Source organism: Streptomyces sp. NPDC001832 (assembly GCF_040297265.1).
Taxonomy (GTDB): Bacteria; Actinomycetota; Actinomycetes; order Streptomycetales; family Streptomycetaceae; genus Streptomyces.
The window spans coordinates 1-115,343 of sequence record NZ_JBEOYU010000008.1; the positions used below are offsets into that span (position 1 = coordinate 1).

The following is a 115,343-nucleotide window of genomic DNA, read 5'->3' on the forward strand; positions in this document are numbered from 1 at the left end:
GATCGGAAAGCGGACGCGGTCTGGTGCGTGCGATTCCAAGGCGCCGGGATGTCCTCGTAGCAGCGCTACGAGGACATCCCGGCAACGCGGGAAGCGTGCGTGCCAGGGCGTGGCCGCCCGATCAGAGGCCGCCCGACAGCCTCTCAGGGATGCAGGGAGGGCTCGTCCACGGAGAAGCCGCCCTGCGCGGGCACGGCGGGCGCGCCGCCGCCGGCACCGAACGGAAACTCGTTGATCTTGCGCCAGACGCCGTCCGGGCCCTGCTCGTGCAGCGCGAAGGAATCGCAGGTCCAGGCGGCCGCGAAGTCGGAGAGCTCCTCGTACGCCCGGTCCATGGCCTGCTCGGCGATGTCATGCGCGACCGTCACATGCGGGTGGTACGGGAACTGCAGCTCGCGCACCAGCGGCCCGGACGCGTCCCTGACCCGCTGCTGCAGCCACGAGCAGGCCGAGGCGCCCTCGACGACCTGGACGAAGACGACCGGCGAAAGGGGACGGAAGGTCCCCGTGCCGGCCAGCCGCATCGGAAAGGGGCGGCCGCCCGTGGCGATCTGCGCGAGATGCGCCTCGATCACGGGCAGGTCGGCCGCCTCGACCTCGGTCGGCGGGAGGAGGGTGACATGGGTGGGAATGCCGTATGCGGCAGGATCCCCGAAGCTCGCGCGCCGCTCCTGAAGCAGGCTGCCGTAGGGCTCCGGGACCGCGATCGAAACGCCGAGCGTTACGGTCCCCACGTCGTTCTCCTCAATCCTCGATGGTCGATGGCCTGTTTTCGACCATCCACCGGGTCAACTTCCCATCGCCAGTGTGACGCCTGCGGCTGCGGAACCGCCAGGGTTCTTGGACTCAGTGCTTCGCAGGCAGAAAGCCCATCCGGTCGTACGTCCGGGCCAGGGTCTCGGCCGCGACGGAGCGGGCCTTCTCCGCGCCCTTGGCCAGGATCGAGTCCAGCGTCTCCGGGTCGTCCAGGTATTCCTGGGTGCGGGTGCGGAACGGTGTGACGAACTCGACCATGACCTCGGCGAGATCGGTCTTGAGCGCACCGTAGCCCTTGCCCTCGTACTTCTGCTCCAGTTCCGCGATACCGGTTTCGGTCAGCGTGGAGTAGATGGTCAGCAGGTTGCTGACCCCGGGCTTCTCGGCCCGGTCGAAGCGGATGACGGTGTCGGTGTCGGTGACCGCGCTCTTGACCTTCTTTGCCGTGGCCTTCGGCTCGTCGAGGAGGTTGATCAGGCCCTTCGGGGTGGCCGCCGACTTGCTCATCTTCGACGACGGGTCCTGAAGGTCGTAGATCTTCGCCGTCTCCTTGAGGATGTACGGGTCCGGCACGGTGAACGTGTCGCCGTAGCTGCCGTTGAACCGTTCGGCGAGGTTACGGGTCAGCTCCAGGTGCTGGCGCTGGTCCTCGCCGACCGGGACCTGGTCGGCCTGGTACAGCAGGATGTCGGCGACCATCAGCATCGGGTACGTGAAGAGACCGACCGTGGTGCGGTCGGCGCCCTGCTTGGCGGACTTGTCCTTGAACTGCGTCATGCGGGACGCCTCGCCGAAGCCGGTGAGGCAGTTCATGATCCAGCCGAGCTGGGCGTGCTCGGGGACATGGCTCTGCACGAAGAGCGTGCAGCGCTCCGGGTCGAGACCGGCGGCGAGCAGCTGGGCGACGGCGAGCCGGGTGTTCGCGCGCAGCTGAGCGGGGTCCTGCGGAATGGTGATCGCGTGCAGGTCCACGACCATGTAGAAGGCGTCATGGGATTCCTGCAGCGCCACCCACTGGCGGACCGCACCGAGGTAGTTGCCGAGGTGGAACGAGCCTGCGGTGGGCTGGATTCCGGAGAGCACGCGGGGGCGTTCAGAGGCCATGAAACCCATTCTCTCAGGTACGGAACCGATCTCCGGCAGCCGGTACGGAAGGTGTGTGGGCGCCGGACGCACGGCGCCGCGAATGAGACGTGGAACACATTCGGGCCGGCTGAGCGGCTGCGTGCGGTGGACGGGCGCGCCGTGAATCGAAGGTTTCCTCGACAGGGTTCCGACCGACGATACAAAGGGGCACCACCTCCGCCCACGCCGCACGACGAACGGAGATCCCGTGTCGACCACGGAAACTGCCATCGCCTCCGCCGAGGCGCACAGCGCGCACAACTACCATCCGCTGCCCGTCGTCGTCGCTTCGGCGGATGGAGCCTGGATGACCGATGTCGAGGGCCGGCGCTACCTCGACATGCTCGCCGGATATTCGGCACTCAACTTCGGTCACTGCAACCGGCGTCTGCTCGACGCGGCCAAGGCACAGCTGGAGCGGGTGACCCTCACCTCGCGCGCCTTCCACCACGACCGGTTCGCCGATTTCTGTACGCGGCTCGCGGATTTGTGCGGCATGGAAATGGTGCTGCCGATGAACACCGGGGCGGAGGCCGTGGAGACCGCGGTGAAGACCGCCCGCAAGTGGGGCTACCGGGTGAAGGGGGTCCCGGACGGCATGGCGAAGATCATCGTCGCCGCGAACAACTTCCACGGCCGGACGACGACGATCATCAGCTTCTCCACGGACCCGGAGGCACGGGAGGACTTCGGTCCGTACACGCCGGGGTTCGAGATCGTTCCGTACGGGGATCTGACCGCGCTCGCGGAGGCGATGACCGAGAACACCGTGGCGGTGCTGCTGGAGCCGATCCAGGGCGAGGCCGGGGTGCTGGTACCGCCGCCCGGCTATCTCCCCCAGGTGCGTGAACTCACCCGTGAGCGGGATGTGCTGTTCATCGCGGACGAGATCCAGTCGGGCCTGGGCCGGACCGGGAAGACCTTCGCCTGTGAGCACGAGGGTGTCGTGCCGGACATGTATGTGCTCGGCAAGGCGCTGGGCGGTGGTGTGGTGCCGGTGTCGGCGGTGGTCTCGTCGAAGGATGTGCTCGGGGTGTACCGGCCCGGTGAGCACGGTTCGACGTTCGGCGGGAATCCCCTTGCCTGTGCGGTCGCACTGGAGGTCATCGCGATGCTCCGTACCGGCGAATTCCAGCAGAGGGCCACCGAGTTGGGCGAGCACCTCCACCAGGAGCTGGGGCTGCTGGTGGGCAGGGGCGCGGTGGAGGAGGTACGGGGCCGCGGGCTGTGGGCGGGCGTCGACATCGCCCCGCACCACGGCACCGGCCGGGAGATCTCCGAGAAGCTGATGGGCCGCGGGGTGCTGGTCAAGGACACCCATGGCTCGACGATCCGGATCGCCCCGCCGCTGGTGATCAGCAAGGAGGACCTGGACTGGGGGCTGGAGCAGCTCCGCGGTGTCCTGCGCGGCTGACGACCGACGGCCCAGGCCACAGGTCGCAGGTCGCCTCTCACGTCATCCTCGGCCGGTCGCCGGTCGCCGGTCGCGGTCGCGGTCGCGGCCCTAGAGGATGACGTGAGGCAGGAAGCGGGCGTATTCGTCCGTGACCAGTCCCGCCGATTCGCGGATGCCCAGCCCGGCCGCCTCGTCCTCGACGACCCATGCCCCCAGCACCACCCGGTTGCCGTCGAAGTCCGGCAGCGGTGCCAGCTCCTGGTAGCAGCACGGCTCGTCCCGCGGCGCCGCGGGACTTCCCGGTTCGTGGATGGTGACCCCGGCCCCTTCACGGCCCAGCAGCGGCTTGGCGACGTATCCCCGGCCGCGGCCCCCGGAATCCTCACCCTGCTTCGCGAGTTCGCGCGGGCCGTCGAGGTAGGAGGCGAGCAGGTTCGGGTGGCCGGGGTAGAGCTCCCAGAGGATCGCCAGGAGCGCCTTGTTGGAGAGGAGCATCTTCCAGGCGGGCTCGATCCAGCAGGTGGTGCCGGTGGAGCCGCCGTTGTCGAGGGTGTCCAGCACATGCGGCCCGAACTTGTCGGTCGCCAGCCACTCCCACGGGTACAGCTTGAAGCAGCTGCGGATGAACCGGAGGCGTTCGTCCACGAACCGGCCGGTCAGCCGGTCCCAGCCGATCTGTTCCACGGAGAGTGCCTCCGTGTCGAGTCCGGCCTGTTCGGCGGTCTCCCGCAGATAGGCGACCGTCATCAGGTCCTCGCCGATCTCGTCGCCCTCGGAGTGCGCGAAGTGCACCGGCCCGGCCGGCAGCAGCGCGGCCTGTCGGCGCCACGCCTCGACGAGGCGTTCGTGCAGCGAGTTCCACTGATCGGCGCCCGGGAAGCAGTCCTCCATCCAGAACCACTGGGCGCTCGCGGCCTCCACCAGGGAGGTGGGTGTGTCCGCGTTGTACTCCAGCATCTTCGCCGCCCCGGTCCCGTCGTAACGCAGGTCGAACCTGCCGTAGATGGAAGGGAGTTCGTCGCGGCGGCGCCAGGATTCGGCGATCAGGCCCGCCAACCGGGGGTCGGTGATGCCGAGTTCGGCGAAGCGGTCCCGCTCCACGATGTGTGCGGCGGCGGCCAGGCACATCGTGTGCAGTTCCTCGACGACCTCTTCCAGCGCCTCGACCTCGGGCAGCGAGAAGACGTAGTAGGCGCTCTCGTCCCAATACGGGCGCAGCGACCCGTCGGGGTAGCGGGTGAGCGGGTAGACGACGCCCTGGTTCTCGACCGTCTCCTGCCAGCCGGGGCGGGGCGGTGTGGTGCGGCGTTCCATGCCGGTTCAGCCGCCTCCGGTGCCTGAGCAGCCGAAGCCGCCGCGTTCGACGGCGGACTTGTCGAAGCTGCCGCCCTCCACCTTGCCGTTCCTGCTCGAACCGCCGTAGTAGTACGAACCGCCGCCGCTTCCGCTGCTGCTTCCGCTTCCACTGCCGCTCTTGCATTTGTAGCTGGGCAGCTCTTTATGGGTCAGCGAGTCGACGCACCGCTTGTCCGGTTCCGAACCGCAGGAGGTGATCATCGCTGCGAGCACCCCCATGCCACCGAGCACCACCGTGCTCGACCTCAGCCTGCGTATGGCCATGATTCTGTCTCCCCCGTAACGAATCAAGTCAGTGTGACCACTTGTCAGATTAGAGGGCCACCGGCTGCGGCCGAAAGCGGGTGCGCCGAACATACTGCTGCGCCACCCCCGCCGTAACGTCATATCCATGACGACGAACGAGCACAACCACCCGACCTCCGCACTCAACCCCGAGCACACCCCTCGTATGCGCTGGACCGAGCTCGCCCCCGATGTCTACAAGGCGATGCTCCGGCTGGAAGTGGCGTCCCGTAAGGGCCTCGACCCGGTCGTGGCGGAGCTGGTGAAGATCCGCTCCTCGCAGCTCAACCACTGCGCGTTCTGCCTCGACATGCACACCAAGGACGCGCTGGCGGCAGGTGAGTCGATCGAGCGGATCGTCCAGCTCAGCACGTGGGAGGAGTCGCAGCACTTCTACACGCCCAAGGAGATCGCCGCCATCGAGCTGACCGAGGCCGTGACCGTACTGACCGACGGCTTCGTGCCCGACGCGGTGTACGAGAAGGCCGCCAAGCACTTCGACGAGACGGAGCTCGCCCACCTCATCGCCGCGATCACGGCGATCAACGCCTGGAACCGGTTCGCCGTGACCACCCGCATGGTCCCCGGTCACTACACGCCGGGCGACATGAAGCACTGACCCGGCACACCCGCACCCCGCCGGCCCCTCCGTCGGCCCCCTGGCCCTCCCGGCCCGTGGCTCGTGGGATGCGGCGAGCGCCCGTGTCCATACAACCGCCCCCGGCAGCGACTGCTGCCGGGGGCGGTGCGGCACGCCTCGGAGGCGTACGGATCAGATCAGGGGTGTACGGATCAGATCAGGCCGAGCTCGCGAACCGCGTCGCGCTCCTCGATGAGCTCCTGCACCGTCGCGTCGATGCGCGTACGGGAGAACTCGTTGATGTCCAGGCCCTGGACGATCTCGTACTTGCCGTCCTTCGTGGTGACTGGGAAGGACGAGATGATGCCCTCGGGCACGCCGTAGGAGCCGTCCGACAGGACACCCATGGAGGTCCAGTCGCCGGCGGCGGTGCCGTTGACCCAGGTGTGGACGTGGTCGATGGCGGCGTTGGCGGCCGAGGCGGCCGAGGACGCGCCACGGGCCTCGATGATCGCGGCGCCGCGCTTGGCGACGGTCGGGATGAAGGTGTCGGCCAGCCACGCCTCGTCGTTGACGGTCTCGGCGGCGTTCTTGCCGGCGATCTCCGCGTGGAAGATGTCCGGGTACTGGGTGGCCGAGTGGTTGCCCCAGACCGTCAGCTTCTTGATGTCGGAGACGGCGGCACCGGTCTTGGCTGCCAGCTGCGAGACCGCGCGGTTGTGATCGAGACGCATCATCGAGGTGAAGCGCTCGGCCGGTACGTCCGGGGCGGCGGCCTGCGCGATGAGCGCGTTGGTGTTGGCCGGGTTGCCGACGACGAGGACCTTGATGTCGTCCGCGGCGTGGTCATTGATGGCCTTGCCCTGCGGCTTGAAGATGCCGCCGTTGGCGGAGAGCAGGTCGCTGCGCTCCATGCCCTTCGTACGCGGGCGGGAGCCGACCAGCAGGGCGACGTTGGCGCCGGCGAAGCCGACATTGGGGTCGTCGGTGATCTCGATGTTGCGCAGCAGCGGGAAGGCGCAGTCGTCGAGCTCCATCGCGGTGCCCTCGGCGGCCTTCAGCCCCTGCGGAATCTCCAGGAGGCGCAGGTTGACCGGCACGTCCGGGCCGAGCAGATGGCCGGAGGCGATGCGGAAGAGCAGCGCGTAGCCGATCTGGCCGGCTGCGCCGGTCACGGTGACATTCACGGGAGTGCGGGTCATGGCGATCTCCGTTTGACAGCTGGCGGTGGGGGTTCCTGCCCCTGGTGCTGGACATCTCTGAATCTTGATGTGAAGAGATATCCAGCGATCAGGCTATCCGACCCGGAGCCTCCCGACCGCCCGGCCCCCTGTGGCACCGCACACAACCCGTCACACAGCGTTCACCCAGCCGTACCGGGGGTGTTCGATTCGAGACTCGGGGCACAACCGCGCACGCCCCAGGCGGCACCGATGCGTGCAGGGCACACCTTTGCGTGCCGATCACACCGTTGCGCGCCGTCCCTATTTCCCCCGAAGTCGTTGGTCTCAGCGGATCGCGAAGTGGACCGCTTGCTCCAGGAACGGAAGGTCCAGCCACGGCTTCGGCTGCGCCACCAGCGCGAGCATCACGATGAGAAAGCCGAGCAGCCCGTACGTCACCATGTCGGTGAAGCGGGAACGGACCGCCAGCATGCCCACCGACGGGATCATGGCCCGCAGCACGGCACCCCCGATGAGGGCCACACCGATCAGGATCGTGCCGATCCTGAAGGCCTCGGCGAAGGGGTCGAGGGCCACGATCAGCAGCCCGATCCCGGCCGTGCACAGCACGGCGAGCAACGGCCACTGCCGGGCCGGGGCGGGTGCGTCCCCGGGTGCGGCCCGGCCGCCGCCCTCGGGGCGCGCGGTGTCCCGGGTGAACGACGGGAACCTCCTCGACGGACGCGGACCCCTGTGCGTGGCGCCGTCCGGGGCGCTGCGGCCGGGGGCGGTGGCAGCAGCCGCAGCCTCCGGGCGGGTGTCCTCGCCCGGGTCCGCGTCGCCGGAGTCCTCACCGGCGTCCGCGTCGGAGCCCTCACCGGCGTCCCCGTCGCCCCGGACGACCGTCCCCTCGCGAGCAGGACTTTCACTCGCAGCTTCACCGGTCGCGGCTGCCTCACAGGTCTCAGCCCGATCCGGCGCAGCCTCATCTGCCGCACCAGCACCGGAGACGTCCGCGCCCGACGACACCGGAGACGTCCGGTCCGCCTCGGCGGCCGGGTTGGCCGAACTCGTACCAGCACCCATGGAGTTCCTTCCGGATCGGGGCAGTCGGCTCAGACCGCGCCGGCTGCGTTGCGCTCGGCCGCCTCGACCACATTGACGAGCAGCTGGGCGCGAGTCATCGGGCCGACACCGCCCGGGTTCGGGGAGATCCAGGCAGCGACCTCGGCCACGCCCGGGTGAACATCCCCGACGATCTTGCCGTGCTCGTCCCGGCTGACGCCGACGTCGAGCACGGCCGCGCCCGGCTTCACGTCCTCGGGCTTGATGATGTGCGGTACTCCGGCGGCGGCGACGATGATGTCGGCCTGCTTGAGCTGGGCCGAGAGGTCACGCGTACCGGTGTGGCACTGGGTGACGGTGGCGTTCTCGGACTTACGGGTCAGCAGCAGCGGGATCGAGCGGCCAATGGTGACACCGCGGCCGACGACCACGACGTGTGCCCCGTTGATCTCCACGTCGTGGTGGCGGAGCAGCTGGACGACACCCTGCGGGGTGCAGGGCAGCGGACCGGTCTCGTTCAGCACGAGCCGACCGAGGTTCATCGGGTGGAGACCGTCTGCGTCCTTGGCCGGATCCATCAGCTCCAGGACACGGTTGGTGTCGATCCCCTTGGGGAGGGGAAGCTGCACGATGTACCCCGTGCACTCGGGGTTGGCGTTGAGCTCCCGTACGACGTCCTCGATCTCCTCCTGGGTGGCGGTGTCGGGGAGTTCGCGCTGAATGGAACCGATGCCGACCTGTGCGCAGTCACGGTGCTTGCCGTTCACGTACCACCGGCTGCCCGGATCGTCCCCGACCAGCAGGGTTCCCAGGCCAGGGGTGATGCCCCGCGCCTTGAGGGCCGCCACGCGGACGGTGAGATCGGACTTGATCGCAGCTGCGGTGGCCTTGCCATCGAGAATCTGGGCAGTCATGCCCCCATATTCGCGGATGACCCCGCCCGCATACCAATTCCGGGTGCCCACGGTGGCCATCAGGTTGCGCTTACACAACGCATTCGGCAATCGACTGGACAAAAAGTCTTTGTCAGGACCACGATGAGCCGCGCAGCACCGCGGACAGTGTCGGGGGGACAGACCGTACAAATTGCGCATGTTTCCTCCGCTCGGACCGCGTCGTCCCCGCACTTTTTGCAACGGAGGAAATTCGCCATGAGCTTCGGCGACCCGAACAACCCCTACGGCCAGCAGCAGCAGGGCGGGCAGCCGGGGTACGGCTACCCGCAGCAGGCCCCGCAGGGTATGCCGCAGCAGGGCGGCTATCCCGCGGCCCCGCCGGTCAACCAGCAGTACGGCGCTGGATTCGGCTTCCCGGGTGCCCCGGTCGAGATGCCGGGCGGCGTGAAGGCGGCTCGCGTGATGCTGTGGGTCGTCGCCGCCTTCCAGGTCATCGGCGCCATCATCGCTTTCGCAGGCATGGGTGCGGTCGACGCTGCCGTCAATAACGCCGGCTCCACCGCCGACACCGAGACGATCGCCAATGTCGGCAAGGGCGTCCTCGCGTTCGCCGCCGTGCTCGCGCTGATCTTCGCCGGGCTCTCGGTCGCGCTCGCGCTCAAGATGAAGACCGGTGGCAATGCCACCCGTGTCTGCGCCATCGTCTACGGCGCGTTCATCTGCCTCGGCGGCATCTTCCAGCTGCCCCTGGGCATCGTCACCATCGCGCTCGGCGTCCTGATCATCGTCTTCGTGGCGAAGTCGGACGGGGCCGCTTGGTTCCAGCGACCGCGCGCCTGAGCCGACCGGCCGCGACAGTCGACTCGCCTCGCAGCCGCAGATACCGGCTGAAGGCCGTAACCCGCGCAAGCTCGCGGGTTACGGCCTTCGGCCTTGTCCGTACGGCGGTCGCCGGGCGAGACGGCTACTGGCGAGGAGCCGGTGCGCCCAGCCCGTCAGTGGAAGAAGTGCCGCGTACCCGTGAAGTACATCGTCACGCCCGCCTTCTTCGCGGCTTCGACGACCAGCTCGTCACGGACCGAACCGCCCGGCTGGGCCACGGCCTTGACACCGGCCGCGGCCAGGATCTCCAGCCCGTCCGGGAACGGGAAGAAGGCGTCGGACGCGGCGTACGCGCCCCGCGCCCGCTCCTCGCCCGCCCGCTCGACGGCCAGCTTCGCGGAGTCGACCCGGTTGACCTGGCCCATGCCGACGCCGACCGAGGCACCATCCTTGGCGAGCAGGATCGCGTTGGACTTGACCGCACGGCAAGCCTTCCAGGCGAAGGCGAGCTCCTTCAGCCCGTCCGCGGAGAGAGCCTCACCGGTGGCGAGGGTCCAGTTGGCCGGGTCGTCGCCGTCGGCCTGGAGGCGGTCGGTGACCTGGAGCAGCGCGCCGCCGTCGATCGGCTTGACCTCGACCGGGGCGGTCGGGGCGTCGGGGCAGCGCAGCACGCGGATGTTCTTCTTCCGGGCCAGGACCTCGACCGCGCCGTCCTCGTACGCCGGGGCGACGATGACCTCGGTGAAGATCTCCGCGACCTGCTCGGCCATGGCGACGGTCACCGGACGGTTGACGGCGATGACACCGCCGAAGGCGGACAGCGGGTCGCAGGCGTGCGCGTTGCGGTGCGCCTCGGCGACGTCGGCGGCGATCGCGATGCCGCAGGGGTTGGCATGCTTGATGATCGCGACGCACGGCTCGGCGTGGTCGTACGCGGCCCGGCGCGCGGCGTCGGTGTCCGTGTAGTTGTTGTACGACATCTCCTTGCCGTGCAGCTGCTCCGCCTCGGCCAGGCCGCCGGCGCCCGAGGTGTAGAGCGCGGCGGGCTGGTGCGGGTTCTCGCCGTACCGCAGGATGTTCTTGCGCTCGTACGTGGCACCGAAGAAGTCGGGGAAGCCGGAGTCGTCGGCGGGCGCGTACCCTTCAGCGGCTTCGCCGGCAGCGCCCGCGAACCAGGAGGCCACGGCCACGTCGTACGCGGCGGTGTGCTGGAACGCCTCGGCGGCCAGGCGCTTGCGGGCGGTCAGGTCGAAGCCGCCCGCCTTGACCGCGGCAAGGACGTCGGCGTACCGCTCGGGGCTGGTGACGACGGCTACGGACGGGTGGTTCTTGGCGGCGGCGCGGACCATCGACGGGCCACCGATGTCGATCTGCTCCACGCATTCGTCGGCGGACGCGCCGGAGGCGACGGTCTCCTTGAACGGGTACAGGTTGACGACGACGAGATCGAACGGCTCCACACCCAGCTCGGCGAGCTGCTCGCAGTGGGCGTCCAGGCGCAGGTCCGCGAGGATGCCGGCATGGATGCGCGGGTGCAGCGTCTTGACGCGGCCGTCGAGGCACTCGGGGAAGCCGGTGAGCTCCTCGACCTTGGTGACCGGCACCCCGGCAGCAGCGATCTTCCCGGCGGTGGAGCCGGTGGAGACGAGCTCGACGCCTGCCTCGTGCAGACCGCGGGCGAGGTCTTCGAGCCCCGACTTGTCGTAGACACTGACCAGGGCGCGGCGGATGGGCTTATTCACCGACATGACCGAGATGAACCTTTCGTCCCTCAATGCGATAGCCGTCACGGGCGAGCCGCCCCACGGCCTCGACGAGCAGCTTGCGCTCGACTTCCTTGATGCGTTCGTGGAGAGCGGCTTCGCCCTCCGCCGTGTCCGCTTCGGCCACCTCGACCACGCCCTGCGCGATGATCGGACCGGTGTCGACGCCGTCGTCGACGAAGTGGACGGTGCACCCGGTGACCTTCACGCCGTACGCGAGTGCGTCACGCACCCCATGGGCACCGGGAAAGCTGGGGAGCAGAGCGGGGTGGGTGTTGATGAACCGGCCACCGAACCGGGCGAGGAACTCCTTGCCCACGATCTTCATGAATCCCGCGGACACCACGAGGTCCGGGCGGTGCTCGGCCGTCGCGGCCGCGAGTGCCGCGTCCCACTCCTCGCGGGTGGCATGGTCCTTGACCCTGCACACGAAGGTCGGCAGTCCGGCGCGCTCCGCCCGTTCCAGACCGACGATGCCGGAGCGGTCGGCGCCGACCGCGACGACCTGCGCACCGAAGCCCTCGGGGTCGTCGCCGATGGCGTCGAGCAGGGCTTGGAGGTTCGTACCGGAGCCGGAGACCAGCACGACCAGACGGGCCGGTGCGGCGGAGGGGGGCGGGGAGGCCACGGCTGGGCCCTTTCTCGCGTGATGAAGCAGAGCAGCGCTGATTTGTATGGTCGTACGAAAGAATCGAGCCCCTCGATACGGGGAACCCTACGAACCGGCCGACCGTCAGCAACGATACCGGCACCTCGGGGGACCCCCATGGGACGGGGGTGAGAGGGGGCCGCAGGCCGACTGCGGGCCGGCGGCGGTGAAGAGCGAGAGGGTCCGGGTGACGAGTCTCGGACAGCTGCGCCACACTCCCAGCTTTCGGCCCCTCCTGGCCGGGAGGTAGCGTCAGGGGACAGGGAACCGTCCGCAGGGCGGAAATGACGAGATGGGGAAGACGTTCACCACATGCCGGACCGACGCCACCGCACCGCCTTCCGCCACCCGCTGCCCGAGCGGACCCCACTGATGCTGCGGGAGCGCCGGTCCCCCACGGACCCTTCCTCTTCTTCCGGTTTTTCCGGCCCCTCTGACTCTTCCGGTTCTTCCGGTTCGTCGGGGTCCGCCGGCCCGGCGGACGGCAACCCGTTCGCCGCACCACCCGAGGACCGGCCCGACCAGCCCTGGCAGCCCCGCCACCCTTCAAACGCCGGAAGCGGCAACGAGAACGGCGGCCGCGGCGACGGCGACGGGTCGTCCCAGGGCGGCTCCGGCGACGAGCGGCCGGTCTGGGGCAGCCAGTGGAGCAGCCGACAGCCCGGGCGCCAGAGCGGCGGTTTCGGCGGTCGCCCCGGAGGCCAGGGCGGCGGGCCGGACGGTCAGGGCGGCCCCGCGGGCAGCCCCGGCGGACTGCGCTGGGACCCGACCGACCCCGCCCAGCGCCGCGCACGCTACGCGCTGCTCTCCGGCATGTGGGCCTTCTTCTTCGCGCTCTTCAACTTCCCGGAGCTCGGCCTGCTGCTCGGCGCACTTGCCGTGTACTGGTCGATCAGCGCGCTCCGGGCGAAGCCGAAGGAAGCGTCCGCGCCGGGCGGCGCCGCCGGAGCACCCAGGTCCGCCACAGCGTCCGGTACGCCTATTGTCGGCCCCCTTCAGGGTTCCGGTTCCGGGCGCATTCCAGCGTCCACGCCCGGCGCCCCCGCCGCTCCGGGCTACGGCAGGCAGCAGACCACGGCTGCTGTCAGCGGCCTGCTGATGGCGCTGCTCGCGCTCTCGATCGTCGCGATGACGTTCACGGTGCAGCTCGTCTACCGCGACTACTACACCTGTGTGAACGACGCCCTGACCAAGTCCGGCCAGATGGCCTGCAACGACCTGCTGCCGAAGCCGCTGGAGCCCTTCTTCGGCGTCAAGAACTGACACCTCGCGAGTCTTGAGGATCCATGGACGGCCCAGCCTCCCCAGGCCGGGCCGTCCGTTCGTGCCAGGGGGCGGTCGGCAGGAAGTCGTACAGCTCGGAGTCGTACAGCTCGGAGTCGTACGGCTCGGATTCGTCGCTCCTCTCGTCCGACGTGGACACCGACGAATCGGCTCCCTGTGCGGGCGCCTGAGCTCCCGGCGCGTACTCCACCGTCGCCGTCCCCTTTGCCGGTCGTCGCACCCACCGTTTACCGTCGCCCCGTTTACCGTCGCCCCGTTTACCGTCGCCGCCCCGCAGCCGCCAGGCCCGGAGCAGCAGCGCCCCAGGGACGCCGAGCAGCGCCGTCCACGCCAGGGCCGCCGCACCGGTCAGCCACCAGACCGGGCCGAACTCCGCCAGCGCCCTGGTGCCGAGCGGTCCCCCCGCTGCCGCGGCCAGCACCGCTGCGCCGGCCCCGCACCCCAGTGCCCCCAGCCCGGCCGTCAGCGCGGTCTCCCGCAGGCTCCACACCTCCTCCCGCCCGGCGAGGGCGGGCGCGGCCCGCCGCACCGTGAACCGGGCGACCGTCACCCCGGCTGCGACCGGCACCGCCCCGGCCGCCCAGTTCAGGGTCGTCCCCGGCCCCTGGGCCGGCACCGCGGCGAGCAGCGGGAAGACGGGCAATGCCGGGTACCCCGAGAAGGCCAGCGGGGTGACCGTGGACGCCGTACCGAGCGCGAAGCCCGGCCCGAGTCCGTACGCGGCGCCCCACACCACCGCGTTCGGCACCAGGACCAGCGCGAGCAGCAGTACCGGGACCCGGCCCGCCCAGTCGCCCGAGAGCTGGACGAACGACTGCTGAACCCCCTGCGCATGCCACACCAGCGCCACCACGACAAGCAACGCCCCGCCACCGAGCAGCACCGCCACCCCGGCCGCGGCCGACCGGCACGCCGTCTTGGCGCACTCCCTGAACCGGGTACGGGCCAGCTTCTCGTGCAGGCGCACCGGCGCCCAGGATGGCGGCGCGATCGGGTGCCCCGATGCCGTCCAGACCCCGGCAGCCGCCGCACTCGTCACCACAACGGCCGATGGGAAGAGCAGCGACGGTGTGTACACGGACAGCGAACCACTTTGCGCATAGAACGCGACAGCGGCTCCGACCAGCAGATATCCGCCGCTGACCACGGCGAACGCGCCCGCCGCCGAAGGCGCCGGGCGCCCCTCGTCGGGCTCAAGGGCATCCCGGACCGCTCGGTGCACCAGCCACACCGGCACCACGGCGAGCAGCAGCGGGACGACGCCGACCGGGGCGGGGTCTCCGCTGAGCGTGTCGGTTCTGATCAGCTCGGCACCGTGGGTGAGCAGCCAGAGCCCTGCCGCCGTTCGAAGGGCCCCGGCGGGGCCGTCGCCGGGAGCCGGGGAGCTGATCCACAGCGTCATGACGAGCATGGTGAGCGCGCCCAGCCCCAGTCCGGCCGCAAGCGCCCCACGCAGGAAGGTGAGGGCCAGTACGGCGGACCGGCCCTGCTCTGCCGACAACGACGCACTGTGTTCGGTCGCTTGGGTCACATGGCCATGCTCCCAACGACACTCACTTATTCCGTGTAACAGGCGAACAACCGCTGTGTCGCTCAATATGCGTTTATGTGCCGCCGTCGTACCGCCACGGCGCGGGCCCGTACCCCGGCCAGGGGTACGGGCCCGCGCCGTCTGTGCGGTGACGCGATACTGCGGTGCTGCTCTGACGCGGTGAAGCGATCAGGCGCTGAGGATCTCGCGCGCCAGCTTGGCGGTCTCGGTCGGCGTCTTGCCGACCTTGACGCCGGCGGCCTCAAGGGCCTCCTTCTTCGCCTGCGCGGTGCCGGAGGAGCCGGAGACGATGGCGCCTGCGTGGCCCATGGTCTTGCCCTCGGGGGCGGTGAAGCCCGCGACGTAACCGACGACCGGCTTGGTGACGTTCTTCGCGATGAAGTCGGCCGCACGCTCCTCGGCGTCGCCGCCGATCTCACCGATCATGACGATCAGGTCGGTCTCGGGGTCGGCCTCGAACGCCGCGAGGGCGTCGATGTGCGTCGTACCGATGACCGGGTCGCCACCGATGCCGACGGCGGACGAGAAGCCGATGTCACGGAGCTCGTACATCATCTGGTAGGTCAGCGTGCCGGACTTGGACACGAGACCGATGCGGCCGGGCTTGGTGATGTCGCCCGGGATGATGCCGGCGTTGGACTGACCGGGGGTGATCAGGCCGGGGCAGTTCGGGCCGATGATCCGGGTCTTGTTGCCCTTCGAGCCCGCGTACGCCCAGAAGGCGGCGGAGTCGTGGACGGCAATGCCCTCGGTGATCACGACGGCGAGCGGAATCTCGGCGTCGATCGCCTCGATGACGGCGGCCTTGGCGAAGGCCGGCGGCACGAAGAGAACCGACACGTTCGCGCCGGTCTTCTCCATCGCCTCGGCTACGGTCCCGAACACGGGTACCTCGGTGCCGTCGAAGTCGACGGACGTGCCGGCCTTGCGCGGGTTCACGCCGCCGACGATGTTCGTGCCATCGCCCAGCATGAGCTTGGTGTGCTTCATGCCGGTGGCACCGGTCATCCCCTGGACGATGACCTTGCTGTCCTTGGTGAGGAAGATTGCCATGGTGTTGGAGTCCCTTAGTCCCTTGTCGTGTCGGAGACGCGCAACGTCACAGCGCAGCCGCGGCGAGCTCGGCGGCCTTGTCGGCCGCGCCGTCCATGGTGTCCACGCGCTGAACGAGCGGGTGGTTGGCATCGGAAAGGATCTTGCGACCCAGCTCCGCGTTGTTGCCGTCGAGGCGCACGACCAGCGGCTTGGTGACCTCTTCGCCCTTGCTCTTGAGCAGCGCGAGAGCCTGGACAATGCCGTTGGCGACCTCGTCGCACGCGGTGATGCCACCGAAGACGTTGACGAAGACGGACTTGACGTCCGGGTCGCCGAGGATGATCTCCAGGCCGTTCGCCATGACCTCGGCGGAGGCGCCGCCACCGATGTCGAGGAAGTTGGCGGGCTTCACGTTGCCGTGGTTCTCGCCGGCGTACGCGACGACGTCCAGCGTCGACATGACCAGACCGGCACCGTTACCGATGATGCCGACCTCGCCGTCGAGCTTGACGTAGTTGAGGTTCTTGGCCTTGGCGGCAGCCTCGAGCGGGTTGGCTGCGGCCTTGTCCTCGAGCGCCTCGTGCTCGGGCTGACGGAAGTCGGCGTTCTCGTCGAGAGACACCTTGCCGTCCAGCGCCAGGATGTCGCCGGAGGCGACCTTGGCGAGCGGGTTGACCTCGACGAGGAGCGCGTCCTCGGCAACGAAGGTGTCCCACAGCGTCACCATGACCTCGGCGACCTTCTCGGCCACCTCGGCCGGGAACTTCGCCTGGGCGACGATCTCGCGGGCCTTCTCGATCGTGACACCGGTGTTGGAGTCGACCGGGACCTTCGCGAGGGCCTCGGGGGTCTTCTCCGCGACCTCCTCGATGTCCATGCCGCCCTGCACCGAGGCCATGGCCAGGAAGGTGCGGTTGGTGCGGTCGAGGAGGTACGAGACGTAGTACTCCTCAAGGATTTCCGGCGCGGTCTCGGCGATCATCACCTTGTGGACCGTGTGGCCCTTGATGTCCATGCCGAGGATGTCGGTCGCGCGGGCGACCGCCTCGTCGGGGGTGGCGGCCAGCTTGACGCCGCCGGCCTTGCCGCGGCCGCCGACCTTCACCTGCGCCTTGACGACGGACTTGCCGCCCAGCCGCTCGGTCGCCTCGCGGGCTGCCTCAGGCGTGTCGATGACTTCACCGGCCAGCACCGGTACACCGTGCTCGGCGAAGAGGTCCCTCGCCTGGTACTCGAACAGGTCCACGCGCGTCCGTCCCTTAATCAATGGTCTCGCGGTTCGTTTTCTGCGTGGGCGTGCCGCGAGGGGCAACGTGACCGTTCTGTCACCAGGAAGGCGCACACGGTGACCCGGGAACGCGGCATGTCCATCTCGCAGGTTATCCCCGTGCTCCGCAGGACCCTAAATCACAGATCACACCTGAGCGGTGATTACGGTCACAGATCCCCCGACGCCCGGGTCGCAGTGGGCAGAACGGCAGCAGAACGGCATTCGTGCGGTGCAGCGCGGACGAGATCGCGCGCGCCCCTTGTTACCGGCGATTCTCCTTGTCCGGTATGGGAAGCGCCCTCTTCTCGATCGCCGCTGCCATCACCTCCGGGAAGAGATCCGGGGTGCACGCGAACGCCGGTGCGCCCAGGGCGCCGAGGGCCGCCGCATGGTCACGGTCGTAGGCGGGCGCGCCCTCGTCGGACAGCGCGAGCAGCGTCACGAACTGCACGCCGGATGCCTTCATCGCGGCAACCCTCTTCAGCATCTCGTCACGTATGCCGCCCTCGTAGAGGTCGCTGATGAGGACGACGACGGTGTCGGCGGGGCGGGAGATCTTCGACTGGCAGTAGGCGAGCGCCCGGTTGATATCGGTGCCGCCGCCGAGCTGGGTGCCGAAGAGCACGTCCACGGGGTCGTCGAGCTGGTCGGTGAGGTCGACCACTGCTGTGTCGAAGACGACAAGCCTGGTGTGCAGGGTGCGCATGGAGGCGAGCACCGCGCCGAAGACTGAGGCGTAGACGACGGAGGCGGCCATCGACCCCGACTGGTCGATGCACAGGATGACGTCCTTCTTCACGGACTGCGCGGCCCGCCCGAAGCCGATGAGCCGCTCGGGGACGACGGTGCCGTACTCGGGGAGGTAGTTCTTGAGGTTGGCCCGGATGGTTCGGTCCCAGTCGATGTCGCGGTGGCGGGGCCGGTTGATCTTGGCCGAGCGGTCCAGCGCTCCGGTGAGTGTGGCCCGCGTGCGGGTGGCGAGCCGCTTCTCCAGATCGTCGACGACCTTGCGCACGACGGCTCTTGCGGTCTGCTTCGTCGTCTCGGGCATGGCCTTGTTGAGCGAGAGGAGCGTTCCGACGAGATGGACGTCCGCCTCGACGACCTCCAGCATCTCTGGTTCGAGGAGCAGAGCGGAGAGGCCGAGTCGGTCGATCGCGTCACGCTGCATGACCTGGACGACGGAACTGGGGAAGTACGTGCGGATGTCGCCGAGCCAGCGGGCCACGGAGGGAGCGGAGGCCCCAAGCCCCGCCGAGCGATTGCTCCCGCCACGTCCCCCGGGTCTGCCTGCGCCGCCGTACAGCGCGGTCAGTGCTCCGTCCATCTCGGCGTCGCGTCCGGTCAGGGTGCAGCCGGTGCTCTCGGCGCTGTCCCCGCCCAGGACCAGCCGCCACCGACGCAGCCGCTCGTCGTTCGCCGGGCCGGACTGCCGGCCGGGTCGTGCCGAGCGGTCCGCCGGGCCGGGCGGCGAGCCGGGGGCCGAGTGTGGTGCGGTTTTGGCCGTGTCCGTGGTCATCCCGTTGCCCCCAGCGGTTCCTTGATGTTCTCGGCTCTCTCGTCCGGGTCTCTGTTGTCCGGGCCTCTGTTGTCCGGGCCTCTGTTGTCCGGGCCTCTGTTGTCCGGGTCGACGCCGCCCGGGTCCGGATCGGTGCCGGTGTCCAGACCGAGCAGTAGACGCAGCACTGGTACCACCGCGTCGGCCCTGGCCCCGTCGAGTCCGGGGCCGAAGCCGGGTGCCGTCGTCTTAGTCCCGGTGGCTGTCGGTCCCCCGGTGGCCGGACCGCGCCGCACGAGTTCGCCCAGTGTGCGCCGTACGCCCGTTTCGTACGCCGAGAAGGTACGGCGCAACAGCGGCAGCACATCGGCGAAGGTGTCGGCGGGAACCCCTGTGAGCCAGGCGTCGACCAGGCCGAGCAGTCGCTCGTCGTGGATGAGGAGCATGCCGCCTCCGGCGGCTTGGCCGACGAACCCCTCGATCCAGGCCGCGGCATCGGCCGGGGGTGTGCCGGGCGAGAGGGCCAGGCCCATCAGCCGTGCAGCATCGTCCTCCGCGAGCCGTCCTGCATCGAGCAGCAGCCGGGCAGCACGGCCTCGGATGACACCCGCGACCGTGTCCCGGGCGGCGAGCTTTTGCAGTACGGCGGTCCAGCGCTCACGCAGCCCGTCCGCTTCGGTGTCCGGCTGAACGGCTCCGGTGAGCAGACCGATCGCGGTGTTTACCCCGTCCACCTGGCGGCGCAGTTCGGCGGCGCCGTCGGCGTCGAGTCCGGTGCAGGCGGGTGGGAGTCCGACGCAGATCCGCTCGGCGAGCCCGGCCGCGACCTCGCCGAGAGCCACGGTGTCCGTTGACCGCACGTCGCCGTAGCGCAGGGTGCGGGCCAGCGCGGGCAGGGCGTCGGCGAGATGGCCGACGTCGGCGTCGAGCGCGGCGCGGTCTGCGAGGGCCCGCATCACCTCGGGCAGTGCGTCGGGCAGTTCCGCCAGGAGGCAGTGCTCGGCGAGCGCGGTGACTTCGGCGAGTGTGGTCGCCGAAGCCGCCTGGGACTCGGCCTTGGCGGTCGCCGCGGAGAGCACGGTGGTGCCCCATGTCCCGGCCTCCGCGACCCGCACGTACAACTCGGGTTCCCAGCGCAGCCGCCAGCTCTCCCGGAAGGTGCCGGTGCTCGCCCGGCCTGCGGCTCTCTCGCCCCAGCCGACGGCGAGGATCCGCAGCCGGTGGAGCAGCCTGCTGCGGGCCGCGTCGGTGTCCTTGCGCAGGTCGAGCTCCAACTCCCGCTCCAGCGCATCCGGTTTGAGCCGGAGTGTGCGCTGCTGTCGGGTGAGGTCTCGCTGCAGGGGTACTGCGGGGGCGGTGTCCGGCACTTCGCCGAGCTTCTCGCCGACGATCAGCCGGTCCTGTACGAGCGCGAGCGGCACATCGGAGCCTTCGCACATCACAGCCCGGATCGCATCGGTCGTCTCGCTCAGCCCGGCCAGCGGGCGGCCGCGCATGGCTGCGAGGGTCTCGGCCAGCCTGACCGCCTCGATGACATGGGCGGACGAGACGAACCGGTCCTCGTCGCGCAGGAGTCCGGCGGCCTTGGTCATCCATCGCTCGATCGGGCGGTCGGCTGCCTCGAAGAGGTGTCCGTACCAGCCGGGCGAGTCGATGCCCGCCCCGTATCCGCTGTGCCGGGCGAGCCGTCGGTGCGACCAGGGCACCCAGGTCAGCTCGGCCTTGACCTTGGGCAGCCCCTTGAGCAGGGACTTGTCGGCGGCGAGTGTGGTTTTCGTGCCGAGCGCGGGCACATGCCAGGCGCCGCAGACGACCGCGATGTCGTCGCCGAACTCCTTTACCGCCTTGCGCAGTTGGATGCGCATATACGCCTCACGCACGGTGTCACGAGAGTGGTCGCCGTCCCCGTGCACCTCGCGCAGGGCCGACATCGCCTCAGCGAGCGCGGCGAACGGTGCCCGCGGGTCGACGGCCTCGCCGCCCTGGGGGCGGTGTTCGACGACGTCCTCCCACCAGCGCTCGGGGTCGTCGTAACCCGCCGTCTCGGCCAGTACACCAATGGGGTCAATCGGGGTGTGCACAGACGATCCGCCCGTAGTCGGCTGCCCGGCTCCGTCCCCGTCCGCTCCTCCGTTCCCACCCACTTCCCCGTCTCCGTCCCGGCCCGCTTGCCGTTCTGCTGCCTGCGCCATGGCCAGGGAGTTCGCCGCGGGCAGGTCGATGAAGCGGACCGGGATGTCGTGCGCCAAGGCCCAGCGGATCGCGACCCACTCGGGCGAGAACGCGGCCAGCGGCCAGAACGCCGCCTGCCCCGGGTCGTCAACAGCATGGGCAAGAAGCGCGACCGGCGGCCGCATCTGCTCGTCGGCAGCCAGTGGCAGCAGGGCGTCACCCTCAGGAGGCCCCTCGATGAGCACCGCCCGCGGGCGAGCCGCTTCCAGGGCCACACGGACGGCTCGGGCCGAGCCCGGGCCGTGGTGCCGCACCCCCAGCAGCAGCGGTCCGACGGAGCGCACGTCCCGGGTCATGCGGATACCTCGCGGCAGGCGCGGTAGAAGTCCTTCCACCCGTCCCGCTCCCGGACCACGGTCTCCAGGTACTCCTGCCAGACCACCCGGTCGACCGCGGGATCGCGGACGACCGCGCCCAGGATGCCCGCCGCCACATCACCGGGGCGCAGCACCCCGTCGCCGAAGTGCGCAGCCAGCGCGAGGCCGTTGGTGACGACGGAGATCGCCTCGGCCGTCGACAGTGTCCCCGAGGGAGACTTGAGCTTTGTGCGGCCGTCGGCGGTGACACCGTCGCGCAGCTCGCGGAAGACCGTCACGACGCGCCGGATCTCGGCCATGCCGTCGGGCGCGGCCGGGAGATCCAGCGAACGCCCGATCTGGTCGACGCGCCGGGACACGATGTCGACCTCTGCGTCAGGTGTGGCCGGCAGCGGCAGCACAACGGTGTTGAACCGGCGGCGAAGCGCGCTGGACAGCTCGTTGACGCCGCGGTCGCGGTCGTTGGCGGTGGCGATGACGTTGAATCCGCGGACCGCCTGGACCTCCTGGCCCAGTTCGGCGACGGGGAGCGTCTTCTCCGACAGGATCGTGATCAGCGAGTCCTGCACGTCGGCGGGGATGCGGGTGAGTTCCTCGATCCGCGCGGTCATGCCGTCGGACATGGCGCGCATGAGCGGGCTCGGCACCAGGGCGTCGCGGCTTGGCCCGTGCGCGAGCAGTTGTGCGTAATTCCAGCCGTAGCGGACGGCTTCCTCCGGGGTGCCCGCCGTGCCCTGGACGAGCAGCGTCGAGTCGCCGCTGACGGCGGCCGCGAGATGCTCGGAGACCCAGGTCTTGGCGGTGCCGGGAACGCCGAGGAGCAGCAGGGCCCGGTCGGTGGCGAGTGTGGTCACGGCGACTTCGACGAGGCGGCGCGGGCCGACGTACTTGGGCGTGATCACCGTGCCGTCCGGCAGGGTGCCGCCGAGCAGGTAGGTGGCGACGGCCCACGGGGACAACTGCCAACGGGCAGGCCGCGGGCGGTCGTCGGCCGCGGCAAGTGCCTTCAGTTCATGAGCGAAGGCGTCCTCGGCGTGCGGTCGCAGGGCCTGTACGCCGACGGCTTCGGTGGTTTCGGACACGGTCATGGATCCCCCTCCAGATCGGTCGACCTGATGTGGCTTCCCACCGTGCACCATGCCACTGACAATCGGCCCCGACCGCAGGTCAGGACGATTGTCAGTGGTGCGTTCTACCGTCGTTCCCATGCTGCTATCTCACGGGGGAGAACCCTTGCGCAACGCCGACCCGGCGGCGCGCTGGACGGTGGAGCAGGTCCTGGCCCTGGCTCCTGACGAGTCATCACGCAAGGCGGGGAGCAAGCTCGGTTCGGCCGGTCCGTGGTCGGACGGCGGGTGTGACGGTTCGGGTGCGGTGTGGGGGCTGTGCAAGGGCAGCGGAAGCAAGCCGTATCAAACGGTGGTGGACACCACCGGTCCTGCGTACAAGTGCAGTTGTCCCAGCCGGAAGTTCCCGTGCAAACACGCGTTGGGTCTGTTGCTGGTCTGGGCATCCGGCGAATCGGCCCTGCCCGCAGGCGAGGTGCCGGACTGGGCCGGTGAGTGGCTGACGGGCCGTCGCAGGCGTGCGGCGGGCAAGGCGGAGAAGAGCGGGCCGGCGGCGGGCGGTGCCCCGGCCGCGGGCCCGGCCGACCCGGAGGGCGCCCGGCGGCGCGCCGAGCGCCGGGCCGAGCGGATCACCGGCGGCGCACAGGAACTGGAGCAGCGGCTGACGGATCTGCTGCGCGGCGGTCTGGCAGCAGCCGAACAGTCGGGGTACGGGCTGTGGGAGGAAACGGCGGCCCGCATGGTCGACGCCCAAGCGCCCGGCCTGGCCGCCCGCGTACGGGAGTTGGGCTCCATCCCGGCGTCCGGGCCGGGCTGGCCCGCGCGACTGCTGGAGGAGTGCGCGCTGCTGCATCTGCTGGACAGCGCATGGCTGGGGATCGAACGGCTGCCGGAGCCGCTGGCAGCCACCGTCCGTACCCGCGTGGGACTGGCCGCCCCAGCCGAGGGCCCACCGGTCCGCGACCACTGGCTGGTCCTCGCCCAGTACGACACCCCGGACGGCAAGATCGTCACGCGCCGCATCTGGCTGTACGGGAGGGAATCGGGCCGCACGGCGCTGCTGCTCTCCTACGGGGCGGCCGGGCGCTCCCCCGGGCTGGCACTGCCGGTGGGCGTCACGATCGACGCCGAGATCACGCCCTGTCCGGGCGCCGGCCGGCTACGGGCGGAGCTGGGCGGGCAGTTCGGTGCCCCGTCACCGACCGGCACGCCACCACCGGGTGGTACGGCGGCGGCCGCGATCGGCGCGTACGGAGCGGCCCTGCGGGACGATCCCTGGCTGGACGCCTGGCCGGTGACACTGCGCGAGGTCATACCCGTGCCGTCCGGGGACGGCTGGCAGCTGGTCGACGCGGCGGGCGATACGGCCCTGCCCATCGCCCCGGCGGCGCTGTCCCGGCCCGGACTGTGGAAACTCGTCGCGCTCTCCGGCGGCTCGCCGGTCACGGTCTTCGGCGAATGCGGCCACCGCGGGTTCGACCCCCTCGCGGCCTGGTCCACAGACACGGACGCCGACACCGGAGCCTGCGGAGTCGTTGCCGACGGTGTCGGAATCGGCAGCGTCGACACGACGTCCGAGACCGTGCCGCTCATCTGACGTTGAATCCGAAGGGGACCAATGCCTCGCACCATCACACCCGCGCCGTGGGAAGAGCTCGTCACCTCGGCGCTTCTGGGCACCGCCCGCCGCCCGGCTGAGGGAGGTGGCGGACCGGGCGGACTGCTGGACGCGGCGGCGCTCCACACTGTGCGACGCAGAGCGGGACTGCTGCCCGCCTCCGCGGCCGTCCGGCCCGAGCCGGCGCCCGCCGACCCGCGCCCGCCGTTGCCCCCGGCCGCGCGGCGCAGGCTCGTCCAACTGCTCGCGGACCGGTCGGCACCGGGCGGCTCGGGCGGTCGGCGGGGTACGGCTCCTGATCTCACGGAGCTGATCCCGCAGTGGCTGGCCACCGCCAACCAGCACGGCTACCGGGCACCGGCCGCGCTGCTCCCGCCCCTGCTGGATGCCGCCAGGTCCCGTACCGATCTGCGGCCGCAGGCCCTGGCCTTCGCCGGGCCGCGCGGGCTGTGGCTGGCCGGGCTGAACCCCGAGTGGAGGTTCGCGCTGCGCGGCTCGTGCGGCGGCTCGTTGCTGCCGGACGTCACAAAGCCGGCAGCGGTCGCCCGGCTGTGGGAGGAGGGCCTGTTCGCCGAACGGATCACCCTGCTCGGAGCCGTACGGGCACACGATCCCGCTGAAGCGCTCGCGCTGCTCGCCACCACATGGACCACCGAGCGCGCCGAGGACCGGCTGATGTTCCTCGACTCGCTGCGCACCGGGCTGTCCGGAGTGGACGAGACCTTCCTGGAGCAGGCGCTCTCCGACCGCAGCCGCAATGTCCGCTCCACAGCTGCCGAACTCCTCTCCGCGCTACCGGAGTCGGCGTTCGCCGAAAGGATGGCGGCCCGCGCGACGTCCTGCGTGAGCCCGGACCTCACTGACGACGAGGCCTCTGTCGCCGTGGAGGCCCCGCACGAATGCGACGCGTCGATGGAGCGCGACGGCGTGGTGGCGGTGCCACCGTCCGGACGGGGCGAACGGTCTTGGTGGCTTGGCCAGTTGGTGGAGGCGACCCCGCTCGCCACCTGGACGGTGCGGTTCGGTGGCCGCACCGCGCAGGAGATCGTCGGCCTGCCGGTGGCCGACGGCTGGGCCGAGGAACTGCACGCGGCATGGTGCCGGGCAGCAGTGCGGCAGCGGGATCCAAAGTGGGCCCGCGCGCTGCTCGGCGCCCCCTCTGTCCCCGCGTCGAACGGCCCCGGCACGGCGTCGCTCGCCGAGCGGTCGAAGCTCCTCGCCATACTTCCCGCAGCGGACCGGGCAGAATGGGTGGCCGACTTCATCGCCGCGCACGGGCTGTCGGAAGCCTTCCAGTTGCTGGGGGTCTGCCCGACGCCCTGGGCCGAACCACTCGGCCGCTCGGTCGTCGACGCCCTGGACATCGCCCGGGACGCGGGCAGCTATCCCTGGAGCTTCAGCGGCGTGATGGGCCTCGCCGAGCGCTGCCTGAACCCGGCCGAGGCGGACCGCCTGGAGGTCCTCACCACCACCCCGGACGAACCGGAGGACGCCTCACCGGGCGCCAACGGCTACTGGTCGGAGGCATTCCAACGACTGGTCTCCACACTGCGGCTGCGCTCGGCGATGGACCTGGAGCTGAGACCGGGCTGAGGGCGGATCGGCGGAGTCCGGACCGAGGGGATCGGCCGGAACCGGGCGGCGGGGGCTGGGCGCCCGGGCGGGGCAAGGGCCCTGGTGTCCGACGGGTGCCAGGGATTGGTCCCGCTCACGCCCCCCGGTCACCGGCACCGGGCGCAGCCCGGGGAGTCGGTCCCAGACGGTGGCTCCGGCAAGCGGCTCCAGAGGCGCCAGGGGCTTCCAGCGGCTCCAGGGGCAAGCGGCCCCGCCGACCACGCCCGCGCAGCCGACCCACGGCGCACCACCCCGGGCAGGCGGGCCTGTCGGCCCGCTGCCTTGTGGTGGGAACGGTCAGGCTTCCGCGGGGTGGCGGACGTTCGCGTTGACCCAGTCGACGATCGACGCCGTCGTCGCACCCGGGGTGAAGATCTCCGCGACGCCCTGGTCCTTCAGCGGTGCGATGTCCGCCTCCGGGATGATGCCGCCGCCGAAGACTTTGATGTCCTCCGCCTCGCGCTCCTTCAGCAGCTCGATGACCTTGGCGAAGAGCGTGTTGTGCGCACCGGAGAGAATCGAGAGGCCGATCGCGTCGGCGTCCTCCTGGATCGCGGTGTCCACGATCTGCTCAGGCGTCTGATGGAGCCCGGTGTAGATGACCTCCATACCGGCGTCGCGCAGCGCCCGCGCGATCACCTTGGCACCGCGATCATGGCCGTCCAGGCCCGGCTTGGCCACCACCACACGGATCGGACCGGTCACACCCATCACTGCCTCCACATGCGTCTCCCGTGCCTGAAGGGCCGGGGATGTGAACGAACGTTATCGCCAGCATCCCGCAACCCGCCGTTTCGCGGTGGGCGGGGAGGGGGAAATCACACGTGGGACATGTTCATCGGGCGCCGTTCCCGCTTGACGCGGCACACCTGCCGTGCGGGACCGGTCGCCAGGGGAGCCGCCAAGAGGTCGCCGTACCACCGCGCCGCCAGCCGCGCGGCACGGTGGTACGGGCTGCCGGGCCCGTCGTCATCGGGCCCGTCGGCCGATCGTTCGCCGGTCACCACCGGTGAGCAGCGGCCTGCGAATCGGGGCCGGAACCCGGCCGGATGGCCGGGCGGACCGACCGTACCTCCGCAACGGCACCCCATGAGCGCATACGGGGACCAAAGCCGCCTCCCCGCTTGCCGGAGCAGGAGGTCGGCCATGAAGGTCCCGCCTTTCCTTCCCGTGTTGCCGCGCCGACCGGGTCTCTGCTGCACCCAACTGTCCTCCACGCTGCTCAAGGCCACCGCACTTGAGCTGGTGGTCCTGGCCGGGCATGTGCTCCTCTACCCGACCGGCATCGCCGGGGAGCGGCGGCCCACGCCACGCCCGGCGGAACCGGCCACCACACCCCCCACCGCCCCTGCCGGGGCCTCCGCCCTCCCCACCGAGGGCAGCGAGCGGCCACCCGTCGTGCTCCTGCACGGCTTCATCGACAACCGCTCGGTCTTCGTCGTGCTCCGCCGTTCCCTCGCCCGGCACGGTCGGCGCCATCTGGAGTCGCTCAACTACTCGCCACTGACCTGCGACATCCGTACGGCGGCCGAGCTGCTCGGACGGCACGTCGAGGAGATCTGCGCCCGCACCGGACACCACCAGGTCGACGTCGTCGGGCACAGCCTCGGCGGCCTGATCGCCCGCTATTACGTACAGCGGCTGGGCGGTGACCGGCGGGTCCGCACCCTGGTCACCCTCGGCACACCGCATGGGGGCACAGCCGTCGCCCCGCTGGCGAGCGCTCACCCCATCGTGCGCCAGATGCGTACGGGCTCCGCGCCGATCGAGGAACTGCGCAGGCCGGCGCCCGGCTGCCGTACCCGGTTCGTGAGCTTCTGGAGCGAGCTGGACCGGGTGATCGTCCCCGCCGAGGCCGCCCGCATCGACCATCCGGATCTCGACGCACTGAACGTACGCGTCAGCGGGATCGGTCATCTCGCGCTCCCGGTACACCCGGCCGTCGCCGCCGCGGTCCGGCAGGCGTTGGAGTCCCGCGAACCGGTGATCGAAGCCACCGGAACGGCAGGAGCAGCAGGAGCCGCTTCGGTGGCCTGACCGCACCAAGCCCCACCTCGTCCCCACCGGAGGCCCCACCGGAGGCCCCACCGGAGGCCCCAGCAGAGGCTCCACCGGAGGCCCCTGCAAATAGAACGTGTTTCGAACATAGAGCCAAGGCTGTGTAGACAGTCCGTCGAAAGACGGCCGATTGCCCGTTTCCTGAGCTGCCCGAGCCTGCCGAAGATTGTCGACGTCACGCACCGCCGGGTACAGTCGCGGCCACTGCTCCCCCTGGGATCCCACCGCCGGACCCCAGACCACAGGTCCTGCTGCCGAGGCAAGAGAGAAGTTGGTGGACGACCAGCACCCCCACGCCGGGTACGCCGGGTACGACAGCCAAGCCACCGGCAGTTTCGACACCGACCCGCTCTTCGGCTCCCTGCCCGGTAGCTATGACGGCACGCACGGCAACGGCTACGACACCGGCCAGGCCGGGTGCAGCGGCCAGTTCGACTCCACGCAGTGGGACACGGGCGCGCACACCACCACCTCGTACGACGCCTACGCCCCGTACGCAGCGCAGCCCCAGCAGCAGTACGCCACAGGTCCGGCGTACGACACCACAGCCGCCTGGACACCCACCGCCGACTACGGCACTGCAACGACCACGGCCGCCCCCGCCACGACTGCCTTCGCAGACATTCCGGCACAGGGCGACAGCCCCGATGCCACAGGCCAGTGGGACACCAACGGCTGGTACCGGACCGCCCAGTGGCCGACGACCGACACGGCCGCGTACGACACCGGCGCGTACGACGCCACGGCCTGGAACACCGGCGCCATGCCCGAGCAGGAACAGCAGACCGCGCAAACCACGCAGGTGTTACACGAGGCGCCGGCGACACACGAGGCATACGAAGCGCACGAGGCGCACGAGGCGTATGAGCCCTATGCCGACCAGGGCTCCTTCGACCCGTACGAGCCCCACCACACCGCCGAGTTCAGCCTCCCGAAGACAGAGACGGACTTCGACACCGCCGGGCGCGAAGCCGAAGCCGTCGCCGAAGACACGGCCGACGCCGCGCCCGGCGCCCGCCTCCCTCTCAACCGCCCCGCCACCCGCAGCGGTGGTGGCGGCAGTCGCAGTCGGCGGCGTTCCCCCGCAAAGCGTTCCGCGCTTCTCACCGTCGCCGTTCCCTCCGCCTGCGTGATGAGCGTGGCCGGTATCGCCGCGGCTTCCGTCAGTGGAGTGGGCGGCGAGGACAAGAAGGACGACAACACCACGACGATGGCGGCCGCGGACCCCGGCTCCGTCAAGCCGGTCGCCGCCAACAACAAGCTGGACACCCAGCTCGCCAACCTCAGCGCCGACGCCGAGAACTTCGCCGACCGCGCCAGCCGTACCCAGGAACGCATCGACCTGAGGGAACGGCAGGCCGCCGAGAAGAAGAAGCGCGAGGAAGAGGCCGCCCGCAAGGAAGCGCTGCGCCCCAAGTTCGTCATGCCGGTCAAGCAGCACGGCCTCAGCGCGTACTTCGGCCAGGCGGGCGTCAACTGGATGTCCGTCCACACGGGCATCGACTTCCCCGTCATGGGGGGCACGCCCGTGATGGCCGCGACCGACGGCATCGTGCGCACCCAGCTGAACAGCGCCTACGGGAACATGGCCATCGTCACCATGGCCGACGGGACCGAGACCTGGTACTGCCACCTCAGCGGCACCAGGATCCGCTCGGGCCCGGTCAAGGCCGGTGACGTCATCGCGTACTCGGGCGACACCGGGAACTCGACCGGCCCACACCTGCACTTCGAGGTGCGGCCCGGTGGCGGAGCGGCAGTGGACCCGCTGCCCTGGCTCCGCAGTCACGGCGTCAACCCGACCTGATCCACCCGGCCGCCGACGCCCAGCGCAACAGCCGGGCAAACCGGCGTCCGGCGGCCGGTGCACCAGCCTCGCCCGCCTGCCCGCCTGCCCGCCTGCCCGCCTGCCCGCCTGCCCGCCTGCCCGCCTGCCCGCCTGCCCGCCTGCCCGCCTGCCCGCCTGCCCGCCTACAGCTTCTCGACCGGCGCGTACCGCAGTAGCAACTTCTTCGGCCGTTCGTCCCCGAAGTCGACCGTCGCCTTCGCCTGGTCGCCGACACCCTCGACCGCCGTCACCGTGCCGAGCCCGAACTGGTCGTGCGTGACCCGGTCCCCCACAACCAGCGCGATCGTCGGCTTGTCCGAGGTCCGCCTGGTCGCGAAGCCCGAGGGGCCGGAGCGCGAGCGCGACGAGGACAGCGACGAGGTGATACCCGACGTCGGTCCGGCCGTGGCCACCATCGGCCCGGTCCGCTTCCATTCCATGTGCTGGTCCGGGATCTCCTCCAGGAACCGCGACGGCGGGTTGTACGAGGGCTGCCCCCACGCACTGCGCATCGCCGCCCGGGTCAGATAGAGCCGCTCGCGGGCCCGGGTGATGCCGACGTACGCGAGCCGCCGCTCCTCCTCCAGTTCCTTGACCTGACCGAGCGCCCGCATGTGCGGGAAGACGCCGTCCTCCATGCCGGTCAGGAAGACCACCGGGAATTCGAGGCCCTTCGCGGTGTGCAGCGTCATGAGCGTGATGACACCGGAGCCTTCCTCGTCCTCGTCGGGGATCTGGTCGGAGTCGGCGACGAGCGCGACCTTCTCCAGGAATTCGGCGAGCGTGCCCGCACCTTCCTCTTCCCCCCGCTCCTGCTCGAATTCGAGAGCTACGGCGGCGAGTTCCTGAAGGTTCTCGATGCGGGTCTCGTCCTGCGGATCGGTGGACGCCTGGAGCTCGGCGAGGTAGCCGGTGCGCTCCAGCACTGCCTCCAGGACCACCGCCGGACCCGCGCCGGACTCGACGATCGTGCGCAGCTCCTCCATCAGCGTGTTGAACCGCTTGACTGCGTTGGCCGACCGGGCCGCCATGCCGTACGCCTCGTCGACCCGACGCAGCGCCTGCGGGAAGGTGATCTTCTCGCGCAGGGAGAGTGCCTCGATCATCGCCTCGGCACGGTCGCCGATGCCGCGCTTGGGCACATTGAGGATGCGGCGCAGCGGGACGGTGTCCTCGGGGTTGGCCAGGACCCGGAGGTAGGCCAGGACGTCCCGGACCTCCTTGCGCTCGTAGAAGCGCACGCCACCGACGACCTTGTAGGGCAGTCCGACGCGGATGAAGATCTCTTCGAAGACTCGGGACTGCGCGTTCGTACGGTAGAAGATCGCAACGTCGCCGGCCTTGGCGTCGCCCGTGTCGGTCAGCCGGTCGATCTCGTCGGCGACGAACTGCGCCTCGTCGTGCTCGGTGTCGGCCACATAGCCGGTGATCCGGGCGCCCGTGCCGGCGTTCGTCCAGAGGTTCTTGGGCCGGCGGCTCTCATTGCGCTCGATGACCGCGTTGGCGGCGGACAGGATCGTCTGCGTGGAGCGGTAGTTCTGCTCCAGGAGGATCGTGGTCGCGTTCGGGTAGTCCTCCTCGAACTGGAGGATGTTACGGATGGTCGCACCGCGGAAGGCGTAGATCGACTGGTCCGCGTCACCGACGACGCACAGCTCGGCAGGCGCGTCGCGCTCGCCGGCCGGGCCGACCAGTTCGCGTACGAGGGTGTACTGGGCGTGGTTGGTGTCCTGGTATTCGTCGACCAGAACGTGCCGGAAGCGGCGGCGGTAGTGCTCGGCGACGTCGGGGAACGCCTGGAGCAGATGGACCGTCGTCATGATGATGTCGTCGAAGTCCAGCGCGTTGGCCTCGCGCAGCCGCGCCTGGTACATCGCGTAGGCCTGGGCGAGGGTCTTCTCGAATCCTTCCGTTGCCTGGCCGGCGAAGGTCTCCTCGTCGATCAGCTCGTTCTTCAGGTTGGAGACCTTGGCCGTGAACGCCTTCGGTGGGAAGCGCTTCGGGTCGAGGTCGAGATCGCGGCAGACCAGGGCCATCAGCCGCTTGGAATCGGCGGCGTCGTAGATCGAGAACGACGAGGTGAAGCCGAGCTTCTTCGACTCGCGGCGCAGGATGCGTACACACGCGCTGTGAAAGGTCATGACCCACATGGCGTTGGCGCGCGGTCCGACGAGCTGCTCGACGCGCTCCTTCATCTCGCCCGCGGCCTTGTTGGTGAAGGTGATCGCCAGGATCTGGCCGGGGTGCACCCCGCGTTCGGCGAGGAGGTGGGCGATGCGGTGGGTCAGCACCCGGGTCTTGCCGGAGCCCGCCCCGGCGACGATGAGCAGCGGGGAGCCCGCGTGGATCACGGCGGCGCGCTGCTCGGTGTTCAGCCCGTCGAGGAGCGCCGCGGAGTCGATGACGGGGCGGTGCGCGCCGTCACGGTAGTACGCGTCCCTGGGCGGCGGGGGCCCGTCGAACACGCCCGCGAAGAGGTCCTCCGGCACCGCTTCGGGTGCGGGGTCCTCGGGGGGCGGCGGGGGCTCTTCCTCCGAGTGCTGGAGGCCGGCCAGGAAGCTGTCGTCAAAGAGGCTGCTCATCGCTTGTCGAGTCTAACGACCTCCCCCACGGCAGGGAGGTCGTGAGGGTTGTCCCGTAATCCTTGGCGGGCGCGCGACGACAGCCACTTCCCCAAGCTCTGGGCTGCGCTCGAGCAGGGGGTGGCCCCATCCTCGCCGCGTTGCCGGGACGTCCGCATACATCCAGTATGCGGACGTCCCTCCGCCTTGCGGCTCAAGCCCGCGCGGCGATTGCGGACACGCACGGGCCGGCTCAGGTCCAGAGCGTGGCGATGAAGATGTTGGCGAGCGTCAGCCCGCCCACCGTCGCGAAGGCGCCCTTGTCGACCTTCTCCTCGTCCCGCTTGATGTAGACGAGCGCGAGGATGACGACCAGGAGCAGCAGCTTGATTCCGATCTTGATGTTGTTCACGTGGTGGCCGTCGGCCTCGTTGAGCCCGACCAGCGCCACACCGGTGACCAGCATCGTCAGTGCGCCGTGCAGCATCGCCGGAACGAACCGGGCCGTGCCGGCGCCCATCGCCTTCATCTGGGTCAGGAAACCACCCAGCAGCGAGGCGATACCGATGATGTGCAGGGCGACGAAGACATTGATGAGTACGTCCATGGGTCCGCAGCCTAGCCCTGGTCATATCACCACTCTGCAGGCAGGTACGACTCCTACCGATTTACTCACGTCTGCGCCGATTGCCTTACTCTGGTGTAATTTTTCGATCACTTGGTGACAACGCCGCGCCAAATTCAGGCAATAGGCGTCATTACGACTCTTCTCCGTGCTCCGGGTTTAGCGTCCTGACCAGGTGACCGGCTTCACCGCCGCTCCGCACCCGGACGGCACACCGGTCACCCCGCCGAGAGATCCGGCGGCGGGCCGCTCCCCCTGTTGCTGACCCGCCGCCGGACCTCGACCGAGCCCGCCGGTAGTCCCCGACGGGCAGTCGCCAGGAAGGACGCACGCCCCCGTGGCAGCGCACCGGAAACCCAAGCAGCGCCCGTACACCGGCTCTGCTGCCCGCACCGCAGCCACCCTCGCCTTCGCCGGGGCCGCCACCGCTGCCGCTCTGCCAGGCTCCGCACACGCCGATCCTCAGCTCGCCCCCGCCCGGATCAGGGCGGAGGCGGACCGGCTGTACAAGGACGCGGAAGTCGCCACCGAGCAGTACAACGGCACCAAGGAGAAGGCGGCGGCCGCCGCCGATGCCCTCGACACCCTGCGCGACGAGGCGGCCCGCAGGACTGAGCGCCTCAACGCCTCGCGCAACGCACTGGGTTCACTCGCCGCCGCGCAGTACCGCACCGGTGGCCTCGACCCGGCCGTACAGCTGGCGCTCTCCTCCGACCCCGACCAGTACCTGGAGCGCGCCTCGTACGTGGACCGGATCGGCGATCGCCAGGCCGCCGAGGTCCGCGGGGTGGAACGGCAGGTCGCCCGGATCGCCCAGCTGCGCTCGCAGGCCGAGGGCAAGCTGACGGAGCTGGCCTCCCGCCAGGCTGAGCTGAAGAAGCACAAGGCGACGATCAGAACCAAACTGGCCGACGCGCAGCGGCTCCTCGCCACCCTGTCCCCGGCCGAACGCGCCGCCTACGAGAGCTCGGACGCTGCGCGCACCGCCGACCGTGCCGGCCGCGGCCCCGTCCAGGCACCCAACGCCCGCGCCGCCGAGGCCGTCGCGTTCGCGTACGGGGCTCTCGGCAAACCGTACGTCTGGGGCGCGACCGGCCCGTCCTCGTTCGACTGCTCCGGGCTCACCCAGGCTGCCTGGCGCTCCGCCGGTGTCTCGCTCCCCCGGACCACATACACCCAGATCAACGCCGGCCGGCACATCTCGCGCTCCGAACTCGCCCCGGGCGACCTGGTGTTCTTCTACTCCGGCATCAGCCATGTCGGGCTCTACATCGGCCACGGCCGGATGATCCACGCCCCGCGGCCCGGAGCGCCGGTCCGGATCGCGCCAATCGACCACATGCCCTTCGCCGGAGCAACCCGGGTGGCATAGGAGGTCGCGCACATAGGTGGGGTGGAGGAAGGAGCGGGGCGAGGGGCAAGCTGGGCAAGGCGGAGGAGGGAGGCGACGCGAAGGGGGTCCCCCCATGCCTTCAGGGCTATGGGGGAGTCGTCGACCGACGACAACGCCGCCAGGCGCCGCCCATCGGCACGCGACGCCGCCCCACCTATGTGCGCGACCTCTAAGCTCCCGTCTCACCAACCAGCCGGAGGGCAACCGCACATGCCGACGGACGTCGACATCCAGACTTATGCCCGTACGCTCGCCCTGCGCTCCCCCGACCATCTCCGGGTCGGCCCCTTCACCGTGCGGTACAACCCGAACTGGTCGATCAAGTACGCCAACTACGCGATACCCGATCAGGGCGCCGAGCCGACGGCGAAGGATCTCGATGCCCTGATCGCGGCGTTCCGCGAACGCGCGAGGCTGCCCCGGCTGGAATATCTGCCCGACTGGGCGCCCGCAGTCGAACCCGCGCTGCTCGCAGCCGGGTTCACCGTCGAGAACCGGGCCCCGGTCCTGGCCTGTTCCCCGGCTGACCTGCTGCCGCCGAAGCCGGTGGACCGGCTCGCGATCGCCGAACCGGTCACCGACGCGGAGTTCGACGCCGCAGCGCTCGTCCAGCACCACGGATACGGCGGAACGGGCGAGCCCGAGGGCGGCGAGGCGGCGTGGCTCCGTGCGGCGGCCGGGGGCGGCGGGGTCGCCGCCCTCGCCAGGGTCGACGGTGTCCCGGCGGGTGCGGGCGGCTGTTCGGTCCCCGTTGACGGCCTCACCGAACTGACCGGCCTCGCCGTCGCGGACGCCTTCCGCCGCCGCGGCATCGGCGCCGCACTCTCGGCCCATCTGACCGCGACCGCCTTCGAGCGGGGCTGCCGGGTGGTGTGGCTGGAGCCGGGCGACGCGGACGTGGAGCGGATCTACGCGGGGATCGGCTACCGCAGGGTAGGCGAAAAGCTGAACATCTCACTCGACCCCGGCAGTGCAGCCTCTTAGACCAGCCGCCGCGCCGTCGCCCAGCGGGTCAGCTCGTGCCGGTTGGACAGCTGAAGCTTGCGCAGCACCGCCGAGACATGTGACTCGACCGTCTTCACCGAGATGAACAGCTGCTTGGCGATCTCCTTGTACGCGTAACCGCGGGCGATCAGCCGGAGCACCTCGCGCTCGCGCTGGGTGAGCCGGTCCAGGTCCTCGTCGACCGGCGGCGCGTCCGTGGAGGCGAAGGCGTCGAGGACGAAGCCGGCCAGCCGGGGCGAGAACACCGCGTCGCCGTCCTGGACCCGGAAGACCGAGTCGACCAGGTCGGTGCCGGTGATGGTCTTGGTGACATAGCCGCGGGCACCGCCGCGGATGACGCCGATGACGTCCTCGGCGGCGTCCGAGACGGACAGCGCCAGGAACCGGACCGGGTTCTCGGCGGCACCCATCAGCGGGGCGCAACGGCGCAGCACCTCGACGCCGCCGCCGCCGGGCAGGTGGACGTCGAGGAGGACGACCTCGGGGCGGGTGGCCGTGATCACGGTGACCGCCTGGTCGACGTCGGCGGCTTCGCCGACCACCTCGACGCCCGTCTCCTCGGTGCGGCCGATCTCGGCCCGGACGCCGGTACGGAACATCCGGTGGTCGTCGACGAGGACGACCCGTACCCGGCGCTCCGGACCCGCGGTCGCCTCAGTGGTCTCCGTCATCGCTCGCCCTCTCCATCTCCAGTTCGACTTCCGTGCCCCCGCCGGGCACCGAACGCAGCCGCGCCGTACCGCCGTTGCGCTGCATCCGGCCGATGATTGATTCTCGTACGCCCATTCTGTCCCCCGGTACGGAATCCAGATCGAATCCCGGGCCCCGGTCGCGGACCGAGACGAAGACCGTGCGGCCCTCGACCTCCGCGTAGACCTGCACGGCGCCGCCCTCGCCACCGTACTTGGCGGCGTTGACCATCGCCTCGCGTGCGGCCTGCATCTGCGCGGCCAGCTGCTCGTCCAGCGGGCAGTCGCCGACGACGACGGCCTCCAGCGGGACGCCGTGCTTGTCCTCGACCTCGGCGGCGGCGCGCTTGACCGCCTCGGCGAGGGTCTCGGGTTCGTCGTCCTCGTCCTTGCCGGTGCCCTCGGGGTTGTACAGCCAGTTGCGCAGTTCGCGTTCCTGGGCGCGGGCCAGTCTGCGGACCTCGCCCGCGTCCTCCGCGTTGCGCTGGATCAGGGTGAGGGTGTGCAGCACCGAGTCATGGACATGGGCGGCGACCTCGGAGCGCTCCTGGGCCCTGATGCGCATCGTGCGCTCCTCGGAGAGGTCCTGCGTCATGCGTACGAGGTAGGGGCCGGCCAGCAGCGCGATGCCGGTGAGGACGGCGATCGCGGCGGTCAGGAGGTTGCCGAGCTGGGCCGCGGAGCCGCGTACCACCATGAAGACGGCCAGGCCCAGGCCGACCAGGGCGACCCCGGCCACCCCCCGGGCCAGATGCAGGACCCGGCGGCGGTTGCCGGCCTCCATCCAGCGGGCCCGCCGGGCGTTGTCGGCCTGCCGCCACACCAGTACGGAACCTGCGCCGATCAGCAGCGTGGGCCAGATGTAGCGGTCGGCCTCGCTGCCCATGTCAACGTTGCCGACGAAGTTGAGAGCGCCGATGAACAGCGCGATGAGGGCGAAGACCTGGCCCTTGTCGGGTTTACGGAGCCGGCGTCTGCCGTCCGGGGCGGTCTCGAAGACCGAACGCGGCGCCTCCACGCCTCCGACACCGAGCGGGACGACGATCCAGAACACGGCGTAGAGCAGGGCGCCGAGGCCGTCCGCGAAGAACAGGCCGAGGAAGACGAACCGCACCCAGATGACGGGCAGACCGAGGTGCCCGGCGAGACCGCGCGCGACGCCGCCGAGCAGCCGTCCGTCGGCGCTCCGGTACAGCTTGCGCAGTGGCGGCTCCTCCAGGTCGGTGTTGAGGGAGCTTGCGGCTCGGGGCGCGGCGGCTGGCATGACCCGATCGTCACATGTCCGTACGGGCGACAGCATCAGGGTCCGTCCCCGACTGGACCCTGAGAGTGTGCGGGGGCGCCACCCGCTGGAACGCCCTTGCAGGGCCGCGGGAGCGGTAGCCGCCGGGCCTCATCCTCAGGGGCCGCAGGAGCGGTACCGGATTGTCTCCACCGGGGGACCGCCGGCCAATATCAGGGATCGGCCAGGGTCGGCGCGGGTCCCGGACGGACGCTCGGCCCGTCACCATGGAGCCATGACCGTTACCCAGGACGCCTCCCCCGGTGTCGCACCACCCCCCGAGCGGGGACCGCAGCTGCGGCGCAGCCCACGGCACAAAGTCGTGGCCGGGGTGTGCGGCGGGCTCGGCCGGTACTGCGACGTCGATCCAGTCATCTTCCGGATCGTGCTCGGTGTGCTGTCCGTCACCGGCGGCATCGGGCTGATCTTCTACGGCTTCGCGTGGCTGCTGATCCCCCTGGACGGTGAGGACGAGAACGAGGTGCGCAGGCTGCTGTCCGGCCGTGTCGAGGGTGCGCCGCTGATCGCGGTGCTGCTCGCGCTGATCGGTTGCGGGCTGTTCCTCTCCATGCTGGGCAACGGCGGCACGCTGGCGTTCTCCGCGATGCTGTCGCTCGCGGTCGTCGGCTTCGCCGTCTGGACGCAGAACCGCAGGACGGCGGCGCCCGAGGACCCGCTGGGTCCGGCGACCACGCAGGCCGCGGCGGATGCGCCGCCCGAGGTGAAGGCTCCGCCGTCGCCGGGCAGTCCGTCATGGTGGCGGGATCCGATCGTCAAGGACGGCACGTCGGGGCCGGTGGGCCCCGGCTATCTGTGGGGTCCGGCCGATGCGGCTCTCGACGGCCGGGTGGTACGCCCCCGGGGGGCGACGGCCCAGGACCCGTTCCGCTCGTCCCGGCAGGAGGCCGGCACCAGGGGTCCGACCTCGATCGGTGGTCTCGTGTTCCTGTTCGCGCTGATCGCGGGCGGTCTGGGCACGGGGCTGAGCTGGGACTCCCAGCCGTTCGCTACGAGTCTGCAGATCGGCTTGGCCGGTGCGCTCGCGGTGTTCGGCCTCGGGATGCTGGTCAGCGCGTTCCTCGGACGGACCGGATTCGGCACGGTCATGCTGTCGATGATCACGGCGGCCCTGCTGGCGGGCATCTCGGCGCTGCCGAAGGACATCACCACCCGGTGGGTGCGCGAGGGCTGGCGGCCTGCCTCGGCGGCGGCGGTCCAGCCGTACTACGAACTGGGCTCCGGGGTGGCACGGCTGGACCTCACGGAGATCACGGTCCCCCCGGGCGACACCGTCCGTACGGGGGTGAACGTCGGGGCGGGCCGCGCGGTCGTCGTCGTGCCGAAGGCGGTGACGGTGGAGGTGGACGCACGGGCGGGCCTCGGCGACATCACGCTGCCGGTCAGCCGGCCGAGCGATGCGCCGGCCGACCGGCCCGGCGATGCGGACATCAGCCCCTCGCAGCAGGAGCACAGAACGCTTCCGCCGCCCCCGGGCAGCAAACCGGCAGGCACGGTCGAGCTCACTCTCGAAGTCGGCATCGGACAGGTGGAGGTCACCCGTGCTGCGTCATGAGATCCGTCCGGGGCGGGCGGTGGCGGGTGTGGTCATGCTCGTTCTGGCAGCGGGATATGCGGCGGACGCCGTGGGGGTCTGGGACGCCCCGTGGGTCTTCTTCTTCCCGCTGTTCTTCGGCGGCCTCTGGCTGGCCGCCACCGCGACCTGGGTGAACTACCTGATCCGTCGCCGTCGTGAGGCGAGAAGGGCGTCCACGGAGAACGACGCGGCCCCGCCGAGCAGCAGCGGCAGCCAGGCCACGAGGTAGGCCAGGTCGTTGCCGAAGTAGTACGGCTCGATCTGCCAGCTCACGGTCAGCCACAGGCTCAGCGAGATCAGCGCCCCGCCGAGCGCGGCGAGCCGTGCCCACAGCCCGATGAGGGTGCCGATGCCGACGGCGAGCTCGCCGAGGGCAATGGCGTACCCGAAGGCGCCGGGGCTCTTCAGCGCGAGGTCGACGAGGGCCGGGATCGCGGACGAGTCTCGTACCGCGTGCATCGTCTCGCCGATGGAGTTGGCGCCGCTCGCGCTGAAGAAGGAACTGTCCGTGAGTTTGTCGATCCCGGCGTAGATGAAGGTGATGCCGAGAAAGATGCGCAGGGGCAGCAGAGCGTGCTCCCGCGCCAGCTCCTTGAGCCCTCTCGGCTCACCCAGACCGCGTACGTTCGTGCTGTAACCCTGAATGTCCTGCATGTGGCTGCCCCGCCTTCCGTAGACCCATCAACAGACCATACGTACGCCGTGAGCGCGCGGCTCACCCGGCGGGGCATCCGATCGGCCGGTATCCGTCACCCTTCGGCCGGGCACGGACCGCGGCAGTCAGTCCGTCACATCGATCTCGACCCGGTTCGTCTCCACCCCGGCAGCGGTCACGACCTGTACCTCCACCAGCCCCGGTTCCACCTCCACCGGTACCGGCACGGTGAGCACGCTGTCGGTCGGGTTGGCGAAGCCGCCGGTCACCGGGATCAGCGGCACTTGCACATGGACCCGGCCGATCCGGACGACCATGCGGGCCAGCCGGTCCGGCGTCCCGGCTCCGGGCGGCACGAAACCCGCACCGCGGATCTCGATGTCGTCACCGGTACGGATCGACGCGTCCAGATCCCCGGCCTCCCTGGCCCGGACCACCGAGAGCACCACCGGGCGCCCGCCCTCCGCGTACTTCCCGGCGAAGTACGTGAGCGCCGAGACGGTGACGAGCAGCGCAAGCCCCCACGGCAGGTCGGGCAGCTGCTCGGGCCTGCGGGCCAGGCGGACCGCGGCGAACAGCACGGCGACGGTGCTCACCAGCACGTACTGCACATCCGTGAAGCTGCCCCGGCCGGAGTCGTCGGTGAGCAGATCGGCGGCGCGCGGCCGGTCGGCCCGCAGCTTCTGCAGCCGCCCGGACAGGGCCCGTACGGTCACCACCCGGCGCACGACCACGGCGACGGCGCACACCAGCGCCAGCACGGTCACCACCCCGGCGCCCCTGGCCAGATCCAGCCCCTCGATCAGTTCGTCGCGCTCGACGTGGTCGGAGGCGCCCGCCAGCTGGAGCGCCAGCACGAGCACGGAGAAGACTGCGAGCAGCACCCAGGACGCGGCGACCGCGCGGGAGGTGGAGAGCCGGTTGTCCTCGCCGATCAGCGGGGCGAGGAGGCCGCCGCGGGCCCGGTGGACATGGGCGGCGCCGGTGAGCAGGCCCGCGGTGACGAGTCCGGCGACCAGTCCGGCCGTACGGGCGTTGGTCCAGCCCGCGCCGATGGCGGTGGCGCACTCCGCGACCACGAGCACCACGACGCTCCCCCACACCGCGACCAGGGTGCGCCGCCACACCCGGTACAGCCAGGCGTCGCCCGCCTCCCGGCCGCGTTCGGCGACGGCCCTGGCGGACTGGGTCAGCTCGTCCGAAACCCATTGACGGGTCGCGGACGCGGACTGGGCGACCCCGGGCGGCAGCCCCTGGCCCGCGGCGAATTCGTCCCGTTTGCTCAGGAAGGCGGCCACTGCGCGCCGGTGGCCCTCGCGCGCCCCGTGCGGGCAGCCGCCGCACGTGCAGCCACCGCCGTGCGTGCTGCTCGCCCTCGCCTCGTCCAACGCCACGGAGAACGCCGCCCTTTCAAGCCCCGGTCCAGCCAACTCGGATGTGATTGCTGCGAATTGTGCCGTACGGAAGGGCTCGGAACCGCATCGGGGCGGCCCGTCGGCGCGTATCGTCAGAATGTGCGACTGATCCGGCGCCACAGTGGCTGATAGTTGATCCAGGCCACCAGGTCGCTGCCGAGCTGTTCCCGGGTGGCGACCGCGTCCCGGTGCTCGATCAGCACCGGCTTTCCGGCCGCCCGTGCGGCCAACTGCACCTGACAGGAGCGCTCAAGCGCGATGAACCACCAGGCGGCCGCGTCCACCGAGTCACCGACGGTCAGAAGCCCGTGGTTGCGCAGCACGATCGCCTTGCGCCCGCCGAGCGCGGCAGCGATCCGGCGCCCCTCCTCCTCGTCCACGACGACCCCGGTGTACGCGTCGTACAGGACGTGGTCCTCGTAGAAGGCACAGGATTCCTGCGTGATCGGTTCGATGAGCTCGCCGAGCGCGGACAGGGCCCGTCCGTGCACGGAGTGGGTGTGCGCGACGGCGACAACGTCCGGGCGGGCCCGGTGCACCTGGGCATGGACGGCGAATGCCGCCTGATTGACGTGGTGCCGCCCCTCGACGACCTGTCCCTCCCCGTTGACCAGGATCAGCTCGTCCGGCGCGAGCCCGTCGAAGGGGGCCCCGAAGGGGTTGACCCAGTAGCAGTCGGTGAACTCCGGGTCCCGTGCGGTGAGGTGACCGGAGACTCCGTCCTCGTATCCGTACTCGCCGAACAGCCTGAGCGCCCCGGCCAGGCGTTCCTTTCGGTACGCGCGCTCGTCCTGGGCCGAATCGTGGACGGGTGGCATCGCGAAGTGGAGCTGGTCCACAGGTATGGGTGTGGGCTCGGGCATGGTGGCTCCTCAGGGCTCCCAGGGCATTCGGCTCGGAAGGTACCGCTGGTCACCGCAGGTGGCCAGAGCGATCACGTACCGATTCATGCACCGGTCCGGGTACCGGTTCGGGGTTGCCCTTTCAGGCGCTGAGCACGAGGTAGGCGAGGCCGAACGTTCCCCGGTAGCCCCCGTAGTAGCCGGTGCGCCGCTCGTCGACCGCCGCGACGACACCCTCGTACAGCGGATGCCCGGCATTGGCCAGCGCCCACCGCTCGCCCTGCCCGATGTTGGCGTTCGACTCGAAGAGGTCCCATTCACGCTGGTCGGCGACGGTCACCTGGAGCGGCCGCAGCCCAACAGCCTCGGCCTGCCGGATCAGCTCCAGCAGCGAACCGAAGTCTCCCGGCTCGGCCCCCAGCCCGGCCAGCGCCCGCACGGACGGCTCACGCTCCCAGAACCCTTCCCCGAACAGCACCCGCCCGCCCGGCCGCACGGCCGCCTGCAGCGCCCTGAGTGCCTCGGGGGTGGACCCGGGCCAGGCATGCGAGGCGCCGACGGACACCGCCAGGTCGTAACCGTCGTCGGCCCACTCAGCGGCAGGCATCCGATGGAACCGTACGCGCTCCGAGAGCCCCCGCTCCTCGGCGAGCGCCCGCCCCCGTGCCACGGCCCCGGGATCGGTCTCGACGCCGTCCCCGGTACTCCCGGGCGCCGACTCCACCAGCCTCATCAGCAGCTCGCCCCACCCACTGCCGAAGTCCACGATCCGCGCCCCGGCCCCGGGAACGCAGGCATCGACGAGCTGAGCGGCATGTTCCTCGGAGAGCGGGGTGTTCCAGGTCAGGCGGTCGTTGCAGGCGGCAGACATCAGGGCGCGGATCTCATCGGCAGACATGAGGGCGGAGCCTGGCACGGGAACCAGGGCGACACCACCGGTTTTTCTACGGGCGGCGGCGGTTGATCGCGGTGAGGTCGATCTCGATGGGGAAGGGGACGTCCAGCTTCAGCGTGTTGTGGTGGATGCCGGTGGCCACGTAGGCCTTGAGCGCGGGATCGAGCTCGTAGACGTATACAACCGGCAGGCCGTCGTTCTGCTCCACTCGCCAGAAGTGCCGTACACCTGCGGCAGCGTACTTGCGAGGCTTGACTTCACGGTCCCTGTCCTCCGACTCCTCCGAGACGACCTCCACGGCCAGAATGATGTCCTCCGGCCGGAGCCACGTATCTTTCGGCCCGGTATCCGCTCCGAGAGGAACCACAAGCACATCCGGCTCCGGCCGATTCCGCTTGTTCAGCCTGATGCTGAATTCCCGGAAGACATCGAGATCGTCCGGGGCCTGGTCAAGGAGTGCGTTTTCCAGCAGACGCATGGTTCGCATATCAAACTTGGTCTGCGGACTCATGAAAACGAGACTCCCGTCGATCAACTCTGTGCGCCTTGGCAGATTCGGGAGTCGGTCGAGGTCGTCAGCCGTCCAGCCGCCGGGCGGAGGGACCGGATAGTTGTACTTCTCGTCCAACTCGAACTCGGGTGCGGCGCTCATGATTGCTTTCCCATAGGAGTGAGTCTCGTCTCTTGAGCCAGCGTGCCCAGCCGATACGACAATGCCGCCACTCAAACGAATGAGCGGCGGCATCGGCATGGACCCAGCAGGGAGGGTTACTCCCACTCGATGGTGCCCGGCGGCTTGCTCGTGACGTCGAGCACGACGCGGTTGACGTCGGCGACCTCGTTGGTGATGCGGGTCGAGATCCTGGCGAGCGTCTCGTACGGCAGACGCGACCAGTCGGCCGTCATGGCGTCCTCGGAGGAGACCGGGCGCAGCACGATCGGGTGGCCGTAGGTGCGGCCGTCGCCCTGGACGCCGACCGAGCGGACATCGGCGAGCAGAACCACCGGGCACTGCCAGATGTCCCCGTCCAGGCCGGCCGCGGTCAGCTCCTCGCGGGCGATGGCGTCGGCCTCGCGCAGCAGGTCGAGCCGCTCCTTGGTGACCTCGCCGACGATACGGATGCCGAGGCCGGGGCCGGGAAACGGCTGGCGCTGGACGATCTCGTCGGGCAGGCCGAGCTCCTGGCCGACCATCCGGACCTCGTCCTTGAACAGCTGGCGCAGCGGCTCGACGAGCTGGAACTCGATGTCGTCGGGGAGACCGCCGACATTGTGGTGGGACTTGATGTTGGCGGTGCCGGTGCCGCCGCCGGACTCGACGACGTCCGGGTAGAGCGTGCCCTGGACGAGGAACGCGACGTCCTCGCCGGCCGCGCCCGCCTCGGCGACGAGCTCGGCCTGGGCCTGCTCGAAGACCCGGATGAACTCGCGGCCGATGATCTTCCGCTTCTGCTCGGGGTCTGAGACCCCGGCCAGCGCGTCGAGGAAGCGCTGCTCGGCGTCGACGACCTTCAGCTGAACGCCGGTGGAGGCCACGAAGTCCTTCTCGACCTGCTCGCTCTCGCCCTTGCGCATCAGGCCGTGGTCGACGTACACACAGGTCAGCTGGGAGCCGATGGCCTTCTGCACGAGGGCTGCGGCGACTGCGGAGTCCACACCGCCGGACAGGCCGCAGATGGCTCGCTTGGTGCCGACCTGCTCGCGGATCAGCGCGATCTGCTCCTCGACCACATTGGTCGTGGTCCAGGTCGGCTCGATGCCGGCGCCGCGGTAGAGGAAGTGCTCCAGGACCTGCTGACCGTGCGTGGAGTGCAGGACCTCGGGGTGGTACTGGACGCCGTAGAGCTTCTTCTCGTCGTTCTCGAAGGCGGCGACCGGTACGACGTCCGTGGACGCGGTGACCGTGAAGCCCTCGGGGGCGGCGGAGCAGGCGTCGCCGTGCGACATCCAGACCGACTGCTCGGCGGGGGTGCCCTCGAAGAGCGTGGAGCCGGTCTTGGAGACGGTGAGCGGGGTACGACCGTACTCACGGGCACCGTTGTCGTCGACGGTGCCGCCGAGCGTGGTGGCCATCAGCTGGAAGCCGTAGCACATGCCGAAGACCGGAACCCCGGCCTCGAAGATTGCTCGGTCGAGGGAGGGCGCGCCCTCCGCGTACACCGAGGAGGGTCCGCCGGACAGGATGATCGCCCGGGGGTTCTTGGCCAGCATCTCGGCCACCGGCATCGTGGACGGGACGATCTCGCTGTAGACCCGGGCCTCACGAACGCGTCGGGCGATGAGCTGGGCGTACTGCGCCCCGAAGTCGACAACGAGGACCACGTCGGTGGCGGTGTCGGGGGCGGCGGGTGGTGCTGCTGGCACGGGGCGGCCTTCCGGCGGTGAAAAGGGGGTCGGTTTTGTCGATTCTACCGGGGTTGCGGAGGCAGCCGTCGTCACGCCCGGACGGGCTGCCTCAAGCGCGGGTCCCGTCCGGGGCCAGGCGGTGTCTCAGCATCCGGGCCCCGTGTTGGCCCGCCCGCGCGGCAAGGCCATACTGGGTTCCATGCGACAGCACACGACCTTCGTCTTTACCTATGGCATCCGGCCCGCCGGCTGCCATGGTCGTGCTGCTTGATCCACTGACAAGCAACGTTCCAGGCGCCCCGGGCCGAAAGGTCCGGGGCGTTCTGGCGTTCCGGACCGGTCGGACCCGGGGGCCGCACCCCACGAGGAGTCACCGCTATGACCAGCACCGCCCGTGTGAAGAGCAGCACCGCGAAGAGCGACACGGCGAAGACCGCCGCCGAGAAGACCGGCGCGCATACCGATGAGGCCGCCGCGCTGATCGACAACGCGAGGTCCCGCATCGACGCCCTCGACGACCGGATCATCGGACTCGTCCAGGAGCGGATGGCCGTCTCTGCGGTCATCCAGGAGGCCCGGATCACCTCTGGCGGCCGCCGGATCAACCTCTCGCGCGAGATGGAGATCCTCGGCCAGTACCGGAACGCGCTCGGCAAGCCCGGCACATCTCTCGCCATGACGTTGCTGGAGCTCTGCCGCGGCCGGGCCTGACACTCGCGGGCACGGGGTGTCCGAACGTATCCCAGTTCGGGCCGGCTCTCACCCGTACGGCGCGTGACCGGGTCCGCCGCGACTTCGTTGGTCCCGGTGTCCGTGCCAGCCAGGGGCGGCTTTGGAAAGAAACCACGCGTGGCTCCGCTGGAGCGTGTGGCGTACTGCAGGTACGCCGTGGGACCGCGCCCCAGCGTGCGTGACCGGTCGGCAGGGGACAGCCGGCCCGGTCACCCCAAGGACGGTCGGCTCCGGGGACGCCCGGAGCCGACCGTATCCGGTCAAAGCGGTCTGCGCAGCCTCTTCAGGGCTTCGGCGGGACGGTCGGCAGCCCGAGGAACGGCAGCTTCAGCGCACCGAAGGCCCCCTTCGGCACCGCCGGTGCCCGCGGCTCGACCGCGGCCAGCCGTTCGTACGCCTCCCCCTGGTCCGGACGCGGGTCCGCCTCGCCCTTGTTGGGCCAGAAGGACATCGCACGCTCGGCCTGTGCGGTGATGGTGAGCGACGGGTTGACGCCGAGGTTCGCGGAGATCGCCGAGCCGTCGACCACCGAGATGCCAGGGTGTCCGTAGAGCCGGTGGTACGGATCGATCACCCCGTCATCGGCACTCGCTCCGATGGGGCAGCCGCCGAGGAAGTGTGCCGTGAGCGGGGTGCCCATCAGCTCGCCGACGTTCGAGCCGGCGAAGCCGTTGATCTCCTCGGCGAGCAGTGAGGCGCCGCGCGTCGCCTCCTCGATCTGCGTCGGATTGGGCGCGCCGTGCCCCTGCCTGGCGGTGAGCAGGCCCTTCCCTATGCCGCGCGGCTTGCGGTATGTCGTCAGGGAGTTGTCCAGCGACTGCATGACGAGCCCGATGATGGTCCGCTCCGACCAGCGATGGTTGGAGAGCGACCGCACGGCGAGCATCGGGTGTTTGGCCATGTTGCCGAGCCAGCCCAGCACCCGGCGGCTGCCGTACGGCACCTGGAGGACCGACATGGCGCCCATCGCGTTGGAGCCCCTGCCGTAGCGGACCGGCTCGATGTGGGTGTTCTCGTCGGGGTGGATCGAGGAGGTGATCGCGACGCCCTGGGTGAAGTCGGCCTTCGCTGTGCCGTGCTTCTTGCGGTAGCGCCGGTCGCTGGTCTGCGAGCCTACGAGTGCCTCGGAGTTGGTGCGGGTCAGCTCGCCGAGCCGGTCCGAGAGCCGGGGCAGCAGTCCCCGGTCCTTCATGGTGTGCAGCAGGGTCTGCGTTCCGTACGTGCCCGCCGCGACGACCACCTTGCGGGCACGCAGCAGCTTGGACTCTGCCTTCTTGCGGCGGTCGGTCGGGACGGTGGTGACGTGGTAGCCGCCCTCCGGGTCGTCCGTGATCGCGACGACGGAGGTCATCGGGTGGATGACGGCTCCGGCCTTCTCGGCGAGGTGCAGGTAGTTCTCGTTGAGGGTGTTCTTCGCGCCGTGGCGGCAGCCCGTCATGCATTCGCCGCACTCGGTGCAGGCCTTGCGGGCGGGGCCCGCGCCGCCGAAGTACGGGTCGGCGACCGTGCCGCCGGGCTTGGCCCTGGCCGTACCGTCGGCGTCCTCGCCGTCGCCGAAGAAGACGCCGACCGGGGCAAGATGGAAGGTGTCGCCGACGCCCATGGCCTGCGCGACCGCCTTCAGATGGACATCGGAGGGCGTCATCGTCGGGTTGAGCCGGACCCCGAGCATCCGCTTGGCCTGGTCGTAGTACGGCTTCAGCTCGTCCTGCCAGTCGGTGATGGACGCCCACTGACGGTCCTCGAAGAACGGCGCCGGGGGCACGTACAGCGTGTTGGCGTAGTTGAGCGAGCCGCCGCCGACCCCGGCACCCGCCAGCACCATCACATTGCCCAGCAGATGGACCCGTTGGATGCCGTAGAGCCCGAGCGCGGGGGCCCACAGGTAGTTCTTGATGTCCCAGGAGTTCTTGGGGAGGGTGCCGGGGCTGAAGCGGCGACCCGCCTCCAGGACCCCGACCCGGTATCCCTTCTCGGTCAGCCGCAGGGCCGACACCGCGCCGCCGAAGCCCGAACCGACGACCAGGACGTCGTAGTCGTACGCGGCGTCGTCGTCGGCCTCTGCCGGGGAATCGGGCCGATTCTGCGCAGGGCTGTCCTGGGACATGGCTCTCCTCGGTACGAAAAGGGCAGAACGGGCCCCGGTGTCACGGGATTCAGCGCAGGCGGAACGCCTTCATCACCTTCAGGCTGCGAGTCATGAACGCCGCGTACTTCTCGTCGTCCATGCCGAAGGAAGGGGCGAGCGGAATGAGCCGCTGCTGGGCGACGGTCTGCGCCTCGGTGAACTTGAGGATGCCCTCGGAGCCGTGCCGCCGGCCGAGACCGGACTCCTTCATGCCGCCCATCGGGGACTGCACACTGCCGTACGCGGAGGCGTACCCCTCGTTGATGTTGACCGTGCCGGTCCGCAGCCGGGCGGCGATCTGGTGGCCGCGCTTGGAGTCCTTGGTCCAGACGCTCGAATTCAGCCCGTACGGGGTGGCGTTGGCGAGGGCGACGACCTCGTCCTCGTCGGTGAAGCGGTAGATGGAGACGACCGGCCCGAAGGTCTCCTCGCCGCAGACGGCCATCGGCGCCTCGACGCCGTCGAGGATGGTCGGCTCGTAGAAGAGCGGGCCGATGTCGGGACGGGCAACCCCGCCCGCGACGAGCTTGGCGCCCTTCTCGACGGCCTCCGCGACATGCCGGGTGACGGTCTCCAACTGGCGCTCGCCGACCAGGGAGCCCATGTCGGCGCCGTACGCGAGGGAGCGGCCGAGCCGCATGGCCTTCGTACGGGCGGCGAAGCGCGCCACGAAGTCGTCGGCGACCGACTCGTGGACGTACAGCCGCTCGATGGAGACGCAGAGCTGGCCGGCCGAGGAGAAGCAGGCACGGACGGCGCCCGCCGCCGCCTTCTCCACATCGGCGTCCTTGAGGACCAGCATGGCGTTCTTGCCGCCCAGTTCCAGCGAGACGCCGACGAGCCGGGCCGCCGCACCCTGCGCGACCTCGCGGCCGGTGCGGGTGGAGCCGGTGAACGAGACATAGTCGGCGTGCTTGACGACCTCGGGGCCGACGACCGGTCCGTCGCCGAGGACCACCTGGAACACCTCGGCGGGCAGCCCGGCCTCGATCAGCAGGTCCCGGGCCCACAGGGCGGTCAGCGCGGTCTCCGTGTCGGGCTTCATCACGACGGCGTTGCCGGACACGAACGCGGGCAGCGCGTCGCCGACGGACAGCTCGAACGGGTAGTTCCACGGCGCGATCTGGCCGATGACGCCACGTGGCTGGCGCAGCTCGGTGACCTTGGTGAGGGTCGGTACGGCTCCGGTGTGCCGCTTCGGCTTCAGATACGCGGCGGCCCTGTGCCCGTAGTGACGGGCCACGACGGCGACGGCCTGCACCTCCTCGTGGGCGTGCAGCCGGGCCTTGCCGGTCTCCAGCTGGATGAGGTCGAGCACCTCGGCCTGGCGGCTGAGTACGAGGTCGTGGAAGCGGAGCAGGACGGCTGCCCTGGCCCGGACGGGGGTCGCGGCCCAGGCCGGCTGGGCGGCACGGGCCCGCTCGAAGGCCGTCGCCACGTCCTCGGGGGTGGACTCGGGCAGATCGGCCAGCTTCTCCCCGGTGAAGGGGGTGTGGTTGGCCGTACGGCCGGAACCGACCACGCCGCGGGTCAGCTGGGCGATCACCTCGGGTGTCACCACATCGGCTGCGGTGCGCGCGCCCACGGGGGCGGCGGCCACGGGGTTGGTGCCGACCGGGGCTACGGGGGTGGACGTGGAGGCCTGCGTGTCCGTCATGAGGGCGAGATTACGTCCAGCCGCACGCTTTGGGTACCCGCGAGTAATGGCTTTTCACAGTCCCCACAAATGAGCCAGTGATCACTGGCACCAAAGCCCCTGATCAGGACCCCTGTGGTCGCCGGCACGGTTCGGCAGCCTCTCAGTCGGAACTGCCGGGCGCACGCCATCCGCGCAGCATCGTGTCGAACTGCTCCCGGGTGGTGTCCCAGTCCGAGTCCGGACCCGTCATGTACATCGCGTACTCGGGGCCGCCCGCCTCCCCGTAGTACATCTGGTCGATCGCATGGCGCGGGCCGGGGTGGTTCTTGCTCTCGGTCCAGGTGAACTCCCAGAGCGAGCCCTCCCGGTCGCGGTACGTATTGGGGTGCAGGGTCTTGCGCTGGTATGCGGGCAGCCGTTCGGCGAGCTGCTTCTCCAGGTTCAGCATGTGCATGTACGGGTTCTCGAAGTCGGGCGTCGGGTCGATGCTGATCCGGATGTAGTGCACACCGTTGTCCGGGGTGTAGTCGACCTGGTTGCCGTCCGCCCGGCGCTCCCAGCCGTCGGGGACGATCAGGCTGAAACCTTCGGGGTCGTTCACTCGATGCCAGCCTTTGGGTATGTCCTTCCCCGAGGTGTCGGGGTTCGCCGGGCGCGAAGTGCCGGAGCTTTCGGGGCTTTCGGTCGCGTGCGTGCCCGTGCCGCCCCGCTCGCCAGCGCTGTCCGCACGGTTCTGGTACTCCAGCACGGCGAACCCCGCGCCGCCGCCGAGCAGCGCGGCTGCGGCGATGACCACAACCGTCGTACGCCACCGGCCCCGGCTGCGCCGGGTCACCGGGGGCGACGCCGGGGGAAGTGACTGGTCGGCGGCGGAACCGGCGGCCGGGTTGGGCTGTTGAGCGGTACCCGCCGCCCCCGCCTCGGACGTGCCGTCCTGGCCCAGCGTGCGCAGATCTTCGTCGGGAACGCGCTGCGTCGGTACGAACGCCTGCGCGGCCTGGGGCTCGCGGCCCTCCATGGCGTCCAGCAGCATCCGTTCCGCCTCCGCCGCCGACGGCCGGTCCTCGGGGTCCTTGCGGAGCAGTGCGGTGATCACGGGGGCCAGCGGGCCCGCCCGCCCGGGCGGCGGTGGTTCCTCGGTGACGACGGCCTGCATGGTGGAGATCGGTGACGAGCGGCGGAACGGCGAGCGCCCCTCGACCGCGGTGTAGAGCGTGGCACCGAGGGACCACAGGTCGGACGCGGGGCCCGGATCGCCGCCGCGTACCCGCTCAGGCGCCAGATAGTCGATGGAGCCGACCAGTTCACCGGTCCTGGTGATGGTCGAGTCGCCCTCTATCGCCGCGATCCCGAAGTCGGTGAGCAGCACCCGCCCGTCACTGGCCAGGAGTACGTTTCCGGGCTTCACGTCCCGGTGAAGGACCCCCGCGCCGTGTGCGGCGCGCAGGGCACCCAGCACATGGAGGCCGACCCTGGCAGCCTCGCGCGGCTCGATCTCACCGGACTCCTTGGCCGCGTCGGCGAGTGACGGTCCGTCGACGTACTGCATGACGATCCACGGCCGGTTGTCGTACTCGATCACGTCATGGACCGTGACCACGCCCGGATGCGTGATCCGGGCCGCTGCGCGGGCCTCCTTCTGCGTGCGGGCGTGCAGCACGATCCGGTCGGCCTCGGCGGCGTACTGCCCGGCGGTCAGTTCCTTGACCGCGACCGTGCGGTGCAGCACCTCGTCGTGGGCGCGCCAGACCTTGCCCATGCCGCCGCGCCCGAGGACTTCGCCGAGCCGGTACCTTCCGGCCAGCACCAGTCCTGTGTCCGTGCCCTGTGATTGATCCACGTATCCCAGCCCCGTTCCTTCGGAGGCCAGATTACGGAGGGGATGCGGGCCACGGAACCTCGCACCCCCCAAGAGACCGCACTGTGATGCTTGTCGCTCAGCCACCACTCGGGTGATGTGCCGCCACCGTTCAGGGCGTCACGCGGTAGGAAGCGACGGCTTGTTCGTAGATGTCCGAAACCTTGTCGCGCCGGTCCTCAGGGCCGATGACCTGGAGGATGTGGTAGCGGCCGTCGACAATCATCGCGAGGTTACGGGCGTACACCTCGCGGCCATTGGCGTCCTGCCAGGTGAACTGGCCCTCGGCCATGGCCTGTCGGCCGACATCGATCCGGCGCAGCCCGCTCGACCCCGACCAGCTGGAGTCGCGGAACGGCTGCAACTCCAGCTCCTTGTCGGCCTGGTACGCCAGCGGGTCGTTGCCATGGGCCTTGACGGTGTCGCGTCCGGGGACGATCAGCAGGCTGAAGCCGTCGCTGCCGTACCGGATCTGACGGTCAGCGTTGACGGGGCTGCGCTGCCAGCCCTTGAGCACACCGACCTCGAAACCCTCCGGGTCCTTGCGCAGGGCGTAGCCGGGGGCGAGCGCGACGGCGGAGCGGCTGGTCTGCGGCCGTTGCGCACCGGACGGCTGAGCGGGCGACTGCTCGCCGGACGCACCGGCGCCGGGCTCAGGTGAAGCGGACGTCGAGGACGCCGGGCCCGAGGAGCGGGTGCCGGAGTCGCTGTCCGCCTTGGGCATGAACATCGCGGCGTACGCGATGGCCGCGACCAGGGCCAGCAGGATCAGCACCAGGAGCAGCCGCCCGAGCCGTCGCGGCGCCCGTCCTTCGCCCTGCTGGGGGCGGGGCGGCGGGGTGCGCAGCGCCTTAGGGCCCTTGGGCTCGCGCGGCGCCCTGGGTGCTCGTTCCGCCCTGGGACTGTCGTGGCGGTCGGGTCTCTCCTTCGTGTGGCGGTGGCGGCCGCGGGCCGCGCCCTGGCCCATGAGGCCTCGGCGCCTGCGGACCAGCTCGCCCCGGCGGCGTACGACGGGCAGCCGGGCGCTGTCGAGGGACGGCAGTGACACGACGTCCAGACCGGCCTCGGGCTCGGGCGCCGACCGTACGAGGGAGCGCAGCCAGCCTCGCAGTTCCTCGACGTCCGGCCGCTCGGTGGGGTCCTGGCGCAGCAGCGACTCGACGACGGGGCGCAGCGGACCGCACTCCTCGGCGAAGGCGGGCGGCTCCCCGCACACCATCTCGACAAGCTCGGCCGCATTTTCCTCCGGGTACGGGGCGTGCCCCTGGACGGCGCGGTAGAGCAGCGCGCCCAGCGCCCAGAGGTCGGTGGCGGGGCCGATCGGCGGCGCCAGCTGCCAGTTCTCGTGGACGGGTCCGGCCTGCTCGGGTGCCCAGCGCTCGGTGACCGCGCCGACGACGGCGATCCGGGTCTGCCGGGCGCGCTCGGCCGCGAGGGTGGTGGCGGGGCCGCGGTAGGCGGGGCCCGTACGACCGCTCGCGACGCTCTCGTCCCAGCTGCCCGGCTGTTGCTGCGGCTCGGGCCGGTGCGCGGGCAGCGCCGGGGAGTTGCCATGGCCGCGGGCATCGGCACGCAGGGTGTCCTCGTCCGAGCCCCCGGCGGGGACCGGGTGCCCGGATCCTGGGCCGTCGCTCCAGGTGCCGGTGAGCGGCAGCCGCCGGCCGGGCGGCGACTGGCCGTCGCCTCCGTAGCCGTCGTCGTCCTCGCCGTCGGGCTGAGGCGTCGGTGCGTACCCGCAGAGCGCCTCCTCCGCCGCTCCGGCCGCCAGACCGGTCAGCACGACGCGACCGTCGTCGCAGACCAGCACTGTGCGGACGGTGATGTTGCGGTGGGTCCAGCCGTGAACGTGCAGCGCCCGCAGCGCCGTCAGCACGTCGGAGCCGATCTCGGCGGCCCGGAAGGGGTTGAGCGGGCACTCCGCGAGCAGGGCCGCGAGCGGGCGGGCCATGACGAGTTCGCTCACGATCCAGAGCGAGCCGGCCTCGGCGAAGACGTCGAAGACCTGATCGAGCCTGGGGTGGTCGGGGACCTGGGCCGCCGCCTGCGCCGCCTCGATGGCGCGCTGGACCGCCGGGTCCGTGGCCCGCCGCACGGCATGCCCGGTCGCCCGGCGGGCCGCCGGGGCCGGGCCGTCGGCGTCGAGTACCTCGGCGTCCACCACCTCGGGCAACGGCACCTGCCGGACCAGGACTTCCTGCCCGCTATAGGTGTCGAATGCCCGGGTCTCGACCAGTTCGTACTCATCGGACGGGGGCAGCGGAAGGCGGTAGCGGTCGGCAAGCACCCGACCCGCATAGTCGTCCACGACGCCTCCCCGGAGCGCGCTGTCCCCCAGCCACGAAGACCGCATAAATGCGTCAATTACGGTCACTTGCCGTGCAATTGACTCACCGTTCTAGCTGCGTACGGACTTCAAGCTCTCACGATACGTGGCAAGTGACGGCCGCGCGGCAGGGTCGGCGCATCCTGGCCCTTTTCACCCACGGATCAGTCGGTGGGCTCGAACGTCTCGAACGCGGTCTCGCGCAGCGTCGAGCACTCCTTGCCGTCCCACTCGCTCGCCTTGCAGCTGATCATGATCGCGTAGCCGTGGGTGGCGTCGACTTTGAAGCCCCGATTCAGCACCCGGATCCGCTGACCCTGCTGGGTGCGCTCGAACCCCCAGTCGGCGACGGTCGGGTAGCCGTTGTACTGGACGTCCTTCACGAAGAGGTGGCGGTAGTCGTTGCTGCTGGCCTTGACGCCGCCCTTCGCGGCGTTCCAGGATGCTGCGGCGTCGTCGCCGGGCGAATTGGTGTAGTCGACCTGGACGCGCGGGAAGCCGCCGTCGACGTTGTAGATGCCGCCGGAGTTGCGACCGGCCGTGGCGTTGAGCCGGAAGTCCTCGGGCATCGCCATCGTGAAGTGGAACTGTTTGTTCTTGACGGTTTTGTACCCGGCGGGCAGTGCGTCAGCAGCATCCGGGGCGTCGCCCTTCGAACCGTCCGCCCCCTTGTTCGAGTTGTCGCCCTTGCCCTTGTCCTGGTCTTGGTCCTTGCCCTGGTCCTGGCCCTTGTCCTGGTCCTGGTTCTGGTTCTGGTCCTGGGGCTCGCCGCTGCCACTGTCGGTGTCGGTGTTGGTGTCCGCGGATCCGCCGGTCGTCGAGGCCCCGGCCGAGGTGGACTTGTCGTCCTTGCCGTTACCGCCGCTCGCGTCATCCTTGCCGTCTCCGTCGAGCGTGAGGGCGAGGACCGTCACAATCACGGCGAGCACGATCACAGCCACGGCGAGCGCCAAGGTGCGGCGTGGCACCACGTCCGTGATGGACGCCGAGGGCGGGGTGGTCGGCGACGTGGCGGGACGCGGCGACGGTACGGCGGCGGGGGCCGTGGCAGGCTTCGCCGGAGCCGAAGGCCGGGCAGGCTTCGAAGGGCCCGTCGAGGAAGCGGTCGGGGGAGGGGGCGGGGCAGTGGTCGAGGCTGCGGCCGCGCTCACCGCTGCGGCGGGTGCCGCTTTCGCATTCCGTACGGAGCGCAGTGCACCCTTCAGCCGGTCCCGGGCGCCCTCGCCCGATTCCCCGGACTTCGACGCCGCCTGGGCTCTTGGTTCGGTGGTCTTGCCGGGCAGCGCCATGACCTGGGTGGCCTCAGCGGGCGGGGGCACCACCGGGTCGGGCTTCTCGGGAGCGTGGATCACGTCGTTGAGCAGGGCGCGCGCGCCGGCGTCGTCGAGTCGCTGATCGGGATCTTTGGCGAGCAGGCCGTAGATGACCTCCTCCAACGGACCGGCGTTCTTCGGCGGGTCGAGCGGCTCGGTCATCACCGCGGTCAGGGTGGCGATGGCCGACCCCTTGTCGTACGGCGGGGAGCCCTCGACGCTGGCGTACAGCAGTCCACCGAGCGACCACAGATCGGCGGGCGGTCCCGGCTTGTGCCCGCGGGCGCGCTCCGGGGAGATGTACGAGGGGGCGCCGACGAGCATGCCCGTCGAGGTGACCGAGGGGTCGCCCTCGACCTGCGCGATACCGAAGTCGGTCAGCACGACCCTGCCGTCCTCGGCGATCAGCACGTTGGACGGCTTCACATCGCGGTGCAGGATGCCCTCGCGGTGCGCCGATCGCAGCACGTCGAGGATGGCGAGGCCGACCTCGGCGGCCCGACTCGGCGTCAGCACCCCGTCCTCGCGGATGGCCTCGGCGAGGGACTTGCCCTCGATGAGTTCCATCACGATCCACGGCCGGTCGTCCTCGTCGACCACGTCGTAGACCGTCACCGCGCCGTTGTTACGGATCCTGGCGATCGCCTTCGCCTCACGCAGCGTACGCGTGATGAGCCGGCGCTTCTCGTCCTCGTCGATGGCCGAGGGGAACCGCAGCTCCTTGACCGCGACTGTGCGGCCCAGCGTCTCGTCGACGGCACGCCAAACCGTGCCCATACCGCCCCGGCCGAGCACCTCCCCGAGCCGGTACCGCCCCGCAAGAAGACGTCCGTCCTTGTCCCGTTGGGGCTCCCGTGCCTGTTCCGCCTCCGACATGCGTCCCCTCTGCGATCAACCCGCCCTGGCAGAGCGTTCATTGTCCCTCACCCCGGGACCGGTCATGGTGCCGGGTCCACAGCCCGTCATGATGTGGCCCGAGGAAGGGATTTCCTGCCATGCCGAAACTCAGGGCGCTGCTTGCCGCTTCGCTATCGCTGGCACTGCTCAGCCTGGGAACAGCAACCGTGCCCAGCGAACCACACCTCACGCCCGCAGCGGCCTATCTTCCCCGGCTCGTCGCCAGGGGTGGTGCCCCCACGGCGGCGCTGCTGGCCCATCGTGCCTCTTCCGCACCGTACGACACCTACCGCTCGACGGGCCCGGGTATCCGCAGGGACGACCGGTTCCGGGCCGGCAGCATCACCAAGAGCTTCGTCGCGACGGTCGTACTCCAACTCGTCCAGGAGGGAAGGCTGCAGCTGTCGGACACCGTCGACCAGCTGCTGCCAGGACTGATCCAGGGCAACGGCAACGACGGCCGCCGCATCACCGTGCACGCCCTGCTCAGCCACACCAGCGGCCTCTACAACTACACCGCCGACGCCTCCGTCCGCCCCGTCTCCGCCACCGCCGCGGTCCGTGTCGCCCTGGCCCACCGCCCGACGAATGCCCCTGGCCACTACGCCTACTCCAACACCAATTACGTCGTACTCGGACTCGTCGTTCAGCGCGTCACCGGGAACGACTACGCCACCGAAATCCGCCAACGCATCATCACCCCCCTCCATCTCACCGGTACCTCCCTCCCAGGCGCCCGCACCACCCTGCCCGCCCCGCACGGCCGCGGCCATACCCGCGACCCGGCCGACGGCAGCTTCCGCGTTGTCACCGCGCTCGACCCACGCACGGCGGGCGCGGCCGGGGAACTCATCTCCACGCTCACCGATCTGAACCGCTTCTACGCGGCCCTGCTGGGCGGGCGCCTCCTCCCGCCCGCCCAGCTGGCGACCCTGATGAACACCAGTGCCACGCACGGCGTCTACGGCCTGGGCATCTATCCGCAGAAGCTTTCCTGCGGCACCACCGTCTGGGGCCACAACGGCCACATAACGGGCAGTTACGTCCGAACCGCCGCCACGCGCGACGGCCGGCACACCCTGACGTACCGGGTCGACACGGACACCCTGACCGATGCGGCGACACTCGAATCGGCGCTCCTCGACGCGGAATTCTGCAGCAGCGTGCCCCGCACCTAAGGCCTGGAGCCTGCCCTGCGGATCACCGGCTCGCCCTAAAGCGGCACGATGTCCGGCGCCCCGAGCCGTGCCGCATCCGCCGTGAGATCGTCCGGCTGCCGCTGCGACTCCCGCTCCGCCTGCACCCGCTTCTCGTAGTGCTCGACCTCCCGGTCGATCTGCCCCTCGTCCCAGCCCAGGACCGGCGCCATCAGCTCCGCGCAGATCCGGGCGCTGAGTGTGCCCCGGTCGAAGGTCTCGATGGAGATCCGGGTCCGGCGGGTCAGTACGTCGTCGAGGTGGCGGGCCCCCTCGTGCGAGGCGGCGTAGACGATCTCGGCCTTCAGATAGTCGTCCGCCGACGGCAGCGGTTCTCCCAGTGCCGGATCGTCGACGATCAGATCGAGGATCTCCTCGGTCATGGAGCCGTAGCGGTTGAGCAGATGCTCCACCCGGGCGACATGAAGCCCCGTACGGGCCGCGATTCTCGCCCGGGCGTTCCACAGCGCACGGTATCCCTCCGCCCCCAGCAGCGGAACGTCCTCGGTGACGCACTCCGCCACCCGCTGGTCGAGGCCGTGCACCGCCTCGTCCACGGCGTCCTTCGCCATCACCCGGTACGTCGTGTACTTGCCGCCCGCCACGACCACGAGGCCCGGCAGCGGGTGCGCCACCGTGTGCTCGCGCGAGAGCTTGCTGGTCGCATCCGACTCGCCGGCCAGCAGCGGCCGCAGCCCCGCGTAGACGCCCTGGACGTCATCCCTGGTCAGGGGTATGGCCAGGACCGAGTTGACATGTTCGAGCAGATAGTCGATATCGGCGCTGGACGCCGCCGGGTGCGCCTTGTCCAGGTCCCAGTCGGTGTCCGTCGTCCCGACGATCCAGTGCCGTCCCCACGGGATGACGAAGAGGACGGACTTCTCGGTCCGCAGGATCAGGCCGGTCGAGGAGTGGATGCGGTCCTTCGGGACGACCAGATGGATGCCCTTGGATGCCCGGACGTGGAACAGCCCGCGCTCCCCGATCAGCGTCTGGGTGTCATCCGTCCAGACCCCGGTCGCGTTGACCACCTGTTTGGCCCTGACTGCGTACTCCCCGCCTGCCTCGACGTCCTCCACTCGGGCGCCGACGACCCGCTCGCCCTCCCGGAGAAAGCCGATCACCCGCGCCCGGTTCGCCACATGGGCGCCGTATCCGGCGGCGGTGCGCACCAGGGTCGCCACATAGCGGGCGTCGTCCATCTGAGCGTCGTAGTACTGCAACGCTCCGACCAGGGCGTCCTTCCTCAGCGCCGGGGCGACCCGCAGGGCGCGGCGGCGGGAGAGATGCCGGTGAACAGGCAGGCCGCGGCCATGCCCCGACGACATCGACATCGCGTCGTAGAGCGCCACGCCGGAACCGGCGTAGAGCCGCTCCCAGCCCTTGTGCTGCAACGGATAGAGGAACGGCACGGGCTTCACCAGATGCGGGGCCAGCCGCCCCAGGAGCAGCCCGCGCTCCTTCAGGGCCTCCCGGACGAGCGCGAAGTCGAGCATCTCCAAATACCGCAGCCCGCCGTGGATCAGCTTGCTCGACCTGCTCGATGTGCCCGAGGCCCAGTCGCGCGCCTCGACGAGGCCGGTCGAGAGCCCCCTTGTCGCCGCGTCCAGCGCCGTACCGGCGCCGACCACGCCCGCCCCCACGACCAGCACGTCCAGTTCGCGCTCGGCCATCGCGGCAAGCGCCTCGGCGCGCTCCGCAGGTCCCAGTGTCGCTGTCCTCACTGCTGCCTCCCGGATAGATCGGGGTGGTCCGACACACGGGGCGACCCGACCGACCGGTCGGGCAACCCGTGCCCGCCTCTCGATTCTGTCCGCCGTCCACGACTTCGGCCACCGCCTGTGGACAACACCAGGACGACTGGAGCCGCGCAATGCGACATATAGGTCATATTTACGCCTAGTCTGACATTGCGCTGTCCCCAGCGGTTGCGCTTTCTGCTCTCATGGTCCTGGGCCGACCGGCAATCGGAGGGTGGCGCCCTCCATCTGCCGGTCGGTCCAAGGGAAGGACGGCCCATCCACATGCCCGCAGACCTCGCAGTCATCGGACTCGGCCACCTCGGCCTGCCCCTCGCCCAAGCCGCCGTCGCAGCCGGCCTCCAGACCGTCGGCTACGACGCCGACCCACGCACCTACGCGGAACTCTCCGCGGGCCGCACCCCCGTCGAGGGATCGCTCACCGCCTCGGACGTACGTCGGATGCTCTCGGGGGGTTTCCGGCCCACCACCGACCCGGCCGAACTGGGACGGGTCCGTACCGCAGTGATCTGCGCTCCCACCCCGCTCGGCGCCGACCGCACCCTCGATCTCACCGCCGTCGGCGGCGCTGCCCGCACGCTCGCCGCCCAACTACGCCCGCACACCACCGTCCTGCTGGAATCGGCCGTGCAACCCGGCACCACCGAGAGCTATGTACTGCCCCTCCTCGAAGAGGGCTCGGGGCTGCGCGCCGGACGCGACTTCCACCTCGCCCACTCCCCCAGCCGCCTCGACCCCGGCAGCAGGACCCACGTCTACGCCAACACCCCCAAGGTCATCGGCGGCCTCACCCCCGCCTGCACCGAATCTGCCGCCGCCTTCTACGGCCGGCTCACCGACAAGGTCGTCCGGGCCCGCGGGCCGCGCGAGGCCGAGATGACGAAGGTCCTGGAAACCAACTTCCGGCACGTCAACATCGCTCTGGTCAACGAGATGGCGGTGCTCTGCCACGACCTCGGCGTCGACCTCTGGGACGTCATCAGGTGCGCCGAGACCAAGCCCTTCGGCTTCCAGCCATTCCGCCCGGGCCCCGGCGTCGGCGGCCACGGTGCCCCCGTCGACCCCGGCTACCTCCTGTGCAACAGCCGCACCCCGGGCCACCCCTCGCGGATGGTCTCGCTCGCCCAGGAGATCAACGACCGGATGCCGCAGTACGTGATCCAGCGCTGCGCCACCCTCCTGAACGAGCACGGCAAGTCCGTACGCGGCGCCCGAGTGCTGCTCCTCGGTGTCACCTACAAGCCGGACCTCGCCGACCAGGAGGCCTCCCCCGCCCGGGAGATCGCGACCCGGCTGATGGAGATGGGCGCCCAGATCTGCTACCACGACCCACATGTCCTGGACTGGCGGGTACGTGAACTCCCGGTCCCGCGCGCCGACTCGCTGTACGAGGCGGCATCGAGCGCCGACCTCACCGTGCTGCTCCAGCACCACCGTACGTACGATCTCCAGGGCCTCGCCGTGAAGGCCCAACTCCTCCTGGACACCCGGGGCGCGACCCCGGCGGGGGCCGCACACCGGTTGTGAGAAGGCGTTCCCCAGGGATCTCGGTGAACGATTCCCCAAGGAATCAGGTGGGCGATGTCATAGGCGACTGCTAGCCTGCGGCGTCACTTCTCGCACAGTTGTGCGCTTCTGTTCCAGGGGGGATTCCACCATGACCCAGCCCGTGCCACCGGCGAACCAGCCGAACGACGCCCAGCCCGCCGGCAGCAACCCGTTCGCGGGCCAGCAGCCCGGCCCGTACAGCCAGCCCGGTCAGCCCGGCGTACCGTACGACGGCGCGCCGTTCGCCCCGCCGGCTCCGGCCCGCAACAACCTGGGCCTCGGCCTGATCGCCGCCGTCGTCGCGGCCCTCGTCGCCGCGGGCATCTACGGCGGGATCATCGGCGCCACCAAGCACAATATCGGCTACGCGGCCGTGGGTGTCGGCGCCATCGTCGGCTTCGCCGCAGGCAAGCTCGGCGGCCGCAACCCCGCCCTGCCGGTCATCAGCGCCGCCCTCGCGCTGATCGGTGTCTACTTCGGCCAGCTGCTCGGTGAGGCCATCGTCATCAGCAAGCAGCTCCCGCTCTCGGTCAGCGAGATCTTCTTCGACCACTTCAGCGGCCTGAACAAGGTGTGGAAGGAAGACGCGGACCCGCTGACCTTCGTCTTCATCGTGATCGCCGGAGTCGTCGCGTTCTCGGCCGCCCGCAAGGCGTCCGACTGATCAAGGCCGTCGCCCGCGGCATACGGGAGGGTCCGGACCGCGTGTGCGGTCCGGACCCTCCCGTGATTGCAGCCGGCTACGGCTCAGCGGCGGTGCTGCGAGTCAGCCACCGTCACCTCGACGCGCTGGAACTCCTTGAGGTCGCTGTACCCCGTCGTCGCCATCGCCCGGCGCAGCGCACCGAAGATGTTCATCGAACCGTCGGGCGAGTGCGAAGGACCGGTGAGGACCTCCTCGGTCGTGCCTACGGAGCCCAGGTCCACCAGTTTGCCGCGCGGCACGTCCTCGTGGACGGCCTCCATGCCCCAGTGGCGGCCGCGGCCCGGCGCGTCCGTCGCACGGGCCAGCGGGGAGCCCATCATCACTGCGTCCGCACCGCAGGCGACGGCCTTCGGCAGGTCGCCGGACCAGCCGACGCCGCCGTCAGCGATCACGTGTACGTACCGGCCGCCGGACTCGTCCATGTAGTCGCGGCGGGCTCCGGCCACATCGGCGACCGCGGTCGCCATCGGGACCTGGATGCCGAAGACGTTGCGCGTGGTGTGCGCGGCGCCGCCGCCGAAGCCGACGAGGACACCGGCCGCACCGGTGCGCATCAGGTGCAGGGCGGCGGTGTACGTGGCGCAGCCGCCGACGATCACCGGGACATCCAGCTCGTAGATGAACTGCTTGAGGTTGAGCGGCTCGGCCGCACCCGAGACGTGCTCGGCGGAGACCGTCGTACCGCGGATGACGAAGATGTCCACACCCGCGTCGACGACGGCCTTGGAGAACTGCGCGGTGCGCTGCGGGGAGAGCGCGGCGGCGGTGACGACACCGGAGTCGCGCACCTCCTTGATGCGCTGCCCGATCAGCTCCTCCTGGATCGGAGCGGAGTAGATCTCCTGGAGGCGGCGGGTCGCCGACTCCACGGGCATCTCGGCGATCTCGTCGAGCAGCGGCTGCGGGTCGGCGTGCCGGGTCCACAGGCCCTCGAGGTTGAGGACACCGAGGCCGCCCAGCTCACCGATGCGGATCGCGGTCTGCGGGGAGACCACGGAGTCCATGGGAGCCGCCAGGAACGGCAGCTCGAAACGGTAGGCGTCGATCTGCCAGGCGATCGAGACCTCCTTCGGGTCGCGGGTACGACGGCTCGGAACGATGGCGATGTCGTCGAATGCGTACGCCCGGCGGCCGCGCTTGCCGCGCCCGATCTCGATCTCAGTCACGATGGTGTGGCCTTTCCTCTACGTCTGCGCTGTCCAGTATCCCCGACACACGACTGAGGGGCGGTTCCGGGAACCCCGGGCCGCCCCTCAGCTGCGCTGTTGCGTTACTTCCTGCTGTAGTTCGGCGCCTCGACCGTCATCTGGATGTCGTGCGGGTGGCTCTCCTTGAGACCCGCGGACGTGATGCGCACGAAACGGCCCTTGGTCTCCATCTCGTCGATGGTGGCGGCGCCCACATAGCCCATCGTCTGGCGCAGGCCGCCGACCAGCTGGTGCAGCACGTTGGCGAGGGGACCGCGGTAGGGCACCTGCCCCTCGATGCCCTCGGGGACGAGCTTGTCGTCGGAGGCGACTTCCGCCTGGAAGTAGCGGTCCTTCGAGTACGACCTGCCCTGGCCGCGCGACTGCATGGCGCCCAGCGAGCCCATGCCCCGGTACGACTTGAACTGCTTGCCGTTGATGAACAGCAGCTCGCCCGGCGACTCCTCGCAGCCCGCGAGCAGCGAGCCGAGCATCACGGTGTCGGCACCGGCGGCCAGCGCCTTGCCGATGTCGCCGGAGTACTGAAGACCGCCGTCGCCGATGACCGGCACACCCGCGGCACGGGCGGCGAGCGCGGCCTCGTAGATCGCGGTGACCTGCGGGACACCGATGCCGGCGACCACACGCGTGGTGCAGATCGAGCCCGGGCCGACACCGACCTTCACACCGTCGACCCCGGCGTCGATCAGCGCCTGGGCGCCATCGCGCGTCGCGACGTTGCCACCGATGACATCGACGCCGACACTCGACTTGATCTTCGACATCCAGCTCAGGGCGTTGCTGTTGTGCCCGTGCGAAGTGTCGACGATGAGGAAGTCGGCCCCGGCCCGCGCGAGCGCCTGCGCCCGCTCCAGGGCCTCGGGGCTGGCACCGACCGCGGCACCGACGAGGAGGCGGCCCTCGGCGTCCTTCGCCGCGTTCGGGTACTGCTCGGCCTTCACGAAGTCCTTGACGGTGATGAGGCCCTTGAGCACGCCGGACTCGTCGACCAGCGGAAGCTTCTCGATCTTGTGGCGGCGCAGCAGCTCCATGGCGTCCACGCCACTGATGCCGACCTTGCCCGTCACGAGCGGCATCGGCGTCATGACCTCGCGCACCTGGCGCGTCCGGTCGGTCTCGAAGGCCATGTCGCGGTTGGTGACAATGCCGAGCAGCTTGCCCGCCGGGTCGGTCACAGGGACGCCGGAGATCCGGAACTTGGCACAGAGGGCGTCGGCCTCGGCGAGCGTCGCGTCAGGGTGCACCGTGATCGGGTCGGTGACCATGCCGGACTCGGAGCGCTTCACGAGGTCGACCTGGTTGACCTGGTCCTCGATCGACAGGTTGCGGTGCAGCACACCGACGCCACCCTGCCGCGCCATGGCGATGGCCATGCGGGACTCGGTGACCTTGTCCATCGCCGCGGAGAGCAGCGGAATGTTCACGCGTACGTTGCGGGAGATGCGGGACGAAATGTCGACTGCGTTGGGCAGTACTTCGGATGCGCCGGGCAGCAGCAGCACGTCGTCGTATGTCAGCCCGAGCGTCGCGAATTTCTCGGGCACTCCGTCGACGTTTGCAGTCATGACACCTTCCCCAAATGGCCTTGATCGGTGCGGATGTCCATGCTAACGGCCTTCGGGGGTGTCTCATTCCACGAGCAAGATCACCTAGAGGTTCTGTAGCTTCGTACGGACCGCGGCGGGAGCCGGCTCACTGCTCCGCGAGGGCCCTCAGCCTGCTCAGCGCCCGGTGCTGGGCAACCCGGACCGCACCCGGCGACATGCCCAGCATCTGTCCGGTCTCCTCGGCGGTCAGACCGACTGCCACCCGCAGGACGAGCAGCTCACGCTGGTTCTCCGGGAGGTTGGCAAGAAGCTTCTTGGCCCAGGCCGCATCGCTGCTGAGCAGCGCGCGCTCCTCGGGCCCGAGCGAATCGTCCGGCCGCTCGGGCATCTCGTCGGAGGGGACGGCCGTCGATCCCGGGTGCCGCATGGCGGCCCGCTGGAGATCGGCGACCTTGTGGCCCGCGATGGCGAAGACAAAGGCTTCGAAAGGTCTGCCGGTGTCCTTGTAGCGCGGCAGCGCCATCAGCACCGCGACACAGACCTCCTGCGCCAGATCCTCCACGAAGTGACGGGCATCACCGGGCAGCCGGTTCAGCCGGGACCTGCAGTAGCGCAGCGCGAGAGGGTGGACATGGGCCAGCAGATCATGGGTGGCCTGCGCGTCCCCCTCGACAGCACGGTGCACCAGTGCACCGATCACCGTCGTCTCGTCGTCGCGCATCGGACCATGGTGCCTCGGAGCCGCGTCTTCTGCTCCGCCGCCTCCGTAGTTGTGCACCGAAGCGTTATGAGCGGGTGCGCCGGAAGTCATGCCCTGCGCCCTCCCCTTCCGCTGGACCGAATCGTTCCCGACCTCTCAAGGATGCGGCATCGGCCGGGAAGCGTCACATACCGTCGGCGCGGAGGGCACCACCGGCGGGGCGGAGCCCGCCCCGCGCTCGTCGGCCGCGTCGCCCCGTCCGCCGGTGTGCGGACGGGGAATCGACCGGCTGCCGGCCATGACTGGTCCTCAGCGGACCAGGCCCCAGCGGAAGCCGAGCGCCACGGCGTGCGCCCGGTCCGAGGCGCCGAGCTTCTTGAACAGACGCCTGGCGTGCGTCTTCACCGTGTCCTCGGAGAGGAACAGCTCACGGCCGATCTCGGCGTTCGAGCGGCCGTGACTCATTCCTTCGAGCACCTGGATCTCACGCGCGGTGAGCGTCGGCGCCGCACCCATCTCGGCCGACCGCAGCCGGCGCGGGGCGAGCCGCCACGTCGGATCGGCCAGCGCCTGGGTGACGGTGGCCCGCAGCTCCGCGCGTGAGGCGTCCTTGTGCAGGTAGCCGCGGGCACCGGCGGCGACCGCGAGCGCGACACCGTCCAGGTCCTCGGCGACGGTCAGCATGATGATCCTGGCGCCGGGGTCGGCGGAGAGCAGCCGCCGGACCGTCTCCACACCCCCCAGACCGGGCATGCGTACATCCATCAGAATCAGATCCGAACGGTCGGCGCCCCAGCGGCGGAGGACTTCCTCGCCGTTGGCCGCCGTCGTCACACGCTCGACGCCGGGCACGGTCGCGACCGCGCGACGGAGCGCTTCTCGGGCAAGCGGGGAGTCGTCGCAGACGAGGACGGATGTCATGACCGTCCTCCGCAGCTGATGCGCGTCACCTTGAGCCTCCAGGCTGTAACAAGTCGTCACCTGAGCGGTTGACGCTCTCGGACACCTGCCCGATCGCTTTTTCTGTCAACCGCCTCCGCCCTCTCAACGACGGTCACTCGAAAGAGTTACGGGTCGGACAGCAGAGTTCGGCACTCTACGTGAGGTCACGTGCGCAGAGGGGAGCGGCGCGAATCATTCAGTCGTCAACCGAAACTTCGCGTGAAGATATGCCCTATTTGGCGGGTTTTCTTCCCTTTTGCTGGTGTCTGTGGCTAGATTCGCAATCAGTCATATTTACATCTACTTACACCCGTAGATGTAGATGTCATGGACACGGTCAACCGCAGACGACAACGACGATTCCGACGCAGCATGGTTTCGAGGAGACAAGCAATGGCAGATTTCTCCCGGCTTCCCGGACCCAACGCCGATCTGTGGGACTGGCAGCTGTTGGCGGCCTGCCGCGGGGTCGACAGCTCGCTGTTCTTCCACCCGGAGGGTGAACGCGGGGCGGCACGGAGCGCCCGCGAGAACTCGGCAAAAGAGGTCTGTATGCGATGCCCGGTACGTGCCGAGTGTGCAGCACACGCACTGGCGGTACGAGAGCCCTACGGAGTGTGGGGCGGACTGACCGAGGACGAACGCGAGGAGCTCATGGGACGGGCCCGCAACCGTCTGATCGCGGCAGCGGCGCCGTCGGGCCTTCCGTCCCCGTCGGGGCACGGCTGATCCCGCCGCGCCCCGCCCACCAAATACAAAAACGTTTCCGCACTTCACCCGGCCACCGAGGGCGGCCGGGCCACAGGCAGGCCCTCGTCAGCGGGAGGCCGCCAGGGACAGCCGGTCCAGGGTGGCCGCCACCGCCGGCACCTGGGCCAGGTCGGGCAGGGTCAGAGCGACGATCTCGCGCTCGATGGCCGGCTCGACCGTCACGGTGCGGGCCCCCTTGGGGCGTACCGACTCGATCGCCAGCTCCGGCAGTACGGCCACTCCGAGGCCGGCGCCGACCAAACCGATCACTGCCGGGTAGTCGTCGGTGGCGAAGTCGATCCGGGGCGTGAAGCCGGACTCCTCACAGACCTCCACCAGCTGACGGCGGCAGCGCGGACAGCCCGCGATCCACGGCTCGTCGGCCAGCTCGGCGATACCGACCGCGGCCGAACCGGCAAGCCGGTGCCCCTCGGGGACCAGGCCGATCAGCCGGTCGGTGAGCAGCGGGCGTACGACCAGGTCGTCCCACTCCGTGCCGGAGGCGCCGTAGCGGAATGTCAGCGCGATGTCGCAGTCGCCCTCGCGCAGCATCTCGACCGAGCGCGGCGGCTCGGCCTCGACCAGGGAGACCCGGGTGCCGGGGTGGGCCGTGCGCAGTGCCGCGAGGGCGCCGGGGACCAGCGTGGAGCTGCCACTCGGAAACGAGGCGAGCCGCACCCGACCGGCCCGCAGTCCGGCGATGGCGGCGACCTCCTCCTCGGCGGCGGTGAGCCCGGCGAGGATTCCGGAGGCGTGCCGGACGAGGGCCTCCCCCGCCTGGGTGAGCCGCATCTCGCGTCCCGTACGGATCAGCAGGGTGGTCCCCGCAGAGGCTTCCAGGGCCTTCATCTGCTGGCTGACCGCCGGCTGGGTGCAGCCCAGTTCGCGGGCGGCGGCGGAGAACGAGCCGGTGGCGGACACGGCCCGCAGGACGCGGAGATGACGGGCTTCGATCACCCTTCAACCATAAGGGGCTCTTGGGCTGGGTGCGAATTATTGGCGTGCATCTTTGAGTGTGGAGCGAGCCGCCTCGCCAACGCGACTGGAGCTGTTCCCGAAGCTGCTCGCGGCACGGGACGCGCTGCATCCCGAGTCGCTGCGTGCCGCTGTGAAGTACGTGGAGGCGGAGGCGGACAGCTGATCGCGGCGTGCCGGACAGGCACTAACGTGCCGCATATGACGACTGCACTGATTACGGGCGCCACCGCAGGGATCGGAGCCGCATTCGCGCGGCGGCTCGCGGCCGATGGGCACAACCTGGTGCTGGTGGCGCGCAACACCGAGCGGCTGCGCGAGCAGGCGACCGAGCTGCACGACCGGCACGGCATCGAGGCCGAGGTGCTGACGGCCGACCTGTCCGAGGACAAGGGGATCGCCGCGGTCGAGGCCCGGTTGACGGATCGTCACCAGTCGGTCGATCTGCTGGTCAACAACGCCGGGTTCGGCAACAAGGGCCGCTATCTGGATGTGCCCATGGCCGATGAGCTGAAAATGCTGAAGGTGCACTGCGAGGCGGTGCTGCGGCTGACTTCGGCGGCCGCGGCCGGAATGCGGGAGCGCGGGCGGGGCGGGGTCGTCAATGTGGCCTCGGTGGCTGCGTTCGTGCCGCGCGGGACGTACGGCGCGTCCAAGGCATGGGTCGTGCAGTTCACCCAGGGCGCGGCGAAGGACCTGGCCGGTTCGGGGGTGCGGCTGATGGCGCTGTGCCCCGGCTTCGTACGGACCGAGTTCCACGAGCGGGCCGGAATGGGGACCGGCAACATCCCGGGCTGGATGTGGCTCGACGCGGACAAGTTGGTGGCGGTGGCCCTGGCGGACCTGGCGCGCGGTAGGTCGGTCTCGATCCCGGACCCGCGGTACAAGGCGTTGATGGGGCTGGTGAAGGTGACGCCGCGCGGCCTGCTCGGAGGGGTCACCTCCAAGACAGGCCGCAAGTACGGGCCTCAGTGAGTGGGCGTTTACCGGAGCGGATACCCATTCCCCGGTCCCGGGCCTCGAACGCCGGACGGGCTTGATCCGACAGCCCGAGGCCCGGTACCCCGCGACGGGGTACCGGGCCTCAGTGGCTGAGCTGAGATAGCCGCTAGTGCGAGTGGCCGTGGCCGCCGTGACCGGCCTCGGCCTCTTCCTCGGCCGGCTTCTCGACGACCAGCGTCTCGGTCGTGAGCAGCAGCGACGCGATGGACGCGGCGTTCTCCAGCGCGGAGCGGGTGACCTTGACCGGGTCGATGACACCGGCCTTCACCAGGTCGCCGTACTCACCGGTCGCGGCGTTGAAGCCCTGGCCCTTGTCGAGCTCGGCGACCTTCGAGGTGATGACGTAACCCTCGAGGCCCGCGTTCTCGGCGATCCAGCGCAGCGGCTCGACGGCGGCGCGGCGCACGACCGCGACACCGGTGGCCTCGTCGCCGGCCTTGCCGAGGTTGCCCTCGAGAACCTTGACGGCGTGGACCAGGGAAGAGCCACCACCGGAGACGATGCCCTCCTCGACCGCGGCGCGGGTCGCGGAGATGGCGTCCTCCAGACGGTGCTTCTTCTCCTTGAGCTCCACCTCGGTGGCGGCACCGACACGGATCACGCACACGCCGCCGGCCAGCTTCGCGAGGCGCTCCTGGAGCTTCTCGCGGTCCCAGTCGGAGTCCGTGGCTTCGATCTCGGCCTTGATCTGGTTGACCCGGCCCTTGACGTCGCCGGGCTCGCCGCCGCCGTCCACGATCGTCGTGTCGTCCTTGGTGACGGTGACGCGGCGGGCGGTGCCCAGCACGTCCAGACCGGCCTGGTCGAGCTTGAGGCCGACCTCCTCGGCGATGACGGTCGCACCGGTGAGGGTGGCGATGTCGCCGAGCATGGCCTTGCGGCGGTCACCGAAGCCCGGGGCCTTCACCGCGACGGCGTTGAAGGTGCCACGGATCTTGTTGACGACGAGGGTCGACAGCGCCTCGCCCTCGACGTCCTCGGCGATGATCAGCAGCGGCTTGGAGCCACCGGCCTGGATGACCTTCTCCAGGAGCGGGAGCAGCTCCTGGATCGAGCCGATCTTGCCCTGGTGGATCAGGATGTACGGGTCGTCGAGGACGGCCTCCATACGCTCCTGGTCGGTCACCATGTACGGGGACAGGTAGCCCTTGTCGAAGGCCATGCCCTCGGTGAAGTCGAGGTCCAGACCGAAGGTGTTGGACTCCTCGACGGTGATGACACCGTCCTTGCCGACCTTGTCCATCGCGTCCGCGATGAGCTCGCCGACCTGCGGGTCCTGCGCGGAGAGCGCGGCCACGGCGGCGATGTCGGTCTTGTCCTCGATCGGGCGGGCGGTCGCGAGGAGCTCCTCGGACACGGCCTTGACCGCGGCGTCGATGCCCTTCTTCAGGGCGGCCGGGGAAGCACCCGCGGCAACGTTGCGCAGACCCTCGCGGACGAGTGCCTGGGCCAGCACGGTGGCGGTGGTCGTACCGTCACCCGCCACGTCGTTGGTCTTGGTCGCCACCTCCTTCACCAGCTGGGCACCGAGGTTCTCGTACGGGTCGTCGATCTCGACCTCGCGCGCGATGGTGACACCGTCGTTGGTGATGGTGGGAGCACCGAACTTCTTGTCGATGACGACGTTGCGGCCCTTGGGGCCGATCGTCACCTTGACCGTGTCGGCAAGCTTGTTGACGCCGCGCTCAAGGGCGCGACGGGCGTCCTCGTCGAACTTCAGAATCTTCGCCATGGCAGCTGAGCATTCCTCTCAAACGAACTGCGCCCCGGACCGCCCGGCTGGTTATTCGCAGGGGGCCAGGGGCGCAGAACAGAAGCAAACGTGGGTGAATTACTTCTCGACGATCGCGAGAACGTCGCGAGCCGAGAGGACGAGGTACTCCTCGCCGTTGTACTTCACCTCGGTGCCGCCGTACTTGCTGTACAGCACGACGTCGCCGGTGTTGACGTCGAGCGGAAGGCGCTCGCCGTTCTCGAAGCGACCCGGGCCCACGGCCAGGACGACGCCCTCCTGGGGCTTCTCCTTGGCGGTGTCCGGAATGACCAGGCCGGAGGCCGTGGTCTGCTCGGCGTCGAGCGGCTGGACCACAATGCGGTCCTCGAGCGGCTTGATCGCAACCTTGGAGCTGGCGGTCGACACGATCCGGTCTCCCCCTTCGGAGATCTCACGGGGTTAAGAGTCTTGGTGTGGCGACCAGGTGGATCCGTCGTCGCGGGTGCCGGACCTGCCAGTCGCACAGTACTGCTGGCACTCTCCAGTGGTGAGTGCCAGCACCGAGACTATGACCGGGATTAGCACTCGGTCAAGCGGAGTGCCAATTCAGTCAGTCGTGGCGTCATGCCGGCCCCGCCCGCGCACGGTGCGACGGGGCGCCGGCCGCATGCCACAGCCCAGGCAGCGCAACGGTCCGGACAACACAGGGACAACGAAGGGACTCACCGCGCCGTTCCGTACGACCGTGGGTTCATGCTCGAACCTCCGTACCAGCCGTCGAACCCGCTCCCGCATCGCCCCGCGGCGAGCAGCCGGTGCACCCTTCTCATACGTAGTCCTCCAGCCGGGCCACGGCGTACCCCTTGTCCGTGATGGTCTTCATGACCGCCCGTACCAGGTCGGCCATGCTGCCGCCCCAGTCCTTCCGGCCCCGGAGGTGCGTGACGATGATGTCGCCGGGGTGCAGATCCTGGTCCTCCTCGCGGTACTCCATGCGGTCCGGGAACGCCTCCGCGTTCCAGAGCGGCACGGCCTTGATGCCGCAGGCCTTCGCGATGCGGAGCGTGTCCGAGTCGTATGTGCCGTACGGCGGGCGGAAGAGGGTGGGGCGCTGCCCGTACTGCTTCTCGATGATGGCCTGCTGGTCGCAGATCTCGCTCCGCTGCTCGCTGTACGAGAGCCGGGGCAGGTGGGGATGGCTGAGCGTGTGGTTGTTGAGGCCGACGCCCAGCCGCTGCATCTCCAGGAAGTACCCGTAGCTGTCGCGCACCAGGTAGTCGCTGAGGAAGGCGCTGTACGGGATGTCCAGCTCGTCCATCATCTGCAGCAGTTCGGGGTCCTTCTCGGCACCGTCGTCCATCGTCAGGAAAACGATCCGGTCCTTGGTCGGGACGGTGGTGAAGACCGGCGGCAGCGAGTCGTCGCCGCCGTTGACCTTGAACCCCTCGCGGGTGGTGATGTGCGGCTTCACGGCAGGCGGCGGGGGTGCGATCAGGGGTGGACTGTCCAGCCCCCACTTCTTGGCGAGGGCCGCCCGTACAGCCGGGCTGAACCTCGCGTTCTCACGGGGCCCGGCGGGTGCGCCGCCCTGGCCGGCCCACTGTCCGGGGCCACCCGCGAGTCCGGCGGCGGGTCGGGCCCGGTGCTCGTCGCCGTCACCGCTCCGGCCGTCGGCCCCGAAGACGCAGCCGGAGCAGACCGCGGCGACCAGGAGTGCGGCCAGGACCGCGCAGGCCGGCCGATGCCTGCCGGGGCCCCGCCCGCACCCCGGTTCGGGCACACCCGGGCTACTCCTTTTCATGTTAATTTTTCCTTTTGTCGCACTAGCTGCATGGCGTCGCATCCTGCCAGCACGTGGTCCGGCGCCCCGGCCCGACACCGCCACCGGGCCCGCCGGTCAACCCGGCTGGCTCACAATGGGACGGGTGAACGCTCTCCCCCCGAACGGCCCGTCCACCGCCGACGGCCGGTCCGACGCTCCCGCCCCGTCCGGCGCAGGCGACCCCCTCGCCGCTTTCATGGCCCTGCGCACCCCCGAGGGCGCGGCGCTCCTGGACGGGCTGCGGTCGTACGACCCCGCCCAGGAGCTCGCCACCGCCACCCGGCTGCGCCGCACCCACCCGGCCTCGCTGGTCTCGGCGGCGCTGGGGCAGGCGCGGCTGCGGCAGCGGGCGGTAGCGAAATTCGGTGCCGAGGACGCGTACCGGATGTTCTTCACGCCGAACGGCGTCGAGCAGGCGACGCGCACGTCGGTGGCCACCCATCGCGCACAGCGATTCGTGGAGGCGGGCGGCGTGCGGAGCGTCGCCGACCTCTGCTGCGGAATCGGCGGCGACGCGATCGCGCTCGCACGGTCGGGCATCCGTGTCCTCGCGGTGGACCGCGACCCGCTGACCGCCGAGGTGGCCCGCGCCAACGCCGCCGCGCTCGGCCTGGACGGTCTGATCGAGGTGCGCTGCGCCGATGTCACCGAGATCGACACCTCGCCGTACGACGCGGTCTTCGTCGACCCGGCCCGGCGCGGCGGCAGGGGCAGGATCTTCGACCCCGAGGCGTACTCACCGCCGCTCTCCTGGGCAACCGGCGCCGCGCTCAAGGCCCCCCGCGCCGCGCTGAAGATCGCCCCCGGCATCCCGCACGAGGCGATCCCGGCGCAGGCGGAGGCCGAGTGGATCTCGGACGGCGGCGATGTGAAGGAGGCGGTGCTCTGGTTCGGCGAGGGCTTCGCGGCCGGTTCCTACCGCGCCACCGTGCTTCCGGCCCGCGCCACCCTGTGGTCCGGCGCCCCGCTGCCCGCCCCGCCCGTCGGCCCGGTCGGCCGCTTTCTGTACGAGCCGGACGGCGCCGTCATCCGCGCCCATCTGGTCGCCGACATCGTGGCGCGGTGCGACGGCCGACTGATCGACGAGACCATCGCGTACGTCACGAGCGACCAGCCCTACGACTCCCCGTACACCACCGGGTACGAGATCACCGACCGGCTGCCGTTCAACATGAAGAAGCTCAAGGCGCTGCTGCGGGAGCGGAAGGTCGGCGTCCTGACGGTGAAGAAGCGCGGCTCGGCCGTCGAACCGGAGGAGCTGCGCCGCCGGATGAAGCTTCAGGGGCCGAACGCCGCGACGGTCTTCCTGACCCGGGTGGCCGGAGCCCCGACGATGCTGATCGGCCGCCCGGTGACCGGCCCCGTCTGACCGGCGGCGCCGACGGCCGTCGGGCCTGGTCCGCACCGCGCTGCGCGACCAGGTCCGGGTTCAGCGGCGCGCGCCGCCCCCAACGGAGCACAGCGGCTCGGGAGCGGTCGCCCCGATCAGGGTCCGCAGCACCCAACGGCGGTGGGCGAACGCCTTGGTGATGCCGATCAGTCCGACGATCCAGCCGGTCATCCCCAGTCCCATGACCAGGGCAACCAGACCGTAGGTCTCCCGGCCCACCTCGGCGGTCGCCGGGACGGCAATGCACGCGTACAGCCCAAGTGCGCACAGCGCGAAGGACGTCAGCAGCCAGAGGAGGCTGACGCCCGGCATCCGCAACCGCGCGTCGCGCGCCGGATCGCGGCCCAACTCGCCCCAGGCGGCGAGCAGTCGGCGAATATCGCGGTCGCGGCGCAGACCGATGACGACGAGGACGATCGCGGGCACCATGCAGCAGACGCCCATGGCGGCGAGGATCACGCCGAGCAAGGCACTGAAGACGTCGTACGTCTCCTCCAGCGTGATGAGCGCCGCGCCCACCAGCGACCAGCCCACCGCACAGAGCGCTCCCCACAGCCACAGCATCGCCAGCCGGCCCGGTGAAACATGCATCTTCACCAACTCCCCGAGCACCACGGCCCGGTCGGTGAGCAGCGCCTCACGGTCGGGCCAGGCGCGTATCTCCACGGGCGGTGGGGGCGGCGGCAGTTGTGCGCGGCGAGACATGGGCCCGACCCTACCGACCGGCCCTCCCCCTGCGGGCGGCACGGTGCGGCGGGGCCGCCGAGGTGCCATGCTGGAAAGGGACGCACGGAGGTGCACGATGGGGTTCTATGTCGAGCGGATCGTGCCCCGGATCGTCGATGTCGTCGGCGGAACGAAGGCGGTCGAACCGCTGCGGCGCCGGGTCTGCGAGGGCCTGTACGGCGAGATCATCGAGATCGGGTTCGGCTCCGGACACAACGTTCCGTTCTACCCGGACGCCGTCACCGACGTGGCCGCGGTCGAGCCGTCCGATCTCGGCTGGAAGCTGGCCCATGACCGTATCGAGGCGGGGCACACACCGGTGCGGCGCGCCTGTCTGGACAGCCGATACCTGCCGTTCGAGGACAACACCTTCGACGGCGCCCTGTCCACCTGGACGCTGTGCACCGTCCCCGACGCCGATGCGGCGCTGCGCGAGGTGCGGCGGGTTCTCAAGCCTGGCGCGACCCTGCACTTCCTGGAGCACGGGCTGGCTCCGGAGGAGGACGAGAACGTACGCCGCTGGCAGCGCCGACTCGATCCGGTGGAGCGGCGGCTCTTCGCCGGGTGCCATCTGACCCGGCCGGTCGCCGAGATGCTGACGGCCGCGGGGTTCACGATCGTCGATCTCGACGTGTTCTACGAGAAGGGCGCGCCGAAGGCGATGGGCGCCGACTCGCTGGGCGTCGCCGTGCCCTGACGGGACCACAGAATGTCCTCAGCCGAGGGATTCGACGGCTTCCAGGGACTCGAAGCGCCAGCGGTGCACCGGGCGGGTGATCAGCTCGGCGTCCGGCTCGGGGAGTTCGGGCAGCTCGTCGCCGTACGCCCCCTGCCACCAGGTGATGACCAGGACCCGGTCCTGCGGGGCGCGCAGCAGCTCGCGGCGCAGCGGCTCGTGGGCCAGCTCGGCCGACCGGGCGCGCGCCCACTCCAGGAGTTCGGAGCCCCTGCCCTCGGCGGCGCGGGCCTCCCACATCAGCGCGACGGTCGTACCGCTCATGAGTAGAGGTTGTCCTTGCTGATCTCGTGCACGTGGTCGTGATCGTGGTCGTGTGCGTGTGCGTGGGCACTCGGTACGTGGGTGTCGGTCACCGGCAGCGACGAGTCCGCGGACAGCTCCAGGTCCGAGGCCGGCCGGCCCCGGGCTACCATCTCCGCGCCCAGCGCCGCGACCATCGCCCCGTTGTCCGTGCACAGCCCCGGCCGCGGCACCCGCAGCCGGATACCGGCCCGCTCGCACCGTTCCTCGGCCAGCGCCCGCAGCCGCGAGTTGGCCGCGACACCGCCGCCGATCATCAGGTGGTCGACGCCCTCGTCCTTGCAGGCCCGGACGGCCTTCCGGGTGAGCACATCCACCACGGCCTCCTGGAAGGACGCGGCCACATCCCGTACCGGCACGTCCTCGCCGGCGGCCCGCTTCGCCTCGATCCAGCGGGCGACGGACGTCTTCAGGCCGGAGAAGGAGAAGTCGTACGCGGGATCGCGCGAGCCGCTCAGACCGCGCGGGAACGCGATGGCCTTCGGGTCGCCCTCCTTCGCCAGCCGGTCGATGACCGGGCCGCCGGGGAAGCCGAGGTTCAGCACCCTGGCGATCTTGTCGAAGGCCTCGCCCGCCGCGTCGTCGATGGTCGCGCCCAGCGGCCGTACGTCGTTGGTGATGTCCGGCGCGAGCAGCAGCGAGGAGTGGCCGCCGCTGACCAGCAGCGCCATTGTCGGCTCGGGCAGCGGGCCGTGTTCCAGTTGGTCGACACAGATGTGCGAGGCGAGGTGGTTCACCCCGTAGAGCGGCTTGTTCAGCGCGTACGCGTACGCCTTCGCCGCCGAGACGCCGACGAGCAGCGCGCCCGCCAGCCCGGGGCCCGCGGTGACGGAGATGCCGTCGAGGTCGCGGGCGCTGATCCCGGCCTCCTTCAGGGCGCGCTCGATGGTGGGGACCATCGCCTCCAGGTGCGCGCGGGAGGCGATCTCCGGGACGACGCCGCCGAAGCGGGCGTGCGTGTCGACGCTGGACGCGACGGCGTCGGCGAGCAGCGTCGTACCGCGGACGATACCGACGCCGGTCTCGTCGCAGGAGGTCTCGATGCCGAGTACGAGCGGTTCGTCAGCCATCAGTCAGTCTCTGTTTCCTGTGCGAGCTCTTGTGCGTGCTCTTGTACGTCTTCGTGTACGTCTTCGTGTACGTGGAGGCGCATGACGAGTGCGTCGACGTTGCCCGGCTGGTAGTAGCCGCGGCGGAAGCCGATCGGTTCGAAGCCGAAGCGTTCGTACAGCTTCTGCGCCCGGGTGTTGTCGACGCGGACTTCGAGCAGCACCTCGGCGCACTCGAAGGCCGTGGCGTGCTTCAGCAGATCGGTGAGGAGTGCGGAGCCGAGGCCGCCGCCCCAGTGACCGCGGGTGACACCGATCGTCTGTACGTCGGCGAGATCACCGGCCGCGGCGAGCCCGGCATAGCCGACGATCCGGCCGGTGGCGGGGTCCTCGGCGACCACATAGCGGCGAGTGGCCCGCGGGCCGCGGGAGTGCGCCAGTTCGGACCAGAACATGCCGGCCGACCAGGCGTCCTCCGGGAACAGCTCGTGTTCGAGGTCCAGCACCGGATCGATGTCCCACCAGCGCATCTCGCGCAGCACGGCAGTCGTGGTCGTCACTTCGGGGTGACCACCTTGTAGTTCTTGGGGACCTGGGCATCGGGCCTGCGGAGGTAGAGCGGCTGCGGCGGCAGCAGTTCCGCCCCTGCGGCGAGACGCTCGGCGGCGAGGGCCGCCAGCGCCCCTGCGGAGACGTGCTCGGGGCCCCGGGCGTCCGGGAAGACCTCGGGGTAGAGCACCGCGCCCGCCCCGACGACGGGGAGTCCGGCGAGCTGCTCGGCGATGTCGGCGGGCCGGTCGACGGCGGGCTCCGTGGCGCGCGTACGGGAGTCCACGTACCTCGCCCAGTAGACCTCCTTGCGGCGGGCGTCCGTCGCGACGGCGAACGGGCCTTCCAGGCCGTCCTGCCCGGCGGCGTACGCGAGACCGTCCAGGGTGCACAGCCCGTGCACGGGTACGGAGAGCGCGGAGCCGAAGGTCGCGGCCGTGGCCAGGCCGACCCGCAGACCGGTGTACGGTCCGGGGCCGACGCCCACGACCACGTCCGTCACGGCGTCGAGGCCCGCTCCGGCCTCGGCGAGGACCTGGTCGACGGCGGGCAGCAGCAGTTCCCCGTGCCTTCGAGCATCGACCTGACCGGACTCGGCGACGACGGAGGTCCCGTCGTGCAGGGCGACGGTGACGGCGGGGGTGGCGGTATCCACGGCGAGCAAGAGCACGCAAACAGCCTACGGCTCCTCCGACCGGGCACGGTCTCCTGTACGGCGTCCCGGTACGCCCCGCCCCGGCTGCTACCGTCACCGTGTACACGCGGGTACGACGTAAACGCTTGTACTACGAACGGAAGCGAAAGGGGCGCGCACGGTGTCTAGGGGCAGCTCGGGATTCGTGGCCGGGCTCACTGCGGCGGCTCTAGGCGTGGTCGGTTTCCTGGCCTACCAGGCCTCGGCGAACGCCCCCGACTCCGTCGCCGTCCCCAAGCCGAAAACTTCCAGCAGCGCCCCGGCCACCGGCGACGACAAGCCGAAGGACGACAAGCCGAAGGACGAGAAGCCGCCGGCCGCGCTCCCGGTCGGCTCCGGCACCGGAAAGCGTGTGGTGTACGCCCTGGAGGACCGTCAGGTGTGGCTCGTCGACGCGGCCGGGGATGTGGCCAGGACCTTCGAGGTCATGCCGAGCACGCTGAGTCCGCAGCCCGGGACGTACGAGGTGGTTACGCCGCGCCAGGGGCCGCCCACCAAGGGCTCGGACGGCGTGATGATCGAGCACGTGGTGCGGTTCGCGACGGTGGAGGGCGTGTCCGTCGGGTTCAGCGCGGCGGTGGACGGCTCTATGAAGAGCCCGGACCCGTCACTGAAGACGGGCGGCGTGCGGATGTCCCGGGCCGACGGGGATGCGCTGTGGGAGTTCGCGCCGGTGCACACGAACGTGGTCGTCGTCCCGTAGCTGTCAGCCGCCGGTTCTGCCCTCGTCCCGTGACGGGACACCGCGCACAGGCTATGCCGCGTCGCGCCGGGACGGCAGCTCGTCCGTTTCTTCCTCGTCCGGCTCAGCAGGTTCAGCCGGCTCGACCGGTGGCGTGGACACCGCCGTGGCGGCGGCGCACGAGGCCAGCAGGTCCTTCATCGACAGGGGGGAGGACGGCTGCGGTGACGGCTGCGGCTGCGGCTGCGGCTGCGGCTGCGGGTCATGCTCGGGCGTCGGCATGGATACCTCCTGGAGCTCCGGTGGAGGTCGTGGTTAGGCAGACCTAACCAGGTCTCCCGTCCATGTGACCACGACCGACGCTCCCCGCGCAACAATTTACCGACGGCTTGTCGGAAAGAGTGCCGGACGACCGAATCCGCAACTCGAACTGAGCACGCCGAAGACCGGCAGCACGGTAACGACCTCGGGGGAAATAGGGACTGGATCAAGGCCGCGAGCGTGCGTGCCAGACGCAGCGACGCCGCTCACTATTGCCCCCGAGGTCGTAAGTGAGGCACCCGTCCAGCAGCACCCCCTACCGGGCCGCCTGTCCCGGCAGTTCGGTGGTCATGTCCTCGCGCAGTCCCGCCCAGCGCGCCCCGATCCCCACCAGCGTCACCGAGCGCCGTTCGTCGTCCGTGTCGCCGACCGCGCGGTGGATGAGCACCTGCAGCCGGTCCTCCGACAGCTCCTCGACCTTTCCCTCGCCCCACTCCACGACCACCACCGACTCCGGCAGCGAGACATCGAGGTCCAGGTCCTCCATCTCGTCCAGCCCGCCGCCGAGGCGGTACGCGTCGACGTGGACCAGCGCGGGACCGCCGGTCAGGGACGGGTGGACGCGGGCGATCACGAAGGTGGGAGAGGTGACGGCGCCGCGCACCCCGAGGCCCTCGCCGAGCCCCCGGGTCAGCGTCGTCTTTCCGGCGCCGAGTTCACCGTTGAGCATCACGAGGTCGCCGGGGCGCAGCACACCGGCGATCCGGCGGCCGAGGGCCTGCATCTGTTCGGGGGACTCGACGGCGAGGCTCACGGTGACGGTGCCCGGCGCGGCACCCTCGCCCGCCTCAGCCGTCAGGCTGTTGTGCGGTGCTTCCATGCTCGCCAACGTTAGCCGCTGCCGGCACCGCACCGACGCGTACCAGCAGGTCCGCCAGCCGGTCCGTCACCGTCTCAGGGTGTTCCAGCATCACCAGATGACCGGCGTCCGGGACGATGACCAGCTCCGCCTCCGGGAGCTGATCAGCGATGGCCTCGCTGTGCGAGCTGGGCGTCACCAGGTCCTTGTCGCCCGCCAGGATCAGCACCGGGAGGTCACGGAAGGCGGGCAGGACGTGGCTCTTGTCGTGTTCGGTGAAGGCCGGGTAGAACTCGGCGACCACATCGATCGGGGTGGATTCGATGAGCCGCTCGGCGAACCGTTCGACCGCCGGGTCCACGTCCCGCGAACCGAACGAGTACCGCTTGATCAACCCGGCGAAGAGATCGGCGGTTGCCCGTCGGCCCCGTTCCACCAGTTCGGCCTGGGAGCCGAGCGCCCTGAGCACCCCGGGCAGCACCCGTCGCACCGCGTTCACGCCCGCGATCGGCAGCCCGAAACTGACCTCGCCGAGCTTCCCGCTCGATGTGCCGACGAAGGCCACGGCAGCGACCCGGTCCCGGATGAGCTGGGGGTACTGCTCGGCGAGCGCCATCATCGTCATGCCGCCCATCGAGTGCCCGACCAGCACCAGCCGCCCTTCCGGGGCGGCCGCGTCGATGACCGCCTTCAGATCACGGCCGAGCTGGTTGATGCCGACCGTCACCCCGCCCGCCTGGTCCCGGCCCCGCTCGGAGCGGCCGTGGCTGCGCTGGTCCCAGTGGACGGTACGGACCAGACCGCGCAGCGCCGCCCGCTGGAAGTGCCAGGAGTCCTGGTTGAGGCAGTAGCCGTGGCTGAAGACCACGGTGACGGGTGCGGGTGCCTTGCGGCCGAAGAGCCGGCGGCGGCGCGTACCGACCCCGGTGGCGGCGGTTGCGCTCTCGCCGCCCGAACCGGTCCCCGTGCCGCCGTCCGGTTCGACCTCGTCGATCTCGTAGTACAGCTCGGTGCCGTCGTCGGCCGTGGCCCGGCCGGGCAGTCCGCGCAGCGAGCCGTACGGTCCCGAGGCGTCCAGCTCCAGCCTGGCCTTCCTGCGCATGCCCCGGCCCACGGTCAGCCGCTCGACCGCGACGCCGGCGGCGGCTCCGGCCGCGATCACACCTATGGCGGCTCCAGCGAATCCCGCCCGGCGCCAGCCGACCGCCGTAGCGGCGTCCGTCACCGCGTCCCCCGCGCTGATCTCGCTCACCGTGCCGCGCTCCTTGTCGGTCGTATCCGTCAGGTCAGGGCTGGTCTGTTCCGGTCGTGCTCAGATCGTGCCTGGTCAGGAACGCTTGATCGGTCAGGACTCGGCCGGGGTGCCATGCAGATGGACGCGCGGCACACGAGTGCCGATCCGGGTGACGATCTCGTACGCGATCGTGTCGGCGGCCTGCGCCCAGTCCTCGGCGCTCGGCTCTCCCCGGTCCCCCGGGCCGAAGAGCACCGCCTCGCTGCCCACCTCGATCTCGTCCCCGTCGAGGTCGACGACGAACTGGTCCATGGCCACCCGGCCCGCGATCCGCCGCCACGCACCGCCGACCAGGACGGGTGCGCGGCCGGACGCGTGGCGCGGGATGCCGTCCGCGTAGCCGACCGGCACCAGGCCCAGAGTGGTCTCGCCGGAGGTCGTGTAGTGGTGTCCGTAACTGACCCCGTGACCGGCCGGCACCTGCTTGACCAGGGCGACCGACGCCGCGAGCGTCATGACGGGGCGCAGCCCGAAGTCGGCCGGTGTGCCCAGCTCGGGGCTGGGCGAGATGCCGTACATCGCGATCCCGGTCCGTACGAGATCGAAGTGCGCCTCGGGGATCGTCAGCGTCGCCGGGGAGTTGGCCATATGGCGCACCTCGGGGTCGACGCCCTGCTTCTCCGCGTACGCGACCATGGACCGGAACACGTTCAGCTGGGCGGCGATGGAGGGGTGGCCGGGCTCGTCGGCGCACGCGAAGTGGGACCAGAGGCCGGTGACCCTGACGGTGCCCGCGTCCTCGGCAGTGCGGGCGGCGGCGACCAGCTCCGGCCAGTCGGCGGGCTGGCAGCCGTTGCGCCCGAGGCCGGTGTCGGCCTTGAGCTGGATACGGGCCGGAATGCCGGCCTCCGTGGCCGCGGCGAGGACCTCACGCAGGGCCCACATCCCGCTCACCGACACATCGATGCCGGCCTCGATGGCCTCGCGCCAGGGGCCACCCGGCGTCCACAGCCAGCACATCACCCGGCCGCCGAGCCCGGCAGCCCGCAGGGCGAGCGCCTCCTGCGGCGTCGCGGTGCCCAGCCAGGTCGCCCCGGCCTCCAGCGCGGCCTGGGCGCAGGGCACCGCACCGTGCCCGTACGCATCGGATTTGACGACGGCCATGAGCTGCGCGCCTGCCGTCCGGGCGCGCAGTACACGCACGTTGGCGCGCAATGCGGCGAGGTCGATCTCGGCACGGGCTCTCAAGGACGCTGTCTCGTTCATCGCGCCAAGTCTCTCAGAGACGCACGACAGGACCCTCGGGCGGCGGGTCGGGAAGGCCCCGCAGCCGGGGTCGTGCGCCGTGCCGGGTGTGTACGGGTGTGTACACCTCAGTGATGACGCAGCTGGTGTTCCAGATGGTCGACGAGGACCGGGACATGGCTGTGCGGGACGTCCTTGACCGCCGTGACCAGCGTCACCGGGCCGCCCGCGCGGACCAGTTCCACCAGCTCCCCGACGGCCGCCGTGTGGGCGGGGTCGTCCAGCTCGGCGCGGTAGCGGTCGACGAAATCGTCGTAGCGGGTGCCCGAGTGGTCCTCGTGGTACCAGGCGCGCAGCTCGTTCGACGGGGTGACGTCCTTGAGCCACTTGTCGATGCGGGCCCGGTCCTTGGCCACGCCGCGCGGCCAGAGCCGGTCGACGAGGACGCGGGTGCCGTCGCCGTCCTCCTGCGGGTCGTACACCCGGCGTATACGCACATCGCTGCTGCCCACGATCGGCCCTCCTGTCGCCCCTGTCGGCCCCTGTCGCCCCCTGTCGGCGTCTGCCTGCCTCTGCCTGCGCCCAGGATCGCTCAGGCCCGGACGTCCCGCCATGCCACCGGAATCGCCTCGGCGACGTCCTGCGCGGCGACGGGGGCGCCGTTCGAGGCGTGGCGGGCGGCCAGGCCGTGCAGATATGCGCCGACGGACGCGGCGTCGCTCGGGGCGAGGCCCGCGGCCAGCAGGGAGCCGGTCAGGCCGGAGAGGACATCGCCGCTGCCGGCCGTGGCCAGCCAGGAGGTGCCGGTCGGGTTGACCCGTACGGGAGTGTGTCCGGTCTCGGTGGCGACCAGGGTCGTCGACCCCTTCAGCAGGACCGTGGCGCGGTAGCGGGCGGCCAGTTCCCGCACGGCGGCGAGCCGCCCCGCCTCGACCTCCTCGCGCGGGACGCCGAGCAGAGCTGCGGCCTCACCGGCGTGCGGCGTGAGGACGGTCGGTGCGGTGCGCGAGCGTACGACGGTGGCGTCGAGCAGCCGCAGCCCGTCCGCGTCGACAAGCACCGGAACGTCCGCGGCCAGCACGCCACGGACCGCCTCGACGGCCTTGGTGCCGTCACCGAGCCCCGGCCCGACGACCCATGCCTGCACCCGCCCCGCCTTCGACGGCGGCCCGGCGTGGACCAGCGTCTCCGGATGGCGGGCGATCACCGCGTCGGCGCCGGGACCGACGTACCGCACGGCGCCGGCACCGCCCCGCAGCGCCCCGGAGACCGCCAGCACCGCCGCCCCCGGGTACCGCTCCGACCCGGCGACGACGCCGACGACACCACGTCGGTACTTGTCGCTCTCATCGCCGGGAAACGGCAGAAGTGCGGCAACGTCCGCGTACTGCAGAGCCTCCAGACCGGGTACGTCGGGCAGCTCGGGTCCGAGCCCGATGTCGACGAGGTGCAGGGCGCCCGCCAGGCCGGCGGCCGGGTCGATGAGCAGCCCGGGCTTGTACGTGCCGAAGGTGACGGTCGCGTCGGCGCGCACGGCGTCGCCGAGCACCTCGCCGGTGTCGGCCTCGACCCCGCTGGGCAGATCGACAGCGACGACGGTCGCACCGGTCGCCTCGAAGGCCCGCACCAGTCCGGCGGCCTCCGCGCGCAGCCCGCCGCGCCCGCCGATGCCGGTGATCCCGTCGACGACGAGATCGATGTGCCCGCCCCAGGCACTCGTCAACGCGTCCCCCTCCGCCACGCGCCCGCCCGCCGCGAGCAGCGCCGCGAGCCCGCCCTCATGGGCGCGCCCCGGCGAGGTGAGCACGGCGCGCACACCCGCGCCGCGCCGGGCCAGCCGGGCGCCCGCGTACAGCGCGTCGCCCCCGTTGTCGCCGCTGCCGACGAGCAGGACGACCCGGGACCCGTACATCCGGCCGCGCCGCCGCAGCAGATCGCCGCAGACCGCGGCGAGACCCGCGGCGGCCCGTTGCATCAAGGCGCCCTTGGGCAGCTTGGCCATCAGGGCCCGTTCCGCGGCCCGTACGGTCTGAACGCTGTACGCAGTACGCATGCACTCAACCCTCCGCGATCACCACGGCCGACGCCACCCCCGCGTCATGGCTCAGCGAGACGTGCCAGTGCGCCACGCCCAGCTCCGCCGCACGCGCGGCGACGGTCCCGCGGACGCGCAGCCGGGGCTGCCCGCTGTCCTCGACGTACACCTCGGCGTCCGTCCACAGCAGCCCGCCCGGCGCGCCGAGCGCCTTCGCGACGGCCTCCTTGGCGGCGAACCTGGCGGCCAGCGAGGCGATACCGCGCCGCTCACCACTGGGCAGCAGCAATTCTCTGTCCAGGAAGAGCCGCTGGGCCAGATGTGGCGTGCGCTCCAGCGCCGCACCGAACCGTTCGATCTCCGCCACATCGATCCCGACCCCGATGATCACGCGCTCACTCACTCATTCATTGATTCACTCGACTGTCACGGACTTCGCCAGATTGCGCGGCTGGTCCACCTCGTTGCCGCGGGCGGTGGCCAGTTCGCAGGCGAAGACCTGCAACGGGACGGTCGCCACCAGCGGCTGAAGCAGCGTAGGCGCAGCGGGAATCCTGATGAGATGGTCGGCGTACGCAGCGACCGCTTCGTCGCCCTCCTCCGCGACGACGATGGTGCGGGCACCGCGGGCCCGGATCTCCTGCATGTTCGACACGATCTTGTCGTGGAGCACCGACCGGCCACGCGGCGACGGCACGACCACGACGACCGGCAGATCGTCCTCGATGAGCGCGATCGGCCCGTGCTTGAGCTCACCGGCGGCGAAGCCCTCGGCATGCATGTACGCGAGTTCCTTGAGCTTCAACGCGCCTTCGAGGGCCACCGGGTAGCCCACATGGCGGCCCAGGAAGAGGACGGTGTCGTGGTCGGCGAGGGAGCGGGCGAGCCGCCGCACCGGCTCCATGTCCTTCAGGAGCCCTTCGATCTGCCCGGGAATCTCGGAGAGTTGCCGGACGACGGTCCGGATCTCGTCGCCCCACTTCGCGCCGCGGACCTGGGCGAGATACAGCGAGACGAGGTAGCAGGCGACGAGTTGCGTCAAGAACGCCTTGGTCGAGGCGACGGCGACTTCCGGCCCGGCGTGCGTGTAGAGGACCGCGTCGGACTCACGCGGAATGGTCGAGCCGTTGGTGTTGCAGATGGCGAGGACCTTCGCCCCCTGCTCGCGGGCGTGCCGCAGCGCCATCAGCGTGTCCATCGTCTCGCCGGACTGGGAGATCGCGATGACGAGGGTGCGCTGGTCGAGAATCGGGTCGCGGTAGCGGAACTCGCTGGCGAGCTCCGTCTCGCAGGGCAGCCGGGTCCAGTGCTCGATGGCGTACTTGGCGATCATCCCGGCGTGGAAGGCGGTCCCGCAGGCGACGACGACCACCTTGTCGACTTCTCGGAGCACGCTCGGCGGGATGCGTACCTCGTCGAGGTGGAGCGAGCCCGCGCGGTCGATCCGCCCGAGCAGGGTGTCGGCCACGGCCTTCGGCTGCTCGAAGATCTCCTTGAGCATGAAGTAGTCGTAGCCGCCCTTCTCGGCGGCGGAGACGTCCCAGTCCACGTGGTACCTGCGGACCTCGGCGGGCCGGCCGTCGAAGTCCGTGACCGTGATGGACTGGCTGCGCAGCTCGACGATCTGATCCTGTCCCAGCTCGATCGCGGACCGGGTGTGGGCGATGAACGCGGCCACGTCGGAGGCCAAGAACGCCTCCCCGTCCCCGACCCCGACCACGAGCGGCGAGTTCCGCCGGGCCCCCACCACCAGGTCCGGCTCATCGGCGTGCACGGCCACCAGCGTGAATGCCCCTTCGAGCTGTCGGCAGACCTGCCGCATCGCCTCTGCCGGATCACCGCTCGACGAGTACGCCTCCGCGAGCAGATGGGCGACGACCTCGGTGTCGGTCTCGGACGCCAGATCATGGCCGCGCTCGGCGAGCTCGGCGCGCAGCAGCGCGAAGTTCTCGATGATGCCGTTGTGTACGACGGCGACCCGGCCCGCATTGTCGAGATGCGGGTGGGCGTTGGCATCGGTGGGAGCGCCGTGCGTGGCCCAGCGGGTGTGCCCGATGCCGGCGGTGCCGGCCGGGAGGGGCTTCTCGACCAGCGCCTTCTCCAGATTGACGAGCTTGCCGGCCTTCTTCACAGAGGCCAGTTGGCCGTCGGCGAGAACGGCGACGCCCGCGGAGTCGTAGCCCCGGTATTCGAGGCGCTTGAGCCCTGCGACGACGACATCAAGCGCGGGCTGCTCACCGACATACCCGACGATTCCGCACATACCGATCCCTGTCCTTTCGTGGCCGCCCTCCCCTCACTTCCCTCGGCATCGTCGCAGAAGGGGCGCGGGGCGGCCGGGACCGAAATCAAGGCGGTGGGGGCCGGCCGGACCAGTACGCCCCGGCCAGCCGCGCCCGAAGGTCCACGAGGGAGAACTCCTCGTCAGGGCTTGTCGCCCTTGGCGTCGACCACGGCTGCACTGACCCGCGCCGTGCTGGTGATGATCTCCCCAGCCTTGTGCTTCTCGGCCGGGAGCTCGGTGCCGGGCATGAAGATCGCCTCGTAGTCCTCGGCGGCCACGAAGCGGATGCCCGCATAGCTGTAGTCGCGGGGGCTGATGAGGATCTCGCGCTGCTGGTGCGAGCCGTCCTCCTTACGGGTGATGGCAATGGCGTCGCGCCCGGCGGCGTCCTTCACCAGATGGTCGGTGACCTCGACACCAGGGATGGTGGCCAGCGCCCGGTAAAGACGGGCGAGGGCGTCCGGGGCGATTGGGTAGTTCTCGATCATCAGCCCCATCGCGCGGAAGCTGTGTTGGGCCTCGGCCTCGGGAGGGGCCTCGGCAGTGTGGCCCGTCGGATAGAACGAGCGGACCTTCTCCAGTAGGCGGGCCGGGTCATCGGGCAGCTTGTTGGCGGCCCGGTACACCTGGAGAGACGTGCGGTAGTCGTCGTCCTTGCCCTTCTTGGCCGCGGCGGAGTTGTCGTACGGAACCCAGGAGTCGGGGCTGTCCGAGATCCGGGAGTTGAGGTTATTGAACACGCGCCGGGACTCGGGGCTGTCCGGGATCCGGGAGTCGGGGTTGAACGAGCTCCGGCCCGCGGCGGAAGAGCTCCCCTGGGGCTTCTGCTCGACAGTCTTCGTCCTGGTGTAGATCCACTGGTCCTTGCGCGGCTCGGGCGGGGCCTGCTGCATCTCCAGCGCGTCGGCGGCCTGGTTCAGTACCTCGGCCGGGCTGCTCAGGGTCAGGGGCTTCGCCGCGGCGACGCCGCCCTGGGAGGGGCCGGAGGCGTCGCCGATCTGTGCGGTCAGCAGGGCGGCGGCGGTGATCGCCGCAGCTGCGCCGATCGCGGCGATCCGCCAGTCGGCGCGCAGTCGGCGGGCGCGGCGGCCGTCCGCGATGGCCTCGGTGAGCCGCCGCCGGCCGGGAGCGAGCGCGGCACGGTCGGGAACGGGAGCGTCGGCGCGCATCTGGCGCAGGGTGGTCATGTCGTCCATGACGGGCTCGTCTCCATGATGTCGGACGTGAATGCGGGGTCGGTGTCGAGCGCCGCGCGAACCTTGCGGCGGGCGCGGTTGAGGCGGGACCGTACGGTGCCGACCGGGATGCGCAGCGCTTCGGCGACCTCCTCGTAGGCGAGGTCGGCCCAGGCAACGAGCAGCAGCACATGGCGGTCGCCGGGAGAGAGCGCGGCGAGCGCTCCGGCCAGCGGCGCCTGGGCGGCTATCCGGTTGTCGGACCGGTCGCTCCAGGACGCGGCGACCGGGTCCTCCCCGGTCCGGGCCAGGGCGCGCAGGCTCCGCTCCTCGCCGCGCCGGTGCTTGCCGATGAGGTTCGCCGCGATGCCGTACAGCCAGGGCCGGGCGCCCAGGCGGGCGGTGTCGTAGCGGCGCCGGGAACGGAAGGCGATGAGGAAGGTCTCCGCCGTGATGTCGTCAGCCGCGCCCTCCCCGAGGCGGCGGGCGACGTACCGGTGGATGTCGGGAGCGTGGCGGTCGTAGAGCCCGGCGAAGATCTCCGGCTCCTCCAGCGACTGGGTGACGATCCCGGCATCGTCCTGGGGCGGCGTGTCCGCCAGTCCGGCCGATGGGTCGGGCGACAGTTCAAGCGGGGGTCCAGCCGGGGGTCCGGCCACAGTGTCTCCTGGGGTTCGGTCGGTGAGCGCGTCACCCCTTGTTCCCCGCACGGCACAGAAAGGTTCACGGGGGCGCGGGGGCTGAGGGCACCGGTTTCCGGGCAAGCGGATCCTCAGCCCCTGTACGAGCCTCGTATCAGCTCCATCTGCGGCCGATCCTCAACGACCTCAGCACGGACCGGGTCCGGCTCTTCAGCCCACCACCTCCCGGCGAGGACGCCGGCCACGGGATGGAGTCGAGTCGGCGTGACGCTCCGGCATCCGTACCACCGCGGCGGCCGACACCCCCGCGTCGATCACCTCGGCCCGGTCCGGGCCGAGCCGGTCGGAACTGGCGCTGACGGAGCCCGCGGCACCCGAAATGATCACTTTTCGCCTGATCCGGGGCCGCGTGGCGGGCGTACCGTCTGAAGTGTTGCCGCAGAACGGAGTTCGCCGTGTCGCAGAGTTGAGAAGCACGCCGGCGCTCGGATCGCCCGTATCCGGAAGCAGCGCGGCCTGACGCAACAGGGGCTGGCGATGAGGGCGCACGTGTCGAAGTCGCTGTTATCGAAGGCCGAGTGCGGGCAGAAGCCCGCCTCCCCGGCTCTTGCAACGGCTTACGCATGGCGAAGAGAGCCCGTGCATGCGCCTCGGTCTGCAGCAGGCCCGGTACGACGTGGCTGCTGTACTCTTGGACCTCCACGGCCTGGCTTTCCAACTTCGCATAGTCCTTGAACCAAGCCGGATACTTCATCGGGCCCGCGCCTTCGCCCGTACCACCTCTTCCTTCGTGCCCCGCAGCAGCCCGCCCGCCACCAGCAGGTTGTCCGCCGCGTCCAGGAACTCCGGCTGTGGCGTCCTGCGTCCTCGTTCCAACGACCGGATCAGGTCCTCGCTGTAGCCGAGCTGTTCACCCAACTCCCGCTGAGTGAGGCCGGCTCGCTCCCGCAGCAGCCGGACCTGGCGGCCGATTACGCGGAACAGGTCCGCGGCCTCTTGAGTCCCAACGCCGCAGTTATGAACGAGGACCGGTGTGGCACCTGCCAGCAACATAGTGCGTGTGCGGGCGGGGTCGTCGTCAGCTGCAACTTCGCTGGCCAGGCTCCGACTTGACAGCCGTTCCACGTCCGTGCATGTGCACTGAAGTCCACCGGTGGTGCCGTCACTACTGCCGTCAACGGTCTAGACCACTCAGGGGATTTTCGGGACTTGAGAGCCACGTCAAGCGGCCTCGTCGTGCGGGGTGAGACTGATGCTCAAGTCAGCTCCAAGGGCACGGGTCAGGCGGCGCAGCACTGGAAGGGTGGGCACCGTTCCGCCAGCTTCGAAGCGGGAGATCTGCGGCTGTTTCATCCCGCACCGCTCAGCCAGCTCGGCCTGGGACAGCCCGAGCTCGGTGCGCCGGTCGTGGACGAGTCTGCCGAGTTCGCGGGCAAGTGCTGTGGACGCGTCATGCATGGCTCCTCCCGGAGTCAGGCGGCCGGGGTAACGATGGTGACGGTGGGCTCATCCCCAGGGGCGAGGTGCATGTCGACGGTGAGGTCGAGGGCTCGGGCCAGGCGCATGATGACAGCGATGGGCGGCAGTTCGGTGGCGGTCTCGATGCCTTCGATCTCGTCGGTGGTGGTGTGCAGGCGCTCGGCCAGGTCGGCCTCGCTCAGCCCGAGTTGCTTGCGCCGGCCGTAGACGGCCTTGCCCAGTGTCATGGCCAGGCTGGCTTCTTCGTAGACGCGGTCGTACTCGGGGTCCGCGTCGAGGTGTTCACCGACCAGCTGGCGGTGGCGGCGGGTCCTCCATTCACTGTGATTCATCGGTTCTCCTTGAGGTCGCGGCTGTAGAGGTCGTGTTCAGCGGCTGCCTGATGCTCGACTTCGCACAGCCGTTGAGCGGCGTGCGCGCGGTCCACTTCGGCCTGCTCGCGCATCTTGGTCTTGCGGAACACGGTGAGCAGCACGACGCGACGGTCGGGTGCGAGCCAGTAGGTAATGCGCTGGTGGGCATCGCCGAGGCGGAAGCGCAGTTCGCGGAGCTTGCCGCCCAGGTGGCGGGAGTGCGGTTCGTCGAGCGTGGTGGGCTGCTCGGCGAGCAGGTCGGCGACGCGTTCAGCCTGCTTGTAGTGATGGGCGGGAATGTTCTCCAGCCACAGCCGAACCTCCGGCTCGATCTCGATCGAGTACCGCCCACTGTCCATAGCACCGATGATATATGGCCCGGGGTGCGAGAGCGCGACTTCGCAGCTCAGGTCGTGTGCCATCGCCGCGACCGCAGCCACTCCAACGTCGCACACCCCAATACTCCCCCCTTCGTCCTGATGCCACGGCGCCGCCGTAAACCAGCGGCAACCGGCCGAAGCGGCGCAGGGCCGGCTTCTTTCGGCAGGATCGCGCCCGAGCGGGAGAGGCAGCGTGCGGCCGGGCTAGCTAGACGCCGCCCGCGTTGAGCCCCGCTGCTGTGCCGCCGGAACATGCTGCGCCAGGCGGCTCTCGCCGCTGACCCTGGCCTACGTCCACTCCGTCCTCAGTCCGCCCTGGAGCACGCGGTACGGGAGGAGGAAATTTCGCGCAACGTCGCCCGTAATGTCCGCACCGGCACACCACGGCCCCGACGCTTCGAACCCTTCACCGCCGAAGAGGCGCGTGTGTTCCTGGCCGCTGCCAGCGCTGACCGGTTGCAGCCGCTGTTCGAACTCGCTCTGCACACCGGGCTCCGCAAGGGTGAACTCCTCGGCCTCCACTGGGAAGACCTCGACCTCAACGCAGGCACCGCCACCATCCGCCACTCACTCCAACGCACCCGAACCGGCGGCCTCACTCAGCTCCCCACCAAGACCCGCGCCTCCGAACGCCGCATCGCCCTGCCCACCGAATGGCTCCACTCCCTCAAGGAGCACCAGGAACGGCAGGAGAAGGAGCGGAAGAAGGCCGGGCCGATCTGGAGGAACAGTGGCCTCGCCTTCACCACGCCCACCGGCAGATCTCTCGACCCGGCCAACCTCACGCGCCGCTTCCGCAGGTCGTACTCGCGGGCGCCGAGGTGCACGAGCCCGCTGGAGTCGTCGTCAGTGCCTCCGATGTACCCCTTGTGGGACTGCCAGTTGGCGCTCCCATTGCGGGCGACACCGAACGGATCGGTCTTCTCGAACTTCACCGCGTTGCCCGCGGCCAGCTTGACGTTGGCGTAGGCCGTGCCGTTCTGGTCGGTGACCTGCATCGACAACTGGTCGGCGCCGCCGCCCTGCTTGAACCGCATCACCACCGGCCCGCCGGCCTGCTGGTAGTAACGCTCGGTGTAGGCAGGCGTCCCGTCGACATTGACCGAGACAGTGGTGTCCCCGAGGTACAGCGTCCGGGTGCTCGCGGTGAGCGCCATCAGCCGCTCACCGGAAGGCCCGTAGACGTACGTGGTCTCGTCCGCCGGGGCCCACGACTGGGCCGCCCCGCTCGCGTCACACGTACCGAACTGAAGGTCCGTGCCCGAGGCCGAGTTGCCGCCCGGGACCACCAGGCACTTGCCCGAGGCGACGTGCTTGAGCTTGTGACCGGCCTCGACCGCGTCTGGGCAGAGGTCTCCGCTACACGCCCGGGCGGCCGATAGCGCACCGTTGGTACAGCCGATGGTCGGCGGCCGCTCCCGGTCCTTCAGTGGCGGCTCCAGCGCCCCGGCCGCCGATGGGTCCAGCGTCATGACGGCGCGTGGTTCAACGCTCGGGGCGTTCCGCCTGTCCGGGAACGTGCAGAGGGTGGCAACGCATGCCAGCCGGTGAACGATGTCGGTAAGCCGTGTGCGTGAGAAGCGCATGCACGGTTTGACGGGCGGGGGCTGGAGACGGAGCCCTCACAGCCCACCGCGCCAGTCCCCGACTCTACTCAGCGCGAGGTCCAATGTTGGCGAACCTTCAGAGTGGCGCCATCCCCAAGTTCCCTTTTCACAGGCTCGCCCGATCGCCTATCAAGGTGCATTTCGGGCTACCGTAGGCTATCCCAGTCGGTCTCCGGGTCTTCGACAAATTCCACAATGGGCGGCCGATCAAGGCGCTGACCATTCATATGACCAACAACCCAGTCAAGACTTTTCGGGCGTTCGCCGGAACGTTCGCGACAGAACTCCTCCACCGCCGCCCTGATGCGAGTGACCGGCAGCGCACTAGCTGGATCATGGAAAAGGGGGTACCCAGGATCTGACACGACACGGGGGTCAGCAGCAACTGGCTGAGGATTGTCCGACACCCACACAGACTCGTAGATTGCGGTTCGCTTGGGAAATCCCTCGTCGGCGAACCATACTAGCGCTCCGTAACCGGTGTGCTCATTCAATGCCACACGCAGATTGCTTGCGACTACGGGCTCCCCGTCACTGACGCGCCCATTTGCGAGGCAGAACCACGCATCGTCGCCCGGAGTGCACGAAGCACCTTCGCACTCTTCTCCTCGCAAGCCGTCCAAGACTTCAGTGCTGAGACGACGAATCTCGTCCCAACTCTCGACATGACGCCATTCACCCCTGCAAGAGACGCTCAAAATCAAAACTCTGCACCTCCATCATCAATTCTGTGCTCGCCCATGTATCGGGGTTCGCTGCATGACGCCTGAGGCGTCACGGAAGTGAACCGTCAAGGTTGAATTCACAGGCAGGATCGCCGCGGCAGTCATCATGCAGGAGAATTTACCTGAATAGGGCCATCTGCGTGATTGATCACAACATGCATAGACGTAACACCGGTCTGCATCATCCGCCAGGCCAGTTTCGTTTCCACATGACTACGCGATTCGTGCGAGCCATTCGGAGGGTTCGCGATGTTGGAAGAGTCCAGGAGGAAATCATTGATCTCGTCCGAAAACGAGGGGTAGCCACTCCTGAACGGAGCACCAACCGCCTGCGCATCGCCCGATTCGCTGATGTTGACAACCTGGCCAACAGTGGGGTCGTTTTTACCGCGCGCCGGAAGTCCGTCGGCAATGTCCCCAACACTGCAGTTGTGAACGAGGACCGGTGTGGCCCCCGCCAGCACATAGTACGTGTGGGCGCCGAGCAGTCGTCACCTGCATTTTCGCTGGTCAGCGAATTCAGGCCGGCCCGTGGGGGTGCGTGGAAGTGCCGTGTTGTGCGCCCGTGTTGCCGTCGGCGTTGCCGTCAGACGGCTGCGCGCGTGAGGGCGGTGGAGTGGGCTTTGTACTCCAGCCGTAGATCTTGATCTTCATGCTGGCTGGGTGTCCTGTCGTTGGTAGTGGGCGGCTTGGGCCCTGGCTTGATGGCGTCGTCGCCACTGTGACCAGCGGAGTCGGTGGATGGCGGTGTGGAGGGGCCGGGTGACAAACGTGGTGAACAGGTGCTGGATCTCGTTGCGGGTTAGCGGGATCAGGCCGTCGGACGGCTTGTGCTGGTCGTGTTCGAGTGCGGTGACCGCAGCGAGGAATGCGTGCGCGAGCATTGCGAGGGTGACCCAGCGATGCCAGGACGTCCAGCGTCTGACCTGGTGCTCGTCCAGTCCGGCCAGGCCCTTGGACGACTGGAAGGTTTCCTCCACCGTCCACCGCCGCCCGGCGAGATCCGCGCTGACGCCCTGGTCAAGGGGATCCCGAAGCGGGCCTGGCAGAAGCTGTCCGCCGGGGCCGGAGCCAAAGGCCACCGCTACTACGACTGGGCCCTGGCCGCCGTCGCCGACGACCGTCCCGGCCACTGGCATCTCCTCGTCCGCCGCAACCGCCGCACCGGCGAACTCGCCTACTACCGCTGCTACTCGACCACCCCGGCCACACTGCAGACCCTGGTAAGGATTCCCGGCCGGGGTGGCGATGTGGTGACGGCAGGAGACGGCGAGGACGTAATTCTGTCCCCGTTTCTCCAGGGCGGTCCGCAGGTGGGTGTTGTCTCCGTAGACCTCGTCCCCGGTGACCCAGCCCGCGGGAATCCCGGCGTCCAGAGCCCGTTCGATCATCCGGACAGCGAGCTGAGGTTTCGTCGCGAACGTGTGGGTCTCGGGGATGCCGGCTGCCCGGCAACGGTCCGGGTCGTCGGTCCATGACCAGGGCACGTAGAGCTCGCGATCGACGGCAGTGTGTCCACGTGGGGTGGAGTAGGCGAGGTAGACGGCGACCTGGCTGTTCTCGATGCGCCCGGCAGTGCCGGTGTACTGCCGCTGCACGCCGACCGTGTGCGTGCCTTTTTTCAGGTCGCCCGTCTCGTCGACCACCAGCACGACCTCGTCGGCGCCGAGGTGGTCGACGACGAAGCCGCGCAAGTCGTCACGGATGGCTTCCGCGTCCCACTTCGCCCGTGCGAGCAGGTGCTGCAGACCGTCCGGGGTCGCATGACCGACGTGCTCGGCATGGGTCCAGCAGTTCTTTCTGGGCAGGCCCGCCAGCAGGCCGAGCACCAACTCCCGGGCGTGCCTGCGTGGTTCGACCCGGGCGAACCGCCCGGCAATGCGACCCATCAAGACCTCGAACGTCTCCTGCCAGCGGGCAGGCTCTATTTTGTGACCTGCGGCCACCAGCTGTTCTTCTGTCTTCACACACTGATGATCACTGGTGGCCGTACGCATGCCCGCAGGCACCCCGACCAGCAAGATCAAGATCTACGGCTGGAGTACTAGTACGTGTGGGCGTCAGAGACGGTCAGGTTGTGGACCGTGGCGCCGGTGCTGGTCCAACGCTTGACCGCTGCGATCTGGACGTACGTGCCCGCGCTGGTGCGCAGCCACTGGCCCGGCCTCAGGTCGGACGCGTCGACCCGCTTGCGAATGAACGGAACCCAGAAGGGGTGGCCTTCCGTGGCCGTGATCTCGGATGTGGCCGAGCCCGCAGGTCCGTCCGTGTCGACCGTGAGCTTGACCAGGTGCTTGAGGCCCTCGCCCTTGATCTCGGCCGTGACCGTCCCGACCCGGGTCTCGCCCGTCTGCTCGTCGGTCGCGACGACCTTGTCGACGGCCTGGGCCTGCGCACTGTGGGACCAGGCCTGCCGCGACATGACCCCCGGCTTCTACGTCCAGGACGGCCTGGCCGAGGGCGACGAAACCCCGGGCGCGGTCTCCTACGCGACGTTCTGGTCCAACTGCGACGAGATCATCAACCCGGACGACAGCGTCCGCTCGCGGGCGCGACGAACGTCCTGGCGGGGTGCCTGGAACACAACGACTTCCTCGGCGACGACGCGGTGTCCCAAGGGGTACGGGACTTCGTGGGCTGAGCCGGCCGAGTCCGGGCACGCCCACTAAAACGGCGGCTCATCAACTGATCCCCGTTTGTCGTGCGAATTGTGATCCTTCCCGCGCCCGTCGGACGGGAGTGGATCGGTAGGGGGTTCCATCAACATGCGCCCTTGCTCCCAAGACGCCAACGCCTCGGAGGCCAAACTTCTATGCCGTTCGCTGGAGCTTTGCGCTAGAACGTTCTCCAGCAAAGGAGTCAACCTCCTGCGGTGCATCGCCAATGCCGGGGACTCCAGAAATCGAACGGCCGCGACAAGAGCCGCCTCAACCACTCTCGGATCAGAGTCATCAAAGTAGGAGGCGACGCCCGGAAAAGCTTCCGGGTAAATACTCCTGATGTTCAGGAAATCGGGAAATGGCTCGGTCGGCGAATATTCCCCCCACTCTCGAATGCGCTGCTCCTGCTCAATGCTGACATCGAAGGCCACGTCGGCCAGCCATGAAAGGAGCTTGCCTCGGAGTGGGAATTTTTCCCCATCCCATGAAGGAGTGAGTGCGGCTCGACTTTCGCGGTCGCCCAAAAGTGCGGCGACATACCTGAAAGCCGGCGCGGTCGCAGAGTAGACGACTCCGTCGTTGTGGAGAGCGTCATACAGGTGGTTGAGTGAACTCGTTACTTTGGAAAAGTCACCCGACGCCAAGTCGCGCAGCTTGGTCGGAGTAACCGGGAAGGCCGACCCGTCGGCATTCTCGAGCTCAGCCCAGTCGGTGAGATCGATGATCGCGCATGGATTCAAATTATCGCCGTTCATGTCTATAAGGCCAGCATAGTGGCCTGCAGGAAAGCAGCCAAGGCGCGGCAACTGGGCCGCGCCTTGGCGAATGCATCAGAAGGGTACCTCACTGAAAACTTGCCCGCGCTGAGATCGAACCGCTAGCGATGAGCTCCCCGGCAACATTCCTGCCACGTTTGGCGCGCAGAAACCGCATGGCCCGCCAGGCTTTGAAACCATCAGTCGGCCAGTCAAACCCCCGGATCCCGACTGTTTGGCCAGAATCCTCATGATGGTGGCCGCCTGAACCTCGACATGCGAGCCAAAGAACTTACCGCCGCCGGGGCTCGCCGCAGCGGGAATCTCGCCCATATTGGCTCTGATCAACGGATGGAGCCGATCGGAAGCCAGGTCAAACTCTCCGTGCCCCTGAACCCAGAGGTACCCGCCGGTAGCAACGTCCGGCCTGCTGGAATATGCAGCATTCTCCGATGCTCTGGCATGCGCCCGTTCATCCGCAGTGGAGCAGTTGTGAACGAGTGCTGAGGTCCCGCCTGCGACCACATAGTACGTGTGGAGGTCATTGACCGTGAGGTTGTGGACCTTTGCGTGCCCCACTGTCCAGCGGTCGACTGCCGTGATCTGGACGTAGGTTCCGGCGCTGGTGCGGAGCCATTCGCCGGTCCTCAGGTCGGTGGCGTCGACCCATGTGCCCAGTGCGTCGACCCAGAACGGGTGGCCGTCCGTGGCTGTGACCGAGGAGGTCTGGTCACCCTGGTCGCCATCGATGTCGATCGTGACCTTGACGAGGTGCTTGACACCTTCGCCCTCGATCTGGGCAGTCACCGTCTCGGCTTGTGTTTCGCCGGTCTCGGGGTCGGTCGCCAGGACCTCGTCACCGTTGCGGATGTCCTCGATCGGCTTGGTGGAACCGTCCGCCATCACGACCTTGGTGCCCGGAACGAAGCTGTTGGCGATGGGGCAGTTGGCACCCCCTCCGTCGGCACTGTCCTTCGACGGCTTCTTGGTGACTTTCTGCGCGGCGCTCTTGACTTTCTCGTTGTCCTTGGCCGCGATATTCTTGCTCTTCTGAAGGGGACTTCCTGTCTTTTCAGCAGCCTTTTTCGCTGCTCTGGTGGCTGCTTCCTGTGCTTTCTTCTTCGCTTGCTGCGCGGCCTTCTTGGCAGCCGCCTTGGCCGCCGCGGCAGCGCGCTTGGCCGCTTCGCGGGCTGCCTTGGCCGCCGCGATGATCTGGCGGGCCTTCTCCTGGGCCTTGCGCCAGGCGCTGATCGCGCTGAACGTCTTCTCGACCGCGCGCCAGATCTTCTTGCCCTTGCTGAAGACCGACGTCAACGGGATCGCGTCGATGATCAGCGAACCGCAGGCCCACATGTCGCCGCGCGAGAAGCAGCTCACGACATCGTTCCAGCCGACGAACTCCTTGAAGACCGCCCAGCCGACGTTGAGGATGATGTCGGACATCGACGTGTTCAGCTGCTGGTTGGCCCACGCCTCCTCGGCAGTCTCGGCGGTGCCACCACCACCGCCATAGCCTCTGCCTCCGCTGCCGTCGTCCGACATCAGACCGCTCGGGTCGGCGAAGGTGACCGGGTTGTTCTCGCAGTAGACGTACCCGTTCATCTGGACCGGGTCGGCCAGGTCCAGCACCGGGTCGGCCGAGATGAACCGCCCCGTCTGAGGGTCGTACTCGCGGGCGCCGAGGTGCACGAGCCCGCTGGAGTCGTCATCGGTGCCTCCGATGTACCCCTTGTGGGACTGCCAGTTGGCGCTCTCCTTGCGGGCGACACCGAACGGATCGGTCTTCTCGAACTTCACCGCGTTGCCCGCGGCCAGCTTGACGTTGGCGTAGGCCGTGCCGTTCTGGTCGGTGACCTGCATCGACAACTGGTCGGCGCCGCCGCCCTGCTTGAACCGCATCACCACCGGCCCGCCGGCCTGCTGGTAGTAACGCTCGGTGTAGGCAGGCGTCCCGTCGACATTGACCGAGACAGTGGTGTCCCCGAGGTACAGCGTCCGGGTACTCGCGGTGAGCGCCATCAGCCGCTCACCGGAAGGCCCGTAGACGTACGTGGTCTCGTCCGCCGGGGCCCACGACTGGGCCGCCCCGCTCGCGTCACACGTACCGAGCTGAAGGTCCGTGCCCGAGGCCGAGTTGCCGCCCGGGACCACCAGGCACTTGCCCGAGGCGACGTGCTTGAGCTTGTGACCGGCCTCGACCGCGGTCCACTGCTGGGCCTCGGCCCCGGTGCAGTCCGCGATCACGACCGCTGTTCCATCAGCGGTCGCGCCATCCTTCGGCACGACACACCGGCCGAGGACCTTCAACGCGCCCTTGGACGAATCAGTGGGCGTGGCACCCTCGATCCTCAACTGCTGGGCGCGGGTGCCGTTGCAGGCGTAGAGCTGGAGCGCGGTGCCCGCGACCGTTGAACCGGACGAGAGATCGAGGCACTTGCCGGAGAGACCGATCCAGGCACCCGCGCCGCTCTCGCCGAAGCCGGTGACCGACTCCAGCTTGCCGTCCCAAGTCCAGGTGAGACCCTGTTCGTCACCGCCGTCGGTCCGGGTCTCGGTGTTTCCGGCCTTGTCGTACGTACGGGTCGAGGCCTTGGTGACCTTGGCACCCGCGTCCGTCAGGTAGGTGGACGATATCCCGGTCAGGGTGTGCGGCTGGGTGCCGTCCGCCTTGCCGTAGGTGTACGAGGTGGTGGCGTCCTTGGCCGGGTCGAGGACCGTGGTCGGGCTGCCTGCGGCGCCGAGGTAGTGGTCGACCTCGGTCTTGCGGTTGCCCATCGCGTCGTACGTGTACGACTTGTGGTACCCGTCGCCCGCGGCACCGATCGTCGGCGCGCTCGGCGTCCCGTCGGCCTGCACCGCGCACTCGGTGTCCGACGCCGTCCACGCCTCCGTCAGCTGACCGATGGGGTCGTAGCTGAAGCACTGGCGGTCGGTGACCGAGTCGACCTCGTCCTCGATCTTCGTGACGTTGCCGGCCGGGTCGTACGCGTAGGAACGCATGTTGACGCGATTGCCGAGCACCGCCGAGGTGTCGCTGGTGGACTCGCGGTCGGTGTACGACTTCGTCAGCTCACCGGTGCGCTCGTCGTACAGGTTGGTCGTCCAGACCCGATTGGGGTTCTCACCCGTGACGGCCCGGAGCACCTGGCCGTAGACGCTGTAGTCGGTGTCCGCGTTGTACCAGTCGAGACCGGACGTCGAGACCGGCAGACCGTCCTCGTTGTACCGGGTGACGATCTTCTCCGGGGACAGTCCGCCCGCCGCCGGAAGGGACGCCGTCCTCAGCTGGCCGCTCTCGCTGTACTCGTAGGCGTAGGCGTACGTCTCCTGCAGCCCGTACTGCGCCGCGATCGTCGCGGGCAGCGTCAGCTTGGTCCCGGTCGGCTGGTACTCGGGGGTGTAGCCGGTGATCGTGTTGGTGTACGGCAGTCCGTCCGTGTAGCGGGTGGACGAGGACGGCAGGCCGAGACCGCCGATGACCTGGTCGTAGACGGACGAGGTCAGCAGTTCACCGGTGGACGAGTCGCGTCGCTGCTCGGTCGCGCGGCCGAGTTCGTCGTACGCCGTCCAGATCGTGTTCTGCTTGCTGTCGGTGACCGTTTCGGGCCGGCCGAGCACGTCGTACGTGGTGCTGCTCGTGCCGGTGTCCGGATCGGTGGAGGTCAGCTGACGGCCGAGCGCGTCGTAGGTCCAGGACCAGACGTTCTTGGACGAGTCCTCCGCCTTGACCTGGTCGCCCCGTGCGTCGAAGGAGTAGGTGGTCGAGCGGAACTCGGTGCGTGCCGCGTCCGTGAAGGTGTCGACCCGGACGGTCCGCCCCTGCGCGTCGCTCCAGCTGCGCTGGGCGGCGCCGCCGCTGGGCGGGATGACCGTGGACCAGTCGTAGCCGTACTCGTAGCGCGTGGCCTTGGCGGCAACCGTGGCGCCCGCCATGTACGGGGTCTCCGCGAGGATGCGTCCCTGGCCGTCGTACTGGTACAGCGTCGCGTTCGGGATCTTGAAGTCGGAGTCGACCTCGAACATCACCGTCTGCGGCAGGCCGTCGGCGTAGTAGCCGTTGTTGGTCCGCTCGATGGTGCCGTTGGCGCTGTAGATCGTGTCCGTGATGAGTCGTCCGTCGCCGACGGCCGGCTCCTGGCGCTGGCGCTCACGGCCGAGGCCGTCGTAGAAGACCACCGAGTCGTCGTAGTCGACGCCGTTGTCCTTGAGCGTGGAGCTGACCACGGAAACGGGTTCGCTGGGCGCGGTGTTGTACGCGAACTTCACCGAGGGGGCTTCGCTCGCGCTCTGCGAGGTGCCCCAGCCGGCGGTGGTGCGGCCCAGGGCGTCGTACTGGTAGAGGGTCGTGAGCCCGTTGGCGTCGACTTCCTTGAGCGTGGTGCCGCGGGCCGGCTCCAGGTACGTGGTGGAGGTGTGCCCCTTGGCGTTCTCCTCGGTGATCGAGTAGACCTGGCCGTTGTCCGGTGTGTAGGTGGTCTTCTCGGTCTCGTTCTTGGCGTTGGTCGTCGTGAGGACGCGCCCGTAGGAGTCGTAGGTGAGCTTCGCGGTCTGCTGCCAGGCGTCGCCGTCGCCGGTCAGCGACCACGTGGTGGTCGCCGAACCCGACGTCGGCGTGTCCGCGAAGGCCGCGTCGTCGTAGGCGATACGCGAGCCGGCGATGCGGGCGGAGACAGGTGCGGTGGCGGCCGCGGCGCAGGTGCCCGCGGTGGTCAGCGTCTCCTTCTCCAGACCGATGAGGTTCGTGGCCGTGTTGTGGACGTAGCTGAGGACCGAGCACGTCTCGTCGCCGGTCTTGCCGGTGTCACCGAGGGATTCCACGGTGAGCGGCAGCCCGTAGGTGGTGTCGTACGTGGTGTTGGTCCGCAGCGAACGCCACTGCCGTGTCTCGTTCACGTCGTACGTGCCCGAGGAACGGGTCGTTGTGATCGTGTGGTCGTTCAGCACCCGGTATGCCTTGAGTGCCGGGATGCCGTCGCTGCGAGTCCGGCTCGCGAGCTCCACGACCTTCGGGTAGTCGACGGACCGGGAGATGAGGGTGCCGTCGACCCCGGTGTAGCTGAGTTCCTCGGCGACGCGGCCCTGGAGGGCGAGGTCGTCGTCGGCGATGTCCGCCCCGTCGCTGTCCTTGATGGTCACCGCGCGTTTGCCGCCGCCGGGGAGCGGGTCCCCGTTCATGCCGCGGAAGTAGCGCATCTCCGACATGGAGCGCGCGCTGCCCTGGAAGGCGTCCAAGGAGTCGGCGCCGCTGATCGTGCGGACGCGGCCGAAGCCGCGCCACTGGTCGTAGGTGCGGGTCTTCTTCTTGGAGAACTCGGCCTGGTTCAGTGCCCAGGCGCCCTTGGTGTCGCCGTTGTCGCCGTAGACGTACGACGTGGTGACCGTCGCGACGCCCTTGACGCCCGGCAGCTCCTGCACGGTGTCGACGACGTACTTGTTGAACCACTCGATGGACTCGTCGACCTTGTCCGGGTCTGGGTGCCAGTACGCCGGGTAGCACAGACCGGTGTTGCTCTCGACGGCAGGGAAGCCCGATCCGGTTTTGCACGCGCCGGTGGGCTCGTGGTAGTCGACGAAGGTCTCGCCGCCGTACTCACTGATGATCCGCTCGACGCGCAGGCGGTCGAACGTCGGGTTGGGGTCCTGCTCGCCCCGGCGCACGCGGTTCGGCATGGGCTGGGTGTTGGGGACGAAGGTCACCGGCCGCAGGGGCAACGACTTACCGTCGGTGCCGTATCCGCTGCGGGTGATGGAGTCCAGCCACAGGGCCGTGCCCTCGTCGGTGCGTTCGGCCGGCAGCGACTGTTGCAGCGTCCAGCTGTCCACCTTGGAGAGCGCGGTGGAGCCCTCGGTGCGCTGGGTGGAGGTGGTGACCTGGGCCAGGCGTTTGCGCGTCCAGAAGGTCGGGACCGGGACGTAGCAGTCCTTGCCGGACCGGCAGAGGAGGTCGGCGGGGGTGTCGTACCAGATGTGGTTCTTGGCGTAGTCGCCCGAGGTGAAGTTGTCCTCGGAGCAGGCGATGCCGTCCTCGACGAAGCACCGTTCGTCGACCGCGAAGTCGACGCGGGCCAGCGGCTGGGCGCTGAACAGGGTGCTCGCGCGCTGACCGTAGTCGATGCGCTTCAGGTAGCCGCCCCGGTCGTAGGAGACCGGGGTCTTGAACTTCATGTTCTTGGCGTAGAGGGACTTCTCCTTGTCCCACCACAGGGACATGGCGCTGCCGGAGGTGTCGACGACGTAGTCGAGATTCCAGCGCCAGCCGCGGTTGCAGAAGGAGTTGGCGAAGTCGGCGTCGTAGCAGTCCTCGTCGGACTGGTTGCCGGAGACGGGCACCGTGAGGACCGAGTTGGTCACCGGGTCGTCGGCGTCGGTGCCGTTGTCGCTCCAGCCGGGGAGCTTGTGCATCCCGAAGTAGTAGATGGTGCCGTCGCGGGTGGTGACCTCCCAGTACTCACCGAGGGAGTCGCCGTTGCCCAGCGCGGTGTTCTTCAGCAGCCGGACCCGCGAGCCGTCGCCGTTGGCGGTGACCCACTCGTCGCCCTTCTCGTCGTCGTCCTTGACGAGCTCGGTGGTGGTCCCGCCCAGGGTCAGGGTCGCATTGGCGGAGCCGTAACAGAGGTCGCTGGTCTTGCGGTTGGTGTTGTTGCCGCCGGATGTGTCGTCACGGCAGGTCCGGTAGGTGCGCGTGATCGAGCCGGGGTTGTACTCCCAGCCGTCACCGATCCAGGAAGCCTGGTTGTTGGTGGCGGACGTACGGCCGTCCACCCCTTGCGAGTTGTAGCCGAAGGCGAGGCTCGGTGCCGGGCCGCCGGGGACCGACGGCGGCTGGAGCTGGTACGTGTACGAGAATGCGCCCGAGCTGCTGCCCGCCGTCCAGGAACCGGCGCTGGCCAGCGGGGTGGCGGAGAAGTCCCCCTTCGCGCCGCCGCCGCTGGACGTGGCCACGAAGACGGAGGAACCGGAGTTGCCCGCCGTGCTCAGGGCCGCCGCACGGGTGAGCGGGATGGAGGTGGTTGAGGGGGTGCGGTACAGCGCCGTGGACACCGTGGACCCGGTGGTCGCCGACGCCGTGCTCATGGGCGCGGTCGTGTCGGTGAGGTCGGCGACATCGAGGGTGGCCTCGATGCGGCGCTCACCGTCGAGGATGCCGTCACCCTCGACGTCGGTCTCCTGGGGGACGACGACGTTGGCGGTGTCGACCTCGGTCGGCTCCGAGCACGCCTCGACGTCCGGAGTGGTCAGGAAGCACTCAGGGAACTTGACCAGCTGAAGCCGGTCCGCCCAGTTGGCGCCGTACAGCTCGGCGAAGTCGGTGTAGTCGAGCGCGACCACCGCGTCGCCCGTGGCGCCGGCCGGCGGCGTCACGGTGAACACAAGACCCTCGACGTCGGCCGCCGCGGACTCCGCCTGGCTGGCGAGTGCGACCTGCCAGTCGCCCTCCAGCGCCGCCGTCTCCTCGGTGGTGGCGGTGGCGGGAGCACCGATCTCGATCGGCAGCGTGCTGATCGGCTGAGTCTCGCCAGGCGTCAGGGCCGCCACCGTGCCGGTGGCCGGCGTGGTGATGCCGGTCCCCGTAGGCGCGGTGGTCTTCTTCGGTTCGTAGTCCTCGGCCGGTGGCACCTCGGCGGTGGTCATGTCGGCCAGACCGCCGCCGTCCTCACCGTCCGCGAGGACGGGCTTCGGAAGGTCGACGAGGTCGACCCCCGATCGGCTGCTCGGTGGCGGCAGGGCGTACGCGCTCGGCAGCATGCCGACCGTCACGGCGGTGGCGGTGGCCACGATCACGCCGATGCGCGCCCGCCTCCGACAACGACGTTGTTCCTCGGTGCCGGGAAGCCTCCCCCGGCCACTCCACGAAAGCGATCCCCACACGACGGCCGCGGCCCCCCACAGTCGATCCCGACCACCGGCCCGAACCGTGCGAAACACAGGGCGCCGAAGGCTACTTGATGCGCCGAATGTTCAGCCACGAATTCACAACTCGTCAAATGATCTGGCCCGGCAGTGATCTCACTCACACGACATTTTTCATCCATCTTCCCTTTGTCTCTGCTATTCCCTCATTCGGGAAATTGTCGCGCATTCACTTCAAGATCAACTGAGATATGGGCAAAATGGCGAACGGGGGCATCTAGTGACCTCCTCGCGCGACTCTTTGTAGTGATTCGACCAGGTACCCGCACGCTGCTGAATCGTCAGCGGCTGTGAAGGGCGGGCGATTTGCCAGCTCAGCGGAGTTGACTGGGTCCGGACCGTGAACACGGGGGCGCGAACACAGAACGGTCACAGCTATGGATGCGATGTGATCCTTCCGGCATGCTTCTCTCTCGCCCCTCCTCTGTCGGGGGAGGAACTCCGGACAGCGGAGAGAAATCCGAGAGGGACGGGGGCTCACTGAAAACGTGACGGCGTGCGCATTCTCGGAACGCCCCGGCGAGTACGGCTTTGCCGACGCCAGGACATCTCCTCCGGAAATGGTTCACGCCGTTTTTTTGGGGGAGGGAATCCAGCACCGTGGAACGTCGTCGTCCCAGCCGGGCCACCGTCCGGCGCACCGCGGCGGGAGTGGCGACGCTTGTCGCGGCCGGTCTCGGATTTGCCCTGCTCGGGCCCGACCCCGCAGACCCGGCCGCACCGGCTGCCACTCCGGTCTCGCCGGCCACCGCACCGCTCGACGAGAGCGGGGCGCAGCGGCAGGCCGTCCGCACCGGCAAGCGCGTCGAGGTGACCGCCCTGCGCGACGCCACGTCGACGACGTTCGCACTGCCCGACGGCAGCTTCGAACTCACCGCGAGCGCGGCACCGATACGGGCCAAGGTCGGCGGTGTCTGGAAGTCTCTGGACACCACCCTGGCCCGCACGGACCGGGGTTGGGAGCCGAAGGCCGCGTCCGACCCGGTGGTCTTCTCCTCCGGCCACGGCGCGAGCACCGCCGGGAAGAGCAGGGGCAAGGCCGGTGGGGTGGAGCACGCCTCGTTCACCGTGTCGCGTGCTGCGTCTCCCCGTGCCGTGACCGCTGCCACCGATGACGCCTCCGCCTACCAGGACCTCGTCACCCTCAGCTCCGGCGGGCACGAGATCACCATGAGCTGGCCCGGGGTGCTTCCGGAGCCGCAGATCGACGGGGACACCGCCCTGTATCCCGGCGTGCTCGACGGGGTCGACATGCTGCTGACGGCACGCGACAGCGGCTTCACCCATGTGCTCGTCGTGCACGACGCCGAGGCGGCCTCCGCTCTCGCCGGGGCGGACCTCTCGTACCGCCTCAGCTCCCCCGACCTCACCTTCCACCTCGACCCGGTGACGCACGCGGTCACTGCGACGGACAAGGCCGGTGCGGAGATTGCGGTCTCGCCCACCCCGTTCCTGTGGGACTCCGCCGGCCGGCCGGCCGTGACGGAGGGCGACGACCCCGTGGCCCCCGAGCCCAGTGACGAACCCTCACCGTCGTACTCCGAGGAGCCGGGCGAGGAGCCCACGGACGCGCCTGAGGACCCGGACGCCCCGGACACCGACGACACGGCGGCACCGGAGGGGGAGGAGGGCGCCACCGCCCCCGCCCCTACCCCGTCCACGTCGACCGCCCCGCAGGACGACCCCTCCGACGACCCGGCGCAGCAGTCGGCGTACGGCTCCGGCCCGGCCACCGCGGGCACCGTCTCGCGCGCCGCCTTCCGTTCCGCCGGTGCCGAGGTGCTGGACCTCCCCGGCCTCGCCGGCCCGCAGATCGGCGCGCACACCGCGGTGGGCGCGGCCACGCTCACCGGCGGCGGCAGCACCGACGCCACGCTGGCCGTCACCCCGGACGAGTCACTGCTGACCAGCTCGAAGACGGTCTGGCCGGTCTTCATCGACCCGTCGATCACCGGCAAGACGAAGAACTGGACGACGACGTACAAGAAGTACCCGACATCCAGCTTCTACGACGGGGCGAACTACAACACCGGTACCACCGAGGCACGGGTCGGCTACGAGTCGACCACCGGTGGTCTGTCCCGCTCGTTCTTCCGGCTGGCCTGGACATCGAGCATCAAAGGCGCCACGGTCACCAAGGCGGACCTGAGACTCTACGAGACCTACAGCTGGTCGTGCTCGGCCCGCGAGATGCAGGTCTGGCGCACAGGCGGCATCTCCTCTTCCACCACGTGGAACAACCAGCCCTCCTGGACCAAGGAGATCGGAAGGAAGTCCTTCGCCAACGGCTGGAGTTCGTCCTGCCCGGACGCCTACGTGGTGTACGACGGGAAGTCGGTCGCGCAGGACGCGGCGAACGGCGGCTGGACCAACTTCACCATCGGTCTCCAGGCGACCACGGAGGACTCCTCGTACTCCTGGAAGAAGTTCAAGGCCGAGGGCGAGTCCGCCCCGAAGATCGTGATCACGTACAACCGCAAGCCGGCCGAGCCCACCGGTCTCGACATCTCGCCGGGCACCGGCTGCGACACCACCAGCCCGTACGCCTCGGTGGGGCTGAGCGACGTGACGCTGGCCGCCAAGTCGAGCGACCCGGACGGTGACCTGAAGTACCTCGATTTCGAGATCTGGCAGTCCGGCAGCAGCACCAAGATCTACGACGGGAACCGGACGGTCGACTCGACCGGCGCGGCCAGCGTGACTCTCGACGGCGCAGACGGCACGGCGAGCGAGTTCGCCAACGGCAAGACGTACTTCTGGCGGGTCCGGGCGATCGACTCGTCGGGCGCCGCGTCCACGTACGGGCCGCCGACAACTGCCAACTGCGGCTTCGTGTACGACTCCTCGGCGCCGAACTCCCCGGAGATCACCTCGACCGATTACCCCGAAGACGACGGCAACGGCACCAACTGGAGCAAGGTGAAGTTCGGCACCACCGGGAACTTCACCTTCAGTCCGGCGGGCTCGACCGACACGGTCAAATACCTGTATTCCGTCAACTCGACCAGTCTGAGCAAGTCCACGACGGTCACCGCCGGCGGATCCGCCACCGTGGCCATCCCGCCGCTGGCCGCGGGACCGAACATCCTCTACGCCAAGGCGGCCGACAGCTCGGGCAACACGTCGTCGTCTCCGACGAAGTACCTCTTCTACGTCACTCCCCGGGACACGAAGGACAAGCCGGGTGACGTGACCGGGGACGGGGTCGCCGACCTCTACCTCCTGGACGCCACCGGCGACCTGCGGCTCTACCCGGCCACCACCAGCGGCGACATCCACGTCTCCCTCCAGGCTGCCCACATGGACGGCGTCAGCCTGGAGGCCGACCTCGACGAGGACGGCGTCTCCGACCACGGCGACTACTGGCTGGACAAGGACGGGAAGCCCTCGCTGATCACCCACAACGGCGACTTCCTGCCCGGCGACGGCATCCAGGACCTGGTCGCGCGGACGGGCGACGGCAAGCTCTACATCTACCGGGGCGACGGCTACGGCAGCGTCGACGTCGAGCAGCGCACCGAGGTGTGGCTGCCGGAGAACGCACCTGCCCCGTCGGCCTTCACCCAGATCCTGGCGGTCGGCGACATCACCGGGGACAACCGGCCCGAGCTCTTCGCGACGTCGGGCGACACTCTGTGGGCCTTCACCGGCTACACCGGCGGCACGTTCCAGACCGCCACACGGCTCTCCGGGAGCGCGTGGACCAATCGCGACCTGGTCAACGTCGGCGACTACAACGGCGACGGGGCAGCGGACCTGGTCTACCGGACGTTTGCGACCGACCGGCTGCTGCTCCGCCTCGGCAAGCCCGACGCGGCGGGCGGGACCAGCCTGACCTCTCTTTCCAGCGCGGTGAACTCCCTCACCGGGGCAGACGCGGAGTTCGGGACCGGATGGGGTCTGGCCGCCATCCCGCTGATGACCGGCACCCCCGACGTCACCGGCGACGGCATCCCCGACATCTGGGCACTCATGGCGGACGGCACCCTGCGCTTCTACAAGGCGACGGCCACCTGGGGTGGCAGCCCCACCACCGTCATCAGCGGCGGCTGGGAGAACAAGAAGGCGCTCGGCTGACCTGCCCCGACCCGACCACCAGGCACCTTCGAGGGACGACACGATGAAGCAGTACGAGTGGGGCGCGGCCGCCCACGGCGGCGTCCGCCCCGGCGCGGTCTCCCGCACAGCACCGGCCGGCGCGCTGTCCGCCGCCTTGCTGGTCCTCGCGACGGCGTGCTCCGTAGCGGGTGGCGGCGGCGCGGGATCGGTCGAGTACGACCTGCGGTCAGGGGTGGCTGCCAGCCCGGCCGCCACCGGTCCCGTCGGGCTGGCGGCAAAGGCCCTGAAGCGCGACAGCGTGCCGGGGCTCACGGTGACGACCCCGACCGGAAAGGACGCGCCTAAGGCCAAGGACGTCCGCGCCGAGCGCGCGTGCCGGCCGCTCGCCCGCGCGGCGGTGGGCGTGGCGGTCGGTGACCCGGAGGACACCGTGGTGCGCCGGGTGTCCGACGACGGGCTGGTGACGACGGTGACGCTCGCCTCGTACAAGGGTGAGGACGCCGTGGACGCGCTGGCGGAGCTCAGCACGGCCGCCGACTCCTGCGGCGGCGGCTTCACCCTGACGGTCGTGGGTGAGGAGCGGGAGGTGACCGGCGCGGTCAGGGAACACGCCCCCGAGGGGTCGGACCAGGCTATGGGGTTCGGACTCACCTTGCGCACGGACGGGGCCGAGTCCGCGGCGAAGGTGATCATCATGCGCCGGGGTACCACCGTCTGTCTCTTCACCACCACCGGCGCCGGGGCCGCCTCGGCCCCGAAGGACCTGGTCGTGCCGCTCACCGTCGTCGAGACACAGTTCGTCACGCTCGCCTGAGGGCGGCCGCATCCGGCGCTTCAGGACAGCAACAGCGGTCCGCCGCGGCCTCGGCATGACCGTTCTCACGCGGGCCGCCGCACAGCCCCGGGCCGTGCGGCGGGGTCAGCGCTTGAGGAACTCCAGGAGGTCCTTCACCAGACCGTAAGCAGTGACCGTCGCCGCCGCCCCTGATCGCACAGGACCCGCCTCCGCTACCCACGTGACCGAGCCCACCCCCCACTCGGTTGAAACTCCCGCAACAATGAAGCTGTGATCACTTCGCCGCCACGGAGCACCCACCGACGCGCCGAGCACGCGGCGACGCCGTACGTCGATCTGTCGCGCGCCGAGTGGAGCGCTCTGCGCGACAAGACGCCGCTGCCGCTGACCGCCGAAGAGGTGGAGCAGCTGCGCGGGCTCGGGGACGTCATCGACCTCGACGAGGTCCGGGACGTCTACCTGCCACTCTCCCGGCTGCTCAACCTCTACGTCCAGGCCACCTCGGGCCTGCGCGGCGCACTGAACACCTTTCTCGGGGACGCGGGCAACGGGCACGGCGCGCAGCGCGGCACCCCGTTCGTCATAGGGGTCGCGGGCAGTGTCGCGGTCGGCAAATCCACCAGCGCCCGTATCCTCCAGGCGCTGCTCGCGCGCTGGCCCGAGCATCCTCGGGTGGAGCTCGTCACCACGGACGGGTTCCTGCTGCCGATGAAGGAGCTCCAGGCACGCGGGCTGATGTCGCGCAAGGGGTTCCCCGAGTCCTACGACCGGCGGGCCCTGACCCGTTTCGTCGCCGACATCAAGGCCGGCAAGGACGAGGTGACGGCGCCCGTCTACTCACATCTGATCTACGACATCGTGCCGGGCGAGCGGCTCACCGTACGCCGTCCCGACATCCTGATCGTCGAGGGGCTCAACGTGCTGCAGCCCGCGATGCCCGGCAAGGACGGGCGGACCAGGGTCGGACTCGCCGACTACTTCGACTTCAGTGTGTACGTGGACGCGCGGACCGAGGACATCGAGACCTGGTATCTCAACCGGTTCCGGGAGCTGCGCGAGACGGCGTTCCAGAACCCGTTCTCGTACTTCCGCAAGTACACCCAGGTCTCCGAGGCAGAGGCGATGGAGTACGCGGCGACGACGTGGAGGACCATCAACAGACCCAATCTGGTGGAGAACGTCGCGCCCACCCGGGGCCGTGCCACTCTGGTATTGCGCAAGGGGCCGGACCACAAGGTCCAGCGGCTGTCCCTGCGCAAGCTCTGAACGCTTGACGCCCTGCCGTAGCCCATCACCGAGGAGCCCGCCGCGTGCTGCATCTGCGCCTGATCGTCCCCGCCGACCGTACGGAGGAGGTGGTGCACCTGATGGAGAGCACCGTCGGTACGACGCATCTCGTGGTGATGTCCGGGGTCGCCCGTAATCCGGCGGGCGACGTGGTGCTGTGCGATGTGGCCCGGGAGGCGGGCAACGAGCTGATCAGCGCACTGCGCGGGCTCGGTATCGACAAGTCCGGTTCGATCACCGTCGAGAACATGGACCTGACACTCTCTGCGCACGCCGACATGGCCGAGGAGGCGGCGCCGGGCGAGGGCGCGGACGCGGTGCTGTGGGAGGAGCTGACGGAGGCGACCCACGAGGATTCGACGTTCACCGTCACCTATGTGGCGTTCCTCGCGGTCGCGACGATGCTCGCCGCCTGCGGTGTGATGCTCGACAACGCGATCCTGATCGTGGGCGCGATGGCTGTAGGCCCGGAGTTCGGGCCACTGGCCGGGATCTCCACAGCCCTGGTGCAGCGCGCTCCGCGGCTGGTGTGGCGGTCGCTGGTGGCGCTGATCGGCGGCTTCGCCGTCGCGATGGTACTGACCGCCGGCTTCGCCTGGCTGATGGACGCCTTCGGGCTGTTCACCCGTTCGATGATCGAGGCCGACCGGCCCAGCACGGCGTTCATCTGGAAGCCGGACGCGATGTCGTTCGTGGTGGCGTTCCTGGCCGGAATCGCCGGGACGCTCTCGCTCACCTCGGCGAAGTCCGGCGCGCTGATCGGGGTCGCCATCTCGGTGACCACCGTGCCGGCCGCGGCCAATGCGGCGGTGGCGTTCAGTTACAGCGACTACAGCCAGATGTCGGGCTCCACGACCCAGCTGCTGGCGAACCTCGGCGGGATCGTGGCCGCCGGGACTCTGACGCTGCTGGTCCAGAGGGCCCTGTGGGCGGCGCACTGCCGCCGGACGGGCTACGTGGCGAGCCGGTCCGGCCATTACGACCTCACCCACGATTGACACCCAGCACACCGCCGCGGTCGGTGAGGCCACGGTCACCGTCGTCAAGCAGCGACAGCGTCGGGCCGGGCGCCTCGATGCGCTTCCCCTCGCCTGTCGAGGGGTTCGCCCGCGCGCGCCCGGCCGGACGGGACTTTCGAAACACGCGCTAGCCGAGCGTGGACTTCACCACATCGGCCAGCCGCTCGGCGACCGTCCGTGCCTGCTCGATGTCGGCCGCCTCGACCATGACGCGTACCAGCGGCTCCGTGCCCGACTGGCGCAGCAGCACACGCCCGTTGGACCCCAGCTCATGCTCGGCATCGGCGACCGCCGCGGCCAGCTCCGGGGAGGTGTCGACCCGGGACTTGTCGACGTCGGGGACGTTGATCAGCAGCTGGGGCAGCCGCTGCATGACCCCGGCCAGCTCGGCGAGCGTACGGCCGGTGGCGGCGACCCGGGCCGCCAGCATCAGGCCGGTCAGCGTGCCGTCGCCGGTCGTGGCGTGGTCCAGGACGATGACATGGCCGGACTGCTCACCGCCCAGCGCAAAGCCCTCGGCCTTCATCGACTCCAGTACGTAACGGTCGCCGACAGCGGTCTGGACGAGCTGGATGCCCTCCCGTTCCATCGCGATCTTGAAGCCGAGGTTGGACATGACCGTGCCGACCACGGTGTCCTTGCGCAGCTGCCCGGCCTCACGCATGGCGAGGGCGAGCACGGCCAGGATCTGGTCGCCGTCGACCTCCGCGCCCGTGGCGTCCACGGCGAGGCAGCGGTCGGCGTCGCCGTCGTGCGCGATGCCGAAGTCGGCGCCGTGCTCGACGACGGCGGCCTTCAGCTGCTCCAGGTGGGTGGAGCCGCAGCCGTCGTTGATGTTCAGACCGTCGGGTTCCGCGCCGATCGTGATCACCTCGGCGCCGGCCCGCGCGAAGGCCTCGGGCGAGACCCGGGCGGCTGCGCCGTGTGCCTCGTCGAGGACGACCTTCAGCCCGTCGAGCCGGTTCGGGAGGACGGCGATGAGGTGGGCGACGTACCGGTCGAAGCCCTCGGCGTAGTCGGTGACCCGGCCCACCCCGGCGCCCGTCGGACGCGCCCAGGGCTCACCGGTGCGGTGCTGCTCGTAGACGGTCTCGATCCGGTCCTCCAGCTCGTCGGCGAGCTTGTGACCGCCACGGGCGAAGAACTTGATCCCGTTGTCCGGCATGGCGTTGTGGCTGGCGGAGAGCATCACACCGAGGTCGGCGCCCAGCGCGCCGGTGAGGTACGCCACCGCAGGGGTGGGCAGCACACCGACCCGCAGGACGTCCACGCCCGCGCTGGCGAGGCCGGCCACGACGGCGGCCTCAAGGAACTCTCCGGACGCACGTGGATCACGTCCCACCACGGCTGTCGGCCGATGCCCCTCAAAGGTGCCCGCCTCGGCAAGCACATGCGCCGCAGCGACCGAGAGACCGAGCGCCAGCTCAGCCGTCAGATCCGCATTGGCAACACCGCGCACACCGTCCGTGCCGAAGAGTCGTCCCACTGGTGTCCTCCGAAAATGCTCCGAAACCGCAAACCAAACCAAAGCAAACCAACGCAACACAGCAACACGGCAACACGATGCGCAGAACGCGGCGCATCCGTCGCCGGACAACGCAACGCAACACACCGCTGCGCTGCGTACGCAAGCGTATGAACGTCTTATGCCGTTATACGCCCGAGGTTGGCGATAGACGAACGCCCCGGCAAGCACAAGGTGTGCCGCCGGGGCGAACGTGTAAAGCAGATGAGCAGGCGGTTTAGCGCTTGCTGTACTGCGGGGCCTTACGGGCCTTCTTGAGACCGGCCTTCTTGCGCTCGACCGCACGGTCGTCGCGGGAGAGGAAGCCGGCCTTCTTCAGCGGGGCGCGGTTGTTGTCCACGTCCGCCTCGTTCAGCGCACGGGCCACACCGAGGCGCAGGGCGCCGGCCTGACCCGAGACGCCGCCACCCGAAATGCGGGCGATGACGTCGTAGCGGTCGTCGAGCTCGAGCACCTTGAAGGGCTCGTTGACTTCCTGCTGGTGCACCTTGTTGGGGAAGTAGTCCTCAAGGGTGCGACCGTTGATCTTCCACTTGCCGGTGCCCGGAACGATCCGGACGCGGGCGATGGCGTTCTTCCGACGGCCAAGGCCGGCGGCGGGCTGCGGGTCGCCGAAGCGGGAAGCCAGCGACTCGCTGGTGTACTCGCCCTCGACGGGAACCTCGGACTCGAAGGTGGTCACCTCAGCGAAAACCTCTTCGCCCTCGGTGCCCTCGACGGGGTTCTCAACAGTGGTCTCGGCCACGATTCTCCTCAGATCTTTCTTATGGTCTTAGGGGGAGGCCGGAACTACTGCGCGACCTGGGTGATCTCGAACGGGACCGGCTGCTGAGCAGCGTGCGGGTGCTGGTCGCCCGCGTAGACCTTGAGCTTCGAGAGCATCTGACGGCCCAGGCTGTTCTTGGGGATCATGCCCTTGATGGCCTTCTCGACAGCCTTCTCGGGGTTCTTCTCGAGCAGCTCGTCGTAACGGACGGAGCGGAGACCACCCGGGAACCCGGAGTGGCGGTACGCCATCTTCTGGGTCTTCTTGTTGCCGGAAAGGTGAACCTTGTCGGCGTTGATGATGATGACGAAGTCGCCCATGTCCATGTGGGGGGCGTAAACCGCCTTGTGCTTGCCGCGGAGGAGGTTCGCAGCCGTGGTGGCCAGACGACCCAGGACGATGTCCTGCGCGTCAATGATGTGCCACTGGCGCGTCACATCGCCGGGCTTGGGGCTGTACGTACGCACGGTCGTAGCCTTCGCTTCTTCAGTGAGTGAGTCCTGACAAGGCCACCCGGACGATCACACCAGCCTTGACGGCGCTGCGGGGACGCAACCCGAGTGCCTGCCGCTGGTCATCGACCCGGTGGACCGGCGTAAGGGCCCCTCGCGTGAGAACGACCAAGCCAATACGCATAACAAACCAGAAGAATACCGTTGCTCCCCCGCGCGGGTCAAAACCGCCCCTACACCCCGGCTGGCCGGGGTTCGGGCGCGCCCGCCCCGGCTCCAGCCGCCCCTGCGTCAGGCCTCGGTCGCCCCGAACAGGTCCTCGGCGGCCTCGACGGTCAGGGACTGGTCCAGCCAGGCACTCAGCACATCGAGGTCACTGCACGAAACGACCCGCCGCCGCACCTGTTCCGACACCTCGACCCCGCGCTTGGACAGAATCCGCAGAATGTCCTCGGCACGCCCCTCGGCACGCCCCTCGGCACGCCCCTCGACACGCCCCTCGACACGCCCAATGGCCTGCCCCTCGGCACGCCCAATGGCCTTCGCCTCGGAACGCAGGCGCTGAGATGTCTCCGAGCGGAAGAAAGACAGGTCGACAGCCATCAGATCCCTCCAGATCTGTGCGGCCGGAGCGGAGCCCAGGCCGAGTTCCGTGAGTTCGGCGAAAATCATCGCCGTATCTTCGTCTACCGTCTGCAGAGCGGCGGCCAATGCCTTCAGTATGGCTCCAGCATTCGGATTCTTACCATGCGTGATGGCCGAGAGCGTGGCGAGGGGAATGTCCCGCGCGGCGGCGTCGACATCGGTGAAGACTGGGACGTTGTGCGGCCCGAGCACCAACGGGCGCAGCGACAGCGTCGGCCATGCCGCCGGACCGATGACCACCGTCTCGGCTGCCCACTCGGCCGTCGAACTGTCCTGGCACGTCACCAGGAGGAGCGGGGGAAGCCGGTACTTCGCGTACAAGTGGGCCATGTAATAGGCCCAGCTGCCGGGCTTGCCCCGATCCTTCTTGCCCTGCGCTTCCACGGCCAACAGATAGCTTTCGCCTTCGGCCGCGTCGATCCGCAGAAGGGTGTCCACCCGCCTTTCGAGCGGCTGGATCTCGGTGAGATCGGTAGGCATGAGGGACACCGCGACGGGTTCCGGAAAGGGAAGCCCCAGCGTGCGGAAAGTCCGTGCGAAAACGCCGGGATCCTCCTGGAAAATCCGGTGCATCGCCTCGTGTGATGAGCTGACCATGCGGACACGCTAGGGACGGGGCATCGGAGGTGTCCTCCCTTCGCGGAGGGTTCACCCAGACGGGTGGGCCCCGCCCCCGCGCGCCTGTGCCCACGCCCCCGCCGCGAGGCGGAGCATCACCGCACCCGCTCCACCCTCCGCTCGTCCCACACCGGCTCCGTCGTCTCCCGTACGACGCCGTCCGAGCCGAACACCAGATACCGGTCGAAGGACTTCGCGAACCAGCGGTCGTGCGTGACGGCCATCACCGTCCCGTCGTATGCCTCCAGCCCGTCCTGCAGGGCCTCCGCCGACTCCAGGTCCAGGTTGTCCGTCGGCTCGTCCAGCAGCAGCGCCGTGGTGCCGGCCAGCTCCAGCAGCAGGATCTGGAACCGCGCCTGCTGCCCGCCGGACAGCTTCTCGAACGGCTGGTCGCCCTGCCGCTCCAGCTCGTACCGCCGCAGTACGGACATCGCCCCGCCTCGGTCCTTGGCGTGTTCGCTCCACAGGATCTCGACGAGCGTATGGCCCAGCAGCTCCGGATGGGCATGCGTCTGCGCGAAGTGACCCGGTACGACGCGTGCCCCGAGCTTCCACTCCCCCGTGTGCGCCACCGGCTCGCCCGCGAGCAGCCGCAGGAAGTGCGACTTCCCGGAGCCGTTCGAGCCGAGGACGGCGACCCGCTCCCCGTAGAAGATCTCCAGGTCGAATGGCTTCATCAGCCCGGTGAGCTCCAGCCCCGTACACGTCACCGCCCGGACGCCGGTCCGGCCGCCGCGAAGGCGCATCTTGATGTCCTGCTCGCGCGGCGGCTCCGGCGGCGGTCCCGCGTCCTCGAACTTCTTGAAGCGGGTCTGCATCGCCCGGTAGCGGGACGCCATGTCGGGGCTGCTCGCCGCCTGCTGCCGCAGCCGGTGGACCAGCGCCTTCAGTCGGGCGTGCTCCTCCTCCCAGCGCCGCAGCAGCTCCTCGAACCGGGCGAACCGGTCCTTGCGAGCCTGGTGGTACGTATCGAAACCGGCGCCGTGCACCCACACGTCGCTGCCCGCCGGACTCGGTTCGACGCTGACGATCTTCTCGGCGGCCCTGGACAGCAGCTCCCGGTCGTGTGAGACGAAGAGGACCGTCTTACGGGTCTCCTTCAGCTTCTCCTCCAGCCACCGCTTCCCGGGGACGTCGAGATAGTTGTCCGGC

The 115,343-nt window shown here is 69.7% G+C and carries 96 protein-coding genes and 4 pseudogenes (1 of these 100 running past the window's edge); 27 read left to right on the forward strand and 73 right to left on the reverse strand.

What is annotated here, in order from left to right; genetic code table 11:
• Window positions 1-143: 143 nt before the first annotated feature.
• Together ABT115_RS09025 and trpS are read right to left on the reverse strand one after the other, a co-directional pair.
• Entirely contained in the window at window positions 144-734 is a 591-nt protein-coding gene (locus tag ABT115_RS09025) for a 2'-5' RNA ligase family protein (RefSeq protein ID WP_351785825.1), read from the reverse strand.
• A 112-nt stretch (window positions 735-846) separates the two neighbouring features.
• The gene (gene trpS, locus ABT115_RS09030) at window positions 847-1,860 is read right to left on the reverse strand and encodes a tryptophan--tRNA ligase (RefSeq protein WP_351785828.1); all 1,014 of its coding nucleotides are present in this window, start codon (window positions 1,858-1,860) and stop codon (window positions 847-849) included.
• Window positions 1,861-2,089: 229 nt separating this feature from the next.
• On the opposite strand from trpS, the gene rocD reads away from it, so the two are divergent.
• On the forward strand, window positions 2,090-3,295 hold the full coding sequence (gene rocD, locus ABT115_RS09035) for an ornithine--oxo-acid transaminase (protein WP_351785831.1): 1,206 nt from the start codon (window positions 2,090-2,092) through the stop codon (window positions 3,293-3,295).
• Between the two features lie 90 nt (window positions 3,296-3,385).
• Here the strand turns inward: rocD and ABT115_RS09040 are convergent, their stop codons facing one another.
• Complete coding sequence (locus ABT115_RS09040; RefSeq protein WP_351785833.1) at window positions 3,386-4,591, reverse strand: glutathionylspermidine synthase family protein; 1,206 nt, start codon at window positions 4,589-4,591, stop codon at window positions 3,386-3,388.
• Between the two features lie 6 nt (window positions 4,592-4,597).
• Window positions 4,598-4,897 carry a hypothetical protein gene (locus tag ABT115_RS09045; protein WP_351785836.1) on the reverse strand — a complete coding sequence of 100 codons (300 nt, stop codon included), beginning with the start codon at window positions 4,895-4,897 and terminating at the stop codon, window positions 4,598-4,600.
• Between the two features lie 127 nt (window positions 4,898-5,024).
• On the opposite strand from ABT115_RS09045, the gene ABT115_RS09050 reads away from it, so the two are divergent.
• Window positions 5,025-5,537 carry a carboxymuconolactone decarboxylase family protein gene (locus ABT115_RS09050; protein ID WP_351785839.1) on the forward strand — a complete coding sequence of 171 codons (513 nt, stop codon included), beginning with the start codon at window positions 5,025-5,027 and terminating at the stop codon, window positions 5,535-5,537.
• Between the two features lie 173 nt (window positions 5,538-5,710).
• Here ABT115_RS09050 and ABT115_RS09055 read toward each other — a convergent pair whose 3' ends face one another.
• From ABT115_RS09055 to ABT115_RS09065, 3 genes are all read right to left on the reverse strand, one after another.
• A complete protein-coding gene (locus ABT115_RS09055; protein ID WP_351785841.1) occupies window positions 5,711-6,700 on the reverse strand; it encodes a malate dehydrogenase in 990 nt (329 codons plus the stop codon).
• Between the two features lie 306 nt (window positions 6,701-7,006).
• Complete coding sequence (locus ABT115_RS09060; protein ID WP_351785844.1) at window positions 7,007-7,747, reverse strand: DUF3017 domain-containing protein; 741 nt, start codon at window positions 7,745-7,747, stop codon at window positions 7,007-7,009.
• Window positions 7,748-7,776: 29 nt separating this feature from the next.
• Window positions 7,777-8,640, reverse strand: coding sequence for a bifunctional methylenetetrahydrofolate dehydrogenase/methenyltetrahydrofolate cyclohydrolase (locus ABT115_RS09065; RefSeq protein WP_351785846.1), 864 nt, complete (start codon window positions 8,638-8,640; stop codon window positions 7,777-7,779).
• A 237-nt stretch (window positions 8,641-8,877) separates the two neighbouring features.
• On the opposite strand from ABT115_RS09065, the gene ABT115_RS09070 reads away from it, so the two are divergent.
• Entirely contained in the window at window positions 8,878-9,462 is a 585-nt protein-coding gene (locus ABT115_RS09070; RefSeq protein ID WP_351785848.1) for a hypothetical protein, read from the forward strand.
• Between the two features lie 155 nt (window positions 9,463-9,617).
• Here ABT115_RS09070 and purH read toward each other — a convergent pair whose 3' ends face one another.
• Together purH and purN are read right to left on the reverse strand one after the other, a co-directional pair.
• The gene (gene purH, locus ABT115_RS09075) at window positions 9,618-11,192 is read right to left on the reverse strand and encodes a bifunctional phosphoribosylaminoimidazolecarboxamide formyltransferase/IMP cyclohydrolase (RefSeq protein ID WP_351785851.1); all 1,575 of its coding nucleotides are present in this window, start codon (window positions 11,190-11,192) and stop codon (window positions 9,618-9,620) included.
• Window positions 11,179-11,835: a phosphoribosylglycinamide formyltransferase gene (purN, locus tag ABT115_RS09080; protein ID WP_327273415.1), complete on the reverse strand. Its 657-nt coding sequence runs from the start codon at window positions 11,833-11,835 to the stop codon at window positions 11,179-11,181. Before purN ends, purH begins: the two co-directional genes overlap by 14 nt.
• Window positions 11,836-12,168: 333 nt before the next feature.
• Here purN and ABT115_RS09085 point away from each other — a divergent pair, with 333 nt between their 5' ends.
• Complete coding sequence (locus tag ABT115_RS09085) at window positions 12,169-13,119, forward strand: hypothetical protein (RefSeq protein WP_351785853.1); 951 nt, start codon at window positions 12,169-12,171, stop codon at window positions 13,117-13,119.
• On the opposite strand, the gene ABT115_RS09090 is transcribed toward ABT115_RS09085, so the two are convergent.
• The 6 genes from ABT115_RS09090 to ABT115_RS09115 form a co-directional block, all read right to left on the reverse strand.
• Window positions 13,109-14,641, reverse strand: a complete 1,533-nt coding sequence (locus ABT115_RS09090) for a cell division protein PerM (RefSeq protein WP_351785854.1) — start codon at window positions 14,639-14,641, stop codon at window positions 13,109-13,111. The two genes, ABT115_RS09085 and ABT115_RS09090, sit on opposite strands and share 11 nt — an antisense overlap.
• 219 nt (window positions 14,642-14,860) lie before the next feature.
• The gene (gene sucD / locus ABT115_RS09095) at window positions 14,861-15,745 is read right to left on the reverse strand and encodes a succinate--CoA ligase subunit alpha (RefSeq protein WP_351785856.1); all 885 of its coding nucleotides are present in this window, start codon (window positions 15,743-15,745) and stop codon (window positions 14,861-14,863) included.
• Window positions 15,746-15,791: 46 nt separating this feature from the next.
• Window positions 15,792-16,973: an ADP-forming succinate--CoA ligase subunit beta gene (gene sucC / locus ABT115_RS09100; protein ID WP_351785858.1), complete on the reverse strand. Its 1,182-nt coding sequence runs from the start codon at window positions 16,971-16,973 to the stop codon at window positions 15,792-15,794.
• 286 nt (window positions 16,974-17,259) lie between these two features.
• The gene (locus ABT115_RS09105) at window positions 17,260-18,516 is read right to left on the reverse strand and encodes a VWA domain-containing protein (protein ID WP_351785860.1); all 1,257 of its coding nucleotides are present in this window, start codon (window positions 18,514-18,516) and stop codon (window positions 17,260-17,262) included.
• On the reverse strand, window positions 18,513-21,023 hold the full coding sequence (locus ABT115_RS09110) for a DUF5682 family protein (protein WP_351785862.1): 2,511 nt from the start codon (window positions 21,021-21,023) through the stop codon (window positions 18,513-18,515). Before ABT115_RS09110 ends, ABT115_RS09105 begins: the two co-directional genes overlap by 4 nt.
• A complete protein-coding gene (locus ABT115_RS09115; protein WP_351785864.1) occupies window positions 21,020-22,132 on the reverse strand; it encodes an ATP-binding protein in 1,113 nt (370 codons plus the stop codon). Before ABT115_RS09115 ends, ABT115_RS09110 begins: the two co-directional genes overlap by 4 nt.
• Window positions 22,133-22,250: 118 nt before the next feature.
• On the opposite strand from ABT115_RS09115, the gene ABT115_RS09120 reads away from it, so the two are divergent.
• Complete coding sequence (locus ABT115_RS09120) at window positions 22,251-23,708, forward strand: SWIM zinc finger family protein (protein ID WP_351785867.1); 1,458 nt, start codon at window positions 22,251-22,253, stop codon at window positions 23,706-23,708.
• Window positions 23,709-23,729: 21 nt separating this feature from the next.
• The gene (locus ABT115_RS09125) at window positions 23,730-25,322 is read left to right on the forward strand and encodes a DUF5691 domain-containing protein (protein ID WP_351785870.1); all 1,593 of its coding nucleotides are present in this window, start codon (window positions 23,730-23,732) and stop codon (window positions 25,320-25,322) included.
• A gap of 318 nt (window positions 25,323-25,640) precedes the next feature.
• Here ABT115_RS09125 and icmB read toward each other — a convergent pair whose 3' ends face one another.
• Window positions 25,641-26,054 (reverse strand): coenzyme B12-dependent isobutyryl CoA mutase small subunit, encoded by a 414-nt coding sequence (gene icmB, locus ABT115_RS09130; protein ID WP_266415302.1) that lies wholly within the window; start codon window positions 26,052-26,054, stop codon window positions 25,641-25,643.
• A gap of 435 nt (window positions 26,055-26,489) precedes the next feature.
• Between icmB and ABT115_RS09135 the strand changes: the two genes are divergently transcribed.
• Window positions 26,490-27,380 (forward strand): esterase/lipase family protein, encoded by an 891-nt coding sequence (locus ABT115_RS09135; protein ID WP_351785873.1) that lies wholly within the window; start codon window positions 26,490-26,492, stop codon window positions 27,378-27,380.
• 295 nt (window positions 27,381-27,675) lie between these two features.
• Complete coding sequence (locus tag ABT115_RS09140; protein WP_351785875.1) at window positions 27,676-29,208, forward strand: M23 family metallopeptidase; 1,533 nt, start codon at window positions 27,676-27,678, stop codon at window positions 29,206-29,208.
• A 164-nt stretch (window positions 29,209-29,372) separates the two neighbouring features.
• Here ABT115_RS09140 and pcrA read toward each other — a convergent pair whose 3' ends face one another.
• Window positions 29,373-31,811: a DNA helicase PcrA gene (pcrA, locus tag ABT115_RS09145; RefSeq protein WP_351785878.1), complete on the reverse strand. Its 2,439-nt coding sequence runs from the start codon at window positions 31,809-31,811 to the stop codon at window positions 29,373-29,375.
• Window positions 31,812-32,043: 232 nt separating this feature from the next.
• Window positions 32,044-32,397: a hypothetical protein gene (locus ABT115_RS09150; RefSeq protein ID WP_351785881.1), complete on the reverse strand. Its 354-nt coding sequence runs from the start codon at window positions 32,395-32,397 to the stop codon at window positions 32,044-32,046.
• 355 nt (window positions 32,398-32,752) lie between these two features.
• Here ABT115_RS09150 and ABT115_RS09155 point away from each other — a divergent pair, with 355 nt between their 5' ends.
• Window positions 32,753-33,787: a C40 family peptidase gene (locus tag ABT115_RS09155; RefSeq protein WP_351785884.1), complete on the forward strand. Its 1,035-nt coding sequence runs from the start codon at window positions 32,753-32,755 to the stop codon at window positions 33,785-33,787.
• A gap of 231 nt (window positions 33,788-34,018) precedes the next feature.
• A complete protein-coding gene (locus ABT115_RS09160) occupies window positions 34,019-34,792 on the forward strand; it encodes a GNAT family N-acetyltransferase (RefSeq protein ID WP_351785886.1) in 774 nt (257 codons plus the stop codon).
• On the opposite strand, the gene ABT115_RS09165 is transcribed toward ABT115_RS09160, so the two are convergent.
• Entirely contained in the window at window positions 34,789-35,484 is a 696-nt protein-coding gene (locus ABT115_RS09165) for a LuxR C-terminal-related transcriptional regulator (RefSeq protein WP_351785889.1), read from the reverse strand. The two genes, ABT115_RS09160 and ABT115_RS09165, sit on opposite strands and share 4 nt — an antisense overlap.
• Entirely contained in the window at window positions 35,468-36,766 is a 1,299-nt protein-coding gene (locus tag ABT115_RS09170; protein ID WP_351785891.1) for a PspC domain-containing protein, read from the reverse strand. Before ABT115_RS09170 ends, ABT115_RS09165 begins: the two co-directional genes overlap by 17 nt.
• Window positions 36,767-37,019: 253 nt before the next feature.
• Here ABT115_RS09170 and ABT115_RS09175 point away from each other — a divergent pair, with 253 nt between their 5' ends.
• Window positions 37,020-38,357, forward strand: coding sequence for a PspC domain-containing protein (locus ABT115_RS09175; RefSeq protein ID WP_351785894.1), 1,338 nt, complete (start codon window positions 37,020-37,022; stop codon window positions 38,355-38,357).
• A 156-nt stretch (window positions 38,358-38,513) separates the two neighbouring features.
• Here ABT115_RS09175 and ABT115_RS09180 read toward each other — a convergent pair whose 3' ends face one another.
• The 6 genes from ABT115_RS09180 to guaA all read right to left on the reverse strand — a co-directional run bounded on the left by ABT115_RS09180 (window position 38,514) and on the right by guaA (window position 44,549).
• Window positions 38,514-39,032: a DoxX family protein gene (locus ABT115_RS09180; RefSeq protein WP_351785897.1), complete on the reverse strand. Its 519-nt coding sequence runs from the start codon at window positions 39,030-39,032 to the stop codon at window positions 38,514-38,516.
• 126 nt (window positions 39,033-39,158) lie between these two features.
• Window positions 39,159-40,427: a hypothetical protein gene (locus tag ABT115_RS09185; protein WP_351785900.1), complete on the reverse strand. Its 1,269-nt coding sequence runs from the start codon at window positions 40,425-40,427 to the stop codon at window positions 39,159-39,161.
• Window positions 40,428-40,540: 113 nt separating this feature from the next.
• On the reverse strand, window positions 40,541-41,311 hold the full coding sequence (locus ABT115_RS09190; protein ID WP_351785903.1) for a class II aldolase/adducin family protein: 771 nt from the start codon (window positions 41,309-41,311) through the stop codon (window positions 40,541-40,543).
• 121 nt (window positions 41,312-41,432) lie between these two features.
• Window positions 41,433-42,188, reverse strand: coding sequence for an SAM-dependent methyltransferase (locus ABT115_RS09195; protein WP_351785905.1), 756 nt, complete (start codon window positions 42,186-42,188; stop codon window positions 41,433-41,435).
• A gap of 46 nt (window positions 42,189-42,234) precedes the next feature.
• On the reverse strand, window positions 42,235-42,837 hold the full coding sequence (locus ABT115_RS09200; protein WP_351786208.1) for a Uma2 family endonuclease: 603 nt from the start codon (window positions 42,835-42,837) through the stop codon (window positions 42,235-42,237).
• A 116-nt stretch (window positions 42,838-42,953) separates the two neighbouring features.
• Window positions 42,954-44,549, reverse strand: coding sequence for a glutamine-hydrolyzing GMP synthase (gene guaA, locus ABT115_RS09205; protein ID WP_351785908.1), 1,596 nt, complete (start codon window positions 44,547-44,549; stop codon window positions 42,954-42,956).
• Window positions 44,550-44,909: 360 nt separating this feature from the next.
• Between guaA and ABT115_RS09210 the strand changes: the two genes are divergently transcribed.
• Window positions 44,910-45,242: a chorismate mutase gene (locus ABT115_RS09210; RefSeq protein WP_351785911.1), complete on the forward strand. Its 333-nt coding sequence runs from the start codon at window positions 44,910-44,912 to the stop codon at window positions 45,240-45,242.
• A 304-nt stretch (window positions 45,243-45,546) separates the two neighbouring features.
• Here the strand turns inward: ABT115_RS09210 and ABT115_RS09215 are convergent, their stop codons facing one another.
• The 5 genes from ABT115_RS09215 to ABT115_RS09235 all read right to left on the reverse strand — a co-directional run bounded on the left by ABT115_RS09215 (window position 45,547) and on the right by ABT115_RS09235 (window position 55,400).
• A complete protein-coding gene (locus ABT115_RS09215) occupies window positions 45,547-47,370 on the reverse strand; it encodes a GMC oxidoreductase (protein WP_351785913.1) in 1,824 nt (607 codons plus the stop codon).
• 49 nt (window positions 47,371-47,419) lie between these two features.
• Complete coding sequence (locus ABT115_RS09220) at window positions 47,420-49,048, reverse strand: succinic semialdehyde dehydrogenase (RefSeq protein ID WP_351785916.1); 1,629 nt, start codon at window positions 49,046-49,048, stop codon at window positions 47,420-47,422.
• A 142-nt stretch (window positions 49,049-49,190) separates the two neighbouring features.
• The gene (locus tag ABT115_RS09225) at window positions 49,191-50,870 is read right to left on the reverse strand and encodes a serine/threonine-protein kinase (RefSeq protein ID WP_351785919.1); all 1,680 of its coding nucleotides are present in this window, start codon (window positions 50,868-50,870) and stop codon (window positions 49,191-49,193) included.
• Between the two features lie 130 nt (window positions 50,871-51,000).
• Complete coding sequence (locus ABT115_RS09230) at window positions 51,001-53,193, reverse strand: serine/threonine kinase C-terminal domain-containing protein (protein ID WP_351785922.1); 2,193 nt, start codon at window positions 53,191-53,193, stop codon at window positions 51,001-51,003.
• A gap of 182 nt (window positions 53,194-53,375) precedes the next feature.
• Window positions 53,376-55,400 (reverse strand): serine/threonine-protein kinase, encoded by a 2,025-nt coding sequence (locus tag ABT115_RS09235; protein WP_351785925.1) that lies wholly within the window; start codon window positions 55,398-55,400, stop codon window positions 53,376-53,378.
• A 119-nt stretch (window positions 55,401-55,519) separates the two neighbouring features.
• On the opposite strand from ABT115_RS09235, the gene ABT115_RS09240 reads away from it, so the two are divergent.
• Window positions 55,520-56,599 carry a serine hydrolase domain-containing protein gene (locus ABT115_RS09240; protein ID WP_351785928.1) on the forward strand — a complete coding sequence of 360 codons (1,080 nt, stop codon included), beginning with the start codon at window positions 55,520-55,522 and terminating at the stop codon, window positions 56,597-56,599.
• A 35-nt stretch (window positions 56,600-56,634) separates the two neighbouring features.
• Here ABT115_RS09240 and ABT115_RS09245 read toward each other — a convergent pair whose 3' ends face one another.
• Window positions 56,635-58,341: a glycerol-3-phosphate dehydrogenase/oxidase gene (locus tag ABT115_RS09245; RefSeq protein WP_351785930.1), complete on the reverse strand. Its 1,707-nt coding sequence runs from the start codon at window positions 58,339-58,341 to the stop codon at window positions 56,635-56,637.
• Window positions 58,342-58,641: 300 nt separating this feature from the next.
• Here ABT115_RS09245 and ABT115_RS09250 point away from each other — a divergent pair, with 300 nt between their 5' ends.
• Both ABT115_RS09250 and ABT115_RS09255 read left to right on the forward strand, forming a co-directional pair.
• Window positions 58,642-59,904 (forward strand): nucleotide sugar dehydrogenase, encoded by a 1,263-nt coding sequence (locus ABT115_RS09250; protein ID WP_351785932.1) that lies wholly within the window; start codon window positions 58,642-58,644, stop codon window positions 59,902-59,904.
• 130 nt (window positions 59,905-60,034) lie between these two features.
• Window positions 60,035-60,589, forward strand: coding sequence for a hypothetical protein (locus tag ABT115_RS09255; RefSeq protein ID WP_351785935.1), 555 nt, complete (start codon window positions 60,035-60,037; stop codon window positions 60,587-60,589).
• Between the two features lie 83 nt (window positions 60,590-60,672).
• Here the strand turns inward: ABT115_RS09255 and ABT115_RS09260 are convergent, their stop codons facing one another.
• From ABT115_RS09260 to ABT115_RS09275, 4 genes are all read right to left on the reverse strand, one after another.
• Window positions 60,673-61,797 (reverse strand): GuaB3 family IMP dehydrogenase-related protein, encoded by a 1,125-nt coding sequence (locus ABT115_RS09260; protein WP_351785937.1) that lies wholly within the window; start codon window positions 61,795-61,797, stop codon window positions 60,673-60,675.
• Window positions 61,798-61,901: 104 nt separating this feature from the next.
• On the reverse strand, window positions 61,902-63,404 hold the full coding sequence (gene guaB / locus ABT115_RS09265; protein ID WP_351785939.1) for an IMP dehydrogenase: 1,503 nt from the start codon (window positions 63,402-63,404) through the stop codon (window positions 61,902-61,904).
• A gap of 127 nt (window positions 63,405-63,531) precedes the next feature.
• A complete protein-coding gene (locus ABT115_RS09270; protein WP_003966888.1) occupies window positions 63,532-64,107 on the reverse strand; it encodes a sigma-70 family RNA polymerase sigma factor in 576 nt (191 codons plus the stop codon).
• Between the two features lie 288 nt (window positions 64,108-64,395).
• Window positions 64,396-65,007 (reverse strand): response regulator transcription factor, encoded by a 612-nt coding sequence (locus ABT115_RS09275; protein ID WP_003948568.1) that lies wholly within the window; start codon window positions 65,005-65,007, stop codon window positions 64,396-64,398.
• Window positions 65,008-65,421: 414 nt separating this feature from the next.
• Between ABT115_RS09275 and ABT115_RS09280 the strand changes: the two genes are divergently transcribed.
• Window positions 65,422-65,757, forward strand: a complete 336-nt coding sequence (locus ABT115_RS09280) for a WhiB family transcriptional regulator (RefSeq protein ID WP_093893461.1) — start codon at window positions 65,422-65,424, stop codon at window positions 65,755-65,757.
• 87 nt (window positions 65,758-65,844) lie between these two features.
• Here ABT115_RS09280 and ABT115_RS09285 read toward each other — a convergent pair whose 3' ends face one another.
• Window positions 65,845-66,735, reverse strand: a complete 891-nt coding sequence (locus ABT115_RS09285) for a LysR family transcriptional regulator (protein ID WP_351785943.1) — start codon at window positions 66,733-66,735, stop codon at window positions 65,845-65,847.
• Window positions 66,736-66,787: 52 nt separating this feature from the next.
• Between ABT115_RS09285 and ABT115_RS09290 the strand changes: the two genes are divergently transcribed.
• Together ABT115_RS09290 and ABT115_RS09295 are read left to right on the forward strand one after the other, a co-directional pair.
• Window positions 66,788-66,919, forward strand: a complete 132-nt coding sequence (locus ABT115_RS09290) for a hypothetical protein (protein ID WP_351785945.1) — start codon at window positions 66,788-66,790, stop codon at window positions 66,917-66,919.
• 35 nt (window positions 66,920-66,954) lie between these two features.
• Window positions 66,955-67,728, forward strand: a complete 774-nt coding sequence (locus tag ABT115_RS09295; RefSeq protein ID WP_351785947.1) for an SDR family NAD(P)-dependent oxidoreductase — start codon at window positions 66,955-66,957, stop codon at window positions 67,726-67,728.
• 133 nt (window positions 67,729-67,861) lie between these two features.
• Here ABT115_RS09295 and groL read toward each other — a convergent pair whose 3' ends face one another.
• The 3 genes from groL to ABT115_RS09310 all read right to left on the reverse strand — a co-directional run bounded on the left by groL (window position 67,862) and on the right by ABT115_RS09310 (window position 71,270).
• Entirely contained in the window at window positions 67,862-69,487 is a 1,626-nt protein-coding gene (gene groL / locus ABT115_RS09300; protein ID WP_351785950.1) for a chaperonin GroEL, read from the reverse strand.
• A gap of 99 nt (window positions 69,488-69,586) precedes the next feature.
• Complete coding sequence (gene groES / locus ABT115_RS09305) at window positions 69,587-69,895, reverse strand: co-chaperone GroES (protein WP_351785952.1); 309 nt, start codon at window positions 69,893-69,895, stop codon at window positions 69,587-69,589.
• A 400-nt stretch (window positions 69,896-70,295) separates the two neighbouring features.
• Window positions 70,296-71,270 carry a polysaccharide deacetylase family protein gene (locus ABT115_RS09310; RefSeq protein WP_351785955.1) on the reverse strand — a complete coding sequence of 325 codons (975 nt, stop codon included), beginning with the start codon at window positions 71,268-71,270 and terminating at the stop codon, window positions 70,296-70,298.
• A gap of 115 nt (window positions 71,271-71,385) precedes the next feature.
• Here ABT115_RS09310 and ABT115_RS09315 point away from each other — a divergent pair, with 115 nt between their 5' ends.
• A complete protein-coding gene (locus tag ABT115_RS09315; protein WP_351785957.1) occupies window positions 71,386-72,660 on the forward strand; it encodes a THUMP-like domain-containing protein in 1,275 nt (424 codons plus the stop codon).
• A gap of 60 nt (window positions 72,661-72,720) precedes the next feature.
• Here ABT115_RS09315 and ABT115_RS09320 read toward each other — a convergent pair whose 3' ends face one another.
• Window positions 72,721-73,386, reverse strand: coding sequence for a hypothetical protein (locus ABT115_RS09320; RefSeq protein WP_351785959.1), 666 nt, complete (start codon window positions 73,384-73,386; stop codon window positions 72,721-72,723).
• A gap of 97 nt (window positions 73,387-73,483) precedes the next feature.
• Between ABT115_RS09320 and ABT115_RS09325 the strand changes: the two genes are divergently transcribed.
• Window positions 73,484-74,104, forward strand: coding sequence for a class I SAM-dependent methyltransferase (locus ABT115_RS09325; protein ID WP_351785962.1), 621 nt, complete (start codon window positions 73,484-73,486; stop codon window positions 74,102-74,104).
• Between the two features lie 18 nt (window positions 74,105-74,122).
• Here ABT115_RS09325 and ABT115_RS09330 read toward each other — a convergent pair whose 3' ends face one another.
• The 4 genes from ABT115_RS09330 to tsaB are packed head-to-tail and all read right to left on the reverse strand — an operon-like array spanning window position 74,123 to window position 76,714.
• Window positions 74,123-74,407, reverse strand: coding sequence for a hypothetical protein (locus ABT115_RS09330; RefSeq protein WP_351785965.1), 285 nt, complete (start codon window positions 74,405-74,407; stop codon window positions 74,123-74,125).
• Window positions 74,404-75,516: a tRNA (adenosine(37)-N6)-threonylcarbamoyltransferase complex transferase subunit TsaD gene (gene tsaD, locus ABT115_RS09335; protein ID WP_351785967.1), complete on the reverse strand. Its 1,113-nt coding sequence runs from the start codon at window positions 75,514-75,516 to the stop codon at window positions 74,404-74,406. The genes ABT115_RS09330 and tsaD overlap by 4 nt, the downstream gene beginning before the upstream one ends.
• Window positions 75,516-76,055, reverse strand: a complete 540-nt coding sequence (rimI, locus tag ABT115_RS09340) for a ribosomal protein S18-alanine N-acetyltransferase (protein ID WP_351785970.1) — start codon at window positions 76,053-76,055, stop codon at window positions 75,516-75,518. Before rimI ends, tsaD begins: the two co-directional genes overlap by 1 nt.
• Window positions 76,052-76,714, reverse strand: a complete 663-nt coding sequence (tsaB, locus tag ABT115_RS09345) for a tRNA (adenosine(37)-N6)-threonylcarbamoyltransferase complex dimerization subunit type 1 TsaB (protein ID WP_351785973.1) — start codon at window positions 76,712-76,714, stop codon at window positions 76,052-76,054. The genes rimI and tsaB overlap by 4 nt, the downstream gene beginning before the upstream one ends.
• Window positions 76,715-76,859: 145 nt before the next feature.
• On the opposite strand from tsaB, the gene ABT115_RS09350 reads away from it, so the two are divergent.
• Window positions 76,860-77,441 (forward strand): hypothetical protein, encoded by a 582-nt coding sequence (locus tag ABT115_RS09350; protein WP_351785976.1) that lies wholly within the window; start codon window positions 76,860-76,862, stop codon window positions 77,439-77,441.
• Window positions 77,442-77,492: 51 nt separating this feature from the next.
• Here the strand turns inward: ABT115_RS09350 and ABT115_RS09355 are convergent, their stop codons facing one another.
• From ABT115_RS09355 to ABT115_RS09430, 16 genes and pseudogenes are all read right to left on the reverse strand, one after another.
• Window positions 77,493-77,702 carry a hypothetical protein gene (locus tag ABT115_RS09355; protein WP_351785979.1) on the reverse strand — a complete coding sequence of 70 codons (210 nt, stop codon included), beginning with the start codon at window positions 77,700-77,702 and terminating at the stop codon, window positions 77,493-77,495.
• 295 nt (window positions 77,703-77,997) lie between these two features.
• Window positions 77,998-78,561, reverse strand: coding sequence for a tRNA (adenosine(37)-N6)-threonylcarbamoyltransferase complex ATPase subunit type 1 TsaE (tsaE, locus tag ABT115_RS09360; RefSeq protein ID WP_351785981.1), 564 nt, complete (start codon window positions 78,559-78,561; stop codon window positions 77,998-78,000).
• Window positions 78,530-79,792 carry an alpha/beta fold hydrolase gene (locus ABT115_RS09365; protein ID WP_351785984.1) on the reverse strand — a complete coding sequence of 421 codons (1,263 nt, stop codon included), beginning with the start codon at window positions 79,790-79,792 and terminating at the stop codon, window positions 78,530-78,532. The genes tsaE and ABT115_RS09365 overlap by 32 nt, the downstream gene beginning before the upstream one ends.
• A gap of 93 nt (window positions 79,793-79,885) precedes the next feature.
• Window positions 79,886-81,040 carry an alanine racemase gene (gene alr / locus ABT115_RS09370; protein WP_351785987.1) on the reverse strand — a complete coding sequence of 385 codons (1,155 nt, stop codon included), beginning with the start codon at window positions 81,038-81,040 and terminating at the stop codon, window positions 79,886-79,888.
• Between the two features lie 107 nt (window positions 81,041-81,147).
• The gene (locus tag ABT115_RS09375; RefSeq protein ID WP_351786211.1) at window positions 81,148-81,534 is read right to left on the reverse strand and encodes a DUF488 domain-containing protein; all 387 of its coding nucleotides are present in this window, start codon (window positions 81,532-81,534) and stop codon (window positions 81,148-81,150) included.
• Window positions 81,535-81,611: 77 nt separating this feature from the next.
• Window positions 81,612-83,072, reverse strand: a complete 1,461-nt coding sequence (locus ABT115_RS09380; RefSeq protein ID WP_351785990.1) for an NAD(P)H-hydrate dehydratase — start codon at window positions 83,070-83,072, stop codon at window positions 81,612-81,614.
• A 4-nt stretch (window positions 83,073-83,076) separates the two neighbouring features.
• A complete protein-coding gene (locus tag ABT115_RS09385; protein ID WP_351786214.1) occupies window positions 83,077-83,445 on the reverse strand; it encodes a holo-ACP synthase in 369 nt (122 codons plus the stop codon).
• 24 nt (window positions 83,446-83,469) lie between these two features.
• Entirely contained in the window at window positions 83,470-85,317 is a 1,848-nt protein-coding gene (gene glmS, locus ABT115_RS09390) for a glutamine--fructose-6-phosphate transaminase (isomerizing) (protein ID WP_351785993.1), read from the reverse strand.
• Between the two features lie 161 nt (window positions 85,318-85,478).
• Window positions 85,479-86,534 carry a CU044_5270 family protein gene (locus ABT115_RS09395; protein WP_351785996.1) on the reverse strand — a complete coding sequence of 352 codons (1,056 nt, stop codon included), beginning with the start codon at window positions 86,532-86,534 and terminating at the stop codon, window positions 85,479-85,481.
• The gene (locus ABT115_RS09400; RefSeq protein ID WP_502969052.1) at window positions 86,522-87,172 is read right to left on the reverse strand and encodes an RNA polymerase sigma factor; all 651 of its coding nucleotides are present in this window, start codon (window positions 87,170-87,172) and stop codon (window positions 86,522-86,524) included. The genes ABT115_RS09395 and ABT115_RS09400 overlap by 13 nt, the downstream gene beginning before the upstream one ends.
• A gap of 192 nt (window positions 87,173-87,364) precedes the next feature.
• Window positions 87,365-87,541 carry a hypothetical protein gene (locus tag ABT115_RS09405; RefSeq protein ID WP_351785998.1) on the reverse strand — a complete coding sequence of 59 codons (177 nt, stop codon included), beginning with the start codon at window positions 87,539-87,541 and terminating at the stop codon, window positions 87,365-87,367.
• A 247-nt stretch (window positions 87,542-87,788) separates the two neighbouring features.
• Window positions 87,789-87,908: pseudogene (locus ABT115_RS09410) on the reverse strand (Scr1 family TA system antitoxin-like transcriptional regulator); the annotation flags it as partial.
• The gene (locus ABT115_RS09415) at window positions 87,905-88,207 is read right to left on the reverse strand and encodes a helix-turn-helix domain-containing protein (RefSeq protein WP_351786001.1); all 303 of its coding nucleotides are present in this window, start codon (window positions 88,205-88,207) and stop codon (window positions 87,905-87,907) included. The pseudogene ABT115_RS09410 and the gene ABT115_RS09415, both read right to left, overlap by 4 nt.
• A 168-nt stretch (window positions 88,208-88,375) precedes the next feature.
• Entirely contained in the window at window positions 88,376-88,612 is a 237-nt protein-coding gene (locus ABT115_RS09420; RefSeq protein ID WP_502969053.1) for a helix-turn-helix domain-containing protein, read from the reverse strand.
• Between the two features lie 14 nt (window positions 88,613-88,626).
• On the reverse strand, window positions 88,627-88,965 hold the full coding sequence (locus ABT115_RS09425) for a helix-turn-helix domain-containing protein (protein WP_351786003.1): 339 nt from the start codon (window positions 88,963-88,965) through the stop codon (window positions 88,627-88,629).
• The gene (locus ABT115_RS09430) at window positions 88,962-89,345 is read right to left on the reverse strand and encodes a type II toxin-antitoxin system RelE/ParE family toxin (RefSeq protein ID WP_351786005.1); all 384 of its coding nucleotides are present in this window, start codon (window positions 89,343-89,345) and stop codon (window positions 88,962-88,964) included. Before ABT115_RS09430 ends, ABT115_RS09425 begins: the two co-directional genes overlap by 4 nt.
• Before the next feature lie 229 nt (window positions 89,346-89,574).
• Here ABT115_RS09430 and ABT115_RS09435 point away from each other — a divergent pair.
• Window positions 89,575-90,167: pseudogene (locus ABT115_RS09435) on the forward strand (site-specific integrase); the annotation flags it as partial.
• Between the two features lie 395 nt (window positions 90,168-90,562).
• Here the strand turns inward: ABT115_RS09435 and ABT115_RS09440 are convergent.
• The 5 genes and pseudogenes from ABT115_RS09440 to ABT115_RS09460 form a co-directional block, all read right to left on the reverse strand.
• Window positions 90,563-90,952: pseudogene (locus ABT115_RS09440) on the reverse strand (RICIN domain-containing protein); the annotation flags it as partial.
• 167 nt (window positions 90,953-91,119) lie between these two features.
• On the reverse strand, window positions 91,120-91,677 hold the full coding sequence (locus ABT115_RS09445) for an Imm1 family immunity protein (protein ID WP_351786008.1): 558 nt from the start codon (window positions 91,675-91,677) through the stop codon (window positions 91,120-91,122).
• Between the two features lie 125 nt (window positions 91,678-91,802).
• Window positions 91,803-92,162 (reverse strand): DddA-like double-stranded DNA deaminase toxin, encoded by a 360-nt coding sequence (locus ABT115_RS09450; protein ID WP_351786011.1) that lies wholly within the window; start codon window positions 92,160-92,162, stop codon window positions 91,803-91,805.
• 186 nt (window positions 92,163-92,348) lie between these two features.
• Window positions 92,349-93,587: an IS701 family transposase gene (locus tag ABT115_RS09455; protein ID WP_351786220.1), complete on the reverse strand. Its 1,239-nt coding sequence runs from the start codon at window positions 93,585-93,587 to the stop codon at window positions 92,349-92,351.
• Window positions 93,588-93,745: 158 nt separating this feature from the next.
• Window positions 93,746-94,075 (reverse strand): annotated as a pseudogene (locus ABT115_RS09460) (polymorphic toxin-type HINT domain-containing protein); the annotation flags it as partial.
• Between the two features lie 43 nt (window positions 94,076-94,118).
• On the opposite strand from ABT115_RS09460, the gene ABT115_RS09465 reads away from it, so the two are divergent.
• Complete coding sequence (locus ABT115_RS09465) at window positions 94,119-94,367, forward strand: hypothetical protein (RefSeq protein ID WP_351786017.1); 249 nt, start codon at window positions 94,119-94,121, stop codon at window positions 94,365-94,367.
• Here ABT115_RS09465 and ABT115_RS09470 read toward each other — a convergent pair.
• Window positions 94,364-95,113, reverse strand: coding sequence for a hypothetical protein (locus ABT115_RS09470; protein ID WP_351786019.1), 750 nt, complete (start codon window positions 95,111-95,113; stop codon window positions 94,364-94,366). The two genes, ABT115_RS09465 and ABT115_RS09470, sit on opposite strands and share 4 nt — an antisense overlap.
• A 75-nt stretch (window positions 95,114-95,188) precedes the next feature.
• Window positions 95,189-102,859, reverse strand: coding sequence for an RHS repeat-associated core domain-containing protein (locus tag ABT115_RS09475; protein WP_502969054.1), 7,671 nt, complete (start codon window positions 102,857-102,859; stop codon window positions 95,189-95,191).
• A 765-nt stretch (window positions 102,860-103,624) separates the two neighbouring features.
• Here ABT115_RS09475 and ABT115_RS09480 point away from each other — a divergent pair.
• The 4 genes from ABT115_RS09480 to ABT115_RS09495 all read left to right on the forward strand — a co-directional run bounded on the left by ABT115_RS09480 (window position 103,625) and on the right by ABT115_RS09495 (window position 110,164).
• Complete coding sequence (locus ABT115_RS09480; RefSeq protein ID WP_351786024.1) at window positions 103,625-107,101, forward strand: FG-GAP-like repeat-containing protein; 3,477 nt, start codon at window positions 103,625-103,627, stop codon at window positions 107,099-107,101.
• Between the two features lie 43 nt (window positions 107,102-107,144).
• Entirely contained in the window at window positions 107,145-107,897 is a 753-nt protein-coding gene (locus ABT115_RS09485) for a hypothetical protein (protein WP_351786027.1), read from the forward strand.
• 252 nt (window positions 107,898-108,149) lie between these two features.
• Complete coding sequence (coaA, locus tag ABT115_RS09490; RefSeq protein WP_351786029.1) at window positions 108,150-109,145, forward strand: type I pantothenate kinase; 996 nt, start codon at window positions 108,150-108,152, stop codon at window positions 109,143-109,145.
• Window positions 109,146-109,189: 44 nt separating this feature from the next.
• Window positions 109,190-110,164: a DUF389 domain-containing protein gene (locus ABT115_RS09495; protein ID WP_351786031.1), complete on the forward strand. Its 975-nt coding sequence runs from the start codon at window positions 109,190-109,192 to the stop codon at window positions 110,162-110,164.
• A 148-nt stretch (window positions 110,165-110,312) separates the two neighbouring features.
• Here ABT115_RS09495 and glmM read toward each other — a convergent pair whose 3' ends face one another.
• The 5 genes from glmM to ABT115_RS09520 form a co-directional block, all read right to left on the reverse strand.
• A complete protein-coding gene (gene glmM / locus ABT115_RS09500; RefSeq protein WP_351786033.1) occupies window positions 110,313-111,671 on the reverse strand; it encodes a phosphoglucosamine mutase in 1,359 nt (452 codons plus the stop codon).
• Window positions 111,672-111,927: 256 nt separating this feature from the next.
• The gene (gene rpsI, locus ABT115_RS09505; protein WP_351786035.1) at window positions 111,928-112,455 is read right to left on the reverse strand and encodes a 30S ribosomal protein S9; all 528 of its coding nucleotides are present in this window, start codon (window positions 112,453-112,455) and stop codon (window positions 111,928-111,930) included.
• A gap of 44 nt (window positions 112,456-112,499) precedes the next feature.
• Entirely contained in the window at window positions 112,500-112,943 is a 444-nt protein-coding gene (gene rplM / locus ABT115_RS09510) for a 50S ribosomal protein L13 (RefSeq protein WP_351786037.1), read from the reverse strand.
• A 276-nt stretch (window positions 112,944-113,219) separates the two neighbouring features.
• Complete coding sequence (locus ABT115_RS09515; RefSeq protein ID WP_351786040.1) at window positions 113,220-114,170, reverse strand: RpnC/YadD family protein; 951 nt, start codon at window positions 114,168-114,170, stop codon at window positions 113,220-113,222.
• A gap of 116 nt (window positions 114,171-114,286) precedes the next feature.
• Window positions 114,287-115,343, reverse strand: the 3' portion of a protein-coding gene (locus tag ABT115_RS09520) for an ABC-F family ATP-binding cassette domain-containing protein (protein ID WP_351786043.1). 572 nt of this gene lie beyond the right edge of the window; 1,057 of the gene's 1,629 nt are visible here — the last part of the coding sequence; its start codon lies off the right edge, out of view; its stop codon occupies window positions 114,287-114,289.

Bases quoted from the DNA above. Each gene is read 5' to 3' on its own strand.
- trpS (WP_351785828.1), bottom strand. From the start codon at position 1,860: ATGGCCTCTGAACGCCCCCGCGTGCTCTCCGGAATCCAGCCCACCGCA.
- ABT115_RS09040 (WP_351785833.1), bottom strand. From the start codon at position 4,591: ATGGAACGCCGCACCACACCGCCCCGCCCCGGCTGGCAGGAGACGGTC.
- ABT115_RS09045 (WP_351785836.1), bottom strand. From the start codon at position 4,897: ATGGCCATACGCAGGCTGAGGTCGAGCACGGTGGTGCTCGGTGGCATG.
- ABT115_RS09050 (WP_351785839.1), top strand. From the start codon at position 5,025: ATGACGACGAACGAGCACAACCACCCGACCTCCGCACTCAACCCCGAG.
- ABT115_RS09055 (WP_351785841.1), bottom strand. From the start codon at position 6,700: ATGACCCGCACTCCCGTGAATGTCACCGTGACCGGCGCAGCCGGCCAG.
- ABT115_RS09060 (WP_351785844.1), bottom strand. From the start codon at position 7,747: ATGGGTGCTGGTACGAGTTCGGCCAACCCGGCCGCCGAGGCGGACCGG.
- ABT115_RS09065 (WP_351785846.1), bottom strand. From the start codon at position 8,640: ATGACTGCCCAGATTCTCGATGGCAAGGCCACCGCAGCTGCGATCAAG.
- ABT115_RS09070 (WP_351785848.1), top strand. From the start codon at position 8,878: ATGAGCTTCGGCGACCCGAACAACCCCTACGGCCAGCAGCAGCAGGGC.
- purH (WP_351785851.1), bottom strand. From the start codon at position 11,192: ATGTCGGTGAATAAGCCCATCCGCCGCGCCCTGGTCAGTGTCTACGAC.
- ABT115_RS09085 (WP_351785853.1), top strand. From the start codon at position 12,169: ATGCCGGACCGACGCCACCGCACCGCCTTCCGCCACCCGCTGCCCGAG.
- sucD (WP_351785856.1), bottom strand. From the start codon at position 15,745: ATGGCAATCTTCCTCACCAAGGACAGCAAGGTCATCGTCCAGGGGATG.
- ABT115_RS09105 (WP_351785860.1), bottom strand. From the start codon at position 18,516: ATGACCACGGACACGGCCAAAACCGCACCACACTCGGCCCCCGGCTCG.
- ABT115_RS09110 (WP_351785862.1), bottom strand. From the start codon at position 21,023: ATGACCCGGGACGTGCGCTCCGTCGGACCGCTGCTGCTGGGGGTGCGG.
- ABT115_RS09115 (WP_351785864.1), bottom strand. From the start codon at position 22,132: ATGACCGTGTCCGAAACCACCGAAGCCGTCGGCGTACAGGCCCTGCGA.
- ABT115_RS09120 (WP_351785867.1), top strand. From the start codon at position 22,251: ATGCTGCTATCTCACGGGGGAGAACCCTTGCGCAACGCCGACCCGGCG.
- ABT115_RS09125 (WP_351785870.1), top strand. From the start codon at position 23,730: ATGCCTCGCACCATCACACCCGCGCCGTGGGAAGAGCTCGTCACCTCG.
- icmB (WP_266415302.1), bottom strand. From the start codon at position 26,054: ATGGGTGTGACCGGTCCGATCCGTGTGGTGGTGGCCAAGCCGGGCCTG.
- ABT115_RS09135 (WP_351785873.1), top strand. From the start codon at position 26,490: ATGAAGGTCCCGCCTTTCCTTCCCGTGTTGCCGCGCCGACCGGGTCTC.
- pcrA (WP_351785878.1), bottom strand. From the start codon at position 31,811: ATGAGCAGCCTCTTTGACGACAGCTTCCTGGCCGGCCTCCAGCACTCG.
- ABT115_RS09150 (WP_351785881.1), bottom strand. From the start codon at position 32,397: ATGGACGTACTCATCAATGTCTTCGTCGCCCTGCACATCATCGGTATC.
- ABT115_RS09160 (WP_351785886.1), top strand. From the start codon at position 34,019: ATGCCGACGGACGTCGACATCCAGACTTATGCCCGTACGCTCGCCCTG.
- ABT115_RS09165 (WP_351785889.1), bottom strand. From the start codon at position 35,484: ATGACGGAGACCACTGAGGCGACCGCGGGTCCGGAGCGCCGGGTACGG.
- ABT115_RS09170 (WP_351785891.1), bottom strand. From the start codon at position 36,766: ATGCCAGCCGCCGCGCCCCGAGCCGCAAGCTCCCTCAACACCGACCTG.
- ABT115_RS09175 (WP_351785894.1), top strand. From the start codon at position 37,020: ATGACCGTTACCCAGGACGCCTCCCCCGGTGTCGCACCACCCCCCGAG.
- ABT115_RS09180 (WP_351785897.1), bottom strand. From the start codon at position 39,032: ATGCAGGACATTCAGGGTTACAGCACGAACGTACGCGGTCTGGGTGAG.
- ABT115_RS09190 (WP_351785903.1), bottom strand. From the start codon at position 41,311: ATGCCCGAGCCCACACCCATACCTGTGGACCAGCTCCACTTCGCGATG.
- ABT115_RS09195 (WP_351785905.1), bottom strand. From the start codon at position 42,188: ATGTCTGCCGATGAGATCCGCGCCCTGATGTCTGCCGCCTGCAACGAC.
- ABT115_RS09200 (WP_351786208.1), bottom strand. From the start codon at position 42,837: ATGAGCGCCGCACCCGAGTTCGAGTTGGACGAGAAGTACAACTATCCG.
- ABT115_RS09210 (WP_351785911.1), top strand. From the start codon at position 44,910: ATGACCAGCACCGCCCGTGTGAAGAGCAGCACCGCGAAGAGCGACACG.
- ABT115_RS09215 (WP_351785913.1), bottom strand. From the start codon at position 47,370: ATGTCCCAGGACAGCCCTGCGCAGAATCGGCCCGATTCCCCGGCAGAG.
- ABT115_RS09220 (WP_351785916.1), bottom strand. From the start codon at position 49,048: ATGACGGACACGCAGGCCTCCACGTCCACCCCCGTAGCCCCGGTCGGC.
- ABT115_RS09235 (WP_351785925.1), bottom strand. From the start codon at position 55,400: ATGTCGGAGGCGGAACAGGCACGGGAGCCCCAACGGGACAAGGACGGA.
- ABT115_RS09240 (WP_351785928.1), top strand. From the start codon at position 55,520: ATGCCGAAACTCAGGGCGCTGCTTGCCGCTTCGCTATCGCTGGCACTG.
- ABT115_RS09250 (WP_351785932.1), top strand. From the start codon at position 58,642: ATGCCCGCAGACCTCGCAGTCATCGGACTCGGCCACCTCGGCCTGCCC.
- ABT115_RS09255 (WP_351785935.1), top strand. From the start codon at position 60,035: ATGACCCAGCCCGTGCCACCGGCGAACCAGCCGAACGACGCCCAGCCC.
- guaB (WP_351785939.1), bottom strand. From the start codon at position 63,404: ATGACTGCAAACGTCGACGGAGTGCCCGAGAAATTCGCGACGCTCGGG.
- ABT115_RS09270 (WP_003966888.1), bottom strand. From the start codon at position 64,107: ATGCGCGACGACGAGACGACGGTGATCGGTGCACTGGTGCACCGTGCT.
- ABT115_RS09275 (WP_003948568.1), bottom strand. From the start codon at position 65,007: ATGACATCCGTCCTCGTCTGCGACGACTCCCCGCTTGCCCGAGAAGCG.
- ABT115_RS09280 (WP_093893461.1), top strand. From the start codon at position 65,422: ATGGCAGATTTCTCCCGGCTTCCCGGACCCAACGCCGATCTGTGGGAC.
- ABT115_RS09295 (WP_351785947.1), top strand. From the start codon at position 66,955: ATGACGACTGCACTGATTACGGGCGCCACCGCAGGGATCGGAGCCGCA.
- groL (WP_351785950.1), bottom strand. From the start codon at position 69,487: ATGGCGAAGATTCTGAAGTTCGACGAGGACGCCCGTCGCGCCCTTGAG.
- ABT115_RS09310 (WP_351785955.1), bottom strand. From the start codon at position 71,270: ATGAAAAGGAGTAGCCCGGGTGTGCCCGAACCGGGGTGCGGGCGGGGC.
- ABT115_RS09315 (WP_351785957.1), top strand. From the start codon at position 71,386: ATGGGACGGGTGAACGCTCTCCCCCCGAACGGCCCGTCCACCGCCGAC.
- ABT115_RS09320 (WP_351785959.1), bottom strand. From the start codon at position 73,386: ATGTCTCGCCGCGCACAACTGCCGCCGCCCCCACCGCCCGTGGAGATA.
- ABT115_RS09325 (WP_351785962.1), top strand. From the start codon at position 73,484: ATGGGGTTCTATGTCGAGCGGATCGTGCCCCGGATCGTCGATGTCGTC.
- ABT115_RS09330 (WP_351785965.1), bottom strand. From the start codon at position 74,407: ATGAGCGGTACGACCGTCGCGCTGATGTGGGAGGCCCGCGCCGCCGAG.
- tsaD (WP_351785967.1), bottom strand. From the start codon at position 75,516: ATGGCTGACGAACCGCTCGTACTCGGCATCGAGACCTCCTGCGACGAG.
- ABT115_RS09355 (WP_351785979.1), bottom strand. From the start codon at position 77,702: ATGCCGACGCCCGAGCATGACCCGCAGCCGCAGCCGCAGCCGCAGCCG.
- tsaE (WP_351785981.1), bottom strand. From the start codon at position 78,561: ATGGAAGCACCGCACAACAGCCTGACGGCTGAGGCGGGCGAGGGTGCC.
- alr (WP_351785987.1), bottom strand. From the start codon at position 81,040: ATGAACGAGACAGCGTCCTTGAGAGCCCGTGCCGAGATCGACCTCGCC.
- ABT115_RS09380 (WP_351785990.1), bottom strand. From the start codon at position 83,072: ATGCGTACTGCGTACAGCGTTCAGACCGTACGGGCCGCGGAACGGGCC.
- glmS (WP_351785993.1), bottom strand. From the start codon at position 85,317: ATGTGCGGAATCGTCGGGTATGTCGGTGAGCAGCCCGCGCTTGATGTC.
- ABT115_RS09395 (WP_351785996.1), bottom strand. From the start codon at position 86,534: ATGGACGACATGACCACCCTGCGCCAGATGCGCGCCGACGCTCCCGTT.
- ABT115_RS09415 (WP_351786001.1), bottom strand. From the start codon at position 88,207: ATGTTGCTGGCAGGTGCCACACCGGTCCTCGTTCATAACTGCGGCGTT.
- ABT115_RS09420 (WP_502969053.1), bottom strand. From the start codon at position 88,612: ATGCATGACGCGTCCACAGCACTTGCCCGCGAACTCGGCAGACTCGTC.
- ABT115_RS09425 (WP_351786003.1), bottom strand. From the start codon at position 88,965: ATGAATCACAGTGAATGGAGGACCCGCCGCCACCGCCAGCTGGTCGGT.
- ABT115_RS09430 (WP_351786005.1), bottom strand. From the start codon at position 89,345: ATGGACAGTGGGCGGTACTCGATCGAGATCGAGCCGGAGGTTCGGCTG.
- ABT115_RS09455 (WP_351786220.1), bottom strand. From the start codon at position 93,587: ATGGGTCGCATTGCCGGGCGGTTCGCCCGGGTCGAACCACGCAGGCAC.
- ABT115_RS09465 (WP_351786017.1), top strand. From the start codon at position 94,119: ATGACCCCCGGCTTCTACGTCCAGGACGGCCTGGCCGAGGGCGACGAA.
- ABT115_RS09470 (WP_351786019.1), bottom strand. From the start codon at position 95,113: ATGAACGGCGATAATTTGAATCCATGCGCGATCATCGATCTCACCGAC.
- ABT115_RS09475 (WP_502969054.1), bottom strand. From the start codon at position 102,859: ATGCTGCCGAGCGCGTACGCCCTGCCGCCACCGAGCAGCCGATCGGGG.
- ABT115_RS09485 (WP_351786027.1), top strand. From the start codon at position 107,145: ATGAAGCAGTACGAGTGGGGCGCGGCCGCCCACGGCGGCGTCCGCCCC.
- ABT115_RS09515 (WP_351786040.1), bottom strand. From the start codon at position 114,170: ATGGTCAGCTCATCACACGAGGCGATGCACCGGATTTTCCAGGAGGAT.